This is a genomic window from Rhizobium sp. Rhizsp82, from assembly GCF_047325115.1.
GTDB lineage: Bacteria > Pseudomonadota > Alphaproteobacteria > Rhizobiales > Rhizobiaceae > Rhizobium.
The window spans coordinates 228978-342874 of record NZ_CP168569.1 but is presented as its reverse complement, the minus strand read 5'-3'; the positions used below and the strand labels follow the sequence as shown (position 1 = coordinate 342874).

The window sequence follows — 113897 nt, the reverse complement described above, 5'->3', positions numbered from 1 at the left end:
CTGCCATTGCGGAGCATGCCGACCTCTGCCAGAGGAATTGCCTTCTGCTGCGGTCCGCTCCAGCGAGAACTTCACGTCGCGCGAGTTGGCGCTTTCGCCGCTGAACCTGACGAAGCGCCTTACGCCGTTGCAGAGGATGGCCGATAAAGCTGGCTCCTGTCTCAAGACAGCTCCAGCTGAACCCACGCATTGGTCCTTGCATTTGTGGAGTTTATATCCATAAATGCAAGGATGATGATTGAGCGTAGAATTGAATCCAAGCTTTTAGCTCTTCTTGAGGAAAGTCCCGCCGTGGCTTTGCTCGGACCTCGTCAGGTCGGCAAGACAACCTTGGCAATCGATGTCGGCAAAACCAGGCCGTCTATATATCTCGATCTGGAATCGGAGGCTGACAGGGCCAAGCTTTCGGAACCAGAGCTTTATCTGTCGGGCCATGACGACAAGCTGGTCATTCTCGATGAAGTTCATCGCCTCCCAGGCGTGTTTCAGATCCTTCGTGGCCTGATCGATCGCACCCGACGAGCCGGTCGGCGCGCTGGCCAGTTTTTGCTTCTCGGATCGGCCTCCATCGATCTTCTCAGGCAATCCGGCGAGTCGCTCGCAGGCCGTATTGCCTATCTTGAGATGCAACCTGTCGATGGGCTAGAAGTCGCGGACGACGCACTTGATACGCTGTGGCTAAGGGGTGGTTTTCCGGACAGCTTTCTGGCGGCAACCGATCGTGGGAGCCTGCGCTGGAGACGGGATTTCATTCGCACCTATCTCGAACGCGATATTCCGCTTCTCGGGCCGCGCATCCCTGCCGAAACGCTAAGACGGTTCTGGACAATGCTGTCACATCGCCAGTCAGGGCTCCTCAACGCGGCCGAGCTTGCTCGCTCCCTGGGCGTCGATGGAAAAACCGTTGCGTCCTACCTCGATCTTCTCGTCGACCTGCTTCTCGTACGCCGCCTCGAACCATGGCATGCCAATGTCGGCAAGCGACTGGTCAAATCACCGAAAATCTATGTCAGGGATAGTGGCCTTGCTCACGCGCTTCTGGGACTTGGCAGCACTGAGCAATTGCTCGGCCATCCGATTGTCGGTTCTAGCTGGGAAGGCTTCGTGATCGAGACGCTGATCGCGGCAGCACCTGATGGCACAGCTGCGAACTTCTATCGCACGTCGGCCGGCGCCGAAATCGATCTCCTGCTGACCCCTGCAGGTGAGAAGCCTTGGGCAGTGGAGATCAAGAGAAGTCTTTCGCCAAAACTCGAAAAGGGGTTCTATTTTGCCTGCGAAGAGATCCAGCCGCAGAAGCGCATCGTCGTTTATCCCGGCCAGGAAACCTTCCCCCTCCCCAACGATGTGACGGCCATGTCGCTTCCAGACGCTGGCCGACTTTTGCTTGACCTATAGCCGAAGAGACAGACATCTCGTCCCCGTGCAACACATGCGATGCCAAATCGAATTATGGGACGGCAAGATGTCGGACGGCAGGACCCTTACTGATATCTTGCGCAATTCCGTCGCTGCAGCCTCCATGATACGGGTGACGACCAGAGCCGCGAATTCAAAGTCCCGAGCTCCTTCGGGCTGGGAGCCCGCATCAAGCTGGCCAAACGGTTCGACTACGCTACCGATTGTTGTCTTCTTTGCGCGGGAGGCGGTGTAATGCGCCGATTCAAGGTTTGCGGCGGCGGCAACGGACAACTGTTCTACGCCCATGAAAGACCGGCAGAACAGGGTTCTGGAGGTCTTGGGGCGGGGGACTTATAACGCTTACGACCTCGATAACGTCGTGGAATCGCATTGCGGACGCTAACGTTTTGGCTCGCGCGGTCTTGCAGGATGACCCGCTACAGGGGCAAGTGGCTGCGGCTCTGCTTGAACGCGCTTCGCTCATAGCAATCTCGTTGCCAAGCGTATGTGAGTTTGTGTGGGTGCTTTGGCGCAGTGCCAACTTTCAAAAGAAGATGTGGCACAGTCGATCCGCGACCTGCTAGATGCCGGAAACGTTTCGGTGAACCAACCTGCAGTTAGGGCCGGATTGTCAGTAGTCGAAGCTGGCCGCGACTTCGCAGACGGCGTCATTGCACATGACCGGAGCGTGGTTGGGCGGAGAGACCTTTGTGCTAAGTTCGTCTTCCTCAGGGATGTCCCGCAAAGCCAATAAGGGCAGGCGAAAAAATGGAGGCTCGCCCGGCGCCTTACAGCGTCCCGCCACGACATGGGCTAGCATGATCGTCTCGTTTCACGGCCGGTCTTCTCCTCAATACCTCATGACCTGAACAGTTTCAGCCGATCACCTCCTGCACAAGAGTAAGCGTTCTCAACCTGTCTAGGAAGTGAACTGCGCGCTTCTCGTCGAGCAAGGACGGGACAAGGGTCTGCCAAACTTCGACAGCGTGTTTGACTTGCCTGCTAATCTCAGCTTCGATCCAATCTTCTTCAAGGCCTAAGAACTTTGCCGCGCGACGGAAGCGGCGAACCGTCACGGTGTTAAAGTTGCTGGTGTTGACGAACTGCAGCGCCATCTGGTCGTCGGGGATGTAGAGCACGGTCGGGACGATGTCGTAGGCTGGCGACAGGCGGATCTCGCCTGGGCTTGGAAACAGAAAGGACCAATTCTTGAGATGGTTATCGCCGTTGCCGATCAATATGTCGGCAACAATGCGACGAAACCCTTCTAGGACATCGGCCCTCCAATCGGTGCTGAACCGTCGGATCATGTTAAGCACCGTCTCTCCAGTGCCCATCGTATATTTGCGCTCGCCAAGCGCGCCAAGGATCTGGGCCATGTCTTCCATGTGGGTACGCAGACCGTCAGCGCCGCGGTCGAAACGATCGACAACAAGCGCTTGGGGGCCAGCCTTTAGGAATTCAGGTCGAATATCCCTTACGTGTTCGACGGACAGCAGCCGGAAATCGGCAGTCGTTACGCCGATTGAGCGGGCAAGCGTCATTCCGGCAAACTCGAGTTCCGGTAAATTGGAAAAACGTTCTGTCGGGACCTTCAGGATACACCGTGCGTCGCCCGCCCGTGCCGGCACGGTCAAGCGATCTCCGTCCATCCGGCCGGCAAATTTCAGTTGAACCCCGGCAAGGGAAAATTTCACAGTGCCCTGAGGACGGGGGGTGTCAAAACCAGCGACTTGTTCAAGCCTTAGCGGGCCAGCCGATGTTGGTGTCTCAGTTTCGGGCGTGATTAACACCGCGCCAGGTAAATCCGCACCGAGCCGCGTCAGGAGATCGAACTGGTCATGATCGCCAGCGCCCATTTCGTGTAATACAAGATCGTGCAAGGCGCCTTCAGGCAATAGGCCGGCGAACCAGGGTGGCAAAGTGCCCAATATGCCAATTTTGTCGCCGCGATAGGCAAGCCGTTCCATTGTGCCTTGCTCGCTGGCTGGCTCTAACCAAGAGAGGCTGAGGATCGGACGGCCCGTATCGCGGAGATAGGCTTCCTCGACAATAAATGCCGTTTCACCAGCTGCACTGCGGGTGAGCGTGCCAACTCGGACAGCTTTCCCTTGATGAAGCAGATGGACGCCGAGAATTGCCGGGGTCTTGGCCATCAGTCATCATCCTCGTCACTGAGTGACACGAACACCTCGCTGAATACCGATTTCGGAGGTGTAGAAACAGGTGGCAAGGTTGAATTGGTTCCCAGCAGCGTTTCAACCTCATGCAGATGCTGACGCGGGACGATTACAGGCACCAAATCGAGCGCGTCGCAAATCTGGACAAGTAGAGTTAAACGGTCTTTGCCCAAACGTCCGCTCGTCAAGTCCCGTTCGAACTCCGTTAGACGCGCGGGGCTGCGCCCGATACGTGCGGCTAGTTCGGTCCGACGCAGGCCCCTCGCTTGGCGCGCGGTGGCTATCTGATCAGCCAATCGCTCAAATATCCGATAACGCATTACGGTATTCCGTTCTTTTAAGGAACCACACGGAATTTCGTAACAGACCAGGGAAAAGAACTCAATCGGAATTCCGTAAATTTCTTCAAAATTTACGTTATTCCGGTCTGTACTGATGCGTCCAGTCATAATCGACGTCGATAAAGACGGGCCAAGCACTTTTAAAATTTTCGCAAACAACCGGGAATGACCACTGTGACCGCTCCGTGAAAACAAACAGATAGAACTCCGAAAACGGAACAACAGGCTTCCGCCTTCGCGGGGACACGAGAAGCAACGAACGATTGTCAACGGCGGAGTAAAAACCGGCTAAGGGGCGGAGCAAAAGTCGGCCACTCTTGCGCTGGCCTGAGACCGCCAGGAGGGCGTAGCCCGAGCGAGGGTCTCAGGCCGCGCGGCGATTTTTTGAAGGGAGTTTTAGCTTGCCTTTTTGGCGCGTCTCTCGGCGAGACGGTAGCTGTCACCGTTCATCTCGAGAATGTTGACGTGGTGGGTGATGCGATCGAGCAGTGCGCCGGTGAGGCGCTCTGATCCCAGAGTTTCCGTCCTTTCGTCGAAGGGCAGATTGCTGGTGATCAGTGTCGCGCCTCGTTCGTATCGTTGCGAGATCAGCTCGAACAGCAACTCCGCACCGGTCTTGGAGAGCGGTACGAAGCCCAGCTCGCCGATGATCAGTAGCTTGTAAGATGCCATCTGCTTCTGGAACCGGAGCAGACGCCGCTCGTCACGTGCTTCCATCATGTCGCTGACCAGGGCGGCGGCCGTCGTGAAGCCGATGGACAGACCCTTCTGGCAAGCGGCCAGGCCGAGCCCGAGCGCGACATGCGTCTTGCCCGTGCCGCCGGGGCCGAGAGCGATGACGTTCTCGAGGCGCTCGATCCATTCGCATCGGGCCAGTTCCAGCACCTGCATCTTGTTGAGCTTGGGGATGGCGGTGAAGTCGAAGCTATCCAGGCTTTTGACGACCGAGAATTTGGCCTCCTTGATCCGCCGTTTGACCACGCGGCGATCGCGCTCGATCATCTTCCGCTCGGCAAGCGGAAGAGGTAGCCGACGTGATCTACGCCCTCGGTGGCACATAATCGAGCCAGCTTCTGATGCTCGCGCTGGAAGGTCGGCAGCTGAGGGTCTTGAGATAATGGGACAGAAGGATCTCCGGTGCTTCGGTGCTCATGCCGCTTCTCCTGCATCAGACGACAGAAGACGCATATACGCCTTTGCAGAGGTCTTCTCGACCGTCGCTCTCGGCAAATATGGATAGATCGACTGGTCCAGCCGCGGCGGCTGGCTTTCGACGCGGCACAGGATCAGATGCTTCACCGCATCGAAGCCGATCGCGCCGAGCTGAATGGCCTGCTTAACCGCCGCCTGCAGGTCGGCGAGTTCGAAGCTTTCCAGCAGTCGAAGAACCTGCACATATTCCCGCCGGCCATGTTTTGCCATGCGGCCTTCCATCAGGCGGCGCAGCGTTGTGAACTCCTCCGGCAGGTCCCAGCCCTCGAGAGGAGCTGCCTGATCTAGGGAATTGATCTTCTGCTCGATCAGCGAGCAGGTAATGGACAGGATCGAAGACGACGTCTTCCGCTCCCAGCATCGGGAATGGCGGGCGATGATCTCGCCACGGCAGCCGATCACCACCTGATCGACATAGCCCCGGACCCAGACATCCTGATGGCTGTAGGCGACCGGTACGGAATAGTCATTGGTCTTGTAGCGCACCAAGGACTGGGCCGTCACCGTTGTACTCGCCTGGTCGCAGGCATCGAAGGGTGACGCTGGCAGGGGGCGCATGGCTGCAAAATCCCGCAGCAAGCGTTCACCGATCGTCTCGCTCTCACCCCGCAGCCTGTCGCCCTGGCGTTTGCGGCATTGCTCTTCCAGAAAGGCGTTGAACGCATCCCATGTCGGAAAGTGCGAGATTGGCACTATGAAGTCACGCCGGGCATAGCCGACGAGACCCTCGACATTCCCTTTATCGTTGCCCTTTCCCGGCCGCCCATAGCGATCCCGGATCAGGTAGTGAGACAGGAAGCCGCTGAGACGCTGCGTCATCCCTTCGGAAACGGCCAGGCGAACTCTCAATTAAAGTTCCACGGGGTAGATCCCCTGTCCCTCCTGCGATCGTTGCAGAAAGGAAATAGGTGGCCGGATTTTACTCCGCCCGCGGCTGGACTATTCCGCCGCCGATCTCATAAGCTCACGGCAGAGTATATATCAGAGCTGCTGTGAACGTGCAGATCGGCCCATTCCTTCATACTCAGCTTGAAGTAAGTAAATCTTCCATCACATTGAGTGTGTGTGATGAGGAGCTATTCGATGTCTTCGATTGCGTTATCAATGAAAGGGCAGGTCACTCTCAAGCGAGACTTGCTGACCCATCTTGGCGTCAAACCGGGAGAACGTATTGAGTTTGACAAACTTCCGGGTGGCGAGCTTCGCGTGAGGGCGGCCCGCGCGAGTGGGAAAATCGGAAACTTCATCGGCAGACACGCCGGTAAGTCCGAACGGCTTCTCTCCATCGACGAAATGAACGAGATCGGCGCTGCGGGCTGGAGCGGCGAACCGTGAAAGTCATTGCAGACACTAACGTTCTGGCTCGCGCGGTCTTGCAGGATGACCCGCAACAGGGGCAAGCGGCCGCGGCTATGCTTGAACGTGCTTCGCTCATCGCAATCTCGTTGCCAACCTTATGCGAATTCGTGTGGGTGCTCCGGCGCGGTGCCAAGCTCTCAAAAGAAGATGTCGCACTGTCGATCCGCGACCTGCTGGATGCCGGAACCGTTTCGATGAACCGAACTGCAGTGGAAGCCGGACTGGCAGTGCTCGAAGCTGGTGGCGACTTCGCAGACGGCGTCATCGCACATGATGGAGCATGGTTGGGAGGAGAGACCTTTGTATCGTTCGACCGGAAGGCGGTTGAACTCGTCAGCCTGTTGGGCCAGCCGGCTACGCTGATCACGCAGTCTGATGCTGCATGATTTTTGAAGAAATTCAGGCGACTGCAAAGCTGCACACGATAGCGGCGGAGTAGTCGTTAACGCCCGTCAAAACTCCAACCGAAGAAGAGAAGTCCTAAATGCGAGGCGTTTGGTCCTCTCGCTTTCTGTGGATAACGGTAACAACTCCCGTTCGCACCGATCTCAATAGGAATGTGGTTGCGGAAACCGTCGATGTTTTGTTCGATGGCCTGGCGCCTTTCTAGACCTCGTGGCGTCAGAACAGGGCGCTCTGATCGAGAGGTTGGGGTGCCCTTTCCAACATCAGATTGATCGACACTGGGTTCAGCGAGGCACCTACGCTCAGTCGCCGCGCTTAACGAAGCCGGAGTCACGCTTGATGTCGCTATCTATGTGAACATGTATCGAGAACGCAGATCTGCGGCAGCGTGCTCTCGCAGAGATGGCGAACCCGTTTCAAAGAACTAAGCAGTTGTCGATGATGGCGGGGATGCAAGCTCGAGCGACGATGCTACCGCTAGCGCAAAGAGCGATGGCAATACTGAATTTGATGGCGATAGTGTGCGAAATCCTGCGCAGATCGATGGAAAGAGCCCAGATCGGCTTGATTGGGTCGCCAGCTGGCTCCATGCATTTGAGCCATCATTGGGCAGGTTGATCGAATGAGCCGGCGTAAAGCGCCTCGATCTGCTCGACCTCCGTATCGTTGAGTGCAGCGAATTCCCTTGTGCGGGCCCTCTGCGACAAGCGACCCCCATTCTGGTCAAGAAATTTGTGCAGCAACTCGGCTTGGGCCATAGGCATGTCGACGACCTGCTGAACACCGGCCGCGAAAAGATCGAAGGCTTGGAGGAAACGGACTTCCTCGGGCAAATCATGTTCCACGGTCTGTTCTACGCAGCCGTAAAGGAAGGCGGCATGCTCTGTCGCGTCGAAATACCGGTAGAACGAAGAGGTGTCGTTCAGCACTTCGACGTTGCCAGCAGCAGTGGGTCGCCATTCGATGTAAGGCAACAAAGGCGCAGACCGGGATTCAAGCACAGCCCTATACTGGTCTATGTTTCGCAGGATTGCCGCGCTGACGGGAAACACGAGACCAGGCGGGCTATAGGATGCTGTCGCGAGAGCATGATGAATCAGCCAGCGATGAAGGCGGCCGTTGCCATCGACATACGGGTGGATGTAGACGAAGCCAAACGCCAGGCAAGCTGCAGCCACGACAGGATCCATCGCTCCTCGTGTCGCGCGATCGGAATAGGCGATGAGACCGCTAATCAAGCTTCCGAGGTCCTCATGTCGGGCGCTGATGTGATCGGGAATGGGCATGCTCGTGTCACGGTCATGAACCCCGATGAAACCGCCCTCATCTCGGAGCCCGAGACGCACGAAACGAGCATCGCCGATGACGATCCGCTGAAGACGATCGAGCTCCTCGACACTGAGCGCTCTCACGCCCGCCTGCGAAATGGCCTGCCCCCAACGCGCCGCTCTTTGCCCTGACGGCTTCTCACCTTCAATAGCAAATGAGGACTTTGAATCGTTGAGCAGGATGAATGCTGCGGCGCGCGCTATCAGATCGGGGCGGATCCGGCCCATCGCCTCGCGCGCCCTCGCGCCAAGTGCCTTCTGCGAGAACGCGACAAGAGACTCTGTTTTTCGAACGAGCGGACAGAAATTTGCAGTGCCGGGAAGGTTGTTCAAGACCTTGTGCCGAGGCGAGGGATCGCCCTCCGCGAGACCATACTGCTGATCCGCGTTGAGAACCGGGACCATGCGCACTTTGCCGGGATCTGGAACATCGAGCTGGTTGCCCGTCAGCCATTCGTACAGAAACCAGATCCGTCGTGCGAAGGCGCCGGTTGGAGTCATCCGGATAATCGCCTCGATCGCCTCAGGGTGAACTGCTCGAAAAAGTGCAGCTAATACCTGCAGGTCGATGCCTTCATATTTGAAGGCAAAGACCAGATGAGAGACAAGGGACGGCTCTGGACGATGGCGAGGCGTGAGCATGAGCCACGCTTCGGTCGATCTCGGGTGGTGCCGCTCCGAGATCGCGGCCATCCGCGACGGCGGGGGTATGACTAGGTCAAATGCTGCAATGATCGCGGCATATCCTGCCGGCTCGCCTCGCTCAGGTAGGGTTCTTCCGTGAAAGTCAATCACGCCCTGCGCAGGCCATTCACCCATAGGTCATCTCGCGAAATTGGGTCACCGGATCTAGCCCCCGTTGCGAGAAACCGTCACCATTAGCGAAAACCTATCACCTTTCGTCAAAATTGTGAAATACATTCACGTAGGGTTCAATCCGGGCTGCGACGCTGTCGGCCAGTTAGAAACGCGACACTGGCACCGATGATCAGCTCCCGATCCGACCGGCTGGTCCGGGTTGCAAGGGCGGAGCGGGGGCGGGTGATGATGCTCCTCTTCGGCTTTAGCTTTCTCAGTAGCAATTGTTCCGTCTCCGGCTGATACTCGCTTCTATCTGAATTGAGCGGGTAGGGATCAAAGCTGCACGATGCTTCCGGAAATCAAACTGCAGGGTGACGTCAATGTCGCCGCGCTGTCACCACTCGTTCGCGGCATGCTTCTGAGGAGAACACCCTGCCCACTCGTGCGCTAGGTTAGGCTAGATCCCCCCAGCGACTGCCCGCTTCAGGCAAATCTGGTATCACTTCAGGCTCGGAAGTCGCTTTTCGATACCCGACCCCAGGGGCGCTAAGGTCATAGACCTCCAACGGAACGCCGGAAATGTCTATGGCCAAAATCCCTACGAGTTCTGGGGGCGCATTGCGCAGGTAGTTCTCTGCGTGATCAAGAGCAATAATAAGCTCGTCGCGGATCATTGCGGCAGTCCAATCAGAAGGTAGGCCGCGAACCGTCGTGTAGTCCTCATTCGTGACGGACAACGCTTTACGACGAATCTCATCAACGATACGCAGTGGCGAGAAGTAGGGAGGCTTACCTGCTGCGGCCATAATTACTGGCCCCAACGGGCACATGTGGTTTTCGATCATCAGCAGATCGACATAGTCCCGAGCCTTCGTCCGCGTAGACGCGGCAATCACCTTGTTCACTGCAAGATCGGACGGGTGTAGGCGCGATCCCCACTCATCATCCCTGACCAGTGGGAAGAAGCGTGTCCGGGTCTCGCTCATCCATTGAACAAGGGTGCGTTCTCCGTCGCGAATTACACTTGCCTCAACGCAACCGTAAACGTTGACTTCAATCGATACTTTGAAACCGTCAGCCTCTAATTTCGCGATATCAGTATCCGCCGAGACACCAATTTCCTCGTCGGTATCATGAAAGATGTCAATGTCATCGGACATCCGTGGCCAATCCATGTTCAAAACCAAGCCGCCAGCAACGTAACTGGTGTCAGACCTGTTTCCGGCGATGGAGGCCATGATTTCTTTCTGGATCAGCGTTAGTGCCATCAGCGCCCGTCTCCTAGCTGAACGACCATTCTTCGTCCCATCGCATAAGCCCTCGCATCGCCGCGCTCCATAAGGGCATTGGCGACAACTCGCACCTTCTGCGGTAAATCATTCAGCTTTTCGATGTCGATGTTATCGAAAACTCTTAGCCCATACCTCTCGGTCGCAATCCTGATAAATTCCGCAAGACGAATCTTTTCATCCCGATGCGCAGAGCGCAATTCAGCCGCTGCACTCACGATCTCATCTCTACGTGCTTTGGGAACGAGAACCTCCACCCTCACGAGATCAGACGCTCCTCCAGTCTCCCGGTACTTCTTGATGCGTTCTTTTGCAGACATGGTTACAACTCCTACATGCGGACAATATAGGCGTATCCCGGATACTCATCAAGTATCTATGTTTGTGGTGAAAAGCGCAAATTATCAGTCCGAGTTCACCAGCCTGAACCTATCACAACAAAACCCATCGACTCCTAGGTGCCGCGCCGGCATGGTCTGTGACGTTCTGAATCATACGAATACACGCTGATCCGAGAGTTTACCGCCATAGAGACAGGTGGCAGTTGCTGCCTAATTCTGTGATAATCCATGTCGTAGAAATTCCCTTTCAATTTGTTGACGGTGTTGCTGCGAATCGCATTGGCCAATAGCTTCGCCATGTCCAACTGCCCTTGGAATCGGCGCTTGCTTGGCAGACGATAACGGTTCGTGGGATAGCAATAGCCTAGGGCCGCCAAGCAGAGTTATAGCCATATTTCGACCATACCGGCCGGACCATCCCGGTAATAGGCCTGCAGCAGCCGATGGACCTGGCTTCGACTGAGGTCGAGCCGTTCGGCGGCCTGGACGACGCTCAGGCGTTCGTCACGGATCTTCTGGATAAGTTCAAGGCGATGCAACTCTTTCTGCGACATAGTGATCAAACAGGACATGACGACTCCGACCGCTCATGGTCTCGACCAGGCTGAGGATCGTCATCCCTTCTCCCAACGTTGGCTTTGACCAGCGCGTCGAGAGGCGAGACTGTCGCATCTCTAACTGGCCCAACTGTCGCATTACTAAATAGCCCTGTGAATTCATGCTGAGCTGCGACTTGCGGGCGGTTCAAGTTATCCGGCGTGCCTGATCTGCGCGAGCAGTTTTTTACGGAAGACCTCGGCTGGCGTTTGAAAGCCAAGGCACTTTCGCGGCGTGCTGTTGAGCCGATTGCAGATGTCGATCAGATCTGCGTCGGTTACCGACAAGGGATCGACCTCTCTCGAAAGCCATTTCCGTACTCGGCCGTTGGTGTTTTCGACGGTTCCTTTTTGCCATGGCGATTGCGGGTCGCAGAACCAGGTCTGGGTGCCGATGCTCGCTTGGAGGTAAGGCCAGTCGGTAAACTCCGTGCCACGGTCAAAGGTGATGGAACGACGGGCGAGGTGGGGCAGGGCCTGCAGCGCCTGCACAAGGCCGTTCATGACCGGTCGAGACTGCCGATCATTGTTGCGCAGAAAGATCGCAAAGCGGCTGACCCGTTCAACGAGTGACGTTACGTTGGCCTTTCCAAACTTCTTTCGGAACTGAATGAGATCGCATTCCCAATGCCCAAACTGCTTGCGATCGGCCACGACATTCGGGCGGCGTAGGATGTTGAGTTCCGGACTAAACCGTTGGCCATGCTTGCGTCTTGCATGGCGCGGTCGCCGCCGAGCCCGATGCTCCGGCAGGTGTCGCCACAGCTTGATCGCTTGGCCGTCAGACGAGTATGCGAACTTGTAGATCGTTTCGTGGCTGACCGAGATCGGATGCCGCTCCAGGCGCATCCGGCCGGCAATCTGTTGCGGCGACCAGCCGTGCATGATCCTGTCAATGACGGACTGCCGGACATGCGAGAAGCGTACCAGCTTCCGCAGTTTTGCACGCCGTTCGCAAGCCATGTCATGCGCCGTCACACAGTAGTAGCCGTTGAGATCCGGTACGACCTTGTCGACGAACATGTTGCGCTTGATCTCCCGAAAGATTGTCGAACGATGTCGGCCAAGCTTCTCAGCTAAAATCCCAATGCCAAGCCCAGCCATCCGCCAGCGGGCGATCTTGCGTCGTTCATCCAAGTCGAGATGGGAGTAGGTACGGTTCATTGCATATTCCTTGCGAGTGACAACCCATTGGCATCATTCGCAAGTCGCACTTCATCCTTGAACCCACCCCCCTTATACCGTCAAATGTGGCGGGAGAGTTGGAATGTCCGGCGGTTTGCAAGGTAGAAATGTCCGCGTGGTCATCACACGGCACAACGGTCAGCCCCGATCTGAGCGGCTGATCCCGGTTGCAAGATCAGATCGGGGCGGGTGGTAAATACACCTCTTCGGCTTTAGCTTTGACACGCCTCACTCCGCAGCCTGCTGTCGCGACAGTGCTTTCTGGCGCCGTGCGATCACTGCCGGATCGTTCATGAAATCCTTCCGCCGGCCAGGTCCGCGAGCCCGTTTGACGTAGCCATTCTTGTCACTGCTGCTCTTCACCTTCGGCTTGTCCTGCTGCTCCTGGCGCTCCTTGATATAGGCCAGAACATCACCCAACCGCTTGTTCTCGGTGATCGCGGCATGCGTCACCCGCTGGTCCTTGTCGAACACCGTGTAGGGCAGGGAGTAGCCTTTCCACCGCACATCCAGACGACCGTCGGCATAGGCATAGGTCTCGACATAGCGCCCCACCAGCCCACGCGTCACATCGGTCTCCTCCAGCATGATCCGCTGGCGCTCGAACGAAAACGTCAGCTGCGATCCAACATAGCGCTGCTCGCGTTTGCACAGGATCTCCGTCAACCGATCTGGCGCCAGATTCAGCGGCCGATGCAGATCATCAGACCGGGCAGGGGTAACCGCAAAACGCGCATTGTAGTCCTCCATGAAGTCCGGCAAAAACGCGTTGCCGGCCTCCATGCTGTCGATGCCGCAAAGCCTGAGCTCCTTGACCAGGCGGTCCTGCAGCGTCCGGTTCATGCGTTCGACACGACCCTTGGCCTGGCTCGAATTTGCGCATAGAATCTCGATGTTTAACTCGCAAAGTGCACGCCCGAACTGGGTCATGCCCTGGCCACCTTTGGCATCCTTCTTCGCCACCCGGAACACCGAATGCTTGTCCGAATAAAAGGCAATCGGCGCGCCGTGACGGTGGAGATAGAGTTCCAGCGCCTCGAAGTAGGTGAAGGCACTTTCCGAGCGCACGAAACGCAGCTGCATCAGCCTGCCGGTCGCATCGTCGACAAACACCAGCAGCGAGCAAGGCGGCCCGCGATCCTCGAACCAGCGATGCTCCGATCCGTCGATCTGCACCAACTCGCCATAAGCCTCGCGTCGAAGCCGCGGCTGGTGAAACGTCCGGCGCTGCTTGCGCGACAGCCACAGTCCGGCCTCGGACATCCAACCGCGCACCGTCTCGCGTGACACCCGCAAGCCATCGCGCTCAGCCAACTTCTCCGTCGCCAACGTCGGGCCGAAATCCGCATAACGTTCGCGAATCAGCGTCACCGCATAATCGCGAACCCCGTCGCTGATCCGATTGTTCGATGGTCGGCCGATCGCCTTGTGTCGGATCGACGCCGCGCCGCCAGTTCGCATCCGCTCTAAAAGCCGACGCACCTGGCGCTCACTCACGGCAAGAACGTGTGCCGCTGACACCGTAGTCATCCGGCCAGCGGCCACCTTCGATAAAATCTCAATCCGCTGCAGATCGCGCTCGCTCATCGCTATCAATCCCATCTGCAATCTCCCACGCATCCTTCAGATCCGGGGAGTGTGACATTCCAACTTTGCAGAAACAGGACATTCTAACTTTGTGGCTACATCAAAAGATCGCATAATCTATCTTATGGAACTTTATGTACGGCTCAAGGACGCGCTACAATTATAGGATATAAGCCCTAGCTCAAAAACGGCACCTGTCGACCTCTTCGAACCGAACCAGCGCTTCTTTCTTGCAGGCGGCTCCCAAAAACTCCTGAAGACATCAGGAGACCGACATGACGATCCCGCACCCTTACAGATACCCCGCCGCTGTCGATTTGCGCTGAGAGTCGGCTCTGACGCACTTTTGCTGATGTGCAGCCCCTACGACGCGCCTATCAACCGCGCCTGCAGCAGATCGAGTTTTGCTCTTCCGTACATCTGGCGCTTGATGAGCATCAAGCGTGTGATCTGACCTTCTGTTTGGCCGTTCGACCAAGGTGAGATAATTGCATTTCTGACGGCATCGAGGTCCTTTCCAATGCCCGCGGCAAACGATCCGACCAAGCTGCTCCTGGCAGCTTCCAGCCATTCGTCCAGCTTACGCGCAGTCTTCGAGCGGATCATGGACTGGAAGTCCCCGATGACCGTGCGGGCAACCACAAGGTCCGGGACGTTCACTTCGATCGCCGCGACGAGGATCGCTTCGGACTTTGCAAGGTCATCGCGCGCGGTGGTCATGAGCCGAGCGATGACACGTGCCGATGGCGTTCTGGCGAGCCCGCTCTGATTAGCCTTTTCCGCAAGACGACGGCGTTGAGCCCATTTCGATACGACGCCACTCTGTCCCGTAAAGCCCTTCGTCTTCAGTTCACGCCAGAGTGCCGAAGCGCGTTACGTGCCCCTTCTTCTCAGCGGTTGTGAGCCAAGGCAGCCAGCGATCCAGAGAGCTGGGCCGTGTTCGGAATACGTCGAGACGCTGCCCCCTTGAAACGCGAAAGAGCTTTCGGCTATGGGCGGTTTGCCGCACAATCTGCCGAATTGATGTTCCATTCTTCGACAGCTCACGAACCGCCTCGTTCGTTTCCTGGCGGCGTAGATACCCTTCATACTGCAGCTTTTCAGCGTATGTCAGAAGCTTGGGAGCAACAACATTGCTGCCGACCGCCTGCCTGATCTGTCGCATCGTCTTGCTGACTGTATCGAGGAAGGCTCGACTGGAATTTTCCATTAGATGCCAGCGATCAGCAACCTGCTCAGCATTGGGCAATGCGTTCGCTATGGCCTCGGCAACGGTATGCGCAACCCATTATTGAAACTAGCGTTAAATTCGAGCGGCCGTCCAAGCCTTGCCGTGCCAGGATCGCGTATCCTTCTGGTATCTCGTCCCTCCTGGGCTATCACCGGCGTTTTCCCCGTCCGGTCCAGAACCTCGATCGCCATTGCAATCCGTGGATCATCCAGCGGCCGCAGCTCGGCGGAATCCGCCCAATAAAGGTGGATCGATCATTCGCCTGTCTCGAAGGTGCCAGGCACCGTGACAGGAGCAAGCGCATCCTTGAGCGCACTGTCGTCACCGTAACGTCCATTACGACGGACGGATTTCCGAAGTAGGGAGGCGCGACGGGTGACGCCCTGCCCCGACCACCCGCGCTATAGTGTTTCCCCAAGTCGTGCGCCGAACCCAAAAGCCCGTGCCGCCGGCCTCCGTTGAAGAAACCCTGTTGAGCTGAAAGCGGCTGCCTGAGCAGCCGCCAATAACAATCACTTACCAGCGGCTGCGTCTTCGATGACTTTCGCTACCTTCTCAGGGTGGGAGACCATTACGACATGGGACGCGCCCTTCACCACGACCGTCTCTTTGGAGTGAGCTCGTTCTGCCATCCAGCCCAGCGCCTCAGGTGGGATGTTCTTGTCCGCGTCACCGTATACAAACCAGGAGGGGACCGTCTGCCAGCTTGCGACAGTCGAAGCCTCGCCGAGTGCCTTGTCGGCGATCGGTCGCTGGGTAGCAGCCATCAGTTTACCTTCACTTGCCGAGACATCAGCGGCAAACTGGTCGTGAAACTTATCCTGCTGGATGTAGAGATCTTTCGATCCATCATCCAGGGAAACGGGCTCTGCGAGTGTCGGTGCCAGCGTGCTACCGGGGAACTTCCCCGAAAGAGCGAGTGCTGTTTCGCCAACGTCAGGCGCAAATGCGGCGACGAAGACCAATGACTTCACGTTTGAGCTGCCCTTGGCTGCCTCGTTGATGACCGACCCACCGTATGAGTGGCCTACGAGAACCACGTTGGTCTTAAGGCCTGCCAGTACCTTGCGGACGTAATCGCCGTCGCCCTTCACGCTTCTCAACGGATTGGCGACTGCAACAACGGGATACCCGTCCTTCTCCAACCGAGTGATCACTCCATTCCAGCTAGAGGCGTCAGCAAACGCTCCGTGGACTAGCACCACCGTGGGCTTATCTGCAGCATGGGCACCAAACGCCAAGCCAACGGTCAATGCTGCTGCGGTGAAAACTTCTTTGAACATGGTCACTCTCCTATTTGATTGTGCACAATCTATTTACGCGCAATCGTTTGTTTTGCAAGTGTCGCATACGGCGATCACTCGGATTTGAACAGCTCGCGACTATCTGGCGCGCCCCGGGCATCGAGAACCCGACCTACTGCAGCCGTTTCCCAAAACACAACGTACCCTCAGGGGGCATCCGCCGGTCTATCGCCATTATTGGCTCGACACTGGCCGTTACGGACCTCGCTGAACGCCTACTCGTACCCTGTCATCTCGAGATAACCTACGCCTGTGGTATAGCCTTCAAAAAAGATAGGGCCTTCCCAGTACGGCGTGGACGTGGCCATCCAAGATTGATCGTTCACCGGCTGAGTTTGAACATCAAGCGATTTCGACGGGACCTCAATCCGCCAGGACACCGGGACCTGCTTCCCATCGACCGTCGCGGTCCGCAGTGGGGTGAGACGAACTTGGTCTCCGGTCAGCGGCAATGTGCGCCCATCAGGAGAGATCCAGTTTGCCGAGATAAACCCGTTCTTGTCATCGCGGAGACGAAAAGCCATCAGCTTCTCGCCGCTCGCCAAGTGCAGCGAGAACCAATCCCACCCCGTCTGGTTCGAAGCCAGCGGTTGCGAGGACCACTCCCTGTCAAGCCACGCATTGCCACTCACTGTGATAGGCTTCCCCGACACCTCTATTGTTCCGGAGACTTCATAGAACGGCTGAGAATAGTAGTAGCTCGCCTGGCCGCTTGCCGACTTCACCGAGAACCCGTTGTCGCCCTGGAGCACAAGCGGACCGTTTGCCTTGAGGTTCAAAGCGTAATTAAAGTCTGGCCCAGCGGCTTTTAGTGAGAGGTTTGCCAAAGGATCGGAGCTGGAATTGTCGACGGCGGACATTGTCCATTCGTCTATCCAGGCGCGGAAGGGCGCAGCCTTGACCCCCGCTTGGCCCACGCCGCCACGGCCGAGCCGCTCCGCGACGTATTGGTGGTCGGGCGTCGTGACAGCGGCATGTCCGATCCATATCTGAGGGTCAGCGAAGCCAGCCTTGCTTTCCGGGGCGAGTGCTGATCGGAAAAGTGTCCACTGCGCTCCGTATCGCTTGCCGTCCTGCCCCTTGAGATTGGCAGTGACGTACCACCATTCGATGCGATACTCCGGATGCGCCCCATGATCTCTCGGAAAAGATAGTTCATGGCCGCGCTCTGGAATAGCGAAGCCCTGGGCGTCCGATCCTAATCCAGCGAACCCTTGCCCTAGCGTTTCTCCCGCTGAACCCATCATGGCGGCGACCACCAAAATCAAAGCAGCTGCTCTACCGCTCATTGGCAAAAATCCTAAGCAGATCGGCCGGATTTATCGTCGCAAGGCGACGGACAGGAAGAAACACCGAAGCGAGCGCCGCAAGAAAGGCGATTGCACCAAGCAACAGCCAGTCCAGGGGGAATACGTACATCGGCAACCGCCATCCAAAGGCTTCAACATTCACAATTGCCAGCAACACCCACGCTAATACAAGACCGACGGGTATTGCCGCGATAAACGTAGCTAGCCACAGCGCCAACGTTCGGGCGACCTCATATAAAGCTAGATTACGCCGACGCACCCCCATCGCCCAGACGGGCGCAAGTTGGGGAAGCCGGATTGCGGAAAGGGTCAGGAGACTGGAGAACATGGCGAAACCGGCTACGGCCAAGGTGAGGAAGTTTAGCGCATCAGTAACCTTGAATGTCTGGTCGAAAATCGCTCGCGATTGCCTCTTCAACGCGGCTTGATCTACGACAGCAGTCTCCGGGAGGCCGAAGTCCTCGATCAATTGTCGCTTCAGATCACCCGATTTATTAGGAGAAACACGCACGCCATATCGGAGCTTGGCGACCTGCGGGTAATGAGCAGTCAAAGCGTCAATCCCGATGATGACCTGCCCGTTTGGGTTTCCATAGTCAGAGAAGACTCCGACGACTTTTGCATTCCAGCCGCCGGGCATGGCTAGTGCGTCACCTAATTTCGCCGCACCGCCCCGCCACATCTGCTCGTTGACGAGGGCACCCTCACCTTTTGCGATCGTGTCCCAGACGCCAACCTGTGATGCGATCAGCGGCCAATGCTCGTGGTAGGTCGGGTCGTCCGCGACCCCAAAGACCTGAATCTGCTCCCCTGCAACATCGCCCTCAGTGCTCCAGATTGGCAGGACGGAGGTCGAGTGCGAGGGAAGCCAAGCCCGCAACCTCGCCGCTTCGTCTTCATCCTTGGCGGTGACGTAAAGCTCGGCGGCGAGACGTTGATCGAGCCACCCGGTAAACGTCAGCCGGAAACTGGAAACCATGGTGCCAACGCCGATGTTAGCCGACAGCGCCAGCAAAAGTGCCATCAAAGCCAGCGACAACCCGGGAAGTTGAATACGCGTGTCAGCCCAGAACCATTCGGTCATGGCGCTGCGTGACAAACGCTGCATGCCGATCAATACGGCTGCTAAAACTGACGGAAGCATGAGTGCTGCGCCCAGCAACAGGCACCCTAACACCGCGAAACCAGCCACCAGGCCCGATGCGGTCAGCGCTAAAGCGCCAGCAAGTGACAGAAGTATCCCCCCAACCCCTGCTTGGATCATCAGTCCTCGCGCAGACGCCCGTGCCCAAGCTCGCGGTTGCGCCGCGGCGAGAATTGGGAGCTTCCAGACCCTGTAGAGGCTTTGAGCGGAAGAAATCGCCGCCCCAGCAAGCGCTATACCCAGTCCAGCAAGCCACCACTCCGGGCGGATCGAGAGCGACCCGGAGACATTGGCCCCGTAAAGTCCTCGAAGGGTGGCCGCGACACCCGGCATGAGAATCGACGCAATCACGTAGCCCAGTATGACCCCGATCACGCCAGATGCCAGAGCGAGCATCGAAAGCTCAACAACGAGCATCGCTGTCAGTTGACGGAGAGAGATCCCAAGGGATCGCAACGTTCGAAATGTGCCGCGTCGTTGCTCGAACGTAAGACCTGTTGCCGAGTAGACGATGAAAAGACCGACGACAAAGGACAAGAAACCAAAAGCGGTTAGGTTCAGATGGAAACTATCAGTCAATCGCGCGACATCCGGTTGCTCCGCCGGTCTGCGGACAACGAGCGCGGGTGAGAACTGGCCAAGGGAACTGGCAGCTAGACTTTGCTCCGGGGCAACAACCAGACGATCGATCCGACCGCGCTTGTCCAAGAGTCGATCTGCGACAGCGATGTCCACGAAGGCTGCGCCCTCCGGCACGTTCGCGTCAATCCGGACATTCATATCCGTATTGCCACGGAGCTGTTCAGCTGTGGTGCTGGACACCAAAAGCTGCCCGCGCGGATCGAAGAAGCTCGTGAGCTCGCTTCCGCTCTCAATGGCGACCGTTTGGCTATCTCGGGGCATGGTCAAAGGGTCTATGCCGATTAACCGGATGCGGGCTGTCTCAAGGCGCACTATCCCTTCAATAACCGGCGAGACTTTGAGACCTGAGCGCCGAATCTTCCCATAGATCTCCGTGGAGATGCCGGTGCCGTCGTTAGCCACGATTTGCGCTAGCGCTCCCTGCTCTAAGACCGAAGCCGCCCGAGCATAACTTGCCCTTGCCTCGGTATTGATCGCTTGCACACCGGACCACAGTGCCGTTGCGAGCGCGATACCCATCACCAGCGTCAGGAGCTGCAAGGGTTTCCGACGCCAGTGGGACAGGAGGGCGCTGAAAGCTTGAACGCTCATTCGGCAATCTTCCCGCCTCGAAGGAGTACGGTACGATCCAGTCGAGCCGCTAAACGGGTCGAATGCGTGACAAGCAGCAGCGCCGATCCAGCGCTTCCCGCCAGATCAAGCATCAAATCAAGTACGGCGTCACCGGTTTGTTCGTCCAGATTGCCGGTCGGTTCATCGGCAAGGATAAGCCGAGGCTTGGCAGCGAGGGTTCGGCCTATCGCAACGCGCTGTTGTTGTCCTCCAGATAACTGTTCCGGGTATCGGGTAGTGTACTGCTCCAATCCCAGGGCCTCGATCAGCTTCCTTTCCCAGACGCTGTCGTGTCGCTTCGCCAGTTTCGCGTGGAAGGATATATTTGCAGCGACCGTCAAGGACGGAATGAGATTGAACTGCTGAAATACAAGGCCGACCTTGGTTCTTCGATATCGGGCCCGCTGGTCCTCGGAGAATGTGCTCAGATCGTCGCCGTCCATGACAACAGAGCCGCTGTCTGCCCGATCGAGACCGCCTGCCAGATGAAGGAGCGTACTTTTGCCGCTTCCAGACTCTCCTGTAAGAGCGACGCTCTCACGGGCCGATACACTAAGGTTGATCCCTTTCAGAATCTCGATTGGCCCTTCAGTGGATGGGTATGATTTGCGAACGGCGTCAAGGGTGAGGATCATTGTTCGCTCTGGCCACTTTCGAGGAGAAGTCGATTTGACTGACCTATGCAGGAAGCGGCCTTTCCACAAGGCCGCAGCCGGTTGATTTCAAAGCGCTCGTCCTGTGGCGGTCCGAGGGCTCTGGTCTGGACGACCTGCAGCGAGGCTCACGCAGGAGGCGGCCATGCGCATGTCGCGGTACTCTCAAACATTTGCGAGCTCACAGGGTTCCACGGCCGGTGGTTCGATGCGCGTCCATAACCGGCCACTTGAAAGCAATGACTCGAATGCGCACATGAACAGAAAGAGAACTTCAATTGGGAGCCTTCTCATGTCAAACGGTGGGTCCATTTCGAAAACTGCTATCGACAACCTGGGGGCTATCGCGAGATTTCGCCGTCAGTACCGGTCAAATAGAGGTTGGCTCGTTGGCAACAAGCGGATCCCGTCAGGCGCCATCGCTGCACTCGAGCAGAAATCTCTCCTGAGGGAGGTTGCGTTCAACGGCGAACCGACTCTCATTTTGACTGAAGACGGGAAGCGGGTCCTTGCAGAACAATCGCGCCGATAGCGGAGTACGCGTTCGAGCAACTGACGATGGTGGGCTCGCGCATACACCCCAAACTTTCCATCGGCTTGAGCAATAGACCTACCCTGCACTGACCGATCCGAACCAGGCGCCGTCGTCACACTCTACTTCAAGCCTGAGATTGCGCTGCTAGATCGCGCTGCGATAGGAAACGGTAAGCTCGCCCCACTCGAATTAAGATTTCTTCTTGAGCGCGCTCGGTTTATGAGCTGCTTTTGCTCCGGTCTTCGAACTCTCGACGATGACCTGCGGGTCTGATCGGGACGCTTTTATCTGGTGACCTTTGATTTTTGTAGGGCTGGTCTGCTTCTTGACGACGGTCCCAGTCGTCTCACCCTGGCTGGTTTTCCAGACGACATGGTCGCCCTTCTTCAGGTCCTTGCTCATGACCTACTCCATTCAACGACGCGTTCGAATCTTCAGCGCTTCGACATTACTTGGCGGTGACACGCAGCGCCCCTAGATCGCCAAACGTCCGATGGAGCGTCGTGATCTTATCATCAGCTACGTCCGCTGAGACTTCGATCTCGCCACTAAGTGTAGCGTCTTCTCGTCCATCTTCATTTGCGGACGGAGCATCACCACCACTGGCCTCAACACCCGAGGAATTCTGACGACCGGCGGCTTGAACAAACACATCTGTCCGCTCGATACCGATCTTTTGCACCAGATGCTCGACCGCGAGGTCCGCTGCTTCGCGCGTTTCAAAGGTTGCGGTCACGGTTTTGTTTTTGCTTCCTGACATTTTCGTCCTCCTTCGATAGGAATAGAAGTATCATCTGAGAACTAAGTTCCCGCACGCCAAGCTTTCAGCAACCGCTAGGTGCTCGCGATAAAGCAGGATGAGCAAGCCGCCGAAATCAAAGCCGCTCCTTAAAGACGACGATGCGCCGATCAGATCACGGCCGCGCCGCAAACGTATTCCAGACCAGCCCGCCCTTCCGTTTGACCCGGTTCCAGAGAGTTGAACCTGCGCTGGCGCTGCTCAAACAGCGGGCCGCCTTCCAGTTTGAAGCTTGGGGAGCGTTCAAGGGAGCGATCAAATGCAAAGGTAGTGTGCGAACTTCTTGACCGACCACGTAATGGCCAAATCTGCGAGATCGATAGGCATAGTTATCCCTCCACCGCGATTGCGGCGCTGTAATTTGCGATCGTGTTAATGAATTACCGGGGTTCACGGTGACTATCGTTTCCAGTCCAATAAACCTGTCGTCCAGATCCAGGTGATGAAGCGCTATAAGAAGAGCGAGGCTAAGCCCGCGACGGGCTCGTCTCACGGAATACCATCAGCGCTTCCGCAACGGTTAGGCTTGAATGCTCATCCAGAGCCGCGAGCACTCGGATGCGATCCGACAATGCGGCTTCGTGCCGTGCGTAGCGCAAAAGATCCTTGGCGTTTTTCAACCGGACGTACGGGACAGCATCGCTTTCGATCAGCTCATATGCATGCCCTGCCTCGCGCACCCAGGGCGGTGGAGCGTCATCGCGAAGGCCATCAATTGCGAAGCTGACGTCGGCACGTTTGACGACGAAGTCTGGTTCGGTCAGAGGCAAAGATTGGCACGACCAGGCCGCGACGTCATCGTCGACGTCACGCAGGCAGCCAATATCGCGGGGGAGTTGATCCCGAAACAACACCGGGCCGACGCATCGTACGGTGCTCAATGGATAGTAAATTTGAATGGGATTATGCCGCGCAACAGTGCGCGAGGAAGAGATGCTCATCATGCGCCCGGCCAAGCAGACCAATTATCGGACCGACTTGTTCCAATCCGATCTTTTCCCGACTTGCGACGTTATAAAGAAAAGGTGCGCAGATGGCCACACTGCGGTCGGAACAACTGGACCGATAGAACGATTTAGCTGGATCAACAGGAGAACGACATGACTGCGCATCGTGCTCAATGGAAAGGCCATCTCAAAGTTGGCGAGCTGACTTGTGCAGTAGGACTATACACGGCAGCGTCTACCTCGGAACGTATAAGTTTCCACATGCTCAATGGAAAGACGGGCAGCCGCTTGAAGCGCGAGCTCATTGACAGCGAAACCGAAGAAGTCGTCGAACGTGACCAGCAGGTCAAAGGTTTCGAGACCGGGAACGGTGAGTACATTATGATCGACCCGGAGGAAGTTGCGGCAGTGATGCCGGAATCGGACAAGATGCTCGAAGCCGAGGCCTTCATTCCGTGCGGCGACGTCGATGATGTGTACTTCGACAGACCGTACTTCCTCGTCCCGGCGGATGAGGAAGCAAACGATGCTTTCACCAGCATTCGAGACGCACTAAGTAAGACCAATTCCACTGCGATCGCGAGGACGGTCTTGTTCCGACGCATGCGAACCGTGTTAATTCGGCCGCACGGAAACGGGTTGATCGCCACTACCCTGAATTTTGACTATGAAGTCCGACCTTCTGAAGAAGCGTTTAAGGACGTTGTGAAGGTGAAGGTCGAAGGGGAGATGCTCGACTTGGCCAAACACATTATCGGAACCAAAATTGGCGATTTCGATCCCGGCAAGACTGACGACCGATATGAGACTGCGCTAGCCGCGCTCGTAAAGGCCAAGGCCGAGGGCAAATCGCTCCCGAAGCCTAAGCCGGTAAAGGTTTCAAAGCCCAACGATCTCCTGAAGGCCTTAAGAGAGAGCGCCAGCATGGGCAGCGGTTCCTCAGGGAAGCCGAAAGCAGCCAACGCAAATTCTGGCAAGAAGAAATCTTCAACCACTTCTTCTAAGTCCAAAACCACACATAGGAAGGCAAGCTGACAATGGCTCCGCGTCGTCCGTATTGGAGAGGCTACCTGAAACTGTCGCTCGTTACTTGCCCTGTCGCAATGGTGCCCGCGACGTCAGAAAGCGAGAAGGTTCGCTTCCATACCCTCAATGAAAGAACCGGCAATCGTGTTGTCTCCCAGTACATTGATAGCGTGACGGGCAAACCGGTCAAGGACGAAGACGAGGCCAAAGGATACGAGCGCGGCGAAGACGACTACGTCATTCTCACCGACGAGGACCTGGAATCCGTCGAGCTAGAGACCGTGCGCACCATCGATATCGAGAAATTCGTTTCGCGTGACAAGATCGAATGGATTTATCTCGATACCCCCTACTATCTCACCGCGAACGACAAGATCGGGGACGAAGCCTTTGCCGTTATTAGAGAAGCAATGAAAGCTCAGAATGTTGTCGGTGTCTCCCGTGTGGTTCTCGGCCGCCGCGAGCGCGCCGTTATACTGGAGGCACGTGGCGAGGGTATCGTCGTCTGGACGCTGCGGTATGGCGATGAAGTTCGGCCTGAGAACGAATATTTCACCGGTATCGACAAGAAATCGGACGCAGAGGGTGTCAACGCGCTCGAAAAGGTCATCAAGAAGCGTACCAAGAATTGGTCGCCAGAGATGGTGTCCGACCCAATCCAGGAAAGCTTGTTGAAGCTCATCGCCGAGAAGAAGAAGGCTAAGAAGCCATCGAAGAAAACAGCGGAAAAGAGCCGGGATGATGACAAAACAAAGTCCGACAACGTCGTCAACATAATGGATGCTCTGAAAAAGTCAGTCCAGAAGGAATTGAAGTCTCGCAAGGCTGGCTGACAAAGCCGTGGAGACCGCTCTCCGCAATCTGTTTCGAGCGCCGGGCAGCGTACGGTCCCCCAGTCAGGCGAGGTCCACCTTGGCCATTCACGGTATCGAAGCTACCGCACGCAGTCCCGTTTTTGCTCATCGTTTGTAGACCCGCTCACATCGGCGCACCTTGTTTTCTTCTCGTCCTCAGGCGTCGCATCCGGAGCTTTCTGGGCACCAGCGGCCGAGCCGAAACCGCTCGGGTTGGTGATGTCACCCTCAACAGACGATGAAGAGGAACTTGGGCCAGGAGTGGGACCAGCTTGGTCCGGGAGGCTTTCCGCCCCGGCCACACTGGCTGTTATAAGTGAAAGCGCTATCACCGCTGTGACTAAATTCAGCATTGTTTCAACTCCATCCTAGAGAGGGAAAACTTGGCCAGACCTTGGAGGTTCCCGAGGGCATTGGAAGCCAACGTTAGCGACGGAATGGTAAGCTGTTACGGGGAGCCCATTCACCGACGACACCTGCTCTGCCGTGTGAGTAATAGCAACGCTTTGCGCTTCGCGGTTATCCAGCGAATTCTACAAGTGGAAGCCATTGGGTGGCTGTGTCATTAACAATCATGCTGCCATCGTCGCCGATTCAACGCTTTCTGCGCCAGCGCGAGACCGAGCGCCTGACCGTTTCGCGCACCGTGCGCAAGGCCACCTTTCTCGTACATCAACGCTGAGCCGCTCGCCGTGCGCTTAATGAAGTGCGGAAGACGTAGGCGCGTTTGCTTTAGTGGAAACTAAGCCTACAAAATGTGTGAGAAGGTGTTCGGTGATTTCTGAACCGCTGGCACCTTGGTTGTAGAGCATAATGGCTCGATCACACAGAACGTTTGCTACCTCTTCTTCGAAAGGTACCGAGTAGAAGCTAAACCACTCGACAATCGCCTGAAGAAGCGGAGCTTCTGCATTCTCATTAACACTTTGCACAAGCCACCCCAATCGGTTTTCCTAAGCAACAGGTAGAGATCGCGGTCGGACAGGTTGGGTGCTCGCCTGGCGTTTCGTTGCCCGCAGCGAGAAACCGGAAAAACCGCTGCGTTCACCATCCCCGTCGCGTCCGGTTGACACAGCCGCGATCTCAGAAGATGAATGACCAGGCAGCGAAGACGTTCCGCTTTCATTTTATTTCGTACGAAAGCGCACGGTCTTCGAGGACATCTGGCCACAATACGTTCGACCTGCCGGTCGACCAATCTCACTCAGCGTCATTGAAGGATTTGCGGCGCTCCGTCTCCGGTCCCGCATGACACGGGTGACGGCGAGGGTCACCAGCATTGATATCCTTCGTCCTTCAACAATGGAGGCCACGAGTGGGTTGCTTGTAAACAAGGTAGCTATTGTCACGGGTGCATCGTCAGGTATCGGCCGCGCGGCCGCATTGCTGTTCAGCGCCGAGGGTGCGGCGGTTGTGCTTAATCGGAGAAAAACAGCAGCGCTCGGCCATGTGTTCGACAGCATTCGTGCTCTAGCAGGGACAGCTGATGCAGTTCCTGGCGACGTCGGCCTGCCGGAGACAACATGACAGGCTGGTAGCACTGGCGCATCAGTCCTTCGGACGGTTAGCCATCGCCTTCAACAACGCGGTTTTCATCGGCCCCCGAAAGCCGCTGGCCGAGGTCGACTTGACGGAATGGCACAATACCGTCTCGACAACGCTGACGTATGCTTTCCTTTGCTAGCCGTATCTAAATTCCGGCGATGCATCAGACTGGAGGCGGCAGCATCATCTTTAAATCGAGCGTTGTTGGCACGAGCGTCGGGCTCCCCGGTGCCACTGCCAAGGCGGCCTGATGGGTCTGGTGAAAGGTATCACGGCGGATTACTGCTGCCAGGGCGTTGGGGCGGCCCGGCTGCACGCGATCAAACGGATCTCACAACCCGAGGAAATCGCAAATGCCGCCCTCTTCCTTGCCATGTCGAGCTTTGTTATGGGTTCACCGCTTTACGCGAATGGTGGGAATTCCGCAGTCAAATGACAGTGGCCGCCGAAGGATAGCCGTACCGGCGGCGTTCCTCTACATCAGACGGCCCTGGCTAATCAGGGCCTTCCTGCATAAGCAGTGCGAATTCCTCGGCAATAGGGCTACATCCGACATCACCGAACGATCTTCAGCTCCATCCAGTCCGCTGTCATCCGTTCACACTGAATTCAAGTCGCGCCGAGAAGCCGAGATATCGATGCCGCAAAGGCACAGGTCGATGTCGTGCCAATCTTTGCCAGCCGGCAAAGTTACAAACGGATTTTTGTCTCGCCATACGAGGCCATCCCGACAAGCATAGCCAACTCGCGGGGCGTCTCGTAGATTGTTGCTCCATCCACAACCGAGTTACACCCATCAGACTTCTAGAAAGACTGTACGATATGTCGGCTGACGGTTCGTGTCACGGCGGCTAAATTTCCAAGGGGCGGATGGGATGCCAACCACCATTAGGCTTCGATAATATCGGCGCGAACCTAAAATTCGTTCCGCCACAACCCACCGAACCGCTCTGAACCACCCTTTCTTCGCCCTTCGCCCGGGTGTAAATCTCTTCGGGAAGAAGGAGATGCGATGAGTGATGCAGTAGTGATTGTGCCAAGCAAGACAGCTGACGTGGGCAGGCTGTTCAAGCTTGCCAGGCAAGACACACGCATAGCCGTTGAGGGAGAAAGCCATCCTCCAGTGATCTCCGCTTTCGTCACTCGTGTACGCGAGACGCTAAACCGTCTCGTAATGCCTACGGCGGGGCTCGTCGTGCTCCTGGAAGGTACTAAGGACATTGTCTCGGGTACCGAGCACCGAATTTATCGAAGCGGCGACGCCTTCATTCTCAATGCCAACGAGCATGTCGATGTGGTCAATGAACCAGATCATAAATCCGGCTTTTATCGAGCCCTCTTCGTGCGCTTTGATCGCGCTCTGATCATAGAGGCCGCACGCTTGTGGCCACAGTTCGTGAACCAGGAGCTACGATTACGGGAGCCTCTGCTGACAGACGACCTTTGCTCCGCACTTCTCCACGCGGCCGAAGCCCTGTCTTATCAAACGCGAGTTTCCCGCAGGGTCGCAGAGCACCGCTTGCTTGAGGTGCTGCTGATACTGGCTGAGCAGGGCGCGATTTCGCTGACGCCGAAATATGTGGATGGTTCAGTGGTGGAGGCTGTGCGTCTCCTCGTTCGCCACCGCCTGCACTTCCCGTGGACCACGGCAGCAGTCTCTTCGGAATTCTCGATGTCTGAGGCCACCCTTCGCCGCCGCCTCAGCGCGGAGGGCCATTCGCTTCAGCACCTTTTGCTAGATGAGCGTATGAAAGCTGCCTTCACCATCTTGAACGACCGTGACGCATCCGTTGCCGAGGCGCTAGCGGCGACTGGCTATCAATCTCGTTCGCACTTTTCGAAGCACTTTCAGCAGCGCTTTGGTGCGACACCGTCAGAGGTACGGTTACACAGGTCACAAACGCGGCTGCCTGACTGAATCCGGCCCAAAGCTGATCGGTTCGGGTCCAGATTTTCGCAGGCGCATCGGTATCCTCACCAATAGAAACAGTGAGGATAACCACTATGCACCACTACCTGCGAACAATGAGCGCTGCCTTCATTGCAGCGTTTGCCACAACGGCGGCTGGATCATCCGACATTATCGGCCTCAAGGTCACGATTCCTGGTCTTGGCAAGGCTGGACGTTTGCCCGACAAGGCCGCCTTTTGCGCGCCGTCTACTGTCTCTGGAAACAACATCAGCCCACCAGTTACCTGGTCCGCAGGACCGGGCGGCACGCGCTCCTACGTCCTACTGATGACGGACCCCGATGTGCCGAAGGACTTCAGCCAAATCAACAAGTCCGGCGTCGTGATCCACCGCAATGATCCCCGTGTGTCGGTTTTTCATTGGGTTCTCGTAGACATTCCCGCCGATCTGCGGTCGCTTGCGGAAGGGATTGAAAGCGCGGGCCTGGTTCCGCACGGCAAACCAGTTGGCGAAACAGCGCACGGACGCAGGGGCGCTAACGTCTATTCCAGCTTTCTCGCGTCAGACGCCGAAATGGCTGGGACGTACGGTGGTTATGATGGCCCTTGCCCGCCAGTGAATGATGAGCGCCCACATCGGTACGTACTGCAAGTGTTCGCACTGGACGTACCTTCTCTCGGCCTCGGTGGTGTGTTCGACGGCGAGACAGTCACGAAGGCCATGAGGGGGCATATACTTTCTACGGGCATTGCTACTGCCACTTACTCGCTCAACCCGAGCATCACCCGGCAACAACATGGCCAGTAACAAGACGATATCGAGGAACCTGGGATGATTAAGAACGACGCTGCAGCATCAACTCTGTTTTCTCGTGACGCCGAAGGGTGCGACAGCCTGCGCCGACGGTTGATCCCCTGTTTCGATAAGTTCTACGGGACCGCCCTGGAGTTAACCAAGAATGGCAGACCTGTGCCAAGTTGACGGTGTTCGACATAGGGGCCGGGGCCGGCCTCCTCTCTGCAAAGGTCCTACAAGTCGTTCCAGGTTCAAAAGATTTGCAGTGCTCGGCGGATCATCGGCCATGCCAGAGCAAGCTCGCATTCGTCTCGGGACAAGCGTGGATCTGGAGTTCCGACATGCGGAGATGGCGGACGCAGTGCTTGGGCATGCTCGCCCCTTACTAGCCTTTGGTGCGGAGGTGACATTGACCTCAACCTGCAACATCACGGGCATTCCCGTTGGCCGCAATTTCCAACGCTCGGCTTACGTCGAGATCGGTCTGGCTCGGACCTGTTGCGCGTTCGCAGGTGGAGGCAGCACGGCGAGCAACAGGATCGTCCCGGCGCATTTGGCCTGTTTGACGACGGAACTCGCGCCTAATCCAGGCCTTCGTCCATGGAGTGGACTTCAACGGCCTCAAATCTTTGAGACCTTGTACCAAATCGTATCTCAGAGCCGTGACCAACGTTCCCGATACAAGTTCGCATTTTTCAGAAACAAGCCAGATACGCCGGTTCCCTACACCCCCTCCGCCAAGTGTCGTCACCACGACATAACCCAAGGAGAGGCATCATGACTGCTATCAGAACATTGTCCCGCCGAAACTCGACAACCGGCCGTGCTTTCGCATTTGCGCTGGGCTCGATCATGCTGCTGCCGGTGGTGGCCCTGCAGGATGCAAAGGCTGCCGAGCCAATCACTACGACGTCCGCCGACAAGACATCGGACGACAGTATTCGCCCTTTCAAGATCGATGTGCCACAGTCCCAGCTCGACGACATGCGCAAGCGTATCGCCGAGACCCGTTGGCCGGACAAGGAAACCGTCGGCGACATCTCCCAGGGCATCCAGCTCGCACGCGTTCAGGAACTGGTTCGGTACTGGGGCACCGATTATGATTGGCGGAAGGCTGAAAAGGAGCTGAACGACCTTCCGGAATTCATCACCACAATTGACGGCGTCGATATCCAGTTCATCCATGTTCGCTCGCGCCATCCGAACGCCCTTCCCCTGCTCCTGACGCACGGTTGGCCCGGCTCCCAATTCGAGTTTATCAAGGCCATCGGCCCGTTGACCGATCCCACCGCGTTCGCCGGTCGGGCGGAAGATGCCTTCGATGTGGTGATTCCCTCGATCCCCGGCCACGGCTTCTCCGGAAAGCCAACGGAACTGGGCTGGGGTCCGGATCGTGTCGCCAGGGCCTGGGACGTCCTGATGAAGCGGCTCGGATACAAGAATTACGTCTCGCAGGGCGGCGACCATGGATCGGTTATTTCCGATGCTCTGGCACGCCAAGCCCCTGAAGGCCTTCGCGGCATTCACCTGAACATGCCCGCCACCGTCCCTGGCGAACTGATGAAGGGCATCAACGCAGGCGACCCCGCACCGGCCTCCCTCGCGCCCGACGAAAAGGAGGCTTACCAGTCCCTGAGCACTTTCTTTGGCAGGAACGCTGCATACGGCGCAATGATGGTCACCCGTCCGCAGACCATCGGATACTCGCTGTCTGACTCGCCGGCTGGTCTGGCGTCTTTCATCTATGAAAAATTCGCTCAGTGGAGCGATAGCGATGGGGTGCCGGAACGCGTGCTATCTCGCGACGACATGCTCAACGACATCACCCTCTATTGGCTCAACAACGTCGGCGCATCGTCGTCCCGCTTCTACTGGGAAAACAACAACAACAACTTCAGCTCCGAGACCCAGAAGACCAGGGACATCAAGGTGCCGGTTGCCATCACGGCCTTTCCCAAGGAAATTTACAAGGCACCGGAAAGTTGGAGCAAGCAGGCTTACCCGACGCTGGTCTACTACAATCAGGCCGCCAAGGGTGGACATTTCGCCGCCTGGGAACAGCCGCAGCTGTTCGCCGAAGAACTACGGGCGGCATTCAAGTCGATGCGATAAAAGCGCGGGGCAGCTCCTCAGGCTGCCCCCTTTCGACGAGGCTTGGCGGGCAATCCAGGGACTGGTGAGCGGCTGTGCGATCATAGTCATCCTTGGTCGCCATCACCGACATACGCTGGCGCCGGCCACCTTCGGGCCGCTCGATAAGGACCTCCTGACGGTGCTTCGACATATCAATCGCTACCAGCACGGCGTTTGTGGGAGTAGAAAGATATTTGGTCATGGCTTGTCGTTTCCAAAGTGTTGCCTCGACAACTTCACTTTAGAGACCTGTTGACCGGCCATGACCACCGCCGGCGGCGCGCTCCGCTACACACGGCTACGCGCGCCGCCGGCTCTGTCAGAGCAAGATTCCCGATGTGCTACGGCACGGAATTCACCTCGAATGCGATCCTCGCCTGGTCGAAGGATCACAAAGTCGACTGGCATTACATCGTGCCGGGAAAGCCAATAGCAACGCATTCCATAAGCACCAGGTAATATTTAAGCAATTTCTGCGCGTTAGGCATTAGAACATTCTACGAATGCGTTTCAGGTCAGATAGGAATGGGTTCCCATTTTCCGTATTTTCATTGTGTTTTTTCAAAATGCTGCGGACATTTTGCATGACTTCCTACAGTCTTCTTTGCGCGGGAGGAGGTGTAATGCGTCGATTAAGGGTTTGTCCCGGCGGCCGTAACGGACAACTGTTCTACCGCAACGCGATCTGAACGTCGGCTTCCCGACAAGTAGGATCGGTGCCCTTGCTAGCCCACGAGCTTATGTACCGTGCCCACGGTCATGTCCCCGACCAAAGCCGTAATGACGTCCAGGCCGTATGGCTTAGGTATGAATACGGCGTCGCCGGGGAGTTCTTCAGATTGGAGCCGATGTCCGCCCGAAGCGACGATGACGGGTACGTTCATGTGGCTCGTCGAAATCATCCTTGCGAGATCGAGACCGCTCAGGCCGCCCGGCATGTCGACGTCCGTGATGACGGCGTCGATCTTCCGTTGTCCGAGGACGGCCACGGCTTCAAGGACGTTGGCAGCCTCGACCACATCGTAGCCCTCGTCGAGAAGGGTGTCGGCGAGCATCATCCGAATCAGGAATTCATCTTCGACGATGAGAACCGTAGGTTGGTACATGGCAGTCTCCGCTCCGTGGTCACGAGAGGAACTCGCGTATCCACATTTAGATTGCCCCTCGAAGCGGAGTATTTGCCGACATGTTTAATAAAATGCGAACGGTTGGGGCGCCGTGAGCGAGGATTTCTGCTTCTTCAGAGTTGGCGGATTGCTGCTTGGCCTGAAGCCGGGGCGAGTCTGCTCACCTTGCAGCCGGTCGCGAACGTCAATCTGGCGGATGGCTGGTATCTCCGGTCTTTCGATGTGCGCGACCCGAATTAGAAATAAGCTCAACGTGGCTCGTGGATCGGACAGCGGTTGAACCCCTGCCGGAACTGGGCGGAATGTTCGTAAGGCGCCTTGCGCGCGCGATTGATGTTGCCGAGCGGCTGGTGGGCGGCCAAGCCCGTCCAGACGCTGAAGCGCATCCGCTCATCGACCTCATCGACTTTCTCGTCGCTCCAGCTATCCTGCGGCCCGGCGCTAACGATCGCGACCGTGACGAAGGGCGCATCCGTCTCGTCCCACTCGACGGTCGGGTCTTCGATCGGTTGATCTTCAATGTTGCGACAGAGCTGAACCTGAAATTCCCATTGCGCGCGAATATCTCGCATCTCCGCCTGGACCGTCTCGCGGATAGCATTTTCGCTCACGCTGGTATCGATCTCGCGGCCCATCAATTCCGTGAGCCGACCGATACGGGCTTCAGCCGGAATTTAGCGACATAGTCGCCGTACCGAAACGGCGTAACGCTGAAATAGGTCTCGCCAAGCGGATCGACATTCGGAGCACCTCCGAGCGACTGCATGGCCGGGCTGGATATGCCGACCGCCTCAAGACCCTTATTGACCGTCTGGAGAACGCTAGAGAGTACCTCCTTTGTCCCTTCCATCCGGTCTGTTATCTTGGCGAGCATCTTCAGATTGCCGAGGAATTTTTCCGCATTCGGCGCCTGGAAAACCGGACCGTTGACCATCACGAAGTCCTGGGTCGAGCCGGCCGCATCGGAAAGCCTCGGGCCTTCGACGCCGACGACTTTCATGGCGAGTCCGCGCGGAAGTGCAATCGCGTCGGGCAGAATGTCGCCGGCATTCGTCGACATCCGCATATAGACGTCGTAGTTGCCCGAACGCGAGAAAAGGCCCTGGGCGAGTTCGGCAGGTAGGTTGTCCCTGACAATCATCTTGGCTTTAAGGATTCCGTGTGCCTTTGCATGCACGGACCGGACGGCGTGGCCATAGTCCTCAGCAGTCCGTTTCAGAATGACGTCGAAGGCGTCATTAAGACCGGAGACCACTTCCTGCTCGTTAGGGTTGATCTGTTCGAGATCCGCTGAGTAGCGCACAGGGGTGCCTGTCGTCATCACTTTGCTCCTGGGGGAAATTGCGACTTATGTGACAGAACGCCAGCCGAGTGGTCTTCGTTCCGAACCACGTGATTGCCGCCTCCAAACGGCGAAACCTTCACGGGAGACCCGCTATTGCTGAAGACAAATTGGCCAACCTGGCAATCTGTCTTCGAAATGCAGCCGCGCCTTTCGAATTGCTCCCGCCCGAACTCCAACTGGTTCGATAGAGCTAGTCTAGATACCCAAGAGGGGCTGCAGCAAGCGCAGTAGCCTGCTCGAAAACTTCAGTGGTGCGTCGGTAACCGCCAGGCAAATGCAGTCTTGTCCATGCCCGGCTCGCGGAGTGTGCAACACATCGGGATCAGCCATTTCCACATCGCCACGTCTAAACGTCGCAAATTGGTCCGAGAAACTTCCAGCAAGCACAAGAGTGAGCTCGTCGCCACGATGCGTATGCTCCGGGACCGGCAGGCCTGCAGGGATACGAAGCAGACGCACGGTTGTACTTTTATCTTCGGTTGGGACGATCATCTGCGCGGCGCCGCCCGTTCCCAGCGTCTTCCATTTAAGCCCTCCAGCGCGATCGACATACGATCGAAGCGGTTGCGGTAGCAACCTGTCACCTGCCGGCCGGCGAAGTGTCACAACGTTGGGAAACTCTTCATTTTCGATACGGCTTTTTAGGCGTGACCAGCTCTCAGCAACCGCATCATCGTCCTCAATAGGCTCTTCATTGTCCAGAAAGTGTCCGCCTATCGCCTCATAGACCCCAACGCGGCCACGGCATGAGGGACAAAGCGCAAGGTGTGTCGCAACAGCAACACTCCAGCCTTCGGACAGCCTGCCGGCGGCATAGAGCATAAGCATCTCGTCTTCGAGATGATGTCGGATTATCGGCTCTGCTGTAGTGCCCATCTTAGTTTCTCGCATGCCATTCGAATTCTTGATTTCACTGTCCCTAGCGGGATACCTAGCAATGAAGAAATCGCGGAGTGCGGCATTTCCTCGAAATATGAAAGCCGCAGGACTTCAAGGTGCTCATCCTTTAGAGACCCAAGTGCTCTGGTCAACGCCTGCGCGTCCTGAGCATTAATAATCGCTCGATCGGCCGCAATCTCCTCTTGCGGGACGAAGGCAGGATCATTCTCGTCCAACTCAGGCATCCGGCGCCTAAGAGAGTCGATATAGAGGTTGCGAGCAATCCTAAAGACCCAAGTCGATACCTGACCCCGCGCGGGATCGTACTGTTCAGCTTTACGCCATACCGCAAGCATAACCTCCTGGGCGAGCTCGTCGGCAATCACGAAATCCTTGGCGAGCCGTCGCATATGCGATCGCAACCGAGGGTAAATATGCTTATAAAGCTCCTCAAATGCTGCAGGATCGCGCGTCTGCGCCACCGCCTCCAGCAGTCTTTTCAATCTCGTCTGATCGTTTTCAGGCTCCTGGCCTTCCATGCTCTGCTTCCTCACGTGCACGCGAGGCATACGCTTTAATGCCGTTCCTGCAAACATCGTTGTTTCTCACCGGCGCTTCCCACTTGCATGTACGTGCCCAGTCACGCCTGGATCAAAATTTTGTTCGCTGTAACTATGGTTGCTGCTTTTTGTGACCGATGATCGAGTTTGTCCGGCAAGCTGCCGCATGGAAGGGCGCGAATTGTCCACCCCGATTCGGCCTTTTTACCATGCGAGGTGTCGCGAGCTCGACCGGTTGTTGAACGGACCGGCTCCAAGAAAACTTCGGATGCAAGCCCGACCTTCCCAAGTTCGACCCGGGCGCCTTCAACGCCGAGCCAAGGTGCAACCAGGACGTCCGAGGGGCACGGCTAGTTTTTAGACATCCATCGCGCCGGTTGAATGTCTGTCAAGGAGCCCTGACCGGGGCAGTCACCACAACGCGCAGCCCTGGACCATTTGGCTCCTCGTCAATGCTCCCTTGAAGGCGATCAATGATCGCAGCAAGCATGCGGGTTCCAAAGCCACTCCTCCCCTTGGGTAACTTGCCCTTCCCGCGGTCGGCGACAATGAGACGCAACGAATTCCGGTGCTGTTCAAGTTTGATCAGCAACGGCCCCGCGTCGCCGCCGTAGGCATATTTTTGTGCATTGATGACAAGTTCCGTCAACACGAGGCCAATGTTGACTGCGCGATCGGTAGAGACCAGAATGGGTGACAAATCTACATCGAGGCTTTCTGACCATTTCCTGTCCATCGTTGTGGACATGTCAGATAAGAGATTCTCGAGATAGCGTGAGAGGTCGACGATTTCCAGGCTGCCGTCCTGGTAAAGCCGACGATGCACGAGAGCGACCGCATTCAAACGGTTCTGAGCCTCGTTCAAGCTGACGCGGACCTCGTCGTTAACGGTCGCACGGCCTTGCATGCCTAGAAATGCTGATACGAGTTGCAGCGAATTCTGTACTCGGTGATTGACTTCCTTCATGAGGAAGTCTTTTTGAACGAGGAGGCTTTCATTTTCCTTCAAAGTGGTTGTCAGCTCGCGATTGAGCTCGCGGAGGCGGTGGTTATTCCGATGCTCCAGCATAAGCTTGACAATGCGCGACGCAACGTCCTCTTCAGCGTGACTCCACGGCCTCGCCCTTCCCCGGACGCTCTCGGACCATTCCTCGAAGGACGCGCGCGGTGTCAGCGTTGCACCGGCTTCCAGTGGCACGTCCTTATGCGGGTTCCCGGCCCACTTTAGAACCTCCACGTGTTCGGCCCGAAACCACATGAGAATTGTCGGGACTTCCGTCGACATCGTCACCGCAAGAAGGCCGCTGGCGCGATCCCGGTATGCGATGGCCGCCTCGAAAAGGCGAGACAGACTTGCAGTTGCGATCGGCTGCGTGGCGGCCGGCACGCGCGCGTAGCTCGCGATCTCGCGCACGTCGATCGGATCCGGACAAGCTCCATAGGTAAAGAGCTCGGTTCCCTGGACCGCGGCAAATCCGTCGGCCGCGAGAAGACGGGCGATTTCCGCGCCACCGTCACTGAAGAAGTCTTCAAGTGATCGATCACTACCAAGAAGGGAGATCACTGTATCTTCCTGCGAGCGGCTTCGAATGCGCTCGCGATACTGGGCCGCCTCTTCCTTGGCGCGGATTTGCCTGGCCAGCGCGTTGGACAGCGCTTGTCCGCCCATCCTCACGGCCAACGGAATTTCGCGCGGTTCGTGATGATGGCAGGCAATCAGCCCCCAGAGAACCCCGTCCTTAATAATTGAGAAGGATGCAGAGGCAGCAACCCCCATGTTGCGCAGATACTGCAGATGGACTGGAGATACGCTTCGTAGCGTCGAATCGCTCAAATCGAGTTCGCGTAAGTCCGTTGTGATCGAGTGAATGGGCTGTGGTTCGTAAGAGACATCGGGAATAACCCTGACGCGGTTGCGAACATAAAGTGCCCTCGCTTGTCTGGGAATATCGGAAGCAGGGAAGTAATGGTTCATGAAACTCGATGAATCCTTGTCGATGCTTTCCCCGACAACCACGCCGGCATCATCGTCGACAAACTGGTAGACCATCACGCGTCCAAAACCAGTCATCTCCCGAAAGACTTGAGCGGCGGCCTTGCAGAGTTCCTCGAGTTTGCTGGTCTTCTCGAAGGCTGAGGAAGCGGCGTCCAGTTCGACCAGGAACGGCACTGCCTGTACGGTATCTCGTTCTGCTCGATCAAGTTCCACAACCAGATAGTTTCCAGACCGGTAAGCCACGGCATTGAGTGGCCCGCAAGGCGCCTCGATGCGACCGAGAACCGAAAGAGCGCCGGCGCGGAGCTTATGGGCGAGCCCCTCTAAATCTAAACCCAAAACCTCGGATAGAGATTTACCGAGCGCGGGAGACGCAAGAAACCTTTCGGGCCGTCCTGCTACGCCGATACACGTCATAGAGGCGTCGCACACCAGCATGAGGCCATGGGCTTGTATTGCCCCCGGGATGTGGATGGGCTCAAGATCGCATGCGCTGGTAAGCGCAGGATCGATGTTTTGGTTGAGCATGCACGCCTCCTGACGCATTAGGTACTGCCACGGCCGCGGCTGCTTTGCGGACTGGATATACCAAAGCTTCAGGAAATGGTCATTCAAAAAGGACATGGGGCATCACCCGTTCAGATCGTCGAAAAACGCCATCTGGGTGCGCCATCTAGATGATTGCCGATCCTGAGGCCGGACCGATCTGCGCATACCTTTCTCGGAATGTGGAGGGAGTGGGGTGGCGCAAGATAGCTTTTCCTTGTAGCCCTTCTTTTACCGGGACGCGCGACAAGCAAAATTCAAAAGCCTAAAGTGCCGAGATCAGTTCGATAAGGGAAGAAGACAATCAAGCGGGCAGGGGCGAACGTCAAGATGGACTGGCTGCGCTATCTGATCACCGGCTATGAGCCATCCGACGTGCCACAAGTCCAGATGATGGGTTTCATGCAATCGCTCCTGGCAGAGGAGATGCTCACCAGCCCGATGGTGAACACCACAGCCATCTTCGACGCCGGACTGGCAAAGCGCACACTTTATGAACTAGATCGTTCGAATTTCACACGCGAAACCTACGATCGTGCCGTCAATGTATGGATGCGGTCAATTTCGAAATCCAGGGCCTCATTCACAAAGCCTGGGGTCGGCTATGAGCGTATTGAACGGAACTGTCTACCATCGATAAGTATCCCTTATCGATGGTGATTGCTTTCGAGGCGCGCCTGCGAGCGCTGCAATTGCTCGGCTTTTTGCGTGTCGCAAATCGCTGAAGATCGCGCCGGCGCAGAGACGCGCCGGGCCGCCTCGACAGCCCCGGGGATCGAACATTGAAGCTGAATCAGCTATTCGCTACGCGCGGCCGCTTGGTGACGTTGGGCGCGGGCCAACTCGACGAACCGGCGTTTGACCTCGGCAAACAGCGCGGGAGGCAAAGGGCCGTGGTAGCCCGTGTTAGTGTTGAGCGGCCGGATATTCGGTCCTGGCCAAACAAACCGGTTGCTTTCGGTCAAGACGATCCAGGAGCGGTCGTCATCGAGGCCCAGGCGCTGTTTGGTTGCCAGCGGAATTTCGATTGCGTCCGCAGGGTTGGATGGTGGGGTATGGAAAATCGGAGTACCCGCACGGCCGGTCTGCCGTCGTCAACATGCGCAACCATCGCCAACACAAGCACCGGCCGATCCTTGTCGCCCTCTTCGCGACCTTCGAGAAACTGCCAATGCCAGAGGTACGAGTAGCGAAAGAGCCAGCCGACTTTTGGTTCAGTCGGCAGCATGCTTGCCCGTCAGGACCTCAGCATTGAGATGATCGAGCGCCTCATCCATCTCGGACGCTTCGATCGCAGCAAGGTCGTCGTCGCCAATGGCGGAGGTCAGTTCGACGCGCCGTTCGCGTTTCGTCAGCCGCAGGTAATCTTCGTAAGCGATCAGGACCGTTTTCGGGCGCCCGTTTTTGGTGATGATCACCGGGTCACGGACGGCGGCATCCTGATAGGCGCCGAAATTTTTCGAGACCGTGGCCGCCGTAACTGTAGAAGTCATGTGAGAACTGCCTTTTTACGGAATATACGGAATATACGGAATTTACGGAAGTTTTGTAATCCCGGGCGGTGGCGGTCCACGCAACTCTAGTTACCGGTTAGCCGGCACCCCCGTGGTCGCTCCAGTATTTATGTCACGTTTCGGACAGGGGAAAGATGAATGCCTATCCTATTTGATGTGAACGAGGCTACCGAGCGGTTTAACGAACTGATTGAACGCACGCTGCGTGGTGAGGTCTTCGTGATCTGCCGGGGCGGCATACCGATCGCGGAGCTGACCGCGATCCCGAAGGCCGCAGGAACCATGGATGACCTCCGGGCGCTCGCAGCGGAAGGGCGCGCCAGCGCGCCGCCCGGCGCCAGCTCAAACCACGACGAGTTCTACGACGAAAACGGAATGCCGAGATGAGTGCCGTCGATCGCCGAGCCAGCGAGCTCGATACGATCGCCGCGGTCCTGCCGATCGAGCGGCGCGACGAGCCCGCAGAGCTACTGACCGACCAGGACGTCGAAACCCTTCGTCATCTCGTCAACGAAGGCATGGGCGCCAATTCGCTGAGGGCTCTCACCTCGGATCTGTCCTATCTTCAAGCCTGGGCACTGGCCGCGACGGCAAGCCCCCTCCCCTGGCCGGCGCCCGAGGCGCTTCTTCTCCCGTCGATCGCCATCGATCTCGGCCGGACTAAAACGAGCGACGGCAGCCGCGAGGAGACCATCTATCTGACCGGCGCACCTGTCGATGCGAAGACGAGGCTGCTCCAGAGAGTGTCATGATCAACGTACTGACCGGCCTGAGCGAGGCGAACAGCAACGTTACCAATCACGCCTACCCGGCCGAATATCAACCGGACTATCCGCATGTCGGGCGCCTCTGGGTTTCGGCAACCGCAGATAGGCACGACAATTCCTTAAACGGTCGTTGTATACGATCAGGATATAACGATCCCGATCACCGACCCTCGTATCAGCCGGCGCGAGGAGGTGATGAACTACCTCGGTCGGACATTGAAGCAGACCGGCACATTTGAATTTCAAAATGGGTATCTCTCATGCGCCAAAAAGCAACCTGCTAATGATGGCTTGACTGAGGCACTCTCCAGCATCGAAGTCAGAGCGGTTGCACAGTAAGACCAGATTTCGCGTTCGTTCTATGCCCGGTTTGCGGCGGGGTCAGCGACCGCTTTTTGGATCGCAGTGCCTCTGACCTCGCGGACCGACTGGCAAAGTCTTCAAAGTGGCGGTGTTTGCGACCGGTTAATCTGGCTCGGTTCGAAGCGAGTCGACTGTCGCGCGCGTAAGGCCAGCATGGCGTCGGAATAATACAGTCAGGCCGAAGCGCGCTCGATTTCTGCTATCACCGGGCTTCGATTTCTCTTGTTGGCGCGAAAGACTGCTTCAGTAATCAGCGACAGAGGAAGACCAATGAAAAAAGGAATGAAGAAATAGATCGCGCGGAAGGCGACAAGTGATCCAATTGAGGCCTGGTCTCCCATTACATGGGTGACTGTGGCCTCCAGGACGCCGAGGCCGCCTGGAGCGTGCGTGGCGAGAATAGCGATATTAGCCAAGGTGAAGGCGGTCGCGGCCTTGAGATAGCTGACATCGCCGCCCACTGCCATCACTTCGCGCAAACATGCGGAGACCAGTGCAAAGTTGACTGTCCCGACGATCACTTGGAGGGCGGCAATCCGTAGCGTCGGCATCTGGAATGTCCATGAGCGGATGTGCAGCGGGGTCCTTAGAAAGGAAGCAAGCAGGAGATATGCCGCCACCGCGACTATACTTGCAATGCCAATCGATCTCACCGCTGCTTCACTGAGACCGAGCACCGCACTGGCGTCTGCAGGGTTCAATGTCAAAACGATGCCGGATAGCATTGCCATGCCGACACCGACTGTAACGCCCGACAGGAGAACGATTTTGGCGACATCCTCGGTGCTCAATCCCCAACGCGCGTAGTACCGGTATCGCAGTGCGCCGCTGCTAAGCCCCGAAAAGCCGACGCTTTGGCCAATCGACAGCGCGATGAAGGATGCCAAGCCGATCTTCGGGTAAGGAAGGTCGCTGTGAACATGACGGACGCCTGCCCAGTCGAAACCGGTCAGGCAAATATATGAACCGAAGGCAAAGAGCATCGCCAGGGCGAGGTTCTGAGCAGGAATCTCTCGAACGGAACCGATGACCTCCCGCAACGAGTATTCGCTGAATGTCTCGTATAGAAGGTACGCGGCGGCGCTGATACCAACTATGATCAGCATGTACGTCAATATCTGCCTGCCCGTCATCGCGCCAACCATTCCTGTTTGCGCTGCAACGGCGATCAGGATGCTTTGGTTCCATAAACAGCGCCGCGCGCGCTCAAACCAATACTTGTCGCCTCTCACCGCACCAATCGATGACCGCTCCGACTGTTCAACCGGCGCCGGTGTCCGCCGATACGACCCGCCCCGGTCTTAGGCAAGGAAAATCGTTGAAGACGATATGAAGCGTTCTTCGCCGCGATTCATATAGTAAGCGGTCAGTACGCTGCCATCCTGTCGGCTTACCGCACGAGGATAACCGAGATCAGGCAGCAGGCCATCCGACCGGATAATGCTTTCCACCGACCAATGCGTGCCATTCGTCGTGCGCTTCATTCTTATGCCGGCGGGGCTGCCCCTGTAGCCATAGAGCAAGGCATATTCACCGCTGCCTATCGCGACCAAGGCGCCAGGATTACCGCCAGGCCCAGTGCTACCCCCAGCGGCTCCCAAGTCTTTCCGTAGTCCATTGACCGAAAGGCCTCAAGCCATCCGCCCTCCTCGATACCGCGGCCGCGTCGAACGACAGTCAAAACGGAACGATCTGGCAGTACGCTTGTGGGCATGATGGCATAGCCGTCACCATCGAATGGAAGATCGCTTTTCCAAGAAAAGCTTAACCCTCCATCGATCGTCTCAACGCACATGCACTGCCCTTCGTTGCCGTCTCTCTTGGAACGGCTAAGCATGAACAGTGCATGATTGCGGTCGATCGCGATCAGATCAGTTCGGGCCGCAACCCCGGTTTGATGCAGGCCAGTAAAGGCGTGAGGCCCACTCCACGTTCGTCCCCTGTCGCGGCTGACATAGAACCAGCTTTCAGCGCCTCCATCGATGCCTGTGCGGGCTGCCATGACTACGACTTCCGGATCCTGGAAATCGATTCTGGACGACTGGCTGCTTGACGGGAGTAGGTCTATCCTTGGACCGGACCGGAGTGATTGATCCACATGTTCGTTCGCCGACAGGCTGCGGCCGCCGGGCACGATCCCGCAGAAAGGTTCCGATCGCCATGTCCTACCTCCGTCGAGGCTCCGGCTCTGAACTGGCAGGCAGTCGCTATGCTTGTCGCGAGCATGTAGCCTGCCTTGGTCTCCAAGAACTCCAACCGCAAAAATGACAAGAGCTTCCCTCTCCCACAACCACATGCCGTAGTTTGCGGGCCAGCCGGCGAAACTCCCCTTTCTCGCGAACACATCATGATGCTTTACCGACGTAACCTGCATGTTACCGATGCCCGATCATCTTGATGGTCAGGATGAATGCAGATAGGCAGAAGCAAATCGAATTGGTCAGAATGATTGGAAGCTCGCCGCGAAGGACACCGAAGCCCGTCCACAGCGCGAAACCGGTAACTGTCAGAGCGTACATCCACCCCGAAATCGCCGCGGTGTCTCTCGTGCGGATGACCTTTGCGGCCTGGGGCACAAAGCTAATGACCGAACACGCGGATGCGCAATAGCCAACGATCGAAGGCGTATCCATTCTATCCTCCCGTATGCGGCCCCGTGCCATGCAAGGCTCTCAACAGTTTATATGCGCGACCCTCCCAAGGGGCGTAGATATTGAAGCCGGAGGGTGCGCAGTCCTCGGCTCGCGCTCCTCGCTTCCGCAGGTGGCCGCATGGGCCTTGAACCTGCAACGGCGCAGGTTGCTCCGATCAATCGAGATATGCTGGGCTGTCTGACTGCACGAAACCGCTGACCCTTGGAACAGATGATCCATTTCGAAGTTTGGCTACTGCTATATCGACACATAGGAGCAAATGATGAAGCACGCCCTCGCCATTGCCGGACTTTCTGTCCTGTTCGCCTCGCCCGTCCTCGCCCAGTCGGCAGCAGAAAAGACGGGCGTCAATTCAGTAATGGGTGTCGCCCCCAAAACCGAAGACTTCGTCACCGAAGCCGCAGGGAGCGACATGTTCGAAATTGAATCCAGCAAACTCGCCGCCGAAAAGTCACAGGATGCTGCGACCAAGAGTTTTGCGCAGCAGATGGTAGCTGATCACACAAAGACGTCGGACGAGTTGAAGGCACTCGTTTCTGGAGGAAAGGTGAAGGCCACCATCCCAGCTGCAATGAGTTCGGCACAGCAAAGCATGCTCGATGACCTCAAGAAACTTAACGGCGACGATTTCACAAAGCAGTATCACGCTGATCAGCAGGATGTGCACGAAGATGCCGTCGATCTCTTCAAGCGATATGGAGAGGAAGGTGACAACCCCGAACTGAAGGCCTGGGCAGCCAAAACGCGCCCTGCACTCGAGCATCACCTCAAGATGGCAACAGATCTGAACAAGTAATTCACAACCCGGCGTTGCCGTAGGTAACGCCGGGTTCATCTACGAGCTGCCTTGCCTATCTCGGCGCTTACGTCCGATTGTTACAATGCGACGTTGGCCCCTGCGGTCCGGCAAGGTCGCCACATCGGCTTTGCGATGGGATCGCACGAAGACCTAAGATCGATGCAGCACAACATGATCAAGGTAAACGTCGCGGATCAGAAGAAGTCTTTCGCTCGGGAACCATTGATCGCCAGCGTGGTTACGGTGCGTCACTCGGTCTGCCCGTCGTTGGTGCAAGCCAAGATGGTCTGGCCCGAAAGAGCGACCTTCATGTTGCTACCCATGAAGACAATGCGTCGCGCGCGAGCGCGACGCATTTTGTTTTTGCTGCGCTTCGATTGAGCATCAAGAAGGATCTCTGATCCCCCGGTTTGACCGAGGTCTCACATGGCGCGGATGTCCGTAGACACCGCAGGCGCTCCATACGGATCGAAAGGAGTGTTGCCGGTAGCTGTTGTCCGCGCTGCTGTTGACTGAGCGAGGCTGTGTCCGCGATCAGGTGCTAGCTTATGGAACAGCAAAGGGCCCCTCACCGTTATTGAGCCTGAGGTGGCAAGATGATGTTCTATTTCAATATCAGCTCCGACCGGGAGCGGGAAACGGACGCAGAAGGTATGGATTTGCCCTCCCTAGACCACGCGAGATGCGAAGCGCGGCGCGCCGCACGAGAAATGGTTGCCGAAATGGTTTTGCATAATGAGCCGATCGACGGGTTGTCGTTCGAAATCGCTGACAAGAAGGGAAGCGTACTGGACGTCATCAGGTTTCGTGACGTCATACGGATAGACTAGGGTCTTGGTTCACGTTTGGTCTGGCTGGAACCATCGCCGTCAACTGCGGTTCGTTTGCGTTAGCAAAGGCGAAGGTCATGGAACCAGATCGTGACATAGCAACCATATCGATCTATGCGGGCTTGAGGGGGTTATGCCCACGCTGCCAACGCGGCCACCTTTTTCGCGGTTACCTGTCGCTTGCACCGTCATGCGAAATCTGCGGGCTCGATTACGATTTCGCAGACCCCGCCGACGGCCCCGCGTTCTTTGCCATGAGCGTTGTTGCAGTTCCCGCGCTCGGTTTTGCGCTTTGGCTTCAGTTTAGCTTTAACCCGCCAATTTGGGTGCACTTGCTGTCAACGTTGCCGCTGACCGTTGCGGCATGCATGTCGCTTTTGCGACCACTCAAGGGATGGCTGATCTGCGCCCAATATCTTCACAAGGCGGCGGAAGGACATCTCGATCGAGATTGAGGCCTTTCGTTCTGGGGCGTTTACTGAAGCGGCGTTGACTGCTTGGTGATGCAGACGGAAATTTTGCAGCCTGGCGAGGACAACGCGACAAGGCTTGGGCCGGCCTCTGCCGGCAGAGATTGTCCGGGATGACATCCCTTTGCCTCGTCGCCCCAGCTTGGTGCGATCACGTACCCGGGGCTCTACCGCCTTGCTGTCCAGATGTCTGAGTTGCAAACTGACCATCTCGCCGACTCATGCTACTCTCGTGATAAGAGGGCAGATGCATCGTTGAGGAAAAATAGGGTAGGATTCTTTGGAAAGTCTCGCGTCTCCAATCTCGGGTCTGATTGTCGGTTTCCTGACGGGAGCTTCGCTGGTTGCGGTTATAGCTGTCGGGCTAGTGGCGCTAGGGGGCTGGAACTGGGGTCGCCCACCCATTGCTGCGGCGCGTACAGCATTGCGCGCTCTGCTTCTCTTGGATGATTTTGCAATCGCGTGCCACGCGGCTGCCTTCGACAAGCCGGAGTTCGATGAGGACGATCCGGAGCACTACTTCATGCATAGTGACGAACCGATTTTCGCACTTCCCGCGGATATAGATTGGTCTATCCTCGGGACGGATTTGGAAGAAGCTCTCATCAGAATGCCCAATTCAACGCGAAACGTCAGTCACGCACTGGATCATCTCCAAACGCAGACGTCAGACGAGAAATATTTCGAAAAGCGGAATAGCGAGTACGTCCGACTCGGGCTTGCGGCATTCGAATTGGCTGATCGTATCGAACGAGAATTCGGGCTGTCACCGCTTGACAGGCCGGCATTCTTCCAGCCGCGCCAGGAGCTCCTTCGGGAGCGACAGAGACGCCGAACGTCCGATTTAGAGGACGCTTCCATCGCTCGCGCGGTTTTCGGTTCGAACGTCACATCGATCTTCACAGCAAGAAACGCCAAGAAGCCCGAAAGATGATGCTGAGGAGGTGCGACCCTGCTTGACACAGGCAGTCTCGCCTGTCCGAATATACTTCGGCTACAGACGTTCAAAAGCGCTGTCATAAAGGCCGCGTAAATCGTCAAAGACTCTCTCGTAACGCGAGCGGCGCGATCTAGGGGATAGGCCGACGATTGCGAGCGTCAATGCTGCCGTTGCTGCGGCTGCGGCCAAAAGGCTAGACATCGGGTAAAGCTTTACCCCCGCTTCCGCTTGCCGCGCTCCCTGACGAGCGCCATCTCTTACCATATCAGAAGCGGCGTTAAGCTGCTGACGCAGGTCTTCCAGCCGCTTTCGAATGATGTCAATTTCCTCCCCCGCGTTAAAGCCCGGCTCGGGCGGTATTCCGACTGAGGCGGTCGCTCTATCGATCACCGCCCGCGGCACGGTTTCTCCCAGGCGGGCGCCTTCAGCTATAAGAGTTGGTCGGACTTTGCTGTCTGTCATTTCATGTCTCCGTCTGCCGTTCCACTGCCAATGCCGATGTTCGTACATCTACGCTGCCGGAGGCAGATAGTTCCGCACGGCGCCGAAAGCATCAGGAAAAAGACGAAGAGCAAAGCGGTGTCTGCGAGCCCAGCGACAATTCAGCGGAGAGCCGCCGCTGTTTCTGTCGCCCGGGCGACCGGTACCAGTCCCCATCCAGCGCCGCACCGGCCGCCAACTAGCTTTTGATGCCAAGGCCCCCCCCGGCGTGCCTCGCGTGCGCCATTGTTTGTCTTCGTGCAGCAGCGCGTCACCAATAATTGGCGTGTTTGCCACGTGAGGTGGCGCTGTCGCGCTCAGATCATGTGTATTTGGCTGCACCTTTCCATTCCTTTGTACGCTTCAGTACCGGAACAACGTCAGCGAGCAAACATTGTGGAAGCGCTGTGCCGTTTGGTGCTGCGAAATCTCAGGCCGGGGCGATTGCGGCCGCGGAAGCCAGTTCTGGAGGACTAACAATGGCAAAGACAAAGACCCTCGACGACCTTTTTCTCGACACGTTGAAGGATATTTATTTCGCCGAAAAGCAGATTCTGAAAGCATTGCCGAAAATGGCGCGGGCCGCTCAGTCGGAAGAAGGAAAGTCCGGATTTCTGCACCATCGCGATGAAACTCAAGGCCAAATCGAGCGGCTTGAACAGGTGTTCGAATTTCTCGGCAAGCCCGCCCGCGGCAAGACCTGCGAAGCGATCCAAGGAATTATTGCCGAAGGTGAAGAGATTATCGAGGAATACAACGGTTCTGACGCCCTCGATGCCGGGCTCATTTCATCGGCCCAGGCAGTCGAGCACTACGAAATCGCCCGCTACGGCACCCTGATTGCATGGGCCAATCAGCTCGGCTTGAAGGACGCCGTTGCGCTCCTTGAAGCAAACCTCGCGGAGGAAGTGGCCACCGACGAAAAGCTGACCGCGCTCGCCGGGTCGCAGGCGAATGTCAAGGCTATGGGCACAGCCTCGGCCAAGTGATTGCCTCGAGGGCCGTCTTTCAAGATGGCCCACCAATTTGCTCATCTTTCGAAGGACCACCCTATGGCCAAGCGCGCCACGAAAACCGACCGTTCAGGATCAACCGTGACCATTCATGACCAACAGCTTCATCGCGGAGCCGGTGGCGAGCTTCACCAGTTCGCTGAGGACGGTCATGATGTGCTGACGACCTCGCAGGGCGCTCCCGTCGCCGATGATCAGAATTCCCTGCGGGTCGGAGCGCGGGGGCCGCTTTTAGTCGACGATTTCCATTTCCGGGAAAAAATCTTCCATTTCGACCATGAGAGGATTCCCGAACGTGTCGTCCACGCACGTGGTTATGGTGCCCACGGCTTTTTCGAAACTTATGAGTCGCTCGCTGATATCACGCGCGCCGACCTCTTTCAGCGCGCTGGAGAAAAGACTCCGGTTTTTGTCCGGTTCTCGACTGTCGCCGGCAATAAGGGTTCCGCGGACCTTGCCCGCGATGTACGTGGCTTCGCCGTCAAGATGTACACAAAAGAGGGCAACTGGGACCTGGTCGGAAACAATATTCCGGTGTTCTTCATCCAGGATGCAATTAAGTTTCCCGATATGGTTCATGCTGCAAAGCAGGAACCGGATCGTGCTTTTCCCCAGGCGCAGACCGCTCACGACACTTTCTGGGATTTTATCAGCCTGACGCCCGAGAGCATGCACATGGTGATGTGGATCATGTCGGACCGGACCATCCCACGCTCGTTCCGCTTCATGGAAGGTTTCGGTGTTCATACATTCCGCTTCGTCAATGCAGACGGGCAGTCCACCTTCGTCAAATTCCATTGGAAGCCGAAGCTCGGCCTGCAGTCCGTTGCTTGGAACGAAGCGGTCAAGATCAATGGCGCCGACCCCGATTACCACCGTCGCGACCTGTGGCAGTCGATCCAGTCAGGTAACTTCCCTGAATGGGAGCTTGCCGTGCAGCTCTTCGACCAGAACTTTGCCGACAGCTTCGAATTCGATGTCCTCGACCCGACAAAGATAATTCCGGAGGAGGTTCTTCCGGTGCGCCCCATTGGCCGCCTGGTACTGGACCGCATGCCCGACAACTTCTTCGCCGAGACCGAGCAAGTTGCCTTCATGACGCAGAACGTCCCTCCAGGCATTGACTTCAGCAACGACCCGCTCCTACAGGGTCGAAACTTCTCATATCTCGACACCCAGCTTAAGCGGCTAGGCGGACCGAACTTCACGCATCTGCCTATCAATGCGCCCAAGTGCCCGTTTCACACTTTTCAGCAGGACGGGCATATGGCGATGCGAAATCCAAGCGGCCGCGCCAACTATCAGCCGAATTCGTTCGACGAAGGGCCAAGGGAATCGCCGGCGCGCGGATATCGGCATTTTTCGGCGGAGGAGCAGGGACAGAAGGTCCGGCTGCGTCCAGAAAGCTTTGCCGATCATTACAGTCAGGCGCGGCAGTTCTACGTCAGCCAGACCGGCGCTGAGCAGCGCCACATCGCCATGGCGCTAACGTTCGAACTGAGCAAGGTCGAGACGCTGGCGATCCGGGAGCGGATGGTCTCTCACCTACTCAACATCGACGAAACCCTCGCATCCACGGTGGCAGAAAAGCTGGGGTTCCAGGCGATGCCAAAACCAGCAGAAGCGGCGCTGCCCACCCGTCAGGACCTCGATCCTTCGCCGGCACTCAGTATCGTGAAGCGCGGCCCGAAACGGTTCGAGGGTAGAAAGCTCGGAGTCCTGGTCACTGACGGCACCGATGCGAAGCTGCTTCAGGCAATCATCAAGGCCGCTGGCAAGGAAAAGGCGATCGTGGAACTTATTGCGCCAAAAGTCGGCGGGGTGAAGGCATCGGACGGATCCTGGTTGAAGGCTCATCATATGATTGATGGCGGTCCTTCGGTGCTTTTCGACGCTGTCGCCGTGCTCGCTTCACACCAGGCGATCGATGACCTTGTCAAGGAGGCGACCGCACGGGATTTTGTTGCAGACGCCTTCCAGCATTGCAAATATATCGGCTACGACCAATCTGCGCTCCCCCTCCTCGACAAGGCAGGTATCTCACAGTCCCTTGATGAGGGTACGATTGCGCTCAGTGATCCTAAATCGGCGACGGAGTTTCTATCAGAACTCGGAAAGTTGCGGGTGTGGGGCCGCGAGCCGTCTTTGAAGCTTGGGAAAGCTTCGCCGCCTGTTGAGTGATCTCCGCCCGACAGGGCGGAGCCGTCTGCAAAGGCGCGATCGCACTTTATCGGGCAGCATCTTGCACTATTGCAAAAAAACAGGAGGACAATATGGAAGTGACAAGTACGAACATCTCAGAGCAGAGCGACGGCAAATTCAGAGTGGCGTTCAACGGAGAAGGCGGTGAATCCATCGTCGTACAGATGGTCGCTGCAGGCCAGCTCGACGATGAGACCGCGCTACAGAAGGCCAAGGAGTTGATGGTGCAGGTGGCGACGTTCGGGGTTGCTGTCGGAGAATCGGCCGACGCATCCGCGTCGGCCGATACGTCAGACATCCAGACCGAGGGTCTCGAAGAGACCGCGCCTGCGTCGGGGAATTTCGCATCTCCCAACTCAGTTGCCTGAGACATGGAGAGGCTCCGGCCGAGCGTGCTTGTGCTGGAGCCCGGCGGCGGGGCTTATCGGCAGTGCCGGGGCACGGCCTCACGAGCTCTTCACGGTTCGGGCAACACCTCCTGTGGCAGCATTGCCGGGCTCCCGTTGGGAGCACTCCAGCGTCTCGAGTGGACCATTGCGTGCTACCGACACCTGGTGCTGACGACGGCGACTTCAGGGTCATCCGAGTAGCCCTTAAGGGGTGGACCGAGATATAGGGAACCCGCGCGAATCCTCAGCGGAGCGATTGTCCGCCGCCTGCCTCGAGCATTGCTTGCCTTAAGGCTTCAGGCGTTGCCGGTTTCCCAACCCACAGAGCCGTTGCAAAGGCTTCAGAACCTTTTCCGACAACTTCGGCTCCCGCGTAAACGACAAAGGGAACTCCCCTCGCCGATAGTAAAGCCGCCACATCGCTGCAGACGCCATCGTTCAACAGAGGGTCTACAATTGCAATATCTGGACTGTGCGCCACGAGCCATGTGATCGCCGCAGCTCTGTTGTCCAAGGTTGTGACGGATTTCGCTCCAAGCGATGAGGCGATCTCTTCGATGTCCATCGCGATGAACGCTTCGTTCTCCAAAATGAGAACAGTATGAAATTCCACGTGGGCAGCTTCCGTATGGGCAGATAAGCTATCGCCGTACCCTATCTGCCGACGGGCGGGGTGTCAGCACCTTTCTGCTTTCGTACGATTTCGCACAATAGGCGAGGGGCGCCCGAAGTAAGGCCGCCCCGAGGTTCAGCGTGCGGTGTTACCGCAGTCCCAAAAAGCTCAGTATGGCCAGGATAATGACGACTGCACCGACAAGCCAGATCAAGTTGTTCATTCGATCATCCTTTCTAGGCTTATTGCTCAGGCAGAACTATCTTCTGCTGCGTTGTGTTCTTGACGGGCTTCTGTCCCGGTTCATGCGACATGGTGCGCGTCGTGCTCTGAAGCGTGTCGCCATTCGTTGTGGTTTGGGTTCTTGACTTGCTAAAGCTGCCCTTGTCGACAGCTTGGGATTTCGTCTGCGCCTTGAGCCGATCTGCATTGTCATTCACGTGGGTCTTGCTCATCGCCCTTCCGCCGTCTGCCGTAGCGCTGCCCCCAGAACCGACAGATGAGCTTGTGCCGCCGTCCGTCTGACATGATCCAGCAGTGCCAAGCGAACTGGCCGACGTTCCACCGGCGCTTGCGCTCCCACCGGTCGCAACAGTTCCTGCCGCGCTGCAGTCCTGTGCCGTCGCATGCACGGTGGCCAACAGGAATGAGAGTGCGATCGCGCTGAATAATTCTGGCCTTTTCATAATCGTCTCCTACTATTTGCCGGGCTTTATGATGGAGCAGGTACCGTCCGAGCGCTTTGTGATGACGGTTCCGTCTGGTCGCGTTACGCTCGCGCTCGAGTAACTGTTGACGCTGCCGGACCCGGCTGAGGAGGTTGACGCAGAAGAGGAACTCGTCGAACCGCCCCGGCTTGTCGTTGACGCCGTTACCTGGCCATTTCCGGCGGTCACTGTGGTTGACATGCCGGTCGACCCAGAGTGTTCCTCAGTCAAGGTGCAGCTGGTACCGTCGGCTAGTTTGATTTCTTCGGCGGCAGCGCAGCTTGCGGTGACCATAGCCGCGGTCGCGATAAGAGTTCTGAATGTAGAAGTCATCTTGGTGCCTCCAACGGAGATGGCCGGCGTCCAAAGGCGCCGGCCGTTGCAGTTAGCAGGAGTGGCTGGTACCGTTTTTCTTCATCTGACCGGGCGCACAGCCTTTCTTACCGTTGTTGTCATGGGAAGAGCCTGCTTGGCTCGAGCCGGTGCCGACGGAGCTTCCGCTCTCCCCGTTGCCGGCCGACGAGCTCCCTGTGCCGACGGACGAAGCGGAACCTGCATCGCCCGTGCCCGTAGCGGACCCGCCGGTTCCAACCGAGCTACTGGACGCTCCCTCACCAGCAGACGAACCGCCGGTGCCCACCGTCGACGATCCGGAACCAGATCCAGCCGAAGAGCCACCCGTACCGACGGTGCTACTTGACGTTCCGCCGCCGGCAGATGAACCGCCGGTTCCCACTGTCGAGGAGCTTCCAGACGGGCAGTTGGCCGAGCCCGCCGGACAATCACCGCCTGTCGAACTTCCGCCGGTCCCAACCGTGCTGCTCGAAGTTCCTCCGCCAGCCGATGAGCCGCCCGTACCGACGGTACTGGACGATTGGGCAAAAGCGGTGCTTGCAAGCAGGGCTGCCGCGAAGGCGATGCTGGTTGTCTTGAACATGTAGGTTTCCTCCATTGAATGTCGAAGCGAAAGCCTTGTCGATGAGACTTGAGGCTGCCAGACAAACCACCATCAATGCAGGCTGTTCCTGACCACGGACCTCAGTCTAATGCCGATCCGGACCTTAGTCTGACATCGCGATTTGCGTTGTTTCAACCGCGGCTCTGACGGCTGGTCTCTGCTACGTGACGGAGCTTGAGCTTCAACGCTGGTCAATGATGCCGCTGGCCAGCAAGGATGGATTGTATCGTAATCGGAAACTTTCGCCCTTGGGAGGCATAGCCAACTTTCTCTCTTTGATGGAAGTGATCCGGGTAACGACCACGCTGCTCACGGTTTCCATCAGTCGCGGGTTCCAGTGCAGGAGACGTCGAGCCGAGTGCTACCAACGGCGCCGACACGCGTTCCTTGAAGACAGGAATTGACGAGATCGGGAAGGCCCGGTCGGGGATTTATAGCGCGATAAGCCCTTGCGCACGGCTCTCAATGGCGGTCCGCTCGGTTTACCCTTTGAAAAAGCTAGCAAAGAGTTCACTATGCAGGCGCAGTATCGAACGTAAAAAAGGCGCTAGCAATCCATTTCCAAGGGGTCCGCAGCCAATGACCGATGTTTGCGCTGAACTGAGCATTCCGCCCGTCCGGGTAGTCGGGGAATTTCTCTTCCATCGGGTCGATCACGCAATTACTGATAACAGAACCGCGCCCCCTCGCCGACATTTGCGCGGGCAAGCTCAATTATTCAAACAGTCTTTGCCGATCCGCATCCAATCTCGATTGATTTTCCCATAGCAGGATCATCCTCGTCTTCGACACTGACGATCCGCTAGTAAGCAATCTCCTGGCCTGGGGCCATAGTGCCGCTCCTGGAGCCAGAGCCACAGGTCGTGAAATCCACCCGAATGAGACCACCTAGATAAGATCATCGACGAGGAACCTCAGGCCGCAACCTGAAACGGGCTTCCCAAGCCGTGTCTTCAATGTGGACCAGCGCCGCCATTTGCCAATTCCTGTCAGTCATGTTCCCCATGCTCTTGCCATGCGGTGTCAAGGAAGCTGGCCTGCTTGGGAGCGCTTGGGTGTCGAGAGAAACCGAGGGTGCTTGGGGATTGTCGTAGGTCGGGGTATTCATTCTCGTAATTTTTGATATAGTCCAAGCTGTTGTGGGGAGTAGGCGTTATGAAGAGTCTGGTGCCTGAAGCTTTCTATTGGGCTCGTTCCGAGGAGCACACCGGGGGGAAGACAACAATCGTCCAAGTCTCGACGGTTTTTGGCGACGATCCGGATTTCTGGACCCTAGCGATTCCCGGTTCCGAAGAGCATTACATGACAAGTGATTTCGACATCATTGCGCTTGTCGAGCCACTTGAAGGACATTCTCTTCGGCAAGCTGCTGAGTAGTTTTTGTTTCGGACCGCCCGCGCATGCAATGGACTTTTTGGGGCCGTTAGAGTGCTCCTGTCGGCTCCAGCCGGACAGCATTAGCCATCATCAATATCCGAGTCACCATCCGTCCGATGGTGGCTATCCGGTTGCATTTTTTTGGATTGTGAGCGACCGGATAGCCGCCGCCAATGTCCTGACGCCTGTCAGGTGGGCCCTCTCGATATCGGATTCTATTTATAACGGTCGAAAGCGGTCGTGTATGTCACGAGCGGGTCCGCGTCTTCCCACCCGTAAACCTCCGCGCGGAGATAATTGATCTCCTCTTGCACAGCCTGTTCGTCGACTTCGGTCCACCATGACTTCGGCCCGCCATCACTTCCGTCAGACCATTTGTAGCCACGCTTCTTCAATTGATCCTTCATCTCGAACGGACTGTGTTCAGCAATGATACGCGCGCGCTGGCGCTGGCTCGACCGGTAAAGTTCCGAAAAAGGCGAACTGTCGCTTTCACCGTGACCACGATCAAGGATCTCCAGCAGCGCGAAGCAGTCGTCGACCGCTCGATGAGCCTCGTGAAAGTAGCCCGCCTGCCCGATCAGGTATCCGAGCTTGGTACCATCGAAACCGCGGGCAGCCCAATCAATCTCCGACACCGAACAGGCCCAGGCCTTTCGGTGGAATACAGGCGAAAAAGCTTCCAGAAATGGCCTGTCGAACGCCGCAAAGTGCGCAATGATTAGATCCGCGGGCTCGATCAGCGATCGCAGTCGATGGGGGTCGACAATGTGGCCGGCCACCATGTCGTTAGTAATTCCGGTGAGCCGGGTGATTTCGTTCGGGATCGGCTTCGTCGGCTGGTGCAATGCACCGTAGACGTCAGTGACGTCGCCGATTGCTCCGAGCGCGTCAAATGAAAAGCTGACGATGCCAATTTCTATCACTTCGTCTTCGCGATGGTTAAGCCCAGTCGTCTCGGCATCAACGATGACGCCCCTCATAGGAAAGCCCGCTCGTGGATCCGGCGCTATCGGTCTCGGCTCTAGCTTGCTGAGGACGCGATAGCGACCAGTCGCCTCCAGTTGGCGAACCAGTTCGTCATGGCTAGTAGCGGGGGCCCGATTCACTGCCCGCCGCCGCCGCGGGCCAAGCGCGGAAGCCTCGCTTTCATCTGGAAAAAAATCGAACTGCTGCATCACTCGTCTGTCTTGGATCCATTGCCGAGAACGAGCTATAATCGATTCCGTGGCTCAGTTCAGGGGAAATAGCTGACGGGTTAGCAGATAGACCGGACGGCAGAGACGCTCAGGCATGGCCACAGTGGCAGGGAGCGAGACAAGCGCGCGCGAGCTGCCGCCCGTTCGACATCAGCGGCAAGAGCGAAGATTTTGTCGACACGGATCGACTGAGCCAGATGGAGATCAACCAAGACGCAGTGAGGGCCAGGGGCGCTGTCCTTTTTCCTAGGGCGAAATAACGTTTAGTATGGCGTGGATGGAAAGGAAGACGATAGGGTAGTCATTTCTGTCAGCTCCCTGCCATGCGACGCCTTTGAACGAGGCTAGCGACCGGCTTGGGCATCCTCGGGAATGGCCGCAATTGCAGCTTGACTTAGTCAGCGAGCACCGGACCAGGTGAAGGACCACACAATATTTCAAACCAGGCGTTTTCGGGCATGCCGTAGAAGTCGCCGGCCAGCGTTTCCAGGCCCGGTCGGTCGTTGATAAAAATATTGCCACGATTGGCTCGGACCAATCTTTCTCCCTCCAGGAGATGCAGGGCTATCGTGACGCCTGGACGGTGAGCGGCAACTTGGCGCGCAAGCTCTTCATGGGTTATGGGGATGCTGTCGCCATCCAAGCGATCATGTAGCATAAGCAGCACACGGGCAATATTTTGTGGGATGTCACCTTGGCGCCCGCTCATCGCAATCATTCCCATCTGCACGTGGCGCCATTCAAGATAACGGCAAATGCGGTCTCGAAACCGTGCGCTCTTGCGTGAAAATGCGATGAAGTCAGGAGCAGCGATCTCGTATCCCGATCCTTCAATGCGAACTTTGACCGGCATGTAAGTGGTAAAGACACCGTGGAGCAATTGGGCGCCGATCATGCCCTCCCGTCCGATCATTGCAACTTCAACGTCCAGTCCGGGACGATCCTGGGCGAGAATCGACACGACGCCGTCTTCGATGAAGATGACGTTGTCCACATGATCTTGCGCCCTCAACAGAAGGTCGTGGCGGGCAAGCTTCCTGCGCTTTAGAAGAGGAGCGAGCGCTAGCCTATCCTCCGCTGGCAAGAGCGCCAGTAGCTTGTTTTGAAAAATCGAAAGCATCGATAGAATATGAAACTGCGTTTGAGTCGCCGCCACCCATTGTACGTTTTTGTACATCAGCCCGGAGAAGCCCTTCGATCCCCTCTATTTTCACAGCCGTCTCCATGACGGTGGGCCGGCTCATGGTTCGGCGATACCTGCTGACGGTTTCTTCGGAACAAACTGGCCGATCTACGCCATCGGGGCGTTCAGTGGTGGCGGTAAGCACCGCCTTGATACGTCTCCGTGCCTCGCTACTAGAAGGTCTTATTGCCAAGCGTTGTGACAACAAAATTACGCAGCGGGGCGTCACCACGTGGCGTCCCTTCCCCGGTCGTCTTGCAAAAGCTTATCAGGCCGAGCTCGTCAAGCCGATAGCGAATTTCGCGTGCGCGGTGGTTTCGCCAGCCGGTTCGTCGGTCTTCTTAAAGCCGCGTTTCGATTGGTATCAAATAGGTTGTCCAGCATGGCTATTCCTATCGCGGTGGAGGTTCAAAATGCCCCAGATACCGTCAAGGTCCCCACAACGAGAACTGGTAGCTTGTCCGGCGACGGTCGGCAACTCTTCGACTACACCGACCGACCAATTTGCCTAAGATAGGCAATGACGGCATCCTTGTGCATCGTCAAATCGATTCCGCGTGCCGGGTCGCGCGCATCCAGCAAGCCTGAAGCGTCGGCAGGATCTAGAATGAGGATCACGTTATTTTCCGTGACGTCCACGGCAAACCCTTCGCGCAAGAGGCGGTCGACATATGTTGTCACGCTATCGTCAGCCATCTGATCCTCCATACTGCTTGCAGCGCTTCTGAAATGAACAAGGGAGCAGGATGTTCCGTGCCGGACCCCTCATTGGGCATCCTGTCTCAAGGCGATGCGATCGTCCAAGTCAAGACCACGGTTAACGAGCACGTTCGTGGCGGCAAGCATCTGGCTATCAGCGCGGCTTGTCTCTACGCACGTGCCGTACCGCAAGGCCGCGAGGATCAATGGACCCGGGTGTCGGCCTTGACGATAAGCGCAGCACGCAGCGCAGCTTTGATGAACGCCTTGCGAGCCTTGCCGGCCTTCGCCTCGCTCCGTTGGGAAGCGAGGCAGGCGACGAGTGCTGTGCGCCACATCGCGTCGTCTGATGATCTCGGCCACCTTCTCGACAATAGGAGCTCCGCAAGATCTGTGACGGAGACCGCTTTGTGCCAGCGATCCGACCCGTCAAACCTGATCGCAATGCTTCTGATCTTGACCGGCGCGGAAACAAACATTTTGAACTTTCCTTTGTCGTAAGGCCTAGCCGACTCAGAAGGAGATGGTTCCACCGCGTCAATGGGAACCCACCCTCAGCGGCGTCCGCTCCAGCTCGGCGACGATAGGACAGATCCTTTCGTCAACGTGTGGACTTTCACGCGACCGTGCGGCAACACAGCTCTCGACCGTACCTCGCATCAACGCATTGAGGATAGGATTTGCTCGGTCGAGGACACCTCGACTTGAACACTGAATCTTGAGCCGAGCAAATCGAGGGTTGAATCGTGAGTGTTGTCGGCTCCGCTGCAAACCGCGTCAGCCGGTATGATTACATGGTATCCAAGGTCCACAGCGCCAAGCACAGCTGCCAGAACACAGACGTCGGTTTCACCGCCGGTGATGACAACAGTGTCGACATGTTCGTGGGTCAGAATTTGGTGAAGATGACCGCTCACCCATGGCGAATATGTGGTCTTGGTGAAAACTCTTGCCGGCGGCACGAAGCATCCCAGTTCAGGCACGAGATTCAGCAGTTCGTCGGGAAGATTTTCACGTGTCATGCACTCCCATTTGGCATAGTACTCATGCCACCTTCCGGGCATCTGCGAACCGTGTTGCGGTGTTAAGAAGCGGGTGAAGACGGTTCGTTCAGCAAACCGTCCGGCCAGCTCGACAACTTGGCCAGAAATCTTTGCCATCCAAGGAACCTGCCATGGCGTCGGTTCCGCGAACATTCGCTGCATGTCGATGCACAAATGGACCCAAGTCACAAGCGTCCTCCGGTTTCCAACAGTGCCGAGTGGCCAGGAAAGGACGAACCATGATCCTTTGAGGAAGTTCCGTCGCGCCTTTTTTCGTGCGATTTTGGACAGAGGGCTTTTTGAAGACGATGAAATCGGAACTATCAGCTCACCTGATTGTTCAAGGGTTTCGACCTGCAGTTATTGGTCAATCCCACTCGGCGGGCACAGGCTACTAGCGTTCGCTTGCCTCCTCAAGATGTGTAAGTCCCGTCGTTTCTCGGCCCGGAGGTGCTTAGTGTCGCCTGAACAGAAATCCATCATCGAAGCCCTTGGTGTGCATGAACATTTCGATGCGGAACACGAGGTAATACGGAGATGTTCATTTCTGGAAGACTACTGCATAGCAGCGTCGGGTCGGTCATTCGTGCTTGGGATCAGCGGCGGCGTCGACTCACTGACGGCAGGTCTTCTGGCGCAAAAATCTGTCGCCAGGCTCAGGAGCGGCGGACATCAGGCGGAGTTTATCGCGGTTCGGCTCCCGTACGGCGATCAGGCCGATGAGTCCGACGCGCAGGCTTGTCTCTCGACTATTCAACCCGATCGCGTCATTACAATCGATGTCAAGCCGGCGTCAGACGCTATCATGAGTGAGATCAGTCGCAACGCTCCGGGGATCGTCGATGGCGATCGTTACCAGTTCCACCTGGGGAACATCAAAGCCCGTCAGCGTATGATCGCACAATATGCGTTGGCGGGCGCCACTCGCGGGCTCGTTATCGGCACCGATCATGCTGCAGAAGCTTTGATGGGGTTCTATACAAAGTTCGGCGATGGGGCCGCGGACGTGCTCCCCTTGGCTGGTCTTAACAAGCGTCGCGTTCGGGCACTCGCCAAGTTTTTGGGCGCACCGGAAAGCCTTGTCCTGAAAGTACCAACGGCCGATCTGGAATCGGACGCGCCGCTTAAGCCTGACGAAGATGCCTACGGGGTGACATACGACGAGATCGATGATTTTTTGGAAGGGCGAGAGATCAGCGTCACCTCTAGGGATCGCATCCTGGCAATGTATTATGCTTCGGGACACAAGCGGACGCTGCCAGCCACTCCGATCTGATTTTTCGTCAGCCTCTTTCCGCTCTGGTAGCGCCGCGCGGGCGCTATTCACCTTTATCTTGAGCAGCAACGAGCCGCTCGCTGATCAGGCTGACATGTGGGAGCCGAATTCCCGCAAACCGATGTCTTTGTCATCGGTGCAAACTTCAGCATGATTGCATCTCGCTGGGTTGCGGTTGGCTTCGATCGCTTGGAAAAGGCAGAGGCTTTCAAGCATAGATACATGGATCGACCAGCCAGTGCGGAGTTTGAATATAAGAGCGACAGGAGCAAGAGTGACTGAGCAATTGCCGCGCCAACTCAACGGATTGGGGTCAGCGCCTGCCATAGGGCGTTTTGGACCGCAGGATCCTGTTTGCCGATCGCTTCCATCAGCAAGCGCATCCGCTCACGCAGGCTGTGCACCTGGTCGACGAGCTCGATGACCACATCAACGCCGGCGTGATTGACGCCCATGCTTTCGATGAGATCGAGGATCAGACGCCCTCTCGCAAGGTCAACGTCCTCATAGGAACGGGCTTGCGAAGAACTGCCGGGGATAATCCATCGCTCCTCCACCCACATCTGAAGAGTTGAACTTTCGATTTGCAGGATACGACAGTACTCAAGATCGTTCATCGCCTCCTCCTATAAGCCCCTCGGGTTATGGGATTTACCAGCTTCCCACCGGGTCATGAAGTCCGTCAACTCTGCGTCCGGTGTCGCCGGCAGAGCGATTTTCAGGACGACATATTGGTCACCATGGCCACCGTGCTTGTTGGGAAACCCCTTGCCCTTGAGACGAAGCCTTCTGTCTGTACTGGAATATGGCGGAACCGTCACGGACACCGTCCCCGACAAGGTGGCGACTTCGACCTTTCCACCCAGAACGGCCTCCCGAAGTGAAATCGGCAGCTCAATCCTGACATCATCTCCCTCAAGAGAGAACTGGCGGTCAGGAAGAACGTGGATCTCGACGAGGGCGTCGCCCGCGGGTCCGTTATTGTACCCAGGGGCGCCCTTTCCCCGCAAGCGCAAGATCTGTCCGTCGCGAGCCCCTGCCGGGATTTTTAGCTCAAGGGTGCCGCCTTCAGGCAGGGAAACGGTGCGCTTTGCGCCATTGGCAGCCTCGCGAAGCTCGAGTTCCAGCCGGTAGTGCGTATTGTCTCCAGGGTACGGTGCGGTGCCCCTGCCCCCTGCCCCCGAAAAGAAGCTTGAGAAAATATCGTCCCGATCACCAAAATCGGCAAACCCACCGGGATTATGGTATCGAGAGCGGCTATGCTCCCCTGATGCATAGTCGCGATAGTAGCTACGTTTTCCCTGCTCGCCACCGGTCTCGTCGATTTCATGCCTATCGAACCTCGCACGCTTATCCTCATCCCCTAAGATCGCGTAGGCGGCGGAGGCTGCCTTGAACTTTTCTTCGGCTGACGCGTCACCCGGATTGAGGTCGGGATGCAGTTTTTTGGCGAGCTTGCGGTATGCGGACTGTATTTCCTTCTGCGTCGCGTCTTGTGAGACGCCGAGCGTTTCATAAGGATTTGCCATCAATCTTTACCCTGCATCGTCATCGCCTAAGAAATAGTGCCGGTGACTTTTACCTGCAAGGCCTTCGGGGACGTCATCCCGGATGGCAAAATGGAAGTGTCCTCAGGCGCGTGGGCTGCGGAGGCCTTGGGCCGAACGGCCTGGAATCTGCGCGATCCTCGCAACGGCGCATCGGCGTCAGGCAGGAAGTCCTGCCTGGCCTTCAGGTCGTGATCTGCACGGACGAAATTGCCAGAGCATGGCACGGCGCCGACAATGGTCGGGGACCACTCTTGGTCGTTGACAGTGTCGTAGAGCCAAAGAGGACGCCAATGCCGGGAAAGTCGCCAGCCGTGGATCGCAGCTTAGGCGCTGGTCCTCGTGCCACCCTCCCTGCTCTTTAGCCATCTCACCACCCTGATTTCTTCCTCATCCATCCACTGCAGCAGCCGCGCGCTTCTAGTCGTCAGTTTTAGGACGTCTCCAAGCGTACCAGCTTGAAAGTCTTCGAACACCGCCGGGTGAATATAGGACGAGCGGCAGACCGAACGGGTGTTCACAAGTTTGGCAGCAACCTGATCAACGGCATCGTTGAGTTGTCGTGCGAGCGCCCGCTTCGTTGTCGCAGCTTCCAGCGATGCCAGAACCTCCACCGCCATACAGGTTGCACCCCATGTTCGAAACTGACGGGAGCTAAAGTCGTCGCCGGTGATATCCTTGATGTATGCGTTGACGTCGTGTGAGGAGATTTGGCGGCATCCGCCTTGATCACATACATACTGGAACAGGTGTTGCCCTGGAAGCTCTTGCAGCTTTCTGACGACATTTGCGATCCGGCGATCACTATGGGCAAGGTTCCATTCCTTGCCGGATTTTCCCTTAAAACGAAACTTCACGCTTCCGCCCTCGACCTTCACATGACGGCTTCGTAGCGTAGTGAGCCCAAAGGAGTTATTCATCTGCGCATAGGCGGTATTTCCGATGCGGATGTACAGATTGTCGAGCATCCACACAACGGTTGCAAGCGCTTTGTCCATGTTTAGGCCGCGCGATCGAAGATCGAAATCAACCCTCTCGCGAAGATCGGGAAGGCGGCCGGCGAACGCGCCGAGCCGCTCGAATTTTGCTTTCCCACGTTCAGCATGCCACTCGGTATGGTACCGATACTGCCGTCGGCCTCGCGCATCTGTTCCGATCGCCTGCAGGTGGGAGAGCGGGTTGGTAGAGATGATGACGTTGGTATAAGCGGGAGGGATGGCCAACGCGTTTAGGCGCTCTATTTCGGAAGGTTCCGTTATCCGACGCCCGTCGGGTCGGTAATACAGAAATCCGCTGGCCCCAGGCTTTCGCGTGATACCGCTCTCCAGCCCTGGAATGTAGACAAGTCCGGAAGCTAGTTTCGCCTCCGCATCCATCGCATCGATCTTCGCAAACATCTCGTTCATTTCGCTCTAACTCGAATTGAAGTCTCCGGTTCCAGCTGGCGGGACAGATCGACGGCTCTGTTAAAGGAAAAGTCACGCTGACAGTTGTTGCAAATCCGATATCTCAAACAAATGGCGCAGCAAGGTCTCGGTAACCCGGTGCTGACCCGAGCGCGTTCCAGCGTCTTGGATTTAAGGCAGCATAGAATTGAAAGGTAAACTGCGCGCAGGCGGCCGCGCGCAGTACTTCTTTCTCAGGGGCTTCAGCCAGCTTTTTGAAGCTTGAGTTGAGCGATCCCAGCCGCGATATTGAGGCCGACGCCGCCCTCGGCACTGATTGGCTGCAAAGCGAAGTTCTTTGAGCTGCCACCGACCAGGGCGTTAGCGCCGAGACCGAGTCCGACCGACGCTCCGGCTGATGCTCCGACATACCTGCCGGCAAGCGCCCCGTCGCCGACACGCGTGGGCACGGTGTTGACGACCAGCCAGCTCAAATAACGCTTGCCGGTCACGCCCACGTCGACACCCAGCCTTCCAATCGTCCCGACATACCGTTCAATCTTGCCGGATCGCTGTTTGAAGGAGCACTGCAGTTTACGGTTCGAGCCGATGACCATGCCTATGCCTCCAGCCACCTCACACTGGAGCGTGCCGAGGCGTTCCTTCGGCTGATCAGCGACGACCTGTTTGACATGCTTTGAGCCGTGGTGTTGCCGCATTGTGGCAGCATCGGCCGAGCCTGAAAAAGCCATAGCGACCACTGCGGAAGCGAATAGAGCAGATTTCATTGTCATCTCCTTTTAGAAATAGTCCAGCCGCCTAACGCGCGACTTTGGTTTTGGTTCAGCCGGTTGGATGTGGAGAGGGTTCAACGGTGATGGCCTGAACCGGAACCTGCAGCGGTTCGTTTGCCGATGTGGCCGCGTGCGGCGGTGCGCGATTGATTTGCGCTCAATCGCACGAGGTTGCGCATCATCATGCGCGCATGAACGGATCGGCGTGCCACCCTTCACGGGCGCGACGGCTATGCGAGCACAGGAACTGCCGCGGCAATGGATGGCGACAACGGCAGGATCGAATAAAAGCGTGCCGATCTCCATGTCTCGCTTGGGTCAGGGATTACGTGATTGGCTGTAGACAGACGCCGCTCTGCCATCTGGCCGGATCATGGACCCGTCTAAGCCCGGCTATCGCGAGTAAGGAGGGCTGGACGACTGGTCTTATCGCTCTTCCAACGAAAAGCAGCCTGGACCGTGGTGCGGCCGGGCTGCTAAGTGAGACGCTGCGCCAGAACAAGCGCAGATGAAGATTACTTCACGCCGAGCTTCTTACGCAGGTCTACATTTTCAGCCCGGAGCTTGTCGCCAAGTTGCTTGCGCAGCACCTGGTTCTCTTCTTCGAGTTTGAGCAAATCGGCCATCTCATCCGCAGAGGCGACAGGGCGGGCGGTCGCAGAGATCGTGCGCTTTCGTCCACCAATCTGGGTCGCTTCAGACTTGGGCTTACCCTTACGGCCGGCCGGCGCTGCCAAAGCTAAAGGATTACCCTCTGCAGCTTTGGCGGCTGATCTCTTTTTGCCGCGGCTGGTCGCGGCACTGCTGGTCTTCTCAGCTGGTGAGGACGTTGAAACCACCGCCGGCTTGCGAGGCGTGCGTTTCTTTTTTTGGGGAGTTGTTACGACTTCGGCAGTGGCCGGGTCTGAAGCTGGGGCTGGATTTGTATCGTTAGCCATGGGTTTCTCCGTTTCAGGGCGAATTTGTTGTAGGATGTCCAATGGCAACGGTCGACAGGACTACCAGGACGCTCGGAAGTGTAGTTCGGGAAACTTGTCCGAGAACGACGTGTTTAGCGGAGCCACCCAAAATTGATTTCGGACTTCGCTTCGATCGTCTCGCTGGCATTCCCGCCGTTTAAGTAGCAGGAGATTGGGACAAAGAAGCTGACGCTCGTCGTGCGCCACGGGCTGCTAGGCGCGACCCTGCATCGCCTGCTTCATCATTAGTGTGTACTCATCCATGTGGGAGGTCTCATGCGCGTCTGGCCGGGTTAGCATTTGCGCATGTTTCGGATCGCCGCCCTCGGTATATTGGCGTTTCGGCTTGCTCGCGCTGGTCGAACCGGCGTCCCCGCAAGTTAAATTCTCGCGTGCCATCATCAAACTCCGTGCGTTTCAACCGAATTGATCACGAAACGGTGTAGCAACAAACTCGTTCCACGGACGCGATCGACGAATGTGTCAAGGGCGCTAATCGAATTCGTCATCGCAGCGAACGGTTCGGCTGTGACGGCTAAAGCCACGGCGGTCGACGGCGTTGACGACGAAGTTAAATGATCACTTGCACACGTCGAAGCAGGAAAAGCAGCAACATCAGCTGGCAACGAGCATGATTATCGATACAGCTGGCTCCAATCGTCTAAACAAAAGTCGCCGGCACAAGGGCCGGCGACTAGAAAGTCCTGGAGCTTTTACCAGGTCTGACGGCCATACCAGGCGTCAACGTCCTTGTTGGCACGATCCTTCTCGTAACCATAGCGTTCCTGGATCTTACCTTCGAGCTGGTCGCGCTTTCCATCGATTACGTCAAGATCATCGTCAGTAAGTTTTCCCCACTGTTCCTTGACCTTGCCCTTCATCTGCTTCCAATTGCCTTCGACGCGGTTCCAATCCATCGGTGTTTTCTCCTTCTATGTTAGGACGAAACGCGATGGACGCGCGCTCGTTCCAGCCGCTGATGTTGATTTTCGAAATTGACCATGGCACTGGCAGTGTCGGGAACGGCCAAACTTCCGGTTGCATGCCCATGGGCCCCTCGACCATGGCTCAGCCGGTCCCCACAATCTTCTAGCCCCTGCGGCTCACAAGCCTGGCCAGCATGGCGGTTATGATAACGCTCGCTGCAACCCACGCCAGGGAACGGCCATTTTCCCGTTCGTCCACCGCATTTCTTCGCAGATGCCCAAAGGATAGTTGCTCGCGGAGATCTGCGACTTCCTTACGAAGCCATGCGAGCTCTTTACGGGCGGCGCGAAAAACCTCGTCGTCGTCGTCCTCCAAGACGCTCGGGCCACCATCATCCTCCAGTTCCTCGAGATATTGTTCCAGTTCCGCGCGAGACGAGAACCCCTTGGCTCTAATGTCGGTCATGATCGTTTTCCTGTCGCAAGGTTTGAGGGTTTGCAGGGTTAAACGCTGATTGCTTGAAAAAGATGCACCACCTCAGGGCTGCAGAACTGGCAGGGCTGCCAACACGCAACGCCGCTTGGAGAGCCCCACAACCGAAGATATGTCTAGACCATCCTTGCCTGCCATGATTCCTGCCCCATCTAGGAGTCTCGAACAGTAGGAGCCGGGTCATGATTACGCGCGAAGCGCTGACCGGGAAGCGTATTCTCCTGGTTGAAGACGATTATTACATGGTGAGCGAGCTGGCGCAGCGTCTCGCTGCGATGGATGTCATCGTCGCTGCGAAATGCCCAGGTGTTGCAGAGGCTCTGGGGGCGATCGCGGCGGCAACTGACCTCGATGCCGCTATATTGGACATCAATCTGTCGGGCGAGATGGTCTTCCCCGTAGCAGACAGGCTGGAGCGGCTCGGCATCCCGTTCATTTTCGCCACCGGCTACGACCCAGATGTCTTACCCGACCGCCACGCTGACAAAATTGTGTTGCGCAAACCCGTCGAGGTCGAGAGTTTGGCGCTTGTCTTGTCGGACGTTGCGCGTCCAAGAACCGTCTCGATCGAGGAGGCACTACAAAACGATCTTCTCGCCCTTCTTCCAGCACGCACTCTGAAGGAACTTTTGCCGCTTCTGAGCAGGATGAACGTGCCAAGGGGGGCTGTTCTTGAGGTTGCCCATCAGACGATCAGCCGGGTCTACTTCCCGCTCGATTGTGTCGGTTCACTCATCGCCGTCGGGAGCGGTGGCGCCAGGATTGAAACAGGGCTCATCGGCAGGGAGGGGATGACAGGCTTCGGGATCGCGCTCGGCGATGAGCGCACGCCGCACGAACTTGTCAATCAGATTGAAGGCTTTGCTCTCGCCATAGCCGCCGACGATTTCAAGCTCGTGCTGAAGGACGCTCCCGAACTCGATCTTCTTGCAGGTCGGTTTGCACGATGCCTTGGCATACAAGTGAGCCATACCGCTCTCGCCAACGGCAGGTTCGACATCCGCACGCGGCTTGCCCGATGGCTGCTGATGGTGGACGACCGTACGTCCAAGAGCGGCTTTGACCTCACTCACGAATATCTCTCCATCATGCTTGGCGCCAGAAGGCCATCAGTGACGGAAGCAATTCACGTATTAGAAGGAGAAAGGCTCATACGATCCACTCGAAGTCACCTCGAAATCCGCGATCGACCAAAATTGCTTCAGTTCGCAGGCGAGTCCTATGGCACTCCGGAAGCGGAGTATCGCCGCCTCATGTCATTGCCGATCGTCGCAAAACCGCTGGCCCGACTCGCAGCTGTCGGTTGACGAACCTCGTTCGATGATGACTATCCAAGGTTAAGCTGATCTGCGCTCAGGCCCGAAGCCAAAAGCTGCGAGCATCTCATCAGGTGGCTGGGGCCTGCCAAAGAGATAGCCTTGACCGGTTGCGCAATGGAGCTCGCGAAGAAGCGCTTGTTCAGCCGTGCCCTCGACGCCTTCAGCGACGATCTCCAGCCCCAACCCATGGGCAAGGGAGACGATTGCCTTGACGATCTCGAAGACCCCGTGGTCCGCAGTCATCCTGCGAACAAATGACTGATCGATCTTAAGTTTGTCGAGCGGCAAATCAGCGAGATAGCTCATAGAGGAATAACCCGTTCCAAAATCGTCGAGTGCAATGGAAACACCGATCGCGCGAACCGCAGCCATTTTTGCCTGCGATCGGCCGCCATTGTCGAGGAACGCAGATTCGGTCAGCTCGACACAGAGTCGTGACGCCGGCAACCCACTCCTGGACAAAGCAAGGCAAATTTCCCCATCCACATCGGCGCGTTCGAACTGAATTGGCGAGATGTTGACCGATACAGCACCCGTTGGCCAATGCATGGCGTCCGCACAGGCCTGCATCAGCACCCAGCGGCCGATATCGCAAATTATCCCGGAAGACTCTGCAATTGGGATGAACTCCGTCGGTGGGACGATGCCGAGTTCGGGGTGGCGCCAGCGCAAAAGTGCTTCCGCGCCGACGAAATGTCCCATCGCCAGGTCCACCTGAGGCTGGTAGAGCAGAAAGAACTGCCCTTCGCGCAGCGCACCCCTCATGTCGGCTTCGAGACGTCTGGAGCGGGCTTGTTGGAGCGCGACGGCCGGATCATAGATCGACCAGCGCCCTGACGTTTCCTTAGCGATGTCAAGCGCGGATTCGGCTGCGCGCAGAGAACTCGCCGAATCGACACGCTCGGTGCGTGCTACGCCGAGCCGGACGACAACGGTGGCGGACATCTCGTCGAAGACGACAGGCTCCTCGAAAAGAGCCAGCAAAAGATCGGCTTGAGACGCCGGGTCGGCATCATCCCCGGCTCTCAGGATCGCGAACAGGTCGCCATCGATTCGCGCCAGCAGATCGCCTGGGAAGCTGGCGGCGAGCCGGGAAGCTACGGCCTTCAAGAGCTTGTCACCGACATCGCGGCCCAAAGTCGCGCACACGTCCGAGAAGCGTTCGATATCGAGAACCGCCACTACGCCGCCGCGTCCTTCAAGGCGTGCGAGGAACTCGCGGCGATTCAAAAGCCCGGTTAGCTCGTCCTTCTCGGCCATCGACTTGAGCTTCGCCTCGTATGCCTTGCGGGCGGTGACATCGCGGATAATGACGCACCCGCCGAACGAGGGTGCCGCTCGAAATCCCTTCTCCTCGACCGGAGAAAGGGTGATCGCCGCTTCATAGTTTGTTTCGCTTTCACCCCTGCGTCTGACAAACTCTACGATCGTGCTTTGGACCCTGCCGGGATCGGCCTCGTATAAAACAGCAAGATCACGGATCGCCGCCGTCACCGACTGCTCTGCGCTGCTCAGCAGGTTTGCGCCGGCCCCGACTCTCAGGATCGATTTGGCAGATTCACTGATTTCTGCGATTTTCATGTCGCCAGCGAAGGCAACAATTCCATCGGAGCTGTCGGCAATGATACGCCGCATGAGGCGGCGGGCGTTGCGGGCGTCGATGTTTGCAAGCGTCGCCATCATCTGACCGAGATCTACCCGTTCGTTCAACGCGAGACCGCTTGCGAGCGCGAGCAGAAGCCAGGAGACAGTCGTCCCTGTCACGATGGCATAATCTTTCTGGAGAGCGTAGGCCGTCAATTCGCAGACGGCGCCTAATATCAAGGCGAGCGCCGAAAGCTTGGCCAATCCAACGGAACGCGACGACAGAACGGCAACGATCAGCGCGGCAGCGAGGAGAAGCTCCAATGGCCCTTGATCGACTTCGGTCAGGAGGCGGGCCTGGATCAGCGTCTCGGCTGCGAGAACATGAATAAGAGGTCCCGGCAATACTCCATGCACCGGGACCGGAAAGATATCCTTCAGTTCGGTCGCAGAGGCGCCGACGACAATGGAACGTCCAGCAAGCTGACCGGCTGCTACCTTGCCGGTAAGAACATCCGCCAGTGAGTAAGTGGGCACGCTGCCGGGCTCAATCGAAAAGTCGATCAGCCGATGCCCTGAGGTCTCCGGGCTTGCGCCGAGAGCCGAAGCTGCAGATGGCGTTGAAATGCCCTCGAAGGCGCTGCCTAAATCGAAATTGCGCACCGCGCCGTCGGCGTCTGTGGAGACGTTCGCAAATACCGGCCAGGCGTTGGACAGGAGCCGGGGGATGGGCCTGGTGACCACCGTCTCTCCTGAGGCCGCGGCGATCTGCTGGCGGAAGATCGGTAGAAGAACGCCTCCACCGGCGCGCTCCAGTGCCAATGCGATCGCGTTATCGTCATCGGCATCGGAGGGGGTGGAGAAATCGATATCGAGGAAGATGTCTGCTGCATTTGCAGCGATCAACTTGTCCAGAAGCGTGGCATAGATGCTGCGAGGCCAAGGCCAGACGCCGACCTCGTCAAGCGTTCGCTTGTCGATGGCAATGAATACAATCTTGCCGGAGGCTTCCCTTGGCGCCCATTGAAACCGCTTGTCGATCAGCCTTTGGTTGAGCGCCGTTAGCGCGGTCAGGCTGGGGGCGACGACCGGAAGTGCAAGCATGACGGTGATAAGCGCGGCGCGAAGCGCGATCGGGCCAGTGACTGCGTCATAGATCCGCCTAAGCGTCGCGCCGTAGCTTTTCACTTGTTGTTGCCTTTGCCGCTATTGCTGCCGTTTCCGTTATTGCCCTTGCCGCTGCTTTTGCCATTGCCTCCACCATTACCGTTGCTTTCATGGCCAGAGCTGCTGTCTTTACCGCCTCCGCTATTGGTCGAGGCATTGTTTCCCTTGCCGGACTTGCCCCCGCTGTCGTTGGCAGTGTTCTTGCTCGTATCCTGCGATCCCTTGCCCGATTTCTCTTTGTCTTCTGCTGAACCTTCGGTCTGGCCGGCGAAGGTGGTCGTTCCCACCGCAGGCACGACCGCGACGGACGGTGTAACGGCTATTATCGATGGGCGCGAGGCAGCACCATCGACTTTCATCCCCGTCTTTCGGTCGACAACGGCGCTCTGGCGCGGCCCGACATTGGCTTGCTGGCCGCTCGCGAAGGCGGTCACCTGCACGAGGCCTCGATCAACGGACACAGACGCTTTGGACCTTCCAACGCTCACATGGAAGATTGTGCTTTTTACAACAGCCGCTAGATAGGGCGTCTGCGCCGTCGTATGGGGCAGGCTTCGCCTTTCGATCTCCAGATCAAGCGCGCCCACCTGCTGAACGATTTCCGTGTTGCGCGGTGCAAAAAAGCCGGCTGGCTTGGTGGTGATTGCGGCCATCGTGTTAGGCTGAAAGGCGATGCTTTCCACGCCCCTTACCAGTCGCGCCTTTCCGCGAGGCCCCGTCGAGATCCAGGTGTGATTGGGAAGAATGTCGCCCGACTTTAAGTCCTTCCACGACATTTGATCCGTCGTATAGCGTACCTGGCTCGTTGCCTTGTCGACTTTCCAGTCATCGCTGCCAGCGATCGCCGAGACCGGCAAGAGGAAAAGCAGGACGACAAAACGAAGAACAACGCGCATTTCCACCCCCGTGTTATCGGAGCATTTAGGCATGGCATCTTTAAGAATCGTTTTAAGTTCGCGCCGAAGCTGACCGCAAACACGCAGTATGTACGGTATCGTACGGAGCCCTCAAAGATTCGTGATCGTGCTCGAGAGCGATCGACCGACTGCCTGTACACCTGACCTTCGTGCGCCGATCCATGCATCCGTCACGCTGCCCGTTAGCCAACGCGCTAGACGAAATCCTTCGTCAAGTCGCGGTAATACCAGCTGTGCAAAGCGTGCCTTGGCGGAAGCGTTCAAAGGCAGGCACCGTCGGGATGTTGCATCGCATGTCCATATTTCCAAAGATCGGTTTAACATATGCTTCGGCGCTCATGCTGCAAGGTCCGTGGGGGACGGGCTTGGCTTGAAGCAAACAGTGCCTGGCGCACCGCATGCGATGATGATTATGCGCTTGGGTACTCTCGCCGCCGCCTTTAAGCGCCGACAGCGTGGATGCCTGGGTGTCGGGTGGCATGTGGCTAAGCTTGCACCACGTCCTCAACTGGGATCCTGATCGTACAGCGCACGCCGTCGGTCTCAAAATCGAGCGATGCGCCGCCATTGGCCGAGTATTGAAGGCTGCGTGTAATCACGGTGTTTCCAAAACCGCGTCGGGTTGGCATCGAGACGGCAGGCCCACCAATTTCCTTCCATGAAACCTCAAAATATGTGTCACGGGCAGCCACGGATACGGCGATCTTGCCGGTTTCGATTGCCAGGGCGCCATATTTTACCGCGTTGGTCGCGAGCTCATGCACGACAAGCCCAAACGCAATGGCGGCACGCGGCAGAATTTCGATGTCGTCGCCGATCATCTCAAGTCGCGAGCCGAGCTCGTTAACGTAAGGTGCCAGCTCGGTGGAAAGGATATCGCGAAGAAAGATCGAGGCCCAGGAGCGGTCAGCCAGAACGTTGTGGGTTGCAGCCAGTGCGTGGATCCGGCCAGAAAATGCCTTGCGAAAACCATCGATCGTCTCCTCGGTCGAGGCTGTCCGGTTAGAAATGGATACGACCAGTGCCAGCGTGTTTTTAACGCGGTGATCGAGCTCGCCCATAAGCAGCAGCTGCTGCTTCTCAGCTGCCTTGCGGCGCGACAGATCGACGAGTGTGACGACCGTCCCAATGCTTCCCTCGCCGACCATCAGCGCGGACGCACTGACGAGAACGTCCTTTGCGCCACGGCTGCGCGGTGCTATTGCCTCGATGCCCTGAATTGGTTGGCCACTGGCGACGACGTCAAGAAAATCGCCGCCCTGCATCAAGCCGGTCGCTCCTCTAAAATCGAGTGCGAATGCCTCGTCGAACGTAGAGCCGATCGGATCGGCACCGGCAAGCGACGATGCGGAGGCGTTGGCGTGGGTGACGACACCGTTGAGGTCGCAAACCACGACGGCCTCGACGGCCGAAGCAAGGATCGCAAGAGCTGTCCGCTCAGCCTGGGCACGCTTTTCGGCGTTGATGCGCGCGGTAACATCGGTGAAGGTGACGGCAACACCGGAATTTGTGCCAAGCGTCATTTCGCCGGCTGCTATCAGCAGGTGTCTTGCGCCATCGCCGCTGCCAAGCGTGACCTCGACGGCCGACGTCGCGGGATGCGCTGCTGAAATCAAGTCTCTCAGCGCCTTTGCGCCGTTCGCTCCAAGCGCTGTGAACAACACCGGCCCGTCCAGGGCGTCGCGAGCAACATCGACAAGGTCCGTCAGGGCTCTATTGGCGTAAAGCAGATTGCCGAACCTGTCGAAAGCCGCAGCGCCGAGGTTCATCGCCTCCATGAAAGAGCGATAGGACTCCACGCCTCCTTCGAGGGTGAGGACTTCCTCGCCATTCGCTTCATTGCGGACGACCAGCGCGTCGATTTCCCCCTCGCGGATAGCGCGGATGACCTCTTCCGCCTCCTCGAGGCGCCGGCGAAGGTCGGCATTCAGGCTTTCAGCCTTTGAGACCGTAGTAGACGTCATTCGCCTTCCACCTGAAGGCTGACCAGGACCTTCTCCGTGTTCGAAAGGTCGCCGATGATCTTGCGGATGGGAACTGGTAGTTCGCGCACCAGCGTCGGAATGGCAACGATCCCATGCTCACGCGCAAGCTGCGGCGACTTTCGAAGATCAACGACTTCGATCACATACTTGCCTGGAAGGCTCTCGGCGCAGATTCGTTCGAGGTTCTGGAGCGCAGCCAGCGACTTCGGGGTCTGGCCCGCAACATAAAGCGTGAGTTTCTTCGGCGTTCCGGTAGGTTGGTCTTCCATATCTTCCATCGTCATTCCGCCACGCGGCGGCTTTTCTCCATATCAGACCTATCCGAAGCAGCTTGGTCGAGATAGACCCGCTCGGCCTCAGCGTCGAAATTCAATTCGGCCTCGTCGGCGTCAAGTTCTGCCTGAAGAGCCTCAATCTGGGCAAGCGTCCTGCGGCGTTTCTGCTTCAGCCGATCGGCCCGACGGATGACGTCCGCCCGACGCTCAAGCTCCGCCTTCCGAAGCCGTGCCTCTTCTGCCTGTCTCTGGGACCCCGTCAACGCCCTTCCATCGCCGATATATGGCGCCACAAGCTGGATTCCATTGTCTGACATGACAAATTCACGGACCTGATTAGAATGGGCCGTCCCGCGGGCCTTGAGCAGATAGAGCTCGCGGTTGAATTCACCGCCGACCTCGCGATTGAGCAACAATATCCAAGCGTCCATCAGCGACGATAGGCCGGCGTCCGTCTCCGTGACCCCTTCCTGGGAATGCATGAGGTGCGTGAAGACAGCGGTCGTACCGCGCGACTTGAGGAAATCGACCATGCGCAACAGCATCGATTGGACCTCAAGCGGATCTCCGCTTCCAACAAAGGCGGAAATCGGATCGAGGACAACAAGAGAGGGATCGAACTTGTTGATCTCGCGCAGCATGATGGCAAGGTGCATTTCGAGACTGTAAAAGGTTGGCCGCACAGCGATATAGTGCATTCTTCCAGCTTCAATCCATTTCGCGAGATCGGTGCCAATCGAGCGCATGTTACGGACGGTCTGGTCGACGGACTCCTCGAACGAAAAATAGAGGGCTTTCTCGCCGGCCTCACAGGCGGCGTTACAAAACGCGGCCGACAATGAGCTCTTGCCCGAGCCCGCAACACCGCTAATGAGAATGCTTGTTGCCCGGTGAAACCCTCCTCCCGACAGCATTGCGTCGAGATCTGGTACGCCTGATGAAATACGATCGTTCGATACCTTGTGGTTCAGGCCCAGTGTGCTAACCGGCAGGACACTGAAACCATCTTCATCAATCAGGAAAGGGATTTCGTTGGTTCCGTGGGCGGTACCACGATATTTGACGATCCGAAGGCGGCGGGTGGAAATTTGGTTATGAACGCGATGGTCTAGCAGGATGACGCAATCCGAAACATACTCCTCAAGGCCCTGCCTGGTAAGTGACCCGTCGCCGCGCTCCCCCGTAATGATCGTCGTCAAGCCTTTGTCCTTCAACCAGTCAAAGAGCCGGCGGATTTCCGCGCGCAAAATGGCGGGGTTGGTAAATGCGGAAAAAAGACTTTCAATCGTGTCGAGCACGATGCGTTTTGCGCCGACCTGGTCTATCGCTAGTTCCAGGCGCAGGAAGAGACCTTCAAGATCGTAGTCGCCGATTTCCTCAAGTTCGGATGGATCGACGACGATATGCTCGATGTAGAGCTTGTCAGCCTCGATCAAGCTCTGCACATCGAAGCCGAGCGACGCGACATTGTTAACGATATCAACCGGCCGTTCCTCGAAGGTGACGAAGACGCCAGGCTCGTCATAGTCGCGAGCTCCGTTGAGGAGAAAGGTTGAGGCAAACAAGGTTTTGCCACAGCCGGCTGTACCGCACACGAGCGTCGGTCGCCCCGTCGGAAGGCCGCCGAGCGTCAGATCATCGAAGCCGGCGATGCCCGTAAGCGACTTTTTGATCCCGGCGATATCAGCCATGTATGCGACGTCCTGTGATGTTCTTCTGAAGCTGTCGTATCTGAATGGTTTTCCGTTAGCAAATCGTCACTCGCGCTCTTCCTGCCCCCCACCATCAAACTGCCCGTATCCGCCCGCGTCAATCAACCAGAAAAACCTCTCTAATTGAATAGCATAATCCATTATCGGTCTATTTTAGAACAATTTCCGCCGCGGCTGCATCGCGCGCTTCACACGAGTGGCTGCTGATGCTTGGGAGACAGTGTGTAGGGTGAACCCGGCACCGGCCCGCGATCGCTTCAATCGCAAAACTGCCCGGTCCGGTTAGCTTTTAGTGCACTGCGCCGGTATCGAAGTGGGCGGACTGCCTGATCGCTTCAGAGACGTTTCTGTGATCCTGAGGATTTTCTGCCAAAATCAGGAACAAGCCCGATTGACGGTGGTTAAGTCCATGTCCTTCACAAAGCTCAAGGAGAAAATCATGCTTATGAAGATCATCACCGCATCAGTCTTGTCGCTCGGGCTTGCAACATCCGCAATGGCTCAGGCTTCAGGTGGCGCCGGCTCCGCTACCGGCGGCACCTCGGGTAGCGGTTCCATTGGCTCTGGCGCGAATAGCGGCACGGGCACCAGTGGCTCCAGCAACAACGGGACCGTCAACCCCAGTGCCAATGGCTCTAACGGGAACGCGCTCGACCCCAATGCCACCAATTCCACGACAAATTCAGGCGCATCGACGAATTCGGGGACGAATAACGGTTCGTCCGACAGCGACAATTGCGCTCACACGACAACAACGCCAAACCACGATCCGTCGACGATGACGCCGCAGGAGCAGGCAAACTGCAAGTAACTAAAAGCCCCGCTTCGGCGGGGCGCTTTCATCTTCCGGTCGGCGGAGAACTTGAGGTCGAAATCTTCGTCTCATCCGCTGCACCGAGCTTCACGACAAAGGCGCCGAAGTCATCAGCCCAACCGGACGATAAACAGGGTCGGCATCGCTAGGAATCTCGCCGCCCAAGGGTTGCTCTTGTGGTCAGCGAACTGAATGAATCCCCAGTTGAATCTCTAATGCGTCCGGTATTCGCGCTGCCCCTGTTTTATTGACGGTACTCGAAGCGCGTTGACGCGCTTGTCTTATGCTTGCTTCTTGGTGAGATAAAGAAGCGCCGGAGAGGCTAGCCGCCCTCATCCGGCGATGGGGGACGGATCGTGGACGCGCAGGCCGCCATTCTTGCGAATGCCGGGCCGAACTAAAGTACGATCGCCCCCATCTTTTCCAATCGTCCTGAACGGATACCCGAGCTTCGGGCTCGGATGACAAGCATGGGAGATCACAAAAGATGACTGACATTACCATCGGCGCGGACATCTCGAAAGACCATATCGATCTGCACAGCCTGCCGGACGGCCAAACGCTGAAGGTTGCCAATGACCGCAAGGGATTTGCCGCCATTGTCCGGTGGATCGGCACAAAGGATGTAGAGCGGATCGTACATGCCGGCCCTCGTTGCCTGCCGCTTCAACCCGGATCTCAGCGTCAAATACGACCAACTCAAAACCGCAGGAAAAGCGCCAAAGGTCGCCATAACCGCGATCATGCGTAAGCTCATCGTATTGGCTAACGCACTGCTGCGAAAAAAACAGAAATGGGTCCCGAAGATGGCTTGATCAACACGGATACTTTAGTCGCGACTTGCGAACACTCTATCCGTCCTGCTGGTCCTTCGGTATTTTGACTGCGTCCCTGTCGTCCACCTTGAAGCTCGTCATGAAGCGCAATGTCGCGAAGGTCGCAATAGAGAGCACGACCGCAGTCTCATAGGCGCCCAGCCCAACTGCCGCGCCGATTGCACCCGTTGCCCACAGGCTGGCGGCTGTTGCAGTTCCCCTAATGCTGGCCTTGCCCACCAGAATTGCACCTCCGCCAATGAAACCCACGCCATTGATAATGCCCTCGACAATGCGCGCTGTGGCCTCCGCATTTTCGCGGGTGACCGTCTCAGCGGCCTGGATGAAGCCACAGGCCGCAAGTGCAACGAGAGGGAAGGTCCTAAGCCCGGCGCTTCGCTCGTTGCGTTCCCGGTCCCATGCGATCGGAAGAGCTAGGGCGTATGCGACCACGAGGACACCGAGATTACGCAGAAGATCGATATGGACGCCAACACTGCCAAGCCAACTTTCCATCACTCACCCCCGTGCCTCACGCCGAAGATGGGAGCGTGGGGGCTTCCGACAAGAGGTGCCGTGACCTCGATGCCGCCCACGAACTAGCGATATTGGCACCAGCTTTGCCGACGGCATGGTGATCGAGCAGTGGATCTGCACCCTCGAAACGAACCGGACCAGAGGCGACAAGGTCTGAAGCTGTGCCGAAGGACGTGAATGGCGCGTTCCGGAAGTCCTGAGCTCTTCGGATTTTCAGGAACCGCAGCGGCTCGGAAGCTTTGATTGCCTATTGTCTTACCTTGCCCATACCGGCCTCAAATCTGGGAACTAAAGGTCGGCGGCGTGCTTAGGTCAGCAGCGACGGCCATTGCTCTTCCAAGGCAGACCGCCGCTTCCCCAATCACCCAAGGGAAGACTCATGAGCAAGGAAAACGACAAGACGAGCGATGCTGAGCGAAGCGATCCCGCAGTTGCCGATCGGAACCGGGAGGAGCTTGCCAAGGAAGCGGCTCGTGGGCTGAAGAAAGCGTCCCAACAGGCATCGAAAGAAGGATCTAATGGCCCACGCTAGGATACGCCGCCCCCGTAGACGCGACATCCGGCGGCATCACGATGCCGCTTCCTGGCGTCCTGGCAGCGGGCCTGAACGAAATGTCCATACGCCACGTCATTGCGGTGGCCGGTTCGCATGACCGGCCTTAGGGTCGCTAAGACCGGTCGTACCGCGCCAGCATTTGCCGGAGAAGCTGGTTCTCACGCCGAGCCTTGCGGCAAGCCTCTGCAACGGTTAGCGATGTCATCTCATGGTTGGAAGTCCCCGATGTTTCCGTTGCGGGAACTTCGACTCTCACGACCGATTCAGGCGCTGCCGCCGCGTTTCGCATCGGCGCCGTGTTTCCAGCCAAACTGGCCAAGGCGCTGTCGGCAGCGGTGGCTTCCCGCCCGAGCAGGTCCGCGATCCAGGCCGCATACTTCGCGCGTAATGGATTGTCGTGCGAGAGCGCACGCATTTTCGTCTCTGCCAGCCGTCTCTGATCTCGGTAAAGCGATATGGAGGATTTCAAACGCAGGCGCTCCGGAAAGCCGGAACATAACGGGAACAAATACGTCCTGCAACCCCTGGCCAATTTTATATGCGGCCTGATGGCCGGAAAACGAGCCCTGGCAAGGCAGGGGCCGACCGCCGGCGGTATGTCGTTAGGCGATTAGTTTTTGAGAGGTCTATTTGTCGCCGTGAAGACGGACGCGACCAGGTCAATCTTGAAGATATTAATAACAATAATCCTCGACGCTCGGTTGCGGCTCAGCCGGGATCGGGTAACGCCTTCGAAGGGCGTTGTTCGCGGGGCTGGTATCCAGGTCAAAAAGCATCTCTGCCTTTGTTGTGGCCGAAAAGATTTCTATGGCGATGATCAGTTCTTCGCGGCCGCCGCGCTGATAAACTTCGGTCATTTTCGAAAGCTTCATGTCCGGTTCCAAAAACAGTGTGCTCACCACATCATGCTCAAAAGCGCGGCGATGTCGCGTGACAAGGGCGTGACATGATCAAAGCATGGACTGGGTACGCGCTCTTCGAACAGCGTCGTTTCCGCCGTCAAGCATCTGGCTGCTTTGCATGTATGTCAGGGGGTCAGTCCAAAGAAGCACCCCGCTTTTGCCTCGGCGCTTCAACGCGCGGTACCGCAAGCCGCTGTTTTGATGGAACCAGCCACGCTGTGCCGACATTGCTGAATGGAGGACGATACCGTCAGCTTCCAAAGACAGGACATTTGCATGGAAAATCATACCACGGAGGCCGTTGCTTCTAATCCAACAGCGCTAGCGCAGATCGGAGCATTGCTCATTCACTACGGATTGGCTTTGGCAGGCGCAGTTGTCCTTCTGGTCGGCGGCTGGATTCTCTCCGGCTTCTTAAGCCGATGGGCCTATAAGGGTCTATCTCGAATCCACGGGATTGATGAAACGCTCGCTCGTTTCTTTGAGAGCGTTCTTCACTACGGATTGCTGATCTTGGTGTTCGTCATGGTTCTCGGCCAGTTCGGGGTGCAGACAGCATCCATCGTCGCCGCTCTCGGCGCCGCAGGCTTGGCAATCGGACTGGCGCTCCAGGGTACGCTGCAAAACATCGCGGCCGGGATCATGCTGCTAGTACTACGGCCGTTCCGCGTAGGCGAATACATCGAGACGTCCAGTGTGAAGGGCCTGGTTCGAGAGATCGGCCTCTTTGCAACGGAGCTCAGAAACGCTGACGGCCTGTACCTGCTCGCTCCGAATTCGACGCTATGGAACACACCCATCATAAACCATAGCAGGGAAAAGGACAGACGCCAGGAGATGTCCGTCGCGATCGGGAATGACGCTGACGGCAACATGGTCAAGAGGCTGGTTCTGGACATCATCTCGTCAGATAAGCGCGTGCGCTCCGATCCGCCACCTCGCGTTTTTGCGGACGATCTCAGTGCCGACAAGATCACTCTCAAGATCGAATACTGGGCATCCACGGGTGAATGGACGGAAACCAGGCACGCAATCATCGACGGTCTCAAGGCCGGGTTGGCCGCGAAAGGAATTGCTTTAAAGTGAAATGCTGGAGGGCGCTTGTTGCTCGAGACCTGCCAAGAATAGTTCACCATTAAGGAGAGCTATCGGCCGAGCGGCCGCCTAGGCAAAGGGTGACTTGCTTTCCGCCCCGCGGCAACGTCCTTCGTGAGTGGAACCTGTTCAAGGGTAAATTCAGAGAGAAACTGCCGACCATCCTCGTTAACGACTTTGCGCAGGAGATAGGATGCCCAGCAACATGAGAATGTCGACCCAGGTCCGTCGCGTCGGCGTACGCGTCGGTAATGCGTTTACTCTTCGTTTTGCGCACCGATTCATATGAGCAGGTCTTCGGCGAAGGTTTAGACCCGGTGCCGACAGGACGCTCAAGTCAGGTTCCAGTGGCCGAGTTGTGCTTGTTCCGGTCCCCAAACAGCTGCCCGTAGGTTCGTACATCATCGATTGTACTGCATGTTCCCTGCATGGCTAGAGCCGACACGGAACGCGCAATCGCTGTTCCGGACCGGCTGAAAATGGTGAGGGGCGTCACTATCGCGTATTGTAGATACGCGATTGACAGCAATCTTTGATCTCCAGGCGAAATGGTGTAACTTTTCCGTATCTGAAATACGCCAAAGTTACATAGTGCGTTCCTAACGAAAAGCGCCGTATTGCGCTCGAGGACATGACATCCGTTCTGGGCGTGCGGGCGGAAGACAAAGCCACAGGCACCATGGAGCGGATTGGGGCAGCAGTGCGTCCCCTTTCCACCGACGCCGTCACCGATTTGCTGCTGGTCTTGCATCGGACCCTATTTGCGTGGTTGATCGCGGACGGCGATAGCACCTGAAGAACATGGCCGTCCTGAAAATTGCGGAACCAGGCAGAGGAGATTTTAGCTCGGTCCGTATGGCGCTGAAAATCAGCGGCAAGGACGAACGGCTGAAAAAAGCGGATTTCCGGCGGTTTGCAGCGACGGCGGGTATTCCGGTGGCGGCGGACACGGCCATGGATGAACTGGCGGCGACCCTTGCGCGCGGCGTGGATGAGCTTGCTCTGCCGGACCCGCCGACAGACGGTTCAGTCGGCGCTGAACGGGCGGCGCAGATACGGGTAATTGTCCGCCAGCGTTTGGAAGCATTTGATGAGCATGGAGCTAAATTCGACCTTGAGCGATGGGTCCCCCGGCAGGGTTCGAACCTGCAATCAATCGGCTATGAGCCGACGGCTCTCACCATTGAGCGACAGGCCCGCCTTCCCTTCCTTATGCGCATTAGCGCCAGCGATTGACGAACTCCGCAAGTTTCTCTCGCGGGCTACTGTCAAAATAACAGTGGGCAACTCTTGGAGGCCGCAGGTCGGCAATTCGTCCTCATCCCAGAGCCGCTGCCATGCCTCTCGGACAGCTCCGTATCCGACCCCAAGACGATCGGCCTCGCGCAGGAGCGCCTGTCCAAGGCCGGTTTCTTCAGAGATTGCTACGACTTGATCCATTGCAATAACTTTCATAAAAATTGAGAACGACTGCCGCCGTGTACTGCTCCCTCACTCTCTCAAATATCCGGAAAACCACGATCAGCCTCGTCCTCGGTCGATTTGGCCCCGCTATCATCCGGCAAGCGGGCGAGTTTCGTTGAATACTTGTAGCCGTCCGGAACCGCGAGCGCGAGGCCGCGTTTTTTAGCATCGGAGGACATGATGGAACATAGCCAATATAACTGGATCAGCATCAGAGCTCACGAGATATGGCAATCTGAAGGTTGTCCAAATGGGAAAGATCGCGAGCATTGGGCCAAGGCGGCCGAAGAATGGGAACACCGCGAAAGGCGGCTGGAGGTCCCCTACGAGGCGCTGCGGGAGCAAGTGAGGCGCGTTCTGGTGGTCGACGACGAGCCGCTGATACGGTTTGCTACCGTCGAGGCCCTGGAAGACGCCGGCTTTGAGGTCCTTGAGGCTAGCAACGCTGACGAGGCTCTCGTCCTTCTTCAACGGAATGATTTTGACGCTGTATTCACCGATGTGAATATGCCGGGTACGACGGATGGACTGGGGCTTACCTCCCTGGTGCGAGCCCGCTCGCCGCAGACTCGCGTCATCGTCACTTCTGGACATGTTAGACTTGGTGCTTTTGACCTTGCGAGCGGCGTGTCATTTATTCCCAAGCCCTACACATATGACGCGATTGTCCGAATGCTGCAGGCACCAGGCTTCGGAACGATAGGCGACGTGAACCGGCGTCGCGACGACTGCTAGCGCGAGTTTTGACAGAAACGCAAGACCAACATTGCGACGACTTCGATCACGCCGGTTGAGTAGCAATGCATAGGGATCAAATAATCAAGGGCCAAGCCGCACCAAAAATCGACATGCTGGAGCGGGCGGGCAGACACCACTCCCGCGGTCGTGCGTTCCGCTTTCGACGAAAGTCCGGACCTTGCCTGCTACCCATTGCTCCCCGGCTAAACGATGCGGCGGAAGCATCGAATGCTCGCCGCCGCGGCTCTCCGAGGTCCGCCGCCTGCGCTCAGGAAAGCGCGGCGAACATAAAGCTATATGGCTCAGAACGGAAACTCATTTTCGCAGCTTTTTCGCGGCGTCGTCGTCCCTATCATATAGCTTTACGCACAGAATCTCGGAGAAGCCCTTGGCCGTAGCCTTTCCAGAGGCTTGCGCTGTGGACAGGTTGTGGAGAACATGTGGAGGAACTGTGTGCAACGCCGCCTCCCGACGTTAAGGGGCGAGGCATGGATCTTGCATGGGACATCCGAATCCGCTCAGATGAAGTCCTCGGCCGATGGCTTCCGCCGCAACGTCGCCATCCCGATCAAGGGCGCTCCGACATGATGTCGAGAAGCGCCCTTTCCATTTGGAACTTTCGAAGAGAGCGAGTGCCAGGGTACCTCTACCCATTTGTGTAGCGCCGATCTTGGTCTGCAGCAGAAGCAAAAACTGCATCGGCTGAGGCAATTCTTAAGGTCGCTCCCGCCAGGACTACGTTTGACCTCTGTGCGGCGAGCGGGCAGCCCATCAGCAGGGCCGCCAAACCTCGTATATCCAACTGACGCAGGACACTCCAGCGACCTGTAATGGAGTTCGATCGATCAGTGTGTCACAGCAGGGGAAGACGACCGGTACGGTAGCGGACCAATCCTTGCCCTCCGGCCCGAGCGTGGTAGTGTGACTGTGCTGACGTCGAAAAACGCTGCATCAGACCGCTCCCTTGAAGTTGCCCTACAACTGACCCAAAGGAGCGGTCTTTTAGCACGTCTTAAGCGATTCTGTTCATCCAGTCTTATGTGTCTCTCCGTCCCTCTCTGGCTCGCGTGCTTTGCCGCAGCAGCCTTGCTCCAAAAGCGGATCTTACTCTCAGCGGGTTCCGTCATGCCGGGCTTATGTCCGCGAATGCTGCCCTCGTCTCGGCTCTCCCATCTAAATCCACGAAGACAGAGGGTAGTTTCATCTTCGCGCCTCCTACGGAACTAGGATCCTTGGCCCGGCGGCCCCGGCTTAGCTCAGACATCAGCAACAAGGATGGTTGTTCGCAACCGTACGGCATCGTTTTTATCTTTCGCGCGTTTTTAGGAACAGTCAGCGGAGAAAAGACATGACCAACAGGGTAGCAATGATCACCGGAGCCGGATCGGGAATAGGTCGGGCGGCTTCCTTGACCTTGGCACGCGACGGCTACTCTATTGGCGCCTTGGGTCACTCTCACCGCGAACTCGCTGCCGTCGTTGACGATATCGCGGCTCTGGGAGGCAATGCGATTGCGCTCGATGCCGATATTTCTGACGAGAGGCAGATGGAGACGGCGGTTTCCTCTCTTGTAGACATGTATGGCAGGCTTGATGCCGTTGTTGCCAACGCGGGAATAAATGGTGCCTGGGCGCCGATTGATAGTCTTACGCTCGACGAATGGAACAGGACGATATCTGTCAATCTCACTGGCACATTTCTGACGATTAGGCAGACGGTGCCATTTTTGAAGAAATCGGGTGGTGGCGCGATCATCGTTGTGTCCTCGATCAATGGAACCCGGACCTTCACCACCCCCGGAGCGACAGCATACACGACCACGAAAGCGGGACAGGTCGCTATGGTTCAGCAGCTATCATTGGAGCTCGCCCGTCACCACATCAGGATCAATGCCGTCTGCCCGGGCGAAATCGAAACCAACATTGGTTCCAACACAAACCTCCGGCAGAAGGATGATACAGCCATACCCGTCATCTGGCCTGAAGGACAGGTACCGCTGACTGGCGGCAAGCCCGGTCGAAGTGAAGACGTTGCCGAGGTCATCGCGTTTTTGGCATCTGACAGGTCGCGACATATCACCGGTTCTCCGATCTGGGTCGATGGAGGCCAAGGGCTACTTCGATGACAGTTGAATCAGAAATAGAGTTATTGCGAAGTCAAAGCGAGCGGTGCCTCGATCGATCCATTTGACGACACCGAAGGCCGGCTGGGGCGAGACCGAACCTAGCGCTCGCGAAGGGATGAACGGCTGCAATCTTGTGTCGCGTGTCCAGTCCTCTCACAGCTTTCGCATCCAATCAGATACGCGACAAGTCGATTGTCGCGACCCTACCCAAAACTCGCCCGAGGTCTAGCCCTTGGGCCACGCCATTAACGACGCGCAGTCGCAGCTGGAGCGAAAAAGTTATCGCTCCCGGTGGAAAGCCGCCTTTCCATCGGTCCACAAGGGCTTGACATCAGGAATTGGAGTAGAGGGAAATTAAGGCATGGACGAGCCGGACGGCAATGATTGCTGCGCCCAGTGCACCGACGCATAGAAGTCCAATGCCAATTTCGCGGGCGCCCATGTCTACCCCTGCGACAAGAGGCCCCGGATAGTGCTCGCTCACCACGACGATGAGAAAGATCGATATTGCGACGCAGATCAAAAAGCCAAAGCTGAGATATGTCAGAAACCTGTGCATCACTTTTCGCGTCAAATCTTGCTTAATCAACGACCGCATTATCATGCAAAGTAATGATTTGCCACAGCCTCCCACCCGTCTTGCGGAGACAGCCGCTAATGCGGGTGCCCTTGCGCTGAAGCGGTCTACCCAAGGCTAGGGTTACTCGGACGGCTGTTGTCTTCGCAGCGCGCAGTTCTGCAGATTGCCGACGGTCCCCGCTCGCTCGTCGGTCGTTTGCTGCGTCAGGTTTCAATCAACCGACTGATTTTGCCCATCAGGCTCCACCCACATTTCCAAGGAAGTTTTCGCGAGCGCTCCTCTTTCAGGCCGCTCATCGTACAGGCCGGATCGACAGTCTCGAAGGAGATCCAGGACGGTGGAAGCCCGGGAAAACTTAAGGGGCGCGTCTGTACGCAATCGGACGCGCAATGTCTCACGGTTGAAGGTGCTGCCGAAGCTGCCCACCTATCAGGTGACCGGAAAGGATAGTCAACATGTCGGGCTATCGCGGACGGGATCCATTAGCAGTTCCAAAATTTTCCCTGACGCTGCCAGAAGCATGCGTTGAGAACACCTGCGCCGCCGGCTCCGCCTCGCGGGGCTCATTTAACAACGGAGAAACGTCTATCGCCACCCGGTTCTTTTTCGACGTCAACATGGCGTCGCGACGTGTCCGCGATGAAGTAGGGTGCATGTTTCCGGATGTCGGCGCCGCTATTACGGCTGCGTTGGTCGATGGTCGCAAGATACTCGACGCTCTCGGTTGCCGTTGCCGTGGTTTAGACGGCTTGGTGTTCGAAATCAGAGACCCGACAGGCGCGATTGTCGCGCACGTTCCCTTCGAGATATAGCTTTCTCGTTTGCTGCAGCGTCTTTTCGAGACAGCAAATTCAGGTTCCTCGCTGAGACTGCGGGGCAGCGGCGGAGCCACCGCACATTGGCTTGATCTCTGCGAGGTCGGGTTCAGATGCCAAGAACGCAGTCACTACCGTTCAACTCTGGCGAGGCCTTGAACACGTGCTCAAAGATGTCGGTTCGCGTACCCTGGACGCTATCGCGCGACATCGATCGCGGCGACGACGCTGGGGCTGAGGTAGCGCCTGTTTGACCCTCGGGGGACGCAGGTAGGAACACTGCCGGTCGATCTGCTCACGAGTTCTAGGCGTTTCCCGATATTGTCTGACATCGCAGTGATTGCGCAAGCGCCTCGCGCCTCGCGCATTTACGCGACTGTTGTCCCAGCTTGATGTAAGCGTCGGAACAAGTTGCTTTTTTCGAAGTTTCGTCCTGGCAACAACAGGAGCTTTCCATGCAAAAGATTACGACGTTTACCGCCGCCATGCTGCTGTCGGCGACGGTCGCCTTTGCCCAGAGCGAGACACCGTCGACCTCTCAGACGACCCCGGCCGTAAATACCGAGCACAATCCCGGCGCGCCTGTGGCTGGTAAGAACAGTTTCACGGAAAGTCAGGCGAAGTCACGTATCGAGGAAGCCGGCTTTTCGGACGTTATGGGACTGAAGCTCGATGATCAGGGCGTCTGGCGCGCAACAGCCAAAAAAGACGGCGCTGATGCAGCTGTCTCCCTAGATTTTCAGGGCAACGTGACACTCGCCAAGTAATGGACCGTTGAAGGAGATGATCAAATGAGAACTGTTACCGGACTGTATGACAGCTACGATGATGCCCGGTCCGCCGTCACGGCCCTGGAAGAAGCGGGTGTCCCTTCCGATCACATCAGTATTGTGACGAACAAGGCGAATGGTGTTGATGTCGAGGGCCAGGGTTCTTACGCAGGCGAAGGTGCGGGTGCCGGTGCTGGCGTCGGCGCTGTGGCCGGCGGCGCCGGTGGCCTGCTTACCGGCCTCGGCATGCTTGCCATTCCAGGTGTTGGCCCCGTCGTTGCTGCGGGATGGCTCGCAGCAACGGCTGCAGGCGCGGTTGCCGGCGCGGTGGCCGGCGGCGCGGTCGGCGGCATTGTCGGCGCGATGATCAGCGAAGGTGTCCCCGAGGATGAAGCCAACTTCTATGCTGAAGGTATCCGCCGTGGCGGCTCCGTTGTGACGGCAAAGGTCGAGGACAGCAAAGCCGAAGTTGCGCAGTCGATCCTGTCGGCATCCCGTCCGGTCGATTATGTATCCCGTCGCACGAGCTATCAGCAGCAAGGTTGGAGCCGCTTCGACGAAAGTGCCGAACCTTATACGATCGAGCAGATCGAGGCGGAGCGCCAGCGTTACCGCCGCGGCTGAAGGTTGGAACATCCGTCGAGCGGCCGATAGCGGCCGCTCGGCACGTCCCACAGGTATGCCGAAGGCGAACCTTCCCTTAAACAAGTGTCGCCTCGACGGGAATGTCTTGTGTCGCCAGTCGGGCCGGACAGATTGCCTGCAGGTGGCTTGCTAAAGTGAAGCCATGACCGGTGTTCTATCTTTCAGCGTATGAACGGGCCGGCAGTGATACCACCCAGTGGAATACCACCTTGGGATTTCGGCGCTTTCCCCGGTCCGAAGTGAGAGCAGCGCTTGGCAAAGCGGCCCGGGAAAAGCCTTCTTGGAGCCTATGAACATCATGGCGTCCAAGTGTTTGACGCGCAACGCATCTTGACTGGCAGTGCGTCTAACGCGGAAGGCAACCAGACAAATAACCCCACCTGTCGCACATAAGCGCTGTTGCTGATCGATCAAATTCTTTACCGCAGGCGCCGTTCGACGGTAGACTTGCCTGACCAACTGGGATCACACGCCGCCCCGGGCAATCGTCCTTGGAAGCTAAATTACGCTCGCCGGCGCTTGAGAAGGTAATCCAGGCCGCCGGCGCGGTACCAGCGGAAGCCATAGGGTTCGAGAACCATATGATGGCGTCGGTCGTGGTTAGCACGGCTGTCGTGCCCATCCAGTATGTCGATGAGAGGGCCGTCGTTATTGTCCTGCGGAAGGCGGAAAGCAATTTCAACCGGCCTGTCGTGGAAGCTGTGTATGACTATCACAACGTTATCTCTCCATGCGTACCGAAGAATTAGCACGCCCGGATCGCCGCAGTCGACCGCACTACAGGTGCCCCACCCGATTTCAGGCGCTTCTTTGCGCATGCGGATCATACGCTCCGTCCAGTTCAGCATAGACTCGGCGTCACGACGCTGAAAGGCAACGTTGACATGTCCATAGCCGTAAGGCCCCTCGCTGATAACAGGAAGAACGGGTTTTTCACTCTTTGTAAAACCGCCTTGTGGCTCGTTTGACCATTGCATGGGGGTGCGCGCGCAATTCCGTTCTGGAAGCGTCAGATCGTCTCCCATACCAATCTCATCACCGTAACGCAGCACGGGCGTCCCTGGCAGCGAGTACATGAGGCTGTAAGCGAGTTTCAGACGACGAATGTCTCCCCCCAGCATTGGAGCTAACCTGCGGCGGATGCCGCGATCGTAGAGTTGCATGCCCTTGTCCGGTCCGAACGCATTGAACACGGTTTGCCGCTGGCCTTGGGTCAGTCGCCCGAGATCGAGTTCGTCGTGGTTGCGTAGGAATATGCCCCACTGACCGGTCTTGGGCAGCTTCTCCGTATCCTTCAGCGCCTTTACAAGCGGACGGGTATCTGCGCTTGCCATCGCGTAGAAGAGTGCCTGGTTGACATGGAAATTGAACATCATCTGCATTCGCTCGCCGTCATCGCCGAAATATTCGATGTTTTCCTTCGGCAAAACATTGGCCTCGGCGAGAATCACGCTGTCTCCCTTTCGCCATTGAAGAAACTCGCGGAACGTTCGAAGCATGTCGAACTGCTCCTTGGGCTGGGCAATGTCGGCGCCCTTCTCGGAGATAACAAAGGGCACCGCGTCCATGCGAAAACCCGAAACACCGAGCTGGATCCAGAAGCCCATGATCTTCAAAATCTCTGCCTGGACAAGAGGGTTCGCAGTGTTGAGATCCGGCTGGAACTCGTAAAAGCGATGGAAATAATACTCGCCGGATTGCTTGTCCCGTGTCCACGTTGACGTCTGCACTCCGGGAAACACCATCCCCTCGTCCGCGGCCGCAGGTTTCGTCTTCGACCATACATACCAATCGCGGTATCGCGACTTCTTATCGGCTCTCGCCTCCTTGAACCAGGGATGCTCGTCCGAGGTGTGATTGACGACAAGATCAATGAGAACGCGAATGCCGCGCTGTTTTGCGCCATGCGTGAATTCGACGAAATCTCCGAGCGTGCCGTAGCGTGGATCGACGTTATAATAATCGGAGACATCATAGCCATCGTCGCGCCCGGGCGACGTCTGGAATGGCATCAGCCAGATCGCGGTGACGCCCAGTCCGGCGAGGTAGTCGAGCCGGCGCTGCAGGCCCTCAAAGTCGCCGACGCCGTCACCGTTTGAATCCATGAAAGTCTCGACCGACAGACAATAGACAACGGCGTTCTTGTACCATAGATCATTGATCACGCGTTTTTCTCCCGCAGGCTCTTTTCGTCGAGGCCTCCGATTTCGATCTCTCTTCTTCAACACGAGCTCGCCCGACGTCCGGTGTGGATGCCATGGCCAAGCGAGTTGCTTTAGCGAGCGGCAGCGTGGATGGCACCAGCGTCGCCGAAGATGCGGTGAAGCACTGCCGCCTGATCGCTTCGCGCATCGACCGAGACGGCGATCTCACCACGAAGGGGGGCATCCATCCTCGTCTCGTGGTTTGCTGATGCAGTGTCACCACCGCTCTGGATCTTACCGGCACTGTTGGACCGGCCGACGGCCTCGAGGAAAATGGCGGCTCGGTCCAAGCCTGCTTTTTGAACCATGTGCTCAACGGCAAGGTCGGCGGCTTCCCGCGTCTGAAAAGTTGCGACGACGGTCTTGGTGTTTTCGTCTGACATCCCGATCTCCCTTAGGCTGTCAACGTAATGGCTGTCGCGAATGTTCCAGTCACCGGGAACGTTCGCTCGCCGTCCAGATTGAATCTGGTGCCGATCCTGGCGACATGCAGGCTTCAGCTCAACTGTCCGATTTCAGACGGAGCCTTTTCGCGGCAGTCCGATTCTGTAAGCTCAACGGGCTGGTGAGTCTGGATTGCTTGTCGCAATCCTCTTCTCTGGACTGTGCCCGCTGCTTGTCCCCCAGGAAGGCAGCGGGTTTTTTCCTCGGGTCGAGCGCGTTCAGGGCGTTGCGACGGCTAGCCGTTGTGGCCGTTGCCTTTGCATGTCTACGGGATTGCGGAAAAGAGCGCCGCTTCTTCCAACGGCGCTTAGTCTGAGGTTATCAGGCGAGGCCCTGCGGTGATGATCGAAGATCGATCTATGAACCTTTATCAGCGAATGGTTCCCAGAGGCCTTAAGCTGATCACCGGCGGAGGTTTTTCGAAAAGAGAGAGGGCGGAACCGGTTTGGCGAGTTGCCGGCATTTTTTTCGCGCCCACGCTGGTGCGCTAGGTCGAATTGCCCAGTCCTGCCACCGGCCGCAAGCTGACGTTGGGCTGCCTAGCGTGAGCAAAGGCAGGGACACCCCGCAACGTCCGTTGCCATAGCGAATGGAACGGTGCGGAAATCGCCCCGCCGGTCGAAGAAGAAAAAGCCTCACGCTGGAGTGTGAGGCTTTTTCAAAGTTGCGGAAAGCACAACTGGATACGTTGTTGAGGGTTAACGATCCATATCACTAACGCGGGCTGGATCAGGAAGTTCCGTTTGAGTGACCTCCAGGTTCGCACAAACCGGTTTTTTGAGCTCCTTATCTCTGGCGGAATCGCTTTGGCTCAACCCTATCACGCTTCCTGGCAAGACGATAACAAGTCCCGAGGGATGCGGCTTTTAGCAACGGCCGCACGCTCGCAGCAATCTGTCTCCGGAAGAGCCCGACGACTGCGATGTTTGTACGTCCGCTGCCGACAGGTGAGATCGCCCACATGCTGCAGCCAGCGGCGGTTATTTTTTATCGCTTGGATATTGATTTGGCTTTAGCAGGCGCGACAAATGAGCGGTATTTCGGGCCAGAGCAGAAATCATCGTGTTGACTGCGCCGGGGATCTCCTCGAGGTCGACAAAGTTAGTCGAGCCCATCGCCTCGCCAACCCAATAGGCTAACGCATTGGCCGGGATGGTAAAGCCGACATCGTTTAGAGCCTGGAAGAGTTCTGCCGAAACATGATGGGCGCCGTCTTCGTTTCCGACAACGGCGACTGCGGCGACCTTTCCGTAGGAGACCATCCGGCCGTGAGCGTCTGTTTCTTCGAGGAAGGCGTCCATCCTCTCCAGTGCACGTTTACAAATGCTGGAAGGCTGACCGAGCCATATCGGTGTACCGATGATAAGGATATCGGCCGCGAGCACCTTGGCCCTGATATCCGGCCAGGCGTCCCCATCCCCCTCGTTAGAGGTTACGCCTGGTTTGATGTCGTAATCGGCCAAGTGGATTATCTCGGTTTCGACATCGTGCGTCTCAAACTGCGAAGAGATCAGCTCAAGAAGCCTTCCGGTCGACGACTGTTCGAAAGAGGAAGACGGTTTTAGGGTGCTGTTGAAGGCAACTGCTTTCATTGGCATAGGATATCCTCTCGGTTGGGAAATTGACCGATGGCCACCTCTGGGCCTCGACCCTGTGCAACATAAAGGCCGGACCAACCAGTCGGTTCCCCGAAACGCTCCGATAATAGCAGTGGTCGTCCACCCTGCGTTTGCCGGACTTTGGACAGCAGTTTACCGCGGCCGAACCGTTGCAGCTGCGCCAGGTTACCTCCTCGGGCAATGGAACATCGCGCTCTTTCCCCGGTTTGGCAGAAGGAAATACGTCCTGGAGATTGGAAAAATGACAATGACTGTCGGCGACTTCATCGTGGAACGGCTGCACCAATGGGGCGTTTGTCGCGTGTTCGGGTATCCGGGGGACGGTATCAACGGCGTCTTCGGTGCTCTTGCTCGCGCGAAGGCAAAAATGGAGTTCATCCAAACCAGGCACGAGGAGATGGGCGCTTTCATGGCGTCGGCCCATGCAAAATTCACTGGCGATATCGGGGTTTGTATAGCGACATCGGGACCTGGTGCAACCCACCTCCTCACCGGCCTGTATGATGCCCGACTTGATCATCAGCCGGTTTTGGCCATTGTCGGGCAGCAATCCCGCGCTGCAATTGGTGGCCACTATCAACAAGAAGTCGACCTCGCCTCACTCTTCAAGGACGTTGCCGGCGATTTCGTTCATCAGGCCGCTACACCAGCACAAGTGCGACATCTCATCGATAGAGCAGTCCGCATCGCCAAGGCCAACAGAACTGTCACAGCAGTTATCCTTCCCAACGACCTCCAGGACCTTCCCTATGAAGAGCCCCCTCGCAAGCACGGCACGGTTCACTCCGGCGTCGGTTTCAGGGCTGCTCGCACCGTACCACATTTGGAAGACCTGCAGGAGGCCGCCGATATCCTCAACCAAGGTGAGCGTGTAGCCATTCTCGTGGGTGCGGGCGCCCTGGCAGCGACAGACGAGGTTATCGCCGTTGCCGACCGACTGAACGCCGGTGTAGCAAAGGCCCTGCTGGGTAAGGCTGCATTGCCAGACAATTTGCCGTGGGTCACCGGATCCATTGGCCTCTTGGGGACGGAGCCCTCCTGGGATTTGATGCGTGACTGCGACACGCTTTTGATGATCGGCTCCGGCTTTCCCTACTCAGAGTTCTTGCCCGAGGAGGGCAGCGTGAAAGCGGTACAGATCGATATCACCCCCAGCATGCTGTCATTGCGCTACCCGATGGACACCAATCTGCAGGGGGACGCTGCGCAAACCCTCAAAGCACTTCTACCACATCTCAGACAGAAGGAGGGAGAGTGGCGCAAGAGTATTGAGGCGAAGGTCGCGAAATGGTGGAAGACGCTTGAGGAGCGGGCACATGCGGATGCCAACCCGGTCAACCCTCAGCGTGTCACCTGGGAACTTTCACCCCGGTTGCCTGATGGCGCCATCATCACCAGCGACTCCGGATCGTGTGCCAATTGGTATGCGCGGGATTTGAAGATTCGCCGCGGCATGATGGCCTCTTTGTCGGGAGGGCTCGCATCGATGGGAGCAGCTGTGCCCTATGCCCTCGCTGCGAAATTTGCACATCCCGACCGGCCCGTTATCGGGCTGGTGGGGGACGGCGCGATGCAGATGAACAACATGTCCGAACTCATCACCATTGCGAAATATTGGTCGAGCTGGGACGACCCTCGGTGTGTGATTTGCGTTTTCAACAACGAAGACCTCAATCAGGTGACCTGGGAGCAGAGGGTCATGGAGGGTGACCCTAAATTCGAAGCGTCCCAAAGCATTCCAAACGTCCCGTATCATCGCTTTGCGGAAATGATTGGACTAAAGGGGATCTATGTCGACCGCCCAGAAAATGTCGGGCCGGCCTGGGATGAGGCGCTGTCGTCTGACCGGCCGGTGCTGCTCGAGGTCAAGACGGACCCGGAGGTCCCACCGCTGCCCCCGCATTTAACCTTCGAGCAAATGAAGAAGATCACTGAAACACTCGCAAAGGGTGATAGCCGGGAGGCTGGGATCGTCATGGGCACCATGCGACAACTGCTTTCTTCCTTCTGGCCCGGCAGTCGTGAGAGCTGAAGGAGGCAAATCGAACCGCTGCAGCCAGCGTCAGCGGTCGGCCCCACGCCAGCGAAGATGGCCCACGCCGCAACACGTTCACATTATCGCGCTGCGCCCCGTCGGGACCGATCGGCGCTGCATGGAACAATGGGACGGCATGAAAGTTGCACCGACATGCGACCGATCGCGATGGCAAATATAGCTTACTACAGGAGAGTTGAGATGACGAACCTATCGACCGAAAGAACCCCCGCACTGTCGACCGACAAGTCAAAAGACACGCTCGTCGGTTTCTTCGACACCCGCGAGGACGCAGAACAGGCGGTAGAGCGCCTGAAGAAGGCCGGCCTGATGATGGAGGCAATCCGCTTCGTGCCTGGCTTCGAGGCAGACAGGGTCGATGACGCAGTGACCGGCGACAACAGCTTCTGGCGAAAGCTTGACGGCTGGAAGATCTCCGAGGACGAGCGGGTCACGTATGCAGAGGGTCTGCGACGTGGCGGTTTTCTCGTGTCAGCAGAGGTCGACGACGCGCACTATGAGACGGCGCAGGACATACTGGACGTTGAGGGTGCTGTCGACCTTGAAGAGCGCGCTGGCCAATGGCGATTGGACGGCTGGGACGGCAACCTTGCCGACGCTGCCTCGGCTTTTTCTACTAGACAACCAGAGACCAACTTGGATGACCACCGATACGGCACCTTGCTGCCGACCACCAATGATCGCGAAAGCGTCTTTCCGGTATTGGAGAGCACGAGCGAGCCCGCCAATGGAGATTTTCGCCAAACGGGCGCGCGAGGTACGGCTGCGCTGCAACGCCCCTTCGAGAGCTTGAACCAGGCCGACGGGGAAGAGGTCGCCGGCAAAACGTCCGACCCTTCCTCTTCAGAAGGAACTAACGGTGATGCCCGGCGTTTTTGACAGACTGCGACATCCCTCCCGCAGTCGTTATCCTGACTTCAACCCTGGCGTCTGCCGGGGTTTTTTTGTGCACAACGCGATGCCAACGTCGACCTCCCTGCTATTGAGGCCGGCACCTGGACGCTCTTTCCTTTTTTCGAGGTCGCCAGCGATGCGGATCCGGCACAAGGTCATCGGATCGAGAACGGGAAGTATTTTGCGTTGATCGTATCGTACACGTCATTGGCCTGGATCTTGTCCAGCGCGGCATTTAGCTTCGCAAGAAGCGTGACATCGTCGGGGCGAACGGCGATGCCCGCGCCGTCGCCGAAATATTCGGCGTTTTTGACGTCCTCACCTTTGAATTCACAGCAACTGCCGGCCTTCGTATTTGCCAACCAGTCGTACACCGCCAACTTGTCCTCGAAGATGATATCCACGTTTCCCTCGGCCAGGTTCTTGTAGAGATCAGGTGACGCATGGACCACACTTGTTGCCACGCCGGGGTAGAATTTCCGCGCGTAGGACTCCTGCGATGTGGCCGCCGTCACCCCAAGGCGCAAATCTTTCAGATCATCGGGCGAAGTGCCGGTGATATCGGCGCCTTTGCGCACGATGAATACGGACGGACTATCGTAATATTTGCTGGTGAACGCAACCTGTTGACGCCGCTCCGCGCTCATGGACATTGAGGAAATGATGGCGTCATATTTCTTTGCCAACAGGTTCGGGATCATACCTGTCCATTCCTGCACGATGAACTGGCATTTCAGCGCGGCTGCCTCGCATAACGCCTTTGCGATATCGACATCGAAGCCCTGAAGATTGTTTTCCGAGTCCAGATAATTGAACGGAGGAAATCCCCCCTCGACGGCAACTCGCACCATTTCCTGTTCGGCGGCCGAGGAAGAATGGGCGGCACCGACACTCAGCATCAGGCTCGATGCCACAGCCAGCAGTTTGAAGCGGAAAGACGTGTTCGATCTGGTCATCGTGTAATCCATCTGGTTGAGCATCAGAACTCGGACAGTCGAACACGAAACCTTTAAGAAGCTCATCATGCTGACCGGCTAAATTTGCAGTCGCTTGAAAAGCCTTTCGTAATCTATGCCCTCCAGAATTGAAAAATCTGGGAGAGGTACCTTTGTCCGCATATGATTTTCCACAACGTCTGGCCAAAAGAGCAACACGATCGTCAAGTGCGACACTGGCCTTGCTCGCAATCAGTGGGCTGGCGATCCTGGGGCTGGTTTTTGTTGCAGCCCTCTGGGCAGGAAAAGAAAGCGATGCCGCAGCGCTCGACCGTCAGCGAAAGCTGGTCGACAGCCGCTTGCAGGATCAGGTCGACCGTGTTTCGAACGACCTCAGGCTGATGGCGGCCGGATACTCCTCACTTATTTCAGCCAGTGCCTCGATGAGCAATGAGGACGATGCAGGCACGGCACAAGCGTTTGCGACCATGTCCAAGACCGTGTTCGGCTACAACGGGACGTTTTTGATAACACCCACAGGGGACCTGGCCTTCGCTTCGGACCCGGAAACGACCCGACGTTACAAATGGATCCGCCCGCTCCTCCTGCCAATGGTCAGGACCGTCTTGCATGGAAAAGAAGCAGCCGCTGCAAACGCACCGATCCGCGTCGATCTGATGCGCCTGGAAGGCCGTCCGTCGATAGCAGGCATAGCATCCATTGACGCAGCATCCCGGACGTCCCAGCCGTTGCTTCTTGCCGCGTTCCGGTTCTTGGATGGGCCCACCCTTGATACCTTGAGCCGGGAGCAAGGCCTGGCGGGTGCTCGATATGCGCGAACCGCTGATGCAGAGGCGAACGAAGTTGCTTTCCAAATCGAGGCCACGGCGACACATGAACCGATCGGCTTCATTATCTGGACGCCTGACCTGCCTGGATCCCGGGTCGTGGCGCGGCTGACCCCGCTTCTGACGTTCGCAGGCGTGCTGATCGGCGGCCTTTTCTTTGCCCTCATGGTTCGGCTCAGGAAAAGCCTCTTGGAACTTGCTCAGAGCGAGGACCATGCACGCCACTTGTCTCTCCACGATGTGCTCACCGGCTTGCCAAACAGAGCGCTATTTTCCGAACGCTTTAAACACTGCCTCGACGGTCTCCGCCACCATGGCAACCAAGCCCTTCTCGCCCTCATCGACCTCGACAGGTTCAAGGAGGTCAACGACACCTACGGGCATCCGGCAGGCGACGAATTGCTGATCAAGGCAGTCGCGCGCATGCAGGAGCTTCTGGGGAACGCAGATACGCTTGCAAGAGTGGGCGGTGACGAATTCGCACTGCTTGTGCCCGGTGTTAGCGCCGGACGCGATAATGAACTGCTGCTTCAGATCATAAAAACGCTTAGCGCGCCCTTTGAACTTCGGGCAGGCGGCGGCGTCATCGTGCGGATCGGCTGCTCGATTGGTGCCGTCGGTATCGTCGAAGGGACGGCTGAGAGAGGAGAGACCTTACGCCGAGCCGACGTCGCTCTCTATGAAGCAAAGTCGAGCGGCCGCGGAAAATATGTTACCTATGACGTGTCAATGGATAGCCGCGGCAGCGAGAGGGAAAACCTCACAAGGGAACTCCGCAAGGTTCTTACCGAAATGCCAAGTTCGGCCTGCAATGATCTGAGGCCGGAAGATGATGCTGGCAAGCTCGAGCTGTTCTTCCAGTCCGTACACCGCGCAACACGCGGCGAGCCTATATCGGGGGCGGAAGCGTTGGTCCGGTGGCGTCATCCCCGGCTTGGGCTTCTTGCTCCCGACAGGTTCATCCCGCTTGCCGAAGAAGCTGGGCTGATAGACCAGCTTGGCGAATGGGTTCTGCGCAGGGCGGCAGAAGAGGCTAGAGCATGGCCCGAGACGATGACGGTGGCGGTCAATGTTTCCCCCTCCCAACTCCGTCGTCGCGGGTTCGATTCCAAGGTCCTGTCCATCATCGAGGAAACCGGCTTCGATCCGGCGCGTCTTGAACTTGAGTTAACAGAGGCTGCGCTGTTCGAGGTTGATGCCGCCGTCCAGTCAACCTTGGGAAATCTTCGCTCTCAGGGTGTCCGAATTGCGCTCGACGATTTCGGAACCGGCTTTTCGTCCCTTAGCCACCTGCTCCAGATCAACATCGACAGGATCAAAATCGACCGCTCATTCGTGACGCTGCTCGGAAGCAAGGCGGAGGGAGCCACCATCGTTTCGTCCGTCATTGCTTTGAGCCGGAAACTGGGGAAGGCGGCAACCGCAGAAGGCGTCGAAACTGTCGGACAACGAGACTTTCTGATTGCCGCAGGCTGCACCGATCTCCAAGGTTACCTCTATTCCCGCCCCCTTCCCTGCGCCGAGTTCGCTGCGTTGATGCTGACGCCCGACGGAAGATTACGCGGACGGATCTAGGATGATCAAGACCGAGCGACCGCGATAGTCGCGACAGTGGTATCCAGCGCTACAGCCGGATCCCTGGATGCGAGGCGCGGTCAAGCGGTAAAGCACACCCGGTCTTCTTCATGACGATCAAGTTGGATCGGCCCCCATGACAAGGCCTTCGATATCGTGCTTCTGAGTGATCGGGACGAGCTCATCGACAACCCGGCAGACAAGATGATCTCGCGCAACGTCGGGCAGTGCCTCGTACCAATCACGTGTCACCATCATGTCATGCATCTCGGCATGACCCGCCCCTGGTGCGTCGACCCCCAGCACCATGACCGGACGGGCAATGGGCGAGCCATGTTCGGTGCCGCGATGAACCGTCAGCGCCGATCGGCAAGAAATGTCACCACGTCGTGGATATTTCCGAACGGCTCGCTCGTTGAAGCGCCCCCACAGCGATTTATCCGGAAACATCTCATGCTTCCATTCCCTGCCGTCGTCATACTGTGTGCCTGGAGCAACTTCGAATGGCCCCATGTCTTCGGTCACGTCGACCCCCGTCAGGTTGAAAGCGAGCGAGGTGATCCTCTTTTCTTCATACGTGTCGCGTGGGGATGGAAAATCCCGATGCCACGGCTGGAACTTCGCTCCCTGAAACGGTACATCGAGCCCAATTTCGACAATCTGGTAACTGGGGCCCAGAACTTCGGTGCAAAGTGCTACGACCCATGGATGGGTGATAAGATCGACAAATCCGCCGAAGGCCTGCGGATGTAGCTCGACATACCACCGTCGCGGACCTCGGCCCACCGCGCCGCCTGGACGCTGGATCGCTTCCCAAAAAGCCGTCATCATGTCTTCGCGCATACGATCGGCCCATTCTGGCGCAAATGCCCCCTTCAAGCCGACGATGCCATCCGTCCGCAGCGTCTGTGCATCGTTGAGAATTTTTGCACTGTCGTTCATCGTGTTATCCTCCTTGAACTGCAGGTACGGTAGCGGTACTAATAAGTTTCAGTCAAGCTAATAAATATTAGGTGCGCTTTTGAACGGACGATCACGAGACAAGCCTTCCCGGCGAGTGACCATGGCAGATGTGGCGAAGGCGGCGGGCTGCTCGCAGGCAACGGTATCCCTGGTCCTAAACGACGTCACCGAGGTGCAGATCTCCGCCGACCTCAAGGCTCGCGTTATCCTTGCGGCTCGCGACCTCGGCTACGGGGTGTCAGGTCCTGTCAGACGATCGGGTCTCGAAAGCCTTCGCGGGAGTTCCGTCGGCTTCATCGTCGATCAGCTTGCAACGACGCCTGAAGCAATCAATGCAATCGAAGGGGCGCGGATCGTATCGTGGGATCAGGACGTGACGATACTCGTTGCCCAAAGCCTCGACCGTGAAAGGCATGAAGAACTGGCTATCGAGCGTCTGCTTGCGGCCGGTGTGGGCGGAATAGTCTTCATGTCAGTCTTCACCCGGCCGGTTGAATTGAGCCCGGCCATGCGCAGGCTCCCAGTGCCCGCGGTCCTTCTGAACTGCTACACATCGGGGGGCGAGTATCCATCAATCATTCCCGACGAGCTCGCTGGCGGTCGGCGCGCAACTGCTACCCTGCTTGACCGTGGCCACCAGCGGATCGCGACGATAACTGGAGAGATGTTTATGGAAGCGGCGGGTCTTCGTCTTGCCGGCTACCGGCAGGCGCTTTCAGAGCGACGCTTGGACGAGGTTCCTGAATATGTTGTGCGCGGAAACTGGACGCCCTCCTCCGGCTATGACGCGACGCGCCAGCTGATGTCCCTGAAGACGCCGCCAACGGCAATTTTCTGTCAGAACGATCAGATGGCACTCGGCTGCCTCAATGCGCTGCTGGACATGGGTCTGAAGGTCCCTGACGATATCTCGCTCGTCGGCTACGACGACAGCGAGATTTGTCGGCAGATAAGACCGCAGCTAACGAGCGTCGACCTTCCGCATCGGACGATGGGAGGCTGGGCTATCGCATCGCTATCATCTGCTAGGGGGGGGAAACAACAGGTTAGAAAAGCCGATTGCGCCCTGGTCAACCGAGCATCGGTGATGCGCATCGGTGGCGATGATTACCGCACGGCTGGATGACCTTCGGCTTTGCTACCGGCGACCACGGCACCGGCTCCCAGTTAACATCACGGCGCGACTGCGTCGCCTCTGCGCTCATCACCTCGCGGCATGTCCAGACCGGAGAGTGGACTAACCTGAGAGCGCTGCGTTGGGAATTGAGCCTGTCGAGGGGATGGCGCCGGTCAGGTTGGGATGACGCAGAAGCGGTCGCCTGCCTCCTTGGAAAGCTGGATCGGTCGAGGCAAGGGTTTCGAGAAAGGTTTCCGCGGTAAGTTCCGCATTAAAGCGCCAGTCGTTCGCCACAGGGACAGTTGCTTGCTGAGACCGACGGCTTTTATGAACTGAAAGGTGTCATCGTCCTAGTATTTCGTTAGAGAGATTGAAGCGCTGCGCCATGTGCAACGGTTGAAGGACGCGGCATCGATTTCGGTCGGGACAACCGTCTTCGACAAAATCGGCGTAACAGCTGGACGTTTGGACAAAAGTCGTCGCCTCGGCCACCGTAACCGCACCCGCCCGCGGCACCTGGAACAGCAAAGCCGCTGACTTCGAGACGATCAATCTTAAAGGCAGCGCATCCAAAAATTGTCGCAGGCCGGGGATGGTCGCTAAATCATTGTCCTTCCAGTTCGAGCCGCAGCCGAGATTTCCTTATGCATGCGGCAGAACGACTTCAGTACGGCAAATGGTGTCATATCTTTTTGATTCACCGCCAAAGTTCCGGAAAAGCCACCTCCTTTCGCCGGCTTCCGCGCGTCAGGCGTGGGCGTGAGACCGTCTCCACTTCGCCGCTGCCTGAAGCGCGGCTTTGACAACGTCTGGAGTGGCTGGCTTTTCGATCGTCAGCAGACCATCGACCTCCTCGTTCAGTTCAGGACTGCCGGTCACAAAAACCACGCCGATATTCCAGCCTGCGACAAGCGCGCGGGCGATTGCGGGACCTGTGATGCCATCGGCAAGCCGCAAGTCGACCAGCGCAATCTCCGTTTCTGGAGCTATCTCTAGAGCTTCCTGCATGTTGGTCGCGATTCCAACCACTTCAAACCCCAAGCCTAGGGCCACATCCTCGATGGTGAGAGCCACGTCGACTTCATCTTCAACGATCAAAAGCCGCATAGTGATCTCCTTGCTCTGAAACATCTCATTAGTTTGCTGCCATTTCCTGACGCGCTGATGGCACGCAGGCGCGACGCGGCCCGTCGAAGGGCTGATAAGTGTTATCCTTGGCGCGATAAGAGCGGTAGCGTGCAGCGCACCAGGCTACGTCTGCTGTGGCCCGATCCTCGTCTGCACTCTGAGCGACCGCAGATGGCGGTGCGAAGGGCGATACGCAGGTCCGTATTTCGCCGCTGAAGCTTCGATATGTATTTTCGGCCTCATCGTATGAGCGATATCGTTGCACGCACCAGTCGCGATGAGCTGCAGCTGTGGCCACCTTTTCCTGTACACTATCCGCCTCCAAGCTGCGTTCGACCGGGGTCTTCGTCGCAATCCTGGCACCAGCGTGATCGGTGACGTAGCTCGAATAGACGGGCTCGACCCGCTCATATTGTTGTTTTGCAACGTCTATCCGCACAGGCTCAGAGGTCCAGAGATCAGGCTCGGAGAGTGTCGTTAAATGCTGGCCTTCCGGATTGGACATCACAGCAGAAGCTGCTGAAATTCCCACAATACCGGCGCCGACTGCGCAAACGATGCCAAAGACCAATGAAGCGACTGCTTTCATAGTGCAGTTTTCCTGATGGGACATAAATGGCGGGCGCGGCAGACCCGCGCCCGCCGAACGTCAATTGATGATCTGGACAACTTTTCGCGAAGATGGTTCGACGATGACCCGTTCGTCGTTAACGATCGCGTAGGAATAGGTCGGATTGTCCGGCACGGGCGTGACGACGACTGTTTCAGGAAGCGGCTGACCTACCACGACCTTCTCCTTTACGACGACCCGCGTGGTCGGAGCCGGAGCTTCCTGGACATAGGTCACCACCTTCTGCGGCGGCGGATCGATGACCGTGCCGACCACGGCGCCTGCAACGCCACCCACGGCTGCGCCGACCGGGCCGCCGACGATCGCGCCGGTGACCGCTCCGCCAGCGGCTCCATTGACGGTCGACGACTGAGCGAATGCTGTGCCTGACAGGAGCGCTGCGGACAGGGTGGCGGCTATCGAGATTTTCGTGAGCATTTTTACCTCTCCTTGGACGCGGTCTGATCTGACCGCTGCCGAAGAACGAGCGAGGCGATTAGCTGTTCCCTACCCCCGACCTTGGTCCGAGATGAAGCCACTCGAATGCACCGCCGGACCAAAAAGTCGCCAGCTGAAGACTGGATCCTACTGGTTTAACAGCAGGGGCTACGGTCCCTGATCAGGTTGAAGCTGCTTGGGCTTTGGCCGAACAACATATCTCTGGAGTTTCCGCACGCGCTTAGGGGCATCCGAGGTCGCCCCTGTCGCGGTCATCGGCTTTAACGACCGAGCTGTCCGAAGCATGGCATCGTGCCTGTCAATCGCAATCGCACTCTTTTCGGGTTCGGGCGCATGCGGTGTCTAAACGACATTAAAAGATCTGCAGCTTCGAGGCAGCACCCTCTATGGGTGTATCTGTCAGGACAAACGTGCGGCGGAACGCCCACCCCCGCGGCTGGTGTGGCGGCGTCACTGCCGCACCGCTTCAAAGCCCAGACAACCCACACTGGCCAGACCACCGCGCGGCCGTTCAATCCAACGCCAAATTTGGCTCTGCAAGTCAAGCCGTTTGCCGGAAATCTTCCGGCTGCAGGCGAACGCCCCTGCAGATCAGGCCCCAAGTCGGGCAATGCGATGTGGTGTGACTGAACGGGCTGGCTGGCTCGTCGGGATCCGGATCGCGGACGGGTTCGTCTGCGGGAACACGATCAGGATCCTGCGGCGGTCTGTCGATCGGTGATGGCGATTGTGGTGGGACGATGGGTTCGTTTGGAACAGACATGTTGGCTCTCCTCACGCGCCGAACGCAGCGCATGGTCCCAAGTTCCGGCGCACGGTGAAATTAGAAGGACTAGTCGTAATCAGCGTTGCTGCAGCACAAGATGTCGAGCTCGCCCAGCGGCCAGGGAATACGGCACGATTTTCTGCACGATTTTCCGTTATCCGTCCTCCGCCTCAGGCATCCTTTGCTGGGCGGATCGCAGCGCGAGCCCTCCTCTCGCATCGGCTAGCGTCCAGCCGCGCGCCCTTACCGACGCTTCGCTCAGATATCCGACAATCTTCTCGCCTCAGACGAAATATTAAGGTCATTGCGCTCACCGTGAGCTAAGCCGGCAGAACACTAGCAAGTTTCTCGTCCGACAGTGCGTGTCGAGGTTCGGACGACAACCCGGTGAGCCTCACATACCGACCCGGTCTTTCCAATTTTGAAACTGCGACAAACCTGAACCACGTTGAAATTCTATCTTATACGAGCCCCCTGGACCTGATCCAAAAGCTGAGCCACGATTTCGTGACGGTGGCCTGATCGGTTTACCGCGCACCGGCTCGGACCGGTATAAGATTCAAACCCTTCCTATCGTATCGGCTGATAATACGAACGAGATGGGCATCATCTTGCAGGAGTAGGTCGCAGGTATGACGTCCAGGCCGACGTTGATCCAGCAGTGCCTGATCATTTTCCCCCCGGCGCTCAACAGCTTCCCTTGGCCGAAGCAGCCCGGGCGTTTTGATGTGCAATGTTTTTAGTTCTACTCCGCATCTTAGGCCGGTGGCGCTTGGGAACTGGAAGCACTCGTGCGGGTTTAAACAAAACTAGGAGGAAATTATGATCCGCACCGATAGCAATGCCACGGAACTACCGGACCAAGTTCAGGCGCAACCTTCTATAACCGACCCTGTATCTTCAACGGCGGAGGTCCGTCGGCAAAAGCGGCGGCAAGAAGTTCCCGTCTCTGTCACAGACATTGCAAATCCGGCACCCGACGGTAGTGATACGAACTTCATCAGCGATGGAAACGAAGGATAGGCGGTCCTGAGTGGCGTGCTCAAAGGCAGGTTTCACGACGGTCCGAAGGGCCGTTGTCGAAATGTCGCATCCTGCGCGCTGGCGTACGGCTGGCCGCCGCGATTGTAACCTCTATTTATTGCCTGCGTCCATTCAACGCCCTTCTGTTAGCGGGCCGGCGCTCAGACCAGGCCCCGGATGCCTCCAACATGACCGTCATTGCGGCAAACGCCGGCGATCGTGATGCGAACCATGCCAAACACTTACAGTTGGATAGGGCTGGCGCCAGGCAGTCAGCGTAAAAGCGCTCGTTGACCAGGTAAAGCGTGCAAAGCAACTGGGTTGTCGCATATATTTCTGCCTACGGAGGCGATCCCTCCGATTGGCCATCAGTGGGCACTCTTCGTTTCAACAGAAATGAAGGCCAGACCGGGATCAAGGCGGCCCTATTAACGGGAGGCCTCTATCACTTTGCTCTCTACGGCAATGTTTTCACAGGAGATTGCGCTACTCACGACGAAGTGCACAGCTTTACACCGCTCGCCAATATCGCAGGAGATGCCGTCCGTGCTTGTCGGACACAATGAAACGGCCCGTCTCATCCTCAAATGAGTGCGTTCGCAACCCATCTTCGCAGCCAAGCGGGGGGCTGGCGTCATCTCGCATTACGTTCAAAACCATATGAGCTCGGCGCGCAATCTTGGCACTGCCGAGTCCGGGCTGGAAAGCTTCTGATGCATGTCATAGCAGTCGGGGCATGAGAACCAATGGCTTTCGCTCGAACCGCGAGGGAAGACACGTTGCGCTGTCAGTGTAAGATCGCGTCCTTCATTGCAAACCAGAAGGACCATCCATTGCCATCATAACGGCCCGCTGGAGAACCGCAGACGAGCTCGATGGCTGCCCTCGCGTCCTCGTCGTCGACGACGTGATCAATCAGGAGGTTGATAACCCGCGATTTCGGCATTTCGTCCTGAATGATGACGAGAGTGGGCGTGCTGAGGCCGAACTTGATGATTTGGGTTTCCATTCTAAAACGCTAGCAGGAAGGCGTTACGGTTTGCTTGCACTCTACCGAGACCGCTGCGGCCAGTTTCCCGGGCCGACGTGGACGACAAGTTGAAAGGACGCCGCCCGTCATCCCCTGCCGTGTCGACTGTCCCAGGAATGTTCCTTATCGACACTCGCAACCCGGGAACGAGACGATTCAAGAGCCTGTCGTTTTGGCATCCCGTCGTCGAAAAATCATCGGAGATGCTTACGTGAGCTATTCTCAAATTGTCGAAACCTGCCAATGCTTTCGATGGATCAGATCAACCAATTCATTCGCATCCGAAATGCCGAATTCGAACCAGTCTACAAGTTCCTCAGCTTTTGCTCGCGCTTCGCTACCTCCCGACGCTGCCGGATTTGCAGCACACCACTGATCGAGGATCGTCACCAATATCTTACTGTCTTCGATACCGACCGTTTTCCTGGAGAGAGCATCCATATGCAATACCTCTATGCTGGGCCTTCGTAAGCGTAACGCCTGTCGGCGTATAAGCAACTACTCAATTCAGGCATTCGCAGCCGTGACCAGTCGGGAGAGGAACATTCGCGGTTACCGCCCGTTCACCATGCGCCAACTGGAACCGAACACTATGTCCCGATACCTGCACACCGACACTTCTCTGGGAACCAGCCCCTCCCCGAAGACGGATTGGAAAAGTATCCAATTCTCCAAGGGCTTCCGGCTCGCTTTTTGGACAATCGTCACGTTATTTGTCATCCTCTTGGTCGGAGCTGTCATGCTCGTTGTTGCGATGTCGTGAATGATGGCATTGGGCTTAGAACCGAGGTGATGCCATGGAGCCTGTTAGAGGACCTATCAAGGTTCTGATCGTCGAGGACGACCTTGAGATGGCTATGACCATCGAGGAGGCGGCGATGGCAGGAGGTTACGAGGTTTGCGGACATGCCCGAAATGCTATTGAGGCGGCTCGACTGGCGGAACATGTCGATGTCGCGATAGTCGACATTCATCTTGATGAGGAAGACGGAACGGCGATCGGCAAAATGCTCTCAGAGCGCTGGAATGTCACGGTGCTATTCGCGACGGCGTCACCAGAAATCGTTTCGAAGGGATTTCCCGGTGCAGTCGGTGTGGTGGCAAAACCGCTCTCTGGTGCAGAGGTCGTGGCCGCGCTCGATTACGCTGCCGCCAGACGGAGCGGAGAGAGCCTAGTGCCGCCCCCTTCTCTCGTCGGGTTCGCGTGACGGCGCCGCTATCCGGCCAGAGCAGAGCCAGGAGTTCGTCGCCGGGCCGATCAAACCTCTCACTCTGCCGAATGTACGGAAATTGCCACCCGCCGGTTCTTTTTTTGTCTGCCCTTAAATTTTCCATGCGGGCGCCCCAACCCCGGGCGAAATGCTCCTTCTGTTGTAGATAGTCCTTGGCCGCTGTCGCGCGCCCCGTGGAAAGCTTTAAGTTAGCTTTCGCTTCCCTTTGCTGTCGGTGAATCCGTTACCGACAAAGCGGGCCGCCGTTGAACGCTCCCGAACGTCGTTCGACATCGCCTGAGGCGCCTTGCGTTGCTACCGCCGGTTTTACAGGGCTTCCGGTTTGGGCCGAGAGCCATCTCCATCGCCGGACAGGGGGAGTTGAACTCAATCCTCGGGGAGTTGAGCCGATGACGAGCAGACAGCGGACTGATCATTGCCCGGCACATCCATGATGGGCTAAGCCGAAACGGACAGCAAAGTGCCCTAGGTTGGCTGCCGGCGGCGAAAGCATGCCCATGCCTTTTAGGCCGCACCTGGCTAAAGTGGCGTCTCCCGAGCCTGCGAGCACGAGGAATAAATGGCAAATCAGCTAAATCGAAGTCTGTGCAAGGCAGTCCGCGGCGACGGCGAGAAGCTCATTGAGTACCTTATACGAATGGCGATGCAGGCGGCAAAAAGTAAGCAGCCTCGACAATAAGAGTATTGATCGAAATGACTCGCTCATCCACCCCTTCTGCATGGCTCAGATTGGCCGCCTGAGGTGAAAAGCGAGCGAGTCAGCATGAAGGGTAAGCCTCCGGTGAAGGCCACAGGTCAGGCAGCTTGAGCGTTGACGGCCGGCAGCGTCCAATTCCACGGGAGCAACTGCTCCAGCTTGGTAATCGGCGTGTCCGCTATACGGGCAAGGACATCCGCAAGCCACGCCTGCGGATCGATGTCGTTGAGCTTGGCACTCATAATCAGCGTGGCCATGAAGGCGGCACGATCTGCGCCGCGGTCTGATCCGGCGAAGAGCCAGGACTTCCTGCCGAGTGCGAAGCCTCTGAGCGCTCGCTCGGCGGCATTGTTCGTCAGGCAGATTCTGCCATCCTCCAGGAATGACGTGAAGCCGTCCCATCGTTTGAGCATGTAGTCGATGGCCTCCGCGACCGGTGAACTGCGTGATAGCTTTGCCCGCTCGGTTTGAAGCCAGTCCCTCAGATCATCGACGAGCGGCAGGCTGTCTCTCTGGCGACGCTCCAGGCGTTGATCGGCCGTAAGTCCGTTGATCTCGCGCTCGATATCGAAGAGGCCGTCGATCCGTTTGACGGCTTCAAGCGCCATAGGCGAGATCGGCGCAGCGTTCTTTCCACGCTTGGCGTTTGCGGCAATGTCGGCGAGCACGAAGAACTTGCGCCGCGAGTGCGCCCAGCACAACGCCTGCCTTAGCGGATTTGGATCGCGATCAGCCTTGAACAGCGGATTGTAGCCGCCATAGGCGTCCGCCTGCAAAATGCCGGTGAAGGTCTTCAGATGGCGTTCCGGATGCTCCTGCCGTCGATCTCGCGAGGCATAGTAAAGGGCCGCCGGCGGGGAAAGCCCTGCGAACGGCCGATCGTCCCGAACATAGGTCCAGATGCGGCCCGTATCGGTCTTTCCTCTGGCCAGAATTGGCACGGTCGTGTCGTCGCCGTGCAGACGTTCGGCAGCAAGGACATGCGTCTCGATCAGGGAGTGGATGGGCTTCAGCGCCGCTGCACATGCTCCAACCTGATCGGCCAGCGTCGACAAGCTGAGGTCGACGCCCTCGCGGGCATAGCGTTCGCTCTGGCGATTGAGCGGCTGGTGCTGGGCGAACTTCTCAAACAGGATCATCGCCAGCAGGTTCGGCCCGGCAAAGCCGCGTGGCGTCACATGGAAGGGAGCCAGTGGCTGCGTGATCTTCTCACACTCGCGGCAGGTGAACTTCTCCCGCACCGTCTGTATGACTTTCCACTGACGCGGGACGACCTCCAGGGTCTCGGTGATGTCCTCACCGAGCTTCGACAGTTTGGCCGATCCGCAGCAGGCGCAATTGGTGGGAGCAGCGATGACGACGCGTTCGCGTGGCAGATGTTCGGGAAAGGGCTTGCGTGACGGACGCCTGCGCTCGAAGGCTTTGACGACTAAGGCCTTGGCGGCGATTTCCGCGACCAATTCATCTTCACCGGCGTCTGCCTCGAGTTCTTCGAGCTGCAGTTCCATCTGCTCCAGAAGCCGCGCCTTGCGCTCGGACCTGCTGCCGTAAAGTTCGCGACGAACCTTGTCGATCTCCAGCTTCAGCCGAGCGATCCGCGCCTCGGAATGCGATACGAGTGCCTTTGCGCTGGCGGCTTCTGCCTTGGCGGTCGCCGCTTCTGCCTCGGCTGCAACACGTCGAGCGCGTTCCTGGGCTAGCAGTGCAAGGGCACTGGCAAGGTCGTCCGGAAGCTCATCAGCCGCATTGCTCATGACAGGATGGAATCATATTCGACCCTGTCATTCCAGTGTTTTTGCTTATCCGGCCGACGTTGGCCGCCAGGTCTTTTGCGGCATCCGCCAGTCGATGCCCTCCAGCAGATAGCCGAGCTGCGCAGGCGTGATCACTACCGTGCCATCGGCCGCTGACGGCCAGATGAAGCGTCCTCGCTCGAGCTTCTTGGTGAACAGGCAAGCTCCCTGGCCATCATGCCAGATCACCTTGATCAGGCCACCGCCTCGGCCGCGGAATACGAACAGGTGACCGCACATCGGGTCGCGCTTCAGCGCCTCCTGCACCATCAACGACAGACCGGGGAAGCCCTTGCGCATATCGGTGTGGCCCGTCGCCAGCCAGACCTTCACACCACTCGGAACTGGGATCATCGCAGCCCCAGCACGCAATCGAGAATCCGGCCAAGCGCGTCAGTATCGATGTCGCTATCCACGCGGACGCGCCGACCCCGTCCAAGCTCGATCGTTACATCGCTGCGCTTCCGACGAGGATGGGATGTGGTGGGCGGTTCCGGTTGAACTGGAGATACCGCCGGCGCGGCCTCCGACACGATCACCGGCACCAAAGTCGTCGTGTCAGACCTTGGCCTCTCGATCCGGCAAAGCTCTTTGCGCCAACGGAACAACTGGCTGACATGGATGCCGGCCGCGCGGGCAATCTCGGAGATGACCGCATCTGGCTCAAAGCAGGCAGCCACGAGCCGCCGTTTATCTTCGCGTGACCAGCGCCGACGGCGCTCCACAGACGTGATCACCTGAATTGGATGCTTCGTCATATGACTACTCCTAGTGTTACCACTAGGACTGGCAGTCAGCAGGCCGTCATCGCAAGACGGCCTTCACCGTGGGCTTACCATGAAGGCGCCCCACCCTACCACGCCATGAAACATTGCCACCGCATCTTGATGCAGCCGGCTTCCTAAGGGCGGCCGATGTGGCAGCGCTAAGCGCGGCAATGTCAGGCGTGAAAGCTATAACAGCGATCATTAACTTGATCTCTCAATACTCTCATGGATCCCAAACAACCAACTGACCGAGCCTCGGCGGCCACAGCCCCAAATCATCTCGCACTGCAATGGGCAGCGCGTCACGCTGTTTTATAAGGAGGGCGTTATGGATTGCAGCTTCAAGGGGTTCCGTTTGGCCGCGGGAAGTATGACCCATAGGAACCACTTCACCAACTATCCTTTCAACGTCGCCCCAGACGACGATGAGATGCCCCGGATAAGCTTGTGCTGTTTGACTGTCCACACGGTAAAATCGTTGCATCTTTCCCTGCCTCAGCGTCATGGACGCCGCTGATTAGTCGTTGCGCGCATGAGCGTAAGAGCCTGAAAATCCGACAAGCCAGCGTTGACGTTCTGACCTTGCGAGCTGCCGTGACTTACCATGCTGCGCATCCTGAGTTAGGAAAACGCAACGCTCATTAACCTAACCTGCATCCAACGGCGTTGTTCCGATGTTGATTGGGACGCCTAAAGCGCGGCCTCGATCCGCGCCGCTGTCGGCTGGCATAGAAAGGTCGACCCAGCTCGCTTAACTGACGTCCGAAAACGGAGATCACTCCGGGCAGTGCACGAGGATCAGCCGGTCAAGAGACCGCTGCGGCCACCGATCGGCTGAGTAAACGCCTTGCGATGCGCAAGCGTCGGCTTTTTCCAAACGAACATTTTGGCGACGACGATGAGGCAGAGCCGTGGTGTCTCGAGCGCGGGCATTAACGAACACTTAGCACTACTCTTTGCACCTTTCCTGAAACTCGCCCTAAAAAGGGACGGCAAATCTGGGCGCTTGCAGAGACTTCGCGAGCCCGCCGGATTTCCTTCGAGACCGAGGATGCAGACAGTCTCGGTCGGATCAACATCTCGAAAGCTCGCACTGCGTAGTCGTCGTCATAGTGCTGCCACAGAATTCGGTCCAATCGATGAAAAACGTTCGGTGGCTCTACATGAAATCGATGGTCGTCTTTGCCTTGTGCAGCGCGCTCTTCGCGGGAAACGCCAATGCGCAGTTTTACCCCCCTCAGCAGGATTACGGAGATTATGACGGGTATGGCTACGACGACCCGTACAGTCCGTATCCGCCGCCTCCCTACGATGAGAACGACCAGCGCTATCTTGAACCCGGGTATCGGGAACCGCGCTATCGGGCGCCAGAGCTGGAGCGTCAACGGCCGTCGATCAATATCGGCCGCGGCACCATCGAAATCTCAACACGCCGCAGAACGCTGACTTACACGACGTCGCAGGGACAGCAATTCGTCTACCCGATCGCCGTCGGACGGGAGGGAAAACAGTGGTTTGGAACGACGCGGGTGGTCGCCAAGCGCGAACATCCGGAATGGCGACCGACCGCAAGCATGCGGGAAAAAAACCCGCGGCTGCCCGCGGTCGTCGCCCCTGGCCCCCAAAACCCGCTGGGAACGCGCGCGATCTACCTTGCCGATGGTCTGTTGCGCATTCACGGGACCAACGATCCGTCCTCGATCGGCACAAAGGCTTCAAGTGGCTGCTTTCGGATGTACCGGCAGGACGTGGAGGAGCTGTACGAGCTGGTCCAGACCGGAACAAAGGTCATTGTGCGATAGCGTCCTGCCCCTCACCATCCGCCCACTTCATAGTAACTGACCCTCGGCGGTCAACACGGCTGTGCAGCAGCACCGTTTGAAACGTTGACCCTCGCTTTTCTTGCACATTACAAACTCCAGCCAAATGGCTGCCGGGGCCCTTCACAGCATCCCCATCGCAGGAACCCTTGCCGCCGCCACCGCTAGAGCTTTTGCCGCCCGGGACGCTATGACGACCTGGACCGGCTCCCCCACCCGGCGCCCGGGCCATTTGCTTTTGCGCCTGCCCCAGACGCGCCGTCCGAACCAACTGGTACTGGTGCATTCTTTCCTGGACCGGCTGCTTTGTCCTAGCCGTCTGGCCCAAGGAGACGTTATCGCCGACTGGCGTCGCTCCGTCGGCGCGCCTTGGCCGGCCATTCCTCGCGTTCATTCGGGATCACCCGGATCTCTTCTTAACAAATGCTAAACGCTTTCACTTCAATTTGAACCACCTAGAACTGCGGGGTGAACGATGTCGATCTGGAAAGATAAGTCAGGTAATTTCGCGGTTATGACCGCAATCGTCGCCGTGCCACTGATTGGGGCCGCTGGGATGGCGACTGACTTCTCCATGGCCCTGTCACGAAAGGCCGATTTGCAAGCTGCAGCGGATGCCGCCGTCCTCGCTGCGGCATCAATGCCGTCGACGTCGGTCGACAACATGAAAATAGAAGCAACCCGTGTTTTCATTGCCAATCTGAGCGGCGATCTAGCCAAGTCTGCCAGTGTCGACGATCTCCAGGTCTCGGCGTCCAACTACATTACCCTGAACGCCAGGACCCGTGTTCCGCTGACGATCGGTCAGATCCTGTTCCAAGACAACCTCGAGGTCGCCGTTTCTGCGCAATCAGTGCGCTCCGGCTATCAGAAGATCGAGGTTTCGATGGTGCTCGACAATACGGGATCGATGTCTGGTCAAAAGCTGACAGATCTGAAGGCGGCAGCGAACTCCTTGCTTAAGGTTTTCGAGACGGCATCGAATGTGAATGCTCGCTTCTCGCTGGTGCCGTTCTCACGATACGTTAACGTCGGGACAGAAAACCGGGGGCAGCCTTGGCTTAGTGTACCTAATGATACGTCTGAGGTCAGAAATACCTGCACTACCTCGAAAAAACTCCTGTCCAAGTCGGGCTGCAAAATGGTTCCGACCACCACTACGAATGACGGCGTGACCACGACGGGGCAGAAGGAGCAATGCGACAGCTATACATATGACGAGCCCGTCACCACCTGCTCCGATAAAACTTTCAACTATACCTGGAACGGCTGCGTCGGTTCGCGGCCAAGTCCGCTCGACGTCAACGACGTTCAACCGGCGACCAAATATACTGGGCTGCAGAATACCACCTGCGGGTCGGTCGTCATGCCGCTGACCAACAACTATACTTCGTTACGCATGGCGATATCTAAGATGGCTGCTAAGGACGAGACCTATATTCCTGCGGGCATCCTGTGGGGTTGGAACACCCTGTCTTCGCAAATGCCCATGGAGGAAGCTCTTCCAAAGGGTAATGGCCTCAGCAAATTCATTGTCTTAATGACCGATGGCGCCAACACTTTGTCTCCTAACAAGTCGAACTACCTTCAGCACACAGGGACCGACGCCGCAAAGGCCAATGCGTTGATGTCCAGCGTCTGCACAAATGCGAAGGCGGCCGGCATCACGATCTTTACGGTGGCCGTCGGCGTCACGGGCCCGACAGCCGCCGGCCTCGCGTCTTGCGCCTCCGACAGTTCGAAAGCCTATGCGATGGAAGATTCCGCCAAGCTGGTGGACGTGTTCAAGACAATCGCCGGGCAGATCATCACGCCGCGGCTAACAATGTAGTGCGCCGCAGATCACGCGGCCTTGCAGCAATCTTGTCGGGCCAGGCCATTAAGCGTTCAACGGCTTCATCCGGGATGCCGTGGCACCCTCTCCGTGAACGTTTGGGTGTCCAGCGGTTGAGTAGAGCGACCGATGCTTTAGCAATTGGATCACCAGAGTTCGATGACAGGAGCCGCCGCTGTCATTTCCAGCCGCATGAGGGCGAGAAGGAACGTAACGGAATAGTGCGCATCGCCATGGCCTTGCATGGCTCACCAAAGGCCGGCGCGCCAACCGTTGCGACACGTTTTGGACATTTTGAAAGCCACTGCAGGAACGAACTATCCTGGTCCGCATTTGTCGTAGCAGCTTTCGGCAAGGGTTGCTGCGAAAATGCGAGAGGTTTGATGGCTGGCCATGTTATAGAAGTTTGGAGATATCCGGTATCGAGCTTGGGCGGCGAGAAGCTCACCTCGGGCGAAATCTGCCTCTCGGGCATAGCCGGGGACAGGACGCATCTGCTCGTTGACCTCGATAACGGTCAAGTCGCCTCTCCCGAAAGCGACCTTCGTTGGCGCAAGGCTTTGTTGATGGCAGCACGCATTGAAGGTACATCAGTGGTTGTCTCAGTTGGAAAGCACGAGGCCAGTCATGGAAGCGAACTCGATAGACTGGTAAGCGAGCACATGGGCTTCCGGTGCGGCATACGAGCTGCCGGAACCAAGGTGTCTCTCACCAATGGGTCGACGGTCTGCCTCAAGCCAAGGTACGACGTCACCCCGCTTCACCTCATAACGACATCATCCCTACGCGCTTTATCGCTCGAACTTGGCAAAAGCTTTATCGACACACGCCGCTTCCGGCCAAATCTGGTGATCAGCACTGAAAGCGATGACCAGGGCTGGGTAGGGCAATCGTTCCACGTCGGCGTTGGGGGCGGCGGGCTGGTAAAGGAGGTTGCCAAGCGTTGCGGCATGACCATGATCGCCCAACAAGGAATTGACGAGGATGCCGAGGTGCTTCGTACCATCGTCAGAAAGCGGCATCGAGCATTCGGCGTCTATGCAACCGTATCCTCGGTGGGCGTCGTCGGTGTAGGCGATCGATTTAGCCTTTCAGTCGAAACCGGGAATGGCAGTAACTGACTGACTTTCCCGAGCGCGCTCCTGATCGATTCAGAAACGATCTCGCCCATATCGCTTGCAGATGTTATGCCCTGGACGAATGGCAGCTTGTGCAACAGGAAAGGCACCGATACGCAGTAGAGCTGGTTTGTCAAGTTCGCTTCGAACTTCGGCCGGAAGCTTTCATCGACGTCGATCCCCCCTGTGGGCCTGAGATCGTACCCGTCGCCACCCAGGCTATTGGTCGGTGTCTGAGCCTGCCGGATGACGTCCTGGCGTCGGAGGCTCTCGAACGGAATGTCCTTTGCGGAGAGAGGATGTTGCCCGGTGGCGTCAATGAAAGCCGCGAAACGGATGGGCGAGGAAGCAGCGACAGTCAGCTCGACCCCCGGCTGACCGTCGGTCTTTTCGATCGTGTAATCAGAACCCGTTGCCATCACCTCTAGCTTCCCGGCATTGTGCAACGCCAAGAGCCGCTCAATGGATTCATGTGGAACCGTCGCATAATCGTCCACGAAGACCGTTTTGAAATATTTATGGAAGCGTCCCAGGTCGCCGTTGCTGAAGTGCGGCACCGCTCGTGCAATGACCTCATGCATGCGCAGGATAGCGTAGCGCCAAGGAACCGTGTTGCGCTCGATCTTATCCCGTTTGGCCTGTGCGAGAACA

101 protein-coding genes, 1 tRNA gene and 14 pseudogenes (1 of these 116 only partly in view) are annotated in these 113897 nt (G+C 57.3%); 44 read left to right on the top strand and 72 right to left on the bottom strand.

The window, feature by feature from the left end; genetic code table 11:
• Nucleotides 1–234: 234 nt before the first annotated feature.
• Together ACEN84_RS01675 and ACEN84_RS01670 are read left to right on the top strand one after the other, a co-directional pair.
• Complete coding sequence (locus ACEN84_RS01675; protein ID WP_112712737.1) at nt 235–1398, top strand: ATP-binding protein; 1164 nt, start codon at nt 235–237, stop codon at nt 1396–1398.
• Nucleotides 1399–1790: 392 nt separating this feature from the next.
• Nucleotides 1791–2114 (top strand): annotated as a pseudogene (locus ACEN84_RS01670) (type II toxin-antitoxin system VapC family toxin); the annotation flags it as partial.
• Between the two features lie 162 nt (nt 2115–2276).
• On the opposite strand, the gene ACEN84_RS01665 reads toward ACEN84_RS01670, so the two are convergent.
• From ACEN84_RS01665 to ACEN84_RS01650, 4 genes and pseudogenes are all read right to left on the bottom strand, one after another.
• Nucleotides 2277–3557, bottom strand: a complete 1281-nt coding sequence (locus ACEN84_RS01665) for a type II toxin-antitoxin system HipA family toxin (RefSeq protein WP_413708946.1) — start codon at nt 3555–3557, stop codon at nt 2277–2279.
• Nucleotides 3557–4030, bottom strand: coding sequence for a helix-turn-helix domain-containing protein (locus ACEN84_RS01660; protein ID WP_413708945.1), 474 nt, complete (start codon nt 4028–4030; stop codon nt 3557–3559). Before ACEN84_RS01660 ends, ACEN84_RS01665 begins: the two co-directional genes overlap by 1 nt.
• Before the next feature lie 288 nt (nt 4031–4318).
• Nucleotides 4319–5075, bottom strand: a pseudogene (gene istB / locus ACEN84_RS01655) (IS21-like element helper ATPase IstB).
• Nucleotides 5072–5938: pseudogene (locus tag ACEN84_RS01650) on the bottom strand (Mu transposase domain-containing protein); the annotation flags it as partial. The pseudogenes istB and ACEN84_RS01650, both read right to left, overlap by 4 nt.
• Before the next feature lie 279 nt (nt 5939–6217).
• Here ACEN84_RS01650 and ACEN84_RS01645 point away from each other — a divergent pair.
• Entirely contained in the window at nt 6218–6469 is a 252-nt protein-coding gene (locus ACEN84_RS01645) for an AbrB/MazE/SpoVT family DNA-binding domain-containing protein (protein ID WP_413708944.1), read from the top strand.
• Nucleotides 6466–6879: a type II toxin-antitoxin system VapC family toxin gene (locus ACEN84_RS01640; RefSeq protein ID WP_413708943.1), complete on the top strand. Its 414-nt coding sequence runs from the start codon at nt 6466–6468 to the stop codon at nt 6877–6879. Before ACEN84_RS01645 ends, ACEN84_RS01640 begins: the two co-directional genes overlap by 4 nt.
• Nucleotides 6880–7500: 621 nt before the next feature.
• Here the strand turns inward: ACEN84_RS01640 and ACEN84_RS01635 are convergent.
• The 14 genes and pseudogenes from ACEN84_RS01635 to ACEN84_RS01570 form a co-directional block, all read right to left on the bottom strand.
• Entirely contained in the window at nt 7501–9045 is a 1545-nt protein-coding gene (locus ACEN84_RS01635) for a Fic family protein (protein ID WP_413708942.1), read from the bottom strand.
• Nucleotides 9046–9479: 434 nt separating this feature from the next.
• Nucleotides 9480–10295, bottom strand: a complete 816-nt coding sequence (locus ACEN84_RS01630; protein ID WP_112712689.1) for a nucleotidyl transferase AbiEii/AbiGii toxin family protein — start codon at nt 10293–10295, stop codon at nt 9480–9482.
• Entirely contained in the window at nt 10295–10636 is a 342-nt protein-coding gene (locus ACEN84_RS01625; protein ID WP_413708941.1) for a hypothetical protein, read from the bottom strand. The genes ACEN84_RS01630 and ACEN84_RS01625 overlap by 1 nt, the downstream gene beginning before the upstream one ends.
• A 419-nt stretch (nt 10637–11055) precedes the next feature.
• A pseudogene (locus tag ACEN84_RS01620) lies at nt 11056–11229 on the bottom strand (helix-turn-helix domain-containing protein); the annotation flags it as partial.
• Nucleotides 11230–11406: 177 nt separating this feature from the next.
• Nucleotides 11407–12417 carry an IS30 family transposase gene (locus ACEN84_RS01615; protein WP_413708940.1) on the bottom strand — a complete coding sequence of 337 codons (1011 nt, stop codon included), beginning with the start codon at nt 12415–12417 and terminating at the stop codon, nt 11407–11409.
• 249 nt (nt 12418–12666) lie between these two features.
• Nucleotides 12667–14040 (bottom strand): ISNCY family transposase, encoded by a 1374-nt coding sequence (locus ACEN84_RS01610; protein WP_112720537.1) that lies wholly within the window; start codon nt 14038–14040, stop codon nt 12667–12669.
• 348 nt (nt 14041–14388) lie between these two features.
• Nucleotides 14389–14874, bottom strand: a complete 486-nt coding sequence (locus ACEN84_RS01605; protein WP_203431624.1) for a transposase — start codon at nt 14872–14874, stop codon at nt 14389–14391.
• A gap of 1 nt (nt 14875) precedes the next feature.
• Nucleotides 14876–15274 carry a hypothetical protein gene (locus ACEN84_RS01600; RefSeq protein WP_165402641.1) on the bottom strand — a complete coding sequence of 133 codons (399 nt, stop codon included), beginning with the start codon at nt 15272–15274 and terminating at the stop codon, nt 14876–14878.
• Between the two features lie 494 nt (nt 15275–15768).
• Entirely contained in the window at nt 15769–16539 is a 771-nt protein-coding gene (locus ACEN84_RS01595; protein WP_148195155.1) for an alpha/beta fold hydrolase, read from the bottom strand.
• 236 nt (nt 16540–16775) lie between these two features.
• On the bottom strand, nt 16776–17849 hold the full coding sequence (locus ACEN84_RS01590; protein ID WP_130279502.1) for a lipocalin-like domain-containing protein: 1074 nt from the start codon (nt 17847–17849) through the stop codon (nt 16776–16778).
• Nucleotides 17839–20247: an FtsX-like permease family protein gene (locus tag ACEN84_RS01585; RefSeq protein WP_413708939.1), complete on the bottom strand. Its 2409-nt coding sequence runs from the start codon at nt 20245–20247 to the stop codon at nt 17839–17841. Before ACEN84_RS01585 ends, ACEN84_RS01590 begins: the two co-directional genes overlap by 11 nt.
• The gene (locus ACEN84_RS01580) at nt 20244–20903 is read right to left on the bottom strand and encodes an ABC transporter ATP-binding protein (protein ID WP_112716129.1); all 660 of its coding nucleotides are present in this window, start codon (nt 20901–20903) and stop codon (nt 20244–20246) included. Before ACEN84_RS01580 ends, ACEN84_RS01585 begins: the two co-directional genes overlap by 4 nt.
• Nucleotides 20904–21645: 742 nt before the next feature.
• Nucleotides 21646–21858, bottom strand: a complete 213-nt coding sequence (locus ACEN84_RS01575; RefSeq protein WP_112716125.1) for a DUF2945 domain-containing protein — start codon at nt 21856–21858, stop codon at nt 21646–21648.
• A gap of 46 nt (nt 21859–21904) precedes the next feature.
• On the bottom strand, nt 21905–22216 hold the full coding sequence (locus tag ACEN84_RS01570) for a hypothetical protein (RefSeq protein ID WP_413708938.1): 312 nt from the start codon (nt 22214–22216) through the stop codon (nt 21905–21907).
• Between the two features lie 97 nt (nt 22217–22313).
• On the opposite strand from ACEN84_RS01570, the pseudogene ACEN84_RS01565 reads away from it, so the two are divergent.
• Nucleotides 22314–22461, top strand: a pseudogene (locus ACEN84_RS01565) (ATP-dependent DNA ligase); the annotation flags it as partial.
• 261 nt (nt 22462–22722) lie between these two features.
• Here ACEN84_RS01565 and ACEN84_RS01560 read toward each other — a convergent pair.
• On the bottom strand, nt 22723–23199 hold the full coding sequence (locus tag ACEN84_RS01560; protein ID WP_413708937.1) for a hypothetical protein: 477 nt from the start codon (nt 23197–23199) through the stop codon (nt 22723–22725).
• Between the two features lie 156 nt (nt 23200–23355).
• Between ACEN84_RS01560 and ACEN84_RS01555 the strand changes: the two genes are divergently transcribed.
• The 6 genes and pseudogenes from ACEN84_RS01555 to ACEN84_RS01530 all read left to right on the top strand — a co-directional run bounded on the left by ACEN84_RS01555 (nt 23356) and on the right by ACEN84_RS01530 (nt 31445).
• Nucleotides 23356–24237, top strand: a complete 882-nt coding sequence (locus ACEN84_RS01555) for a Ku protein (RefSeq protein WP_413708936.1) — start codon at nt 23356–23358, stop codon at nt 24235–24237.
• A gap of 2 nt (nt 24238–24239) precedes the next feature.
• Complete coding sequence (locus ACEN84_RS01550) at nt 24240–25061, top strand: Ku protein (RefSeq protein ID WP_130279506.1); 822 nt, start codon at nt 24240–24242, stop codon at nt 25059–25061.
• 1323 nt (nt 25062–26384) lie between these two features.
• Nucleotides 26385–27063 (top strand): annotated as a pseudogene (locus ACEN84_RS01545) (SDR family NAD(P)-dependent oxidoreductase).
• Between the two features lie 576 nt (nt 27064–27639).
• Nucleotides 27640–28545 carry a helix-turn-helix transcriptional regulator gene (locus ACEN84_RS01540; RefSeq protein ID WP_413708935.1) on the top strand — a complete coding sequence of 302 codons (906 nt, stop codon included), beginning with the start codon at nt 27640–27642 and terminating at the stop codon, nt 28543–28545.
• Between the two features lie 86 nt (nt 28546–28631).
• Complete coding sequence (locus tag ACEN84_RS01535; protein WP_130279508.1) at nt 28632–29345, top strand: YbhB/YbcL family Raf kinase inhibitor-like protein; 714 nt, start codon at nt 28632–28634, stop codon at nt 29343–29345.
• 840 nt (nt 29346–30185) lie between these two features.
• Complete coding sequence (locus ACEN84_RS01530; RefSeq protein ID WP_413708934.1) at nt 30186–31445, top strand: epoxide hydrolase family protein; 1260 nt, start codon at nt 30186–30188, stop codon at nt 31443–31445.
• Between the two features lie 58 nt (nt 31446–31503).
• Here the strand turns inward: ACEN84_RS01530 and ACEN84_RS01525 are convergent.
• The 6 genes and pseudogenes from ACEN84_RS01525 to ACEN84_RS01500 form a co-directional block, all read right to left on the bottom strand.
• Nucleotides 31504–31668: pseudogene (locus ACEN84_RS01525) on the bottom strand (IS110 family transposase); the annotation flags it as partial.
• 523 nt (nt 31669–32191) lie between these two features.
• A complete protein-coding gene (locus ACEN84_RS01520) occupies nt 32192–32572 on the bottom strand; it encodes a response regulator (RefSeq protein ID WP_148195159.1) in 381 nt (126 codons plus the stop codon).
• 269 nt (nt 32573–32841) lie between these two features.
• Nucleotides 32842–33914: pseudogene (locus ACEN84_RS01515) on the bottom strand (catalase family protein).
• A gap of 219 nt (nt 33915–34133) precedes the next feature.
• Complete coding sequence (locus ACEN84_RS01510; RefSeq protein WP_130279511.1) at nt 34134–34814, bottom strand: ChrR family anti-sigma-E factor; 681 nt, start codon at nt 34812–34814, stop codon at nt 34134–34136.
• Nucleotides 34790–35356: an RNA polymerase sigma factor gene (locus ACEN84_RS01505; protein WP_165402643.1), complete on the bottom strand. Its 567-nt coding sequence runs from the start codon at nt 35354–35356 to the stop codon at nt 34790–34792. The genes ACEN84_RS01510 and ACEN84_RS01505 overlap by 25 nt, the downstream gene beginning before the upstream one ends.
• Nucleotides 35357–35765: 409 nt before the next feature.
• On the bottom strand, nt 35766–37901 hold the full coding sequence (locus ACEN84_RS01500) for a histidine kinase dimerization/phosphoacceptor domain -containing protein (RefSeq protein ID WP_246777746.1): 2136 nt from the start codon (nt 37899–37901) through the stop codon (nt 35766–35768).
• A gap of 315 nt (nt 37902–38216) precedes the next feature.
• On the opposite strand from ACEN84_RS01500, the pseudogene ACEN84_RS01495 reads away from it, so the two are divergent.
• Nucleotides 38217–38527 (top strand): annotated as a pseudogene (locus tag ACEN84_RS01495) (plasmid partitioning protein RepA); the annotation flags it as partial.
• 189 nt (nt 38528–38716) lie between these two features.
• Here the strand turns inward: ACEN84_RS01495 and ACEN84_RS01490 are convergent.
• Nucleotides 38717–39147, bottom strand: a pseudogene (locus tag ACEN84_RS01490) (plasmid maintenance toxin (PemK-like)).
• Nucleotides 39134–39412, bottom strand: coding sequence for a type II toxin-antitoxin system Phd/YefM family antitoxin (locus tag ACEN84_RS01485; RefSeq protein WP_112716099.1), 279 nt, complete (start codon nt 39410–39412; stop codon nt 39134–39136). Before ACEN84_RS01485 ends, ACEN84_RS01490 begins: the two are co-directional and overlap by 14 nt.
• A gap of 159 nt (nt 39413–39571) precedes the next feature.
• Between ACEN84_RS01485 and ACEN84_RS01480 the strand changes: the two genes are divergently transcribed.
• Nucleotides 39572–39820 carry a type II toxin-antitoxin system Phd/YefM family antitoxin gene (locus ACEN84_RS01480; protein ID WP_112716097.1) on the top strand — a complete coding sequence of 83 codons (249 nt, stop codon included), beginning with the start codon at nt 39572–39574 and terminating at the stop codon, nt 39818–39820.
• Nucleotides 39817–40152: pseudogene (locus tag ACEN84_RS01475) on the top strand (integrase); the annotation flags it as partial. The gene ACEN84_RS01480 and the pseudogene ACEN84_RS01475, both read left to right, overlap by 4 nt.
• Nucleotides 40153–40736: 584 nt before the next feature.
• On the opposite strand, the gene ACEN84_RS01470 reads toward ACEN84_RS01475, so the two are convergent.
• From ACEN84_RS01470 to ACEN84_RS01455, 4 genes are all read right to left on the bottom strand, one after another.
• Nucleotides 40737–41696: a lysylphosphatidylglycerol synthase transmembrane domain-containing protein gene (locus ACEN84_RS01470; protein ID WP_112716181.1), complete on the bottom strand. Its 960-nt coding sequence runs from the start codon at nt 41694–41696 to the stop codon at nt 40737–40739.
• A gap of 168 nt (nt 41697–41864) precedes the next feature.
• Entirely contained in the window at nt 41865–42047 is a 183-nt protein-coding gene (locus ACEN84_RS01465; RefSeq protein WP_246777747.1) for a hypothetical protein, read from the bottom strand.
• Nucleotides 42048–42103: 56 nt separating this feature from the next.
• Nucleotides 42104–42565: a sialidase family protein gene (locus ACEN84_RS01460; protein WP_246777748.1), complete on the bottom strand. Its 462-nt coding sequence runs from the start codon at nt 42563–42565 to the stop codon at nt 42104–42106.
• Nucleotides 42566–42938: 373 nt separating this feature from the next.
• Nucleotides 42939–43196: a SemiSWEET family sugar transporter gene (locus tag ACEN84_RS01455; protein ID WP_112716093.1), complete on the bottom strand. Its 258-nt coding sequence runs from the start codon at nt 43194–43196 to the stop codon at nt 42939–42941.
• A gap of 283 nt (nt 43197–43479) precedes the next feature.
• On the opposite strand from ACEN84_RS01455, the gene ACEN84_RS01450 reads away from it, so the two are divergent.
• The 5 genes from ACEN84_RS01450 to ACEN84_RS01430 all read left to right on the top strand — a co-directional run bounded on the left by ACEN84_RS01450 (nt 43480) and on the right by ACEN84_RS01430 (nt 46250).
• A complete protein-coding gene (locus ACEN84_RS01450; RefSeq protein ID WP_112716091.1) occupies nt 43480–44013 on the top strand; it encodes a DUF4142 domain-containing protein in 534 nt (177 codons plus the stop codon).
• A gap of 174 nt (nt 44014–44187) precedes the next feature.
• Entirely contained in the window at nt 44188–44397 is a 210-nt protein-coding gene (locus ACEN84_RS01445) for a hypothetical protein (RefSeq protein WP_130279514.1), read from the top strand.
• A gap of 215 nt (nt 44398–44612) precedes the next feature.
• Nucleotides 44613–44846 (top strand): DUF6894 family protein, encoded by a 234-nt coding sequence (locus ACEN84_RS01440; protein WP_413708933.1) that lies wholly within the window; start codon nt 44613–44615, stop codon nt 44844–44846.
• 77 nt (nt 44847–44923) lie between these two features.
• Entirely contained in the window at nt 44924–45301 is a 378-nt protein-coding gene (locus ACEN84_RS01435; protein WP_112716085.1) for a DUF983 domain-containing protein, read from the top strand.
• Between the two features lie 295 nt (nt 45302–45596).
• Nucleotides 45597–46250: a hypothetical protein gene (locus tag ACEN84_RS01430; protein WP_413708932.1), complete on the top strand. Its 654-nt coding sequence runs from the start codon at nt 45597–45599 to the stop codon at nt 46248–46250.
• A 60-nt stretch (nt 46251–46310) separates the two neighbouring features.
• On the opposite strand, the gene ACEN84_RS01425 is transcribed toward ACEN84_RS01430, so the two are convergent.
• Nucleotides 46311–46718, bottom strand: a complete 408-nt coding sequence (locus tag ACEN84_RS01425) for a hypothetical protein (protein WP_112716081.1) — start codon at nt 46716–46718, stop codon at nt 46311–46313.
• A gap of 497 nt (nt 46719–47215) precedes the next feature.
• On the opposite strand from ACEN84_RS01425, the gene ACEN84_RS01420 reads away from it, so the two are divergent.
• From ACEN84_RS01420 to ACEN84_RS01410, 3 genes are all read left to right on the top strand, one after another.
• A complete protein-coding gene (locus ACEN84_RS01420; protein WP_112716079.1) occupies nt 47216–47725 on the top strand; it encodes a ferritin-like domain-containing protein in 510 nt (169 codons plus the stop codon).
• Between the two features lie 63 nt (nt 47726–47788).
• Entirely contained in the window at nt 47789–49930 is a 2142-nt protein-coding gene (gene catE / locus ACEN84_RS01415) for a catalase C (protein ID WP_112716077.1), read from the top strand.
• A gap of 92 nt (nt 49931–50022) precedes the next feature.
• The gene (locus tag ACEN84_RS01410) at nt 50023–50319 is read left to right on the top strand and encodes a hypothetical protein (RefSeq protein ID WP_130279517.1); all 297 of its coding nucleotides are present in this window, start codon (nt 50023–50025) and stop codon (nt 50317–50319) included.
• 265 nt (nt 50320–50584) lie between these two features.
• Here the strand turns inward: ACEN84_RS01410 and ACEN84_RS01405 are convergent, their stop codons facing one another.
• The 4 genes from ACEN84_RS01405 to ACEN84_RS01390 all read right to left on the bottom strand — a co-directional run bounded on the left by ACEN84_RS01405 (nt 50585) and on the right by ACEN84_RS01390 (nt 52597).
• The gene (locus tag ACEN84_RS01405; protein ID WP_112716073.1) at nt 50585–50953 is read right to left on the bottom strand and encodes a response regulator; all 369 of its coding nucleotides are present in this window, start codon (nt 50951–50953) and stop codon (nt 50585–50587) included.
• A gap of 242 nt (nt 50954–51195) precedes the next feature.
• Nucleotides 51196–51642 (bottom strand): hypothetical protein, encoded by a 447-nt coding sequence (locus ACEN84_RS01400; RefSeq protein ID WP_413709013.1) that lies wholly within the window; start codon nt 51640–51642, stop codon nt 51196–51198.
• Nucleotides 51643–51651: 9 nt separating this feature from the next.
• Nucleotides 51652–51993, bottom strand: a complete 342-nt coding sequence (locus ACEN84_RS01395; protein WP_112716069.1) for a hypothetical protein — start codon at nt 51991–51993, stop codon at nt 51652–51654.
• A gap of 52 nt (nt 51994–52045) precedes the next feature.
• Nucleotides 52046–52597 (bottom strand): hypothetical protein, encoded by a 552-nt coding sequence (locus tag ACEN84_RS01390; RefSeq protein WP_112716067.1) that lies wholly within the window; start codon nt 52595–52597, stop codon nt 52046–52048.
• A 1176-nt stretch (nt 52598–53773) separates the two neighbouring features.
• Here ACEN84_RS01390 and ACEN84_RS01385 point away from each other — a divergent pair.
• Nucleotides 53774–53995: a hypothetical protein gene (locus ACEN84_RS01385; protein WP_112716065.1), complete on the top strand. Its 222-nt coding sequence runs from the start codon at nt 53774–53776 to the stop codon at nt 53993–53995.
• A gap of 215 nt (nt 53996–54210) precedes the next feature.
• On the opposite strand, the gene ACEN84_RS01380 is transcribed toward ACEN84_RS01385, so the two are convergent.
• The 6 genes and pseudogenes from ACEN84_RS01380 to ACEN84_RS01355 form a co-directional block, all read right to left on the bottom strand.
• Nucleotides 54211–55176 (bottom strand): 3'-5' exonuclease, encoded by a 966-nt coding sequence (locus ACEN84_RS01380; RefSeq protein ID WP_413708931.1) that lies wholly within the window; start codon nt 55174–55176, stop codon nt 54211–54213.
• A gap of 412 nt (nt 55177–55588) precedes the next feature.
• Nucleotides 55589–56371: a Crp/Fnr family transcriptional regulator gene (locus ACEN84_RS01375; RefSeq protein ID WP_112716061.1), complete on the bottom strand. Its 783-nt coding sequence runs from the start codon at nt 56369–56371 to the stop codon at nt 55589–55591.
• 217 nt (nt 56372–56588) lie between these two features.
• Nucleotides 56589–56685: pseudogene (locus ACEN84_RS01370) on the bottom strand (ATP-dependent DNA ligase); the annotation flags it as partial.
• 200 nt (nt 56686–56885) lie between these two features.
• Nucleotides 56886–56951 (bottom strand): annotated as a pseudogene (locus ACEN84_RS01365) (hypothetical protein); the annotation flags it as partial.
• A gap of 328 nt (nt 56952–57279) precedes the next feature.
• The gene (locus tag ACEN84_RS01360) at nt 57280–57555 is read right to left on the bottom strand and encodes a DUF982 domain-containing protein (RefSeq protein ID WP_413708930.1); all 276 of its coding nucleotides are present in this window, start codon (nt 57553–57555) and stop codon (nt 57280–57282) included.
• Between the two features lie 180 nt (nt 57556–57735).
• On the bottom strand, nt 57736–58281 hold the full coding sequence (locus ACEN84_RS01355) for a cysteine hydrolase family protein (RefSeq protein WP_112716057.1): 546 nt from the start codon (nt 58279–58281) through the stop codon (nt 57736–57738).
• Nucleotides 58282–58537: 256 nt separating this feature from the next.
• Between ACEN84_RS01355 and nadE the strand changes: the two genes are divergently transcribed.
• Complete coding sequence (nadE, locus tag ACEN84_RS01350) at nt 58538–59395, top strand: ammonia-dependent NAD(+) synthetase (RefSeq protein ID WP_112716179.1); 858 nt, start codon at nt 58538–58540, stop codon at nt 59393–59395.
• Between the two features lie 299 nt (nt 59396–59694).
• Here the strand turns inward: nadE and ACEN84_RS01345 are convergent, their stop codons facing one another.
• From ACEN84_RS01345 to ACEN84_RS01315, 7 genes are all read right to left on the bottom strand, one after another.
• Nucleotides 59695–60012, bottom strand: coding sequence for a chaperone modulator CbpM (locus ACEN84_RS01345; RefSeq protein ID WP_112716053.1), 318 nt, complete (start codon nt 60010–60012; stop codon nt 59695–59697).
• A gap of 9 nt (nt 60013–60021) precedes the next feature.
• Nucleotides 60022–60927 carry a DnaJ C-terminal domain-containing protein gene (locus ACEN84_RS01340; RefSeq protein WP_413708929.1) on the bottom strand — a complete coding sequence of 302 codons (906 nt, stop codon included), beginning with the start codon at nt 60925–60927 and terminating at the stop codon, nt 60022–60024.
• A 341-nt stretch (nt 60928–61268) separates the two neighbouring features.
• The gene (locus ACEN84_RS01335) at nt 61269–62348 is read right to left on the bottom strand and encodes a DNA topoisomerase IB (protein ID WP_413708928.1); all 1080 of its coding nucleotides are present in this window, start codon (nt 62346–62348) and stop codon (nt 61269–61271) included.
• A 242-nt stretch (nt 62349–62590) separates the two neighbouring features.
• The gene (locus ACEN84_RS01330; RefSeq protein ID WP_112716047.1) at nt 62591–63115 is read right to left on the bottom strand and encodes a DUF992 domain-containing protein; all 525 of its coding nucleotides are present in this window, start codon (nt 63113–63115) and stop codon (nt 62591–62593) included.
• 521 nt (nt 63116–63636) lie between these two features.
• Nucleotides 63637–64059, bottom strand: coding sequence for a hypothetical protein (locus ACEN84_RS01325; protein WP_413708927.1), 423 nt, complete (start codon nt 64057–64059; stop codon nt 63637–63639).
• Between the two features lie 734 nt (nt 64060–64793).
• The gene (locus ACEN84_RS01320; RefSeq protein WP_112716043.1) at nt 64794–64997 is read right to left on the bottom strand and encodes a CsbD family protein; all 204 of its coding nucleotides are present in this window, start codon (nt 64995–64997) and stop codon (nt 64794–64796) included.
• Between the two features lie 172 nt (nt 64998–65169).
• Nucleotides 65170–65472: a hypothetical protein gene (locus ACEN84_RS01315; protein ID WP_203431573.1), complete on the bottom strand. Its 303-nt coding sequence runs from the start codon at nt 65470–65472 to the stop codon at nt 65170–65172.
• A gap of 209 nt (nt 65473–65681) precedes the next feature.
• On the opposite strand from ACEN84_RS01315, the gene ACEN84_RS01310 reads away from it, so the two are divergent.
• Nucleotides 65682–66806: a helix-turn-helix domain-containing protein gene (locus ACEN84_RS01310; RefSeq protein WP_413708926.1), complete on the top strand. Its 1125-nt coding sequence runs from the start codon at nt 65682–65684 to the stop codon at nt 66804–66806.
• Between the two features lie 30 nt (nt 66807–66836).
• Here ACEN84_RS01310 and ACEN84_RS01305 read toward each other — a convergent pair whose 3' ends face one another.
• The 5 genes from ACEN84_RS01305 to kaiC form a co-directional block, all read right to left on the bottom strand.
• Complete coding sequence (locus tag ACEN84_RS01305) at nt 66837–69590, bottom strand: EAL domain-containing protein (RefSeq protein WP_413708925.1); 2754 nt, start codon at nt 69588–69590, stop codon at nt 66837–66839.
• Nucleotides 69587–70465, bottom strand: coding sequence for a hypothetical protein (locus ACEN84_RS01300; protein ID WP_413708924.1), 879 nt, complete (start codon nt 70463–70465; stop codon nt 69587–69589). Before ACEN84_RS01300 ends, ACEN84_RS01305 begins: the two co-directional genes overlap by 4 nt.
• Nucleotides 70466–70971: 506 nt before the next feature.
• Nucleotides 70972–72450: a sensor histidine kinase gene (locus tag ACEN84_RS01295; RefSeq protein ID WP_413708923.1), complete on the bottom strand. Its 1479-nt coding sequence runs from the start codon at nt 72448–72450 to the stop codon at nt 70972–70974.
• Nucleotides 72447–72740 (bottom strand): circadian clock KaiB family protein, encoded by a 294-nt coding sequence (locus ACEN84_RS01290; RefSeq protein ID WP_246777753.1) that lies wholly within the window; start codon nt 72738–72740, stop codon nt 72447–72449. Before ACEN84_RS01290 ends, ACEN84_RS01295 begins: the two co-directional genes overlap by 4 nt.
• An 11-nt stretch (nt 72741–72751) precedes the next feature.
• Nucleotides 72752–74437 (bottom strand): circadian clock protein KaiC, encoded by a 1686-nt coding sequence (kaiC, locus tag ACEN84_RS01285; protein WP_413708922.1) that lies wholly within the window; start codon nt 74435–74437, stop codon nt 72752–72754.
• A 460-nt stretch (nt 74438–74897) separates the two neighbouring features.
• On the opposite strand from kaiC, the gene ACEN84_RS01280 reads away from it, so the two are divergent.
• Together ACEN84_RS01280 and ACEN84_RS01275 are read left to right on the top strand one after the other, a co-directional pair.
• Nucleotides 74898–75269 (top strand): hypothetical protein, encoded by a 372-nt coding sequence (locus ACEN84_RS01280; RefSeq protein ID WP_413708921.1) that lies wholly within the window; start codon nt 74898–74900, stop codon nt 75267–75269.
• 641 nt (nt 75270–75910) lie between these two features.
• Nucleotides 75911–76087 (top strand): annotated as a pseudogene (locus ACEN84_RS01275) (IS110 family transposase); the annotation flags it as partial.
• A 36-nt stretch (nt 76088–76123) separates the two neighbouring features.
• On the opposite strand, the gene ACEN84_RS01270 reads toward ACEN84_RS01275, so the two are convergent.
• A complete protein-coding gene (locus ACEN84_RS01270; RefSeq protein WP_199629682.1) occupies nt 76124–76603 on the bottom strand; it encodes an MgtC/SapB family protein in 480 nt (159 codons plus the stop codon).
• Between the two features lie 400 nt (nt 76604–77003).
• On the opposite strand from ACEN84_RS01270, the gene ACEN84_RS01265 reads away from it, so the two are divergent.
• Entirely contained in the window at nt 77004–77156 is a 153-nt protein-coding gene (locus ACEN84_RS01265) for a hypothetical protein (RefSeq protein WP_199629683.1), read from the top strand.
• A 698-nt stretch (nt 77157–77854) separates the two neighbouring features.
• On the opposite strand, the gene ACEN84_RS01260 is transcribed toward ACEN84_RS01265, so the two are convergent.
• Entirely contained in the window at nt 77855–78052 is a 198-nt protein-coding gene (locus tag ACEN84_RS01260) for a hypothetical protein (protein ID WP_413708920.1), read from the bottom strand.
• Nucleotides 78053–78358: 306 nt separating this feature from the next.
• Between ACEN84_RS01260 and ACEN84_RS01255 the strand changes: the two genes are divergently transcribed.
• Together ACEN84_RS01255 and ACEN84_RS01250 are read left to right on the top strand one after the other, a co-directional pair.
• Entirely contained in the window at nt 78359–79168 is an 810-nt protein-coding gene (locus ACEN84_RS01255; protein WP_413708919.1) for a mechanosensitive ion channel family protein, read from the top strand.
• 640 nt (nt 79169–79808) lie between these two features.
• Nucleotides 79809–79973, top strand: coding sequence for a hypothetical protein (locus ACEN84_RS01250; protein WP_413708918.1), 165 nt, complete (start codon nt 79809–79811; stop codon nt 79971–79973).
• 326 nt (nt 79974–80299) lie between these two features.
• On the opposite strand, the gene ACEN84_RS01245 is transcribed toward ACEN84_RS01250, so the two are convergent.
• Nucleotides 80300–80373: transfer RNA gene (locus tag ACEN84_RS01245), tRNA-Ile, on the bottom strand.
• Nucleotides 80374–80676: 303 nt separating this feature from the next.
• Nucleotides 80677–80820 carry a hypothetical protein gene (locus ACEN84_RS01240; RefSeq protein WP_413708917.1) on the bottom strand — a complete coding sequence of 48 codons (144 nt, stop codon included), beginning with the start codon at nt 80818–80820 and terminating at the stop codon, nt 80677–80679.
• Between ACEN84_RS01240 and ACEN84_RS01235 the strand changes: the two genes are divergently transcribed.
• From ACEN84_RS01235 to ACEN84_RS01215, 5 genes are all read left to right on the top strand, one after another.
• The gene (locus tag ACEN84_RS01235; protein ID WP_413708916.1) at nt 80819–81376 is read left to right on the top strand and encodes a response regulator; all 558 of its coding nucleotides are present in this window, start codon (nt 80819–80821) and stop codon (nt 81374–81376) included. The two genes, ACEN84_RS01240 and ACEN84_RS01235, sit on opposite strands and share 2 nt — an antisense overlap.
• A gap of 1351 nt (nt 81377–82727) precedes the next feature.
• Nucleotides 82728–83504: an SDR family oxidoreductase gene (locus ACEN84_RS01230; protein ID WP_112716017.1), complete on the top strand. Its 777-nt coding sequence runs from the start codon at nt 82728–82730 to the stop codon at nt 83502–83504.
• A 1035-nt stretch (nt 83505–84539) separates the two neighbouring features.
• On the top strand, nt 84540–84896 hold the full coding sequence (locus ACEN84_RS01225) for a DUF6894 family protein (RefSeq protein WP_199629685.1): 357 nt from the start codon (nt 84540–84542) through the stop codon (nt 84894–84896).
• Nucleotides 84897–85354: 458 nt separating this feature from the next.
• Nucleotides 85355–85666: a PepSY domain-containing protein gene (locus ACEN84_RS01220; protein ID WP_112716013.1), complete on the top strand. Its 312-nt coding sequence runs from the start codon at nt 85355–85357 to the stop codon at nt 85664–85666.
• A 24-nt stretch (nt 85667–85690) separates the two neighbouring features.
• A complete protein-coding gene (locus ACEN84_RS01215; RefSeq protein WP_199629686.1) occupies nt 85691–86293 on the top strand; it encodes a general stress protein in 603 nt (200 codons plus the stop codon).
• Nucleotides 86294–86817: 524 nt separating this feature from the next.
• Here the strand turns inward: ACEN84_RS01215 and ACEN84_RS01210 are convergent.
• From ACEN84_RS01210 to ACEN84_RS01200, 3 genes are all read right to left on the bottom strand, one after another.
• A complete protein-coding gene (locus ACEN84_RS01210) occupies nt 86818–88479 on the bottom strand; it encodes an alpha-amylase family protein (RefSeq protein ID WP_413708915.1) in 1662 nt (553 codons plus the stop codon).
• A 110-nt stretch (nt 88480–88589) separates the two neighbouring features.
• Complete coding sequence (locus ACEN84_RS01205; RefSeq protein ID WP_413708914.1) at nt 88590–88901, bottom strand: hypothetical protein; 312 nt, start codon at nt 88899–88901, stop codon at nt 88590–88592.
• A 1041-nt stretch (nt 88902–89942) separates the two neighbouring features.
• Nucleotides 89943–90560, bottom strand: a complete 618-nt coding sequence (locus tag ACEN84_RS01200; protein ID WP_413708913.1) for a flavodoxin family protein — start codon at nt 90558–90560, stop codon at nt 89943–89945.
• A gap of 262 nt (nt 90561–90822) precedes the next feature.
• On the opposite strand from ACEN84_RS01200, the gene ACEN84_RS01195 reads away from it, so the two are divergent.
• Nucleotides 90823–92613, top strand: a complete 1791-nt coding sequence (locus ACEN84_RS01195; protein WP_413708912.1) for a thiamine pyrophosphate-requiring protein — start codon at nt 90823–90825, stop codon at nt 92611–92613.
• A 204-nt stretch (nt 92614–92817) separates the two neighbouring features.
• A complete protein-coding gene (locus ACEN84_RS01190) occupies nt 92818–93516 on the top strand; it encodes a hypothetical protein (protein WP_413708911.1) in 699 nt (232 codons plus the stop codon).
• A gap of 170 nt (nt 93517–93686) precedes the next feature.
• Here ACEN84_RS01190 and ACEN84_RS01185 read toward each other — a convergent pair whose 3' ends face one another.
• Nucleotides 93687–94430 carry a transporter substrate-binding domain-containing protein gene (locus ACEN84_RS01185; RefSeq protein WP_354541263.1) on the bottom strand — a complete coding sequence of 248 codons (744 nt, stop codon included), beginning with the start codon at nt 94428–94430 and terminating at the stop codon, nt 93687–93689.
• Between the two features lie 209 nt (nt 94431–94639).
• Between ACEN84_RS01185 and ACEN84_RS01180 the strand changes: the two genes are divergently transcribed.
• Entirely contained in the window at nt 94640–96889 is a 2250-nt protein-coding gene (locus tag ACEN84_RS01180; RefSeq protein WP_413708910.1) for a putative bifunctional diguanylate cyclase/phosphodiesterase, read from the top strand.
• A gap of 117 nt (nt 96890–97006) precedes the next feature.
• On the opposite strand, the gene ACEN84_RS01175 is transcribed toward ACEN84_RS01180, so the two are convergent.
• Nucleotides 97007–97831, bottom strand: coding sequence for a phytanoyl-CoA dioxygenase family protein (locus tag ACEN84_RS01175; protein WP_112715997.1), 825 nt, complete (start codon nt 97829–97831; stop codon nt 97007–97009).
• A gap of 121 nt (nt 97832–97952) precedes the next feature.
• On the opposite strand from ACEN84_RS01175, the gene ACEN84_RS01170 reads away from it, so the two are divergent.
• Entirely contained in the window at nt 97953–98978 is a 1026-nt protein-coding gene (locus ACEN84_RS01170; protein ID WP_413708909.1) for a LacI family DNA-binding transcriptional regulator, read from the top strand.
• Between the two features lie 738 nt (nt 98979–99716).
• Here ACEN84_RS01170 and ACEN84_RS01165 read toward each other — a convergent pair.
• From ACEN84_RS01165 to ACEN84_RS01155, 3 genes are read right to left on the bottom strand one after another with little or no spacing between them, the layout of a single operon-like run.
• Entirely contained in the window at nt 99717–100076 is a 360-nt protein-coding gene (locus ACEN84_RS01165; protein WP_112715993.1) for a response regulator, read from the bottom strand.
• Between the two features lie 28 nt (nt 100077–100104).
• On the bottom strand, nt 100105–100686 hold the full coding sequence (locus ACEN84_RS01160) for a BA14K family protein (protein WP_413708908.1): 582 nt from the start codon (nt 100684–100686) through the stop codon (nt 100105–100107).
• A 60-nt stretch (nt 100687–100746) separates the two neighbouring features.
• On the bottom strand, nt 100747–101145 hold the full coding sequence (locus ACEN84_RS01155) for a DUF1236 domain-containing protein (RefSeq protein WP_112715989.1): 399 nt from the start codon (nt 101143–101145) through the stop codon (nt 100747–100749).
• Between the two features lie 1609 nt (nt 101146–102754).
• Here ACEN84_RS01155 and ACEN84_RS01150 point away from each other — a divergent pair.
• On the top strand, nt 102755–102955 hold the full coding sequence (locus ACEN84_RS01150; protein WP_413708907.1) for a hypothetical protein: 201 nt from the start codon (nt 102755–102757) through the stop codon (nt 102953–102955).
• Between the two features lie 787 nt (nt 102956–103742).
• Here the strand turns inward: ACEN84_RS01150 and ACEN84_RS01145 are convergent.
• Together ACEN84_RS01145 and ACEN84_RS01140 are read right to left on the bottom strand one after the other, a co-directional pair.
• Nucleotides 103743–103964 (bottom strand): hypothetical protein, encoded by a 222-nt coding sequence (locus tag ACEN84_RS01145; RefSeq protein WP_112715987.1) that lies wholly within the window; start codon nt 103962–103964, stop codon nt 103743–103745.
• 243 nt (nt 103965–104207) lie between these two features.
• The gene (locus ACEN84_RS01140; protein WP_112715985.1) at nt 104208–104426 is read right to left on the bottom strand and encodes a hypothetical protein; all 219 of its coding nucleotides are present in this window, start codon (nt 104424–104426) and stop codon (nt 104208–104210) included.
• A 356-nt stretch (nt 104427–104782) separates the two neighbouring features.
• On the opposite strand from ACEN84_RS01140, the gene ACEN84_RS01135 reads away from it, so the two are divergent.
• The gene (locus ACEN84_RS01135) at nt 104783–105193 is read left to right on the top strand and encodes a response regulator (protein WP_112715981.1); all 411 of its coding nucleotides are present in this window, start codon (nt 104783–104785) and stop codon (nt 105191–105193) included.
• A gap of 819 nt (nt 105194–106012) precedes the next feature.
• Here ACEN84_RS01135 and tnpC read toward each other — a convergent pair.
• From tnpC to tnpA, 3 genes are read right to left on the bottom strand one after another with little or no spacing between them, the layout of a single operon-like run.
• The gene (gene tnpC / locus ACEN84_RS01130; protein WP_413708906.1) at nt 106013–107668 is read right to left on the bottom strand and encodes an IS66 family transposase; all 1656 of its coding nucleotides are present in this window, start codon (nt 107666–107668) and stop codon (nt 106013–106015) included.
• Nucleotides 107669–107713: 45 nt separating this feature from the next.
• The gene (gene tnpB, locus ACEN84_RS01125) at nt 107714–108061 is read right to left on the bottom strand and encodes an IS66 family insertion sequence element accessory protein TnpB (RefSeq protein ID WP_008536653.1); all 348 of its coding nucleotides are present in this window, start codon (nt 108059–108061) and stop codon (nt 107714–107716) included.
• Nucleotides 108058–108465, bottom strand: coding sequence for an IS66-like element accessory protein TnpA (gene tnpA / locus ACEN84_RS01120; RefSeq protein WP_413708905.1), 408 nt, complete (start codon nt 108463–108465; stop codon nt 108058–108060). The genes tnpB and tnpA overlap by 4 nt, the downstream gene beginning before the upstream one ends.
• A gap of 1172 nt (nt 108466–109637) precedes the next feature.
• Here tnpA and ACEN84_RS01115 point away from each other — a divergent pair.
• The 3 genes from ACEN84_RS01115 to ACEN84_RS01105 all read left to right on the top strand — a co-directional run bounded on the left by ACEN84_RS01115 (nt 109638) and on the right by ACEN84_RS01105 (nt 113249).
• Nucleotides 109638–110276, top strand: coding sequence for a L,D-transpeptidase (locus ACEN84_RS01115; RefSeq protein WP_148195175.1), 639 nt, complete (start codon nt 109638–109640; stop codon nt 110274–110276).
• 493 nt (nt 110277–110769) lie between these two features.
• Entirely contained in the window at nt 110770–112125 is a 1356-nt protein-coding gene (locus tag ACEN84_RS01110) for a pilus assembly protein TadG-related protein (protein WP_112715979.1), read from the top strand.
• Between the two features lie 116 nt (nt 112126–112241).
• A complete protein-coding gene (locus ACEN84_RS01105) occupies nt 112242–113249 on the top strand; it encodes an MOSC domain-containing protein (protein ID WP_413708904.1) in 1008 nt (335 codons plus the stop codon).
• On the opposite strand, the gene ACEN84_RS01100 is transcribed toward ACEN84_RS01105, so the two are convergent.
• Nucleotides 113165–113897, bottom strand: the 3' end of a protein-coding gene (locus ACEN84_RS01100) for an FAD/NAD(P)-binding protein (protein ID WP_413708903.1). 1004 nt of this gene lie beyond the right edge of the window; only the last 733 of its 1737 coding nucleotides appear in the window; its start codon lies off the right edge, out of view; the stop codon is at nt 113165–113167. The genes ACEN84_RS01105 and ACEN84_RS01100 overlap by 85 nt on opposite strands.

Bases quoted from the DNA above. Each gene is read 5' to 3' on its own strand.
- ACEN84_RS01675 (WP_112712737.1), top strand. From the start codon at position 235: ATGATTGAGCGTAGAATTGAATCCAAGCTTTTAGCTCTTCTTGAGGAA.
- ACEN84_RS01665 (WP_413708946.1), bottom strand. From the start codon at position 3,557: ATGGCCAAGACCCCGGCAATTCTCGGCGTCCATCTGCTTCATCAAGGG.
- ACEN84_RS01660 (WP_413708945.1), bottom strand. From the start codon at position 4,030: ATGACTGGACGCATCAGTACAGACCGGAATAACGTAAATTTTGAAGAA.
- ACEN84_RS01645 (WP_413708944.1), top strand. From the start codon at position 6,218: ATGTCTTCGATTGCGTTATCAATGAAAGGGCAGGTCACTCTCAAGCGA.
- ACEN84_RS01635 (WP_413708942.1), bottom strand. From the start codon at position 9,045: ATGGGTGAATGGCCTGCGCAGGGCGTGATTGACTTTCACGGAAGAACC.
- ACEN84_RS01630 (WP_112712689.1), bottom strand. From the start codon at position 10,295: ATGGCACTAACGCTGATCCAGAAAGAAATCATGGCCTCCATCGCCGGA.
- ACEN84_RS01625 (WP_413708941.1), bottom strand. From the start codon at position 10,636: ATGTCTGCAAAAGAACGCATCAAGAAGTACCGGGAGACTGGAGGAGCG.
- ACEN84_RS01615 (WP_413708940.1), bottom strand. From the start codon at position 12,417: ATGAACCGTACCTACTCCCATCTCGACTTGGATGAACGACGCAAGATC.
- ACEN84_RS01610 (WP_112720537.1), bottom strand. From the start codon at position 14,040: ATGGGATTGATAGCGATGAGCGAGCGCGATCTGCAGCGGATTGAGATT.
- ACEN84_RS01595 (WP_148195155.1), bottom strand. From the start codon at position 16,539: ATGTTCAAAGAAGTTTTCACCGCAGCAGCATTGACCGTTGGCTTGGCG.
- ACEN84_RS01590 (WP_130279502.1), bottom strand. From the start codon at position 17,849: ATGAGCGGTAGAGCAGCTGCTTTGATTTTGGTGGTCGCCGCCATGATG.
- ACEN84_RS01585 (WP_413708939.1), bottom strand. From the start codon at position 20,247: ATGAGCGTTCAAGCTTTCAGCGCCCTCCTGTCCCACTGGCGTCGGAAA.
- ACEN84_RS01580 (WP_112716129.1), bottom strand. From the start codon at position 20,903: ATGATCCTCACCCTTGACGCCGTTCGCAAATCATACCCATCCACTGAA.
- ACEN84_RS01575 (WP_112716125.1), bottom strand. From the start codon at position 21,858: ATGAGCAAGGACCTGAAGAAGGGCGACCATGTCGTCTGGAAAACCAGC.
- ACEN84_RS01570 (WP_413708938.1), bottom strand. From the start codon at position 22,216: ATGTCAGGAAGCAAAAACAAAACCGTGACCGCAACCTTTGAAACGCGC.
- ACEN84_RS01560 (WP_413708937.1), bottom strand. From the start codon at position 23,199: ATGATGAGCATCTCTTCCTCGCGCACTGTTGCGCGGCATAATCCCATT.
- ACEN84_RS01555 (WP_413708936.1), top strand. From the start codon at position 23,356: ATGACTGCGCATCGTGCTCAATGGAAAGGCCATCTCAAAGTTGGCGAG.
- ACEN84_RS01550 (WP_130279506.1), top strand. From the start codon at position 24,240: ATGGCTCCGCGTCGTCCGTATTGGAGAGGCTACCTGAAACTGTCGCTC.
- ACEN84_RS01540 (WP_413708935.1), top strand. From the start codon at position 27,640: ATGAGTGATGCAGTAGTGATTGTGCCAAGCAAGACAGCTGACGTGGGC.
- ACEN84_RS01535 (WP_130279508.1), top strand. From the start codon at position 28,632: ATGCACCACTACCTGCGAACAATGAGCGCTGCCTTCATTGCAGCGTTT.
- ACEN84_RS01530 (WP_413708934.1), top strand. From the start codon at position 30,186: ATGCTGCTGCCGGTGGTGGCCCTGCAGGATGCAAAGGCTGCCGAGCCA.
- ACEN84_RS01520 (WP_148195159.1), bottom strand. From the start codon at position 32,572: ATGTACCAACCTACGGTTCTCATCGTCGAAGATGAATTCCTGATTCGG.
- ACEN84_RS01510 (WP_130279511.1), bottom strand. From the start codon at position 34,814: ATGGGCACTACAGCAGAGCCGATAATCCGACATCATCTCGAAGACGAG.
- ACEN84_RS01505 (WP_165402643.1), bottom strand. From the start codon at position 35,356: ATGGAAGGCCAGGAGCCTGAAAACGATCAGACGAGATTGAAAAGACTG.
- ACEN84_RS01500 (WP_246777746.1), bottom strand. From the start codon at position 37,901: ATGCTCAACCAAAACATCGATCCTGCGCTTACCAGCGCATGCGATCTT.
- ACEN84_RS01485 (WP_112716099.1), bottom strand. From the start codon at position 39,412: ATGACTTCTACAGTTACGGCGGCCACGGTCTCGAAAAATTTCGGCGCC.
- ACEN84_RS01480 (WP_112716097.1), top strand. From the start codon at position 39,572: ATGCCTATCCTATTTGATGTGAACGAGGCTACCGAGCGGTTTAACGAA.
- ACEN84_RS01470 (WP_112716181.1), bottom strand. From the start codon at position 41,696: ATGACGGGCAGGCAGATATTGACGTACATGCTGATCATAGTTGGTATC.
- ACEN84_RS01465 (WP_246777747.1), bottom strand. From the start codon at position 42,047: ATGAAGCGCACGACGAATGGCACGCATTGGTCGGTGGAAAGCATTATC.
- ACEN84_RS01460 (WP_246777748.1), bottom strand. From the start codon at position 42,565: ATGGCAGCCCGCACAGGCATCGATGGAGGCGCTGAAAGCTGGTTCTAT.
- ACEN84_RS01455 (WP_112716093.1), bottom strand. From the start codon at position 43,196: ATGGATACGCCTTCGATCGTTGGCTATTGCGCATCCGCGTGTTCGGTC.
- ACEN84_RS01450 (WP_112716091.1), top strand. From the start codon at position 43,480: ATGAAGCACGCCCTCGCCATTGCCGGACTTTCTGTCCTGTTCGCCTCG.
- ACEN84_RS01445 (WP_130279514.1), top strand. From the start codon at position 44,188: ATGATCAAGGTAAACGTCGCGGATCAGAAGAAGTCTTTCGCTCGGGAA.
- ACEN84_RS01440 (WP_413708933.1), top strand. From the start codon at position 44,613: ATGATGTTCTATTTCAATATCAGCTCCGACCGGGAGCGGGAAACGGAC.
- ACEN84_RS01435 (WP_112716085.1), top strand. From the start codon at position 44,924: ATGGAACCAGATCGTGACATAGCAACCATATCGATCTATGCGGGCTTG.
- ACEN84_RS01425 (WP_112716081.1), bottom strand. From the start codon at position 46,718: ATGACAGACAGCAAAGTCCGACCAACTCTTATAGCTGAAGGCGCCCGC.
- ACEN84_RS01420 (WP_112716079.1), top strand. From the start codon at position 47,216: ATGGCAAAGACAAAGACCCTCGACGACCTTTTTCTCGACACGTTGAAG.
- catE (WP_112716077.1), top strand. From the start codon at position 47,789: ATGGCCAAGCGCGCCACGAAAACCGACCGTTCAGGATCAACCGTGACC.
- ACEN84_RS01410 (WP_130279517.1), top strand. From the start codon at position 50,023: ATGGAAGTGACAAGTACGAACATCTCAGAGCAGAGCGACGGCAAATTC.
- ACEN84_RS01395 (WP_112716069.1), bottom strand. From the start codon at position 51,993: ATGACTTCTACATTCAGAACTCTTATCGCGACCGCGGCTATGGTCACC.
- ACEN84_RS01390 (WP_112716067.1), bottom strand. From the start codon at position 52,597: ATGTTCAAGACAACCAGCATCGCCTTCGCGGCAGCCCTGCTTGCAAGC.
- ACEN84_RS01385 (WP_112716065.1), top strand. From the start codon at position 53,774: ATGAAGAGTCTGGTGCCTGAAGCTTTCTATTGGGCTCGTTCCGAGGAG.
- ACEN84_RS01375 (WP_112716061.1), bottom strand. From the start codon at position 56,371: ATGTACAAAAACGTACAATGGGTGGCGGCGACTCAAACGCAGTTTCAT.
- ACEN84_RS01360 (WP_413708930.1), bottom strand. From the start codon at position 57,555: ATGTTTGTTTCCGCGCCGGTCAAGATCAGAAGCATTGCGATCAGGTTT.
- ACEN84_RS01355 (WP_112716057.1), bottom strand. From the start codon at position 58,281: ATGCAGCGAATGTTCGCGGAACCGACGCCATGGCAGGTTCCTTGGATG.
- nadE (WP_112716179.1), top strand. From the start codon at position 58,538: ATGTGTAAGTCCCGTCGTTTCTCGGCCCGGAGGTGCTTAGTGTCGCCT.
- ACEN84_RS01345 (WP_112716053.1), bottom strand. From the start codon at position 60,012: ATGAACGATCTTGAGTACTGTCGTATCCTGCAAATCGAAAGTTCAACT.
- ACEN84_RS01335 (WP_413708928.1), bottom strand. From the start codon at position 62,348: ATGAACGAGATGTTTGCGAAGATCGATGCGATGGATGCGGAGGCGAAA.
- ACEN84_RS01330 (WP_112716047.1), bottom strand. From the start codon at position 63,115: ATGAAATCTGCTCTATTCGCTTCCGCAGTGGTCGCTATGGCTTTTTCA.
- ACEN84_RS01325 (WP_413708927.1), bottom strand. From the start codon at position 64,059: ATGGCTAACGATACAAATCCAGCCCCAGCTTCAGACCCGGCCACTGCC.
- ACEN84_RS01320 (WP_112716043.1), bottom strand. From the start codon at position 64,997: ATGGATTGGAACCGCGTCGAAGGCAATTGGAAGCAGATGAAGGGCAAG.
- ACEN84_RS01315 (WP_203431573.1), bottom strand. From the start codon at position 65,472: ATGACCGACATTAGAGCCAAGGGGTTCTCGTCTCGCGCGGAACTGGAA.
- ACEN84_RS01310 (WP_413708926.1), top strand. From the start codon at position 65,682: ATGATTACGCGCGAAGCGCTGACCGGGAAGCGTATTCTCCTGGTTGAA.
- ACEN84_RS01300 (WP_413708924.1), bottom strand. From the start codon at position 70,465: ATGCGCGTTGTTCTTCGTTTTGTCGTCCTGCTTTTCCTCTTGCCGGTC.
- ACEN84_RS01295 (WP_413708923.1), bottom strand. From the start codon at position 72,450: ATGACGTCTACTACGGTCTCAAAGGCTGAAAGCCTGAATGCCGACCTT.
- ACEN84_RS01290 (WP_246777753.1), bottom strand. From the start codon at position 72,740: ATGGAAGACCAACCTACCGGAACGCCGAAGAAACTCACGCTTTATGTT.
- kaiC (WP_413708922.1), bottom strand. From the start codon at position 74,437: ATGGCTGATATCGCCGGGATCAAAAAGTCGCTTACGGGCATCGCCGGC.
- ACEN84_RS01280 (WP_413708921.1), top strand. From the start codon at position 74,898: ATGCTTATGAAGATCATCACCGCATCAGTCTTGTCGCTCGGGCTTGCA.
- ACEN84_RS01270 (WP_199629682.1), bottom strand. From the start codon at position 76,603: ATGGAAAGTTGGCTTGGCAGTGTTGGCGTCCATATCGATCTTCTGCGT.
- ACEN84_RS01265 (WP_199629683.1), top strand. From the start codon at position 77,004: ATGAGCAAGGAAAACGACAAGACGAGCGATGCTGAGCGAAGCGATCCC.
- ACEN84_RS01260 (WP_413708920.1), bottom strand. From the start codon at position 78,052: ATGAAGCTTTCGAAAATGACCGAAGTTTATCAGCGCGGCGGCCGCGAA.
- ACEN84_RS01255 (WP_413708919.1), top strand. From the start codon at position 78,359: ATGGAAAATCATACCACGGAGGCCGTTGCTTCTAATCCAACAGCGCTA.
- ACEN84_RS01250 (WP_413708918.1), top strand. From the start codon at position 79,809: ATGACATCCGTTCTGGGCGTGCGGGCGGAAGACAAAGCCACAGGCACC.
- ACEN84_RS01235 (WP_413708916.1), top strand. From the start codon at position 80,819: ATGATGGAACATAGCCAATATAACTGGATCAGCATCAGAGCTCACGAG.
- ACEN84_RS01240 (WP_413708917.1), bottom strand. From the start codon at position 80,820: ATGTCCTCCGATGCTAAAAAACGCGGCCTCGCGCTCGCGGTTCCGGAC.
- ACEN84_RS01230 (WP_112716017.1), top strand. From the start codon at position 82,728: ATGACCAACAGGGTAGCAATGATCACCGGAGCCGGATCGGGAATAGGT.
- ACEN84_RS01225 (WP_199629685.1), top strand. From the start codon at position 84,540: ATGTCGGGCTATCGCGGACGGGATCCATTAGCAGTTCCAAAATTTTCC.
- ACEN84_RS01220 (WP_112716013.1), top strand. From the start codon at position 85,355: ATGCAAAAGATTACGACGTTTACCGCCGCCATGCTGCTGTCGGCGACG.
- ACEN84_RS01215 (WP_199629686.1), top strand. From the start codon at position 85,691: ATGAGAACTGTTACCGGACTGTATGACAGCTACGATGATGCCCGGTCC.
- ACEN84_RS01205 (WP_413708914.1), bottom strand. From the start codon at position 88,901: ATGTCAGACGAAAACACCAAGACCGTCGTCGCAACTTTTCAGACGCGG.
- ACEN84_RS01200 (WP_413708913.1), bottom strand. From the start codon at position 90,560: ATGCCAATGAAAGCAGTTGCCTTCAACAGCACCCTAAAACCGTCTTCC.
- ACEN84_RS01195 (WP_413708912.1), top strand. From the start codon at position 90,823: ATGACAATGACTGTCGGCGACTTCATCGTGGAACGGCTGCACCAATGG.
- ACEN84_RS01190 (WP_413708911.1), top strand. From the start codon at position 92,818: ATGACGAACCTATCGACCGAAAGAACCCCCGCACTGTCGACCGACAAG.
- ACEN84_RS01185 (WP_354541263.1), bottom strand. From the start codon at position 94,430: ATGCTGAGTGTCGGTGCCGCCCATTCTTCCTCGGCCGCCGAACAGGAA.
- ACEN84_RS01175 (WP_112715997.1), bottom strand. From the start codon at position 97,831: ATGAACGACAGTGCAAAAATTCTCAACGATGCACAGACGCTGCGGACG.
- ACEN84_RS01170 (WP_413708909.1), top strand. From the start codon at position 97,953: ATGGCAGATGTGGCGAAGGCGGCGGGCTGCTCGCAGGCAACGGTATCC.
- ACEN84_RS01165 (WP_112715993.1), bottom strand. From the start codon at position 100,076: ATGCGGCTTTTGATCGTTGAAGATGAAGTCGACGTGGCTCTCACCATC.
- ACEN84_RS01160 (WP_413708908.1), bottom strand. From the start codon at position 100,686: ATGAAAGCAGTCGCTTCATTGGTCTTTGGCATCGTTTGCGCAGTCGGC.
- ACEN84_RS01155 (WP_112715989.1), bottom strand. From the start codon at position 101,145: ATGCTCACGAAAATCTCGATAGCCGCCACCCTGTCCGCAGCGCTCCTG.
- ACEN84_RS01150 (WP_413708907.1), top strand. From the start codon at position 102,755: ATGATCCGCACCGATAGCAATGCCACGGAACTACCGGACCAAGTTCAG.
- ACEN84_RS01145 (WP_112715987.1), bottom strand. From the start codon at position 103,964: ATGGAAACCCAAATCATCAAGTTCGGCCTCAGCACGCCCACTCTCGTC.
- ACEN84_RS01140 (WP_112715985.1), bottom strand. From the start codon at position 104,426: ATGGATGCTCTCTCCAGGAAAACGGTCGGTATCGAAGACAGTAAGATA.
- ACEN84_RS01135 (WP_112715981.1), top strand. From the start codon at position 104,783: ATGGAGCCTGTTAGAGGACCTATCAAGGTTCTGATCGTCGAGGACGAC.
- tnpC (WP_413708906.1), bottom strand. From the start codon at position 107,668: ATGAGCAATGCGGCTGATGAGCTTCCGGACGACCTTGCCAGTGCCCTT.
- tnpB (WP_008536653.1), bottom strand. From the start codon at position 108,061: ATGATCCCAGTTCCGAGTGGTGTGAAGGTCTGGCTGGCGACGGGCCAC.
- tnpA (WP_413708905.1), bottom strand. From the start codon at position 108,465: ATGACGAAGCATCCAATTCAGGTGATCACGTCTGTGGAGCGCCGTCGG.
- ACEN84_RS01115 (WP_148195175.1), top strand. From the start codon at position 109,638: ATGAAATCGATGGTCGTCTTTGCCTTGTGCAGCGCGCTCTTCGCGGGA.
- ACEN84_RS01110 (WP_112715979.1), top strand. From the start codon at position 110,770: ATGTCGATCTGGAAAGATAAGTCAGGTAATTTCGCGGTTATGACCGCA.